We start from the raw sequence: 114,144 nt of genomic DNA, 5'->3' as shown, positions 1-114,144 counted from the left end.
ATTGGCGGTAGTGCTGGGTAGGCTGACAAAACAATATGGTGGTGATACTTATGAGGATGGCACACTGACTATCAATTTTTCAGAAATGAGTGCTACTCTATCAGGAAAGCCCCTTGCATTCACACCACTGGAATATCGACTTTTGAAAATCCTTATGAAAAATCCACAGATTGTTTTGACACGGCAAGTCTTGTTGGAAAAGCTGTGGGACGCAGACGGAAATTTTGTGGATGAACACGCTCTGACTGCGGCTATCAGCCGGGTACGAAACAAAATCGAAACACCCGACCGTCAGTACATCAAAACGGTATATGGTATGGGCTATATGTGGATCGGAGGGGCGCTGAAATGAATGTGCGAAAACTTTCCGTCAACAAAGCCTGTATCTTTTTAGCTGTTCTCCTGCTGGCGGCAATGGTAACGGTTTCAGTGGCTTTATATGCGTTGACCCAAGATATAACCGCTGTTTGGTATGTACTATTGTTCGGCATCTTTGTGCTGTTTTGCTCTATTTGTTTTATGGTGCTGGTTCGCCGCAAATTGGCGATGTTCTCCGATGCTTTTTGCAGTTTGATGGATGATATGTTGTCCGGGAATATGCAGCCGAAACAGACTGTGGAAGAAGAAAGTCTTTTCTATAAAATTGAATATCGGTTGAACCGTTTGTATGAAGTCATGCAGGAAAACAAAAACAGCATTGCACAAGAGCGGGCTGACTTGCAAGAACTGATTTCCGATATTTCCCATCAGGTCAAGACCCCTATTGCGAACTTGAAAATGATTAACAGCACCCTGCTTGAAAATGAAGTCCCTGTGCAAAAGCAAAAAGAGTTTCTTACAGCACAGGCCAGCCAGCTTGATAAACTGGATTTTCTCATGCAGGCTATGATTAAAACCTCGCGTCTGGAAACAGGTGTCATTTCTCTGGAAAAGAAAAGCCAGCCGCTTTATGACACGCTTGCCGCCGCATTGGGAGATATCCTTCTGAACGCCGAGAAAAAACAGATTAATGTTCAAGTGGACTGCCCGGAGAGCTTGATCGTTTCTCATGACAGAAAATGGACAGGTGAAGCGCTGTTCAACATTTTGGATAATGCGGTGAAATATACGCCGGAGGGCGGTCAAATCCGGGTTTCGGTTGAAAGTTGGGAAATGTATGTGAAAATTGACATTGCTGATACAGGCATTGGCATCTCAGAACAGCATCAGGGGGCAATTTTCAAGCGGTTCTATCGGGAGGACATCGTACATGATGTAGATGGAATTGGTATTGGTCTGTATCTGGCTCGTGAGATCGTAACCTTGCAAGGCGGTTATATTCGGGTAACATCCGAGGTTGGGAAGGGGTCAACCTTTTCTGTTTTTCTTTTTCGAGAACAGAGTAAGTACGCCGAAGAATAAATATCACAGGCTTATGACATTTAGAACCGAATTGTCCAGAAATAATTTATAGCTCGTGACATTCCTGTGAGGTTTGGTCGTTACAATGGGCTTAACGAAAGAAAGGATGGTGTTCTTTATGAGCATTTTGCAAACAACTGAACTAAAAAAATATTATGGTTCAAAGCCCAATATTACGAAAGCACTGGATGGCGTGACCCTCTCCATTGAGGATGGGGAGTTCGTGGCTATTGTTGGTACTTCTGGCAGTGGAAAATCCACACTTCTGAATATGATGGGCGGATTGGATAGGCCAACTTCCGGCAGTATTGAAGTAAAAGGGAAAGAACTGTCGAAACTCAAGGACGAACAGCTTACCATCTTCCGCAGACGCAACATCGGTTTTATCTTTCAGAATTACAACCTTGTTCCTGTGCTGAATGTCTATGAAAATATTGTTTTGCCGGTGGAACTGGATGGTGATACCGTTGATAAGCATTTCATGAATGAGGTCGTGAAAATGCTGGCGCTCGATGGAAAGCTGAACAGTATGCCTAATAATCTGTCTGGTGGTCAGCAACAGCGTGTAGCGATTGCCCGCGCCCTTGTTTCCAAACCGGCCATCATCCTTGCTGACGAACCTACCGGAAACCTTGACAGCAGAACCAGCAGCGATGTATTGGGTCTTTTGAAAATGACCAGCCAGAAATTTCATCAGACCATTGTGATGATTACTCATAACAATGAGATTGCTCAGCTTGCCGACCGCATTATTCGTATTGAGGACGGCCGGATTTCCGAGTAAAGGGGGCGAAAACATGACAGATATTTTATTTGGGAATAACAACAGACCTGTCCTGAAACTTCTGGCAAAGCGCTCGTTGAAAGCTCAAAAAAATACGATTGCGGTATTGGCAATCATGCTTGCTACGTTGCTTTTTACCAGTTTGTTTACGATTGCCATTAGCTTGCAGACTGCTATGCAGGAAAGTAATATGAGGACAACCGGCACTTCTGCCCATGCTGGTATCAAGCGTTTATCCTGGGAAGAATATGAGAAGCTATCATCGGATACAGGAATAAAAGACATCGGATATTCAATTATCATAGGAAATGCCGTGGGCGATGATTTCAATAAGACGCCGACGGAACTGCGATATGGTGATGAAACTTATTCGGAACTGACCTTTAATACTCCTGATACCGGACATCTGCCGGAACAAAAAAATGAGATCGCCACCAGTCGTATTGTTCTGGATGCGATGGGACTGCCGGATAAAGTCGGCACACAAATGGAGTTGACCTTTACAACCGATACGGATACATTTACCGATACCTTTACGCTTTGCGGCATTTGGGATGGGGATGCTGTGGCGTACCGTCAAACAATGCTATTATCCAAAGCATATACGGAACAGGTAGCTCCGGTCATCCACGGGGAAACGGACGGAACAACCCCACCTGTGGGAACCGGTTATATTGATGCTGTTATGATGATGCCTACGGCATGGAATATTGAAAAGCAGGCATTAGATGTGACTTCTGAATATGGTTTAGATGAACGGGTAAGTATTAACGACGCTTACGGAATGGCAACGGTCAATCTTTCTTCCATGCTGCCCCTTGTGGCCGGTATTGCGATTATCTTTATCGCAGGTTATCTTCTAATCTACAATGTGTTTTATATTTCTATCGCACAGGATATTCGGTTTTATGGAATGTTGAAAACACTGGGAACCACCGCAAGACAAATAAGGAAAATCGTTTATAGAAAAGCAATTAAGCTATCTCTTATGGGTATTCCTATTGGACTATTGTTGGGATGGCCGATTGGTCGGTTGTTGCTGCCTGCGATTGTAAATATGCTAACTGATGATATAAGGATCGTTACTACGGTAAATCCATTGATCTTTTTGGTGGCGATTGTCTTTTCCGCAATTACAGTTTTCATTAGCTGTCAAAAACCTGCGATATTGGCGGCTAAAGTTTCTCCGATGGAGGCACTGCACTATATTGAACAGACTGGTGGAAAGAAAAAGCAGCGGCGCAGTAAGCATATCAGCACAATGATGATGGCAAAGAACAATCTGACTCGAAACAAGAAAAAAGTAATGATCGTTACTTTGTCTTTTGCCCTTAGTATTGTTCTCTTGAATAGCGTTTATACCTATGTGACCTCCTTTGACTTTGATAAGTTTGTGGCTGATTTCAGCCTTACAGATTTTACAGTTTCCGATACAACAGTAATTAACAATTATGCGCCATATAACACAGCGAATGTAAGCCAAGATTTTATTAGCCAGGCAGAAAGTTTGAATGGTCTTGAAGATATAGGAAATATCTACTTATGGACTTCCAAACAGCCGCTTTCTGAAAACGACCTCGCCCGATTACAGGAACTCTCTGCTTGTTCCAGTGATATTGCAAATGAACTGGAAAATTATAGGGTTCGACAGGAACATGGTGTGAATGTATATGGCTTGGATGATTTTCCGGCAGAATATGTACAGGTGTTAGACGGTGAACTAAACACGGAACAGTGGAAAGCCGGAACCGGCGTGTATGTAACTCCATTGCGAATGATGGGTGATGGTTCTCTTTGCTTGTATAAACCGGGCGATCAAATTAGCGTGACACAGCTTGATGGTACAAATAAAGTGTATGATGTGCTGGCTGTGGTAAGTATTCCAAGCGCATTACAAACTCCTTTGCAGGTAGACATGGGATTGGACTATATTTTCCCAACCAATGAACTTTTGGGAAATATGGTATCCGCCGACCAGCCGGCCATGAAAACAATCTTCAATGTGGATGAAGAACACCAGCTTGCCACAGAAAACTGGCTGAAAAATTACACTACGAATACGGACACTGCTTTGGATTATCTTTCAAAAGTGACCCTACGGCAGACCTTTGACGGGATGATCAATATGTACCGTCTTGTGGGCGGTGCTCTTTGTGCGATATTGGCTCTGATCGGCATACTGAACTTTATTAACTCCATGACAACATCTATCTTGTCTCGGTATGGAGAAATTGCAATGCTGCAATCGGTAGGTATGACAGGACGGCAGGTTAAGCAAATGTTGATATATGAGGGGATTGGTTATTCTATTTTGGGTCTTTTAGGTTCTCTGATACTTTCCGTTATAGCAAGTCTAACGGTGGTTCGGATGATGGGTGCAGAATTAGCCTATTTTACATGGCATTTTACTCTGATTCCGGTATTTCTCTGTATTATCCCTCTGATCCTCATTACAGCCATTGTTCCTTTGGTTTGCTATAACAAAATGGCACAAAAAACGGTGGTAGAGCGGCTACGCCTTGCTGAATAAAATACGCAGACACGAAACGGTCATCCGAAAGGGTGGCCGTTTTCAAATGTCACAAAAATGTGAGATTTCACCCCGTAAAAGATGCCTCATGGTGACATTTCCGTGATGATTGTCTGATAAGATTTGAACTAGAAGAATAAAGAAAATGCCGCACGACGGCAAAAGAAAAAAAGCCGTCGTACAGCAGACATATCCGCGCGCCCATTTTGAACCGGCGGCTTTTGAGAAAATCAAGGCCGCCGGTTCATTTTGCTTATCAAAGCGTTTCATCGTCCGTATGGCGGCCACTAGGAGGATGCCGCCATGCGCCTGATATTCTATCGAACGCCTAGCTTTGAACTGTCAAAAAAAGCCTTGCTCCCGCACAGGGTCAGCAGGGCTTTTACTATGTACTATACGATGTAGCTACTGCGCGTTTCGTGCTGCCATTATGCCCGGTTGGCCGTTTTCGGTCTGCTGGGCTTTTCTATTGCCGCCTGAAAAGCTGCCTGTTTCAAAAATATTTTTGGAAATTTTCAAAAAAGCGGGCAGAATCGGGTGTTTCAGGTGTCATATTAGCGGAAAGGGAAAAATCCACCCGACATCCCCACGGAAAGGGGGTGAGAAGATGGAAGCTATCCCTCGCAACGATGGCGAACAGTACCGATTCGATGCGTTCTGCAAGGCGGTGCTGCGAAATGAGGCCCGAAACTATCACCGAAATAAGAAACGTCTGCTTGACCGTGAAAAGTCATTCAGCGTTCTTTCGTTGGAAGAACTGGGGCAGCTCACGAGTGTAGACCATTATCCAAGTGAAGAATTTGTATTTTCATCCTACGGCTGTGATCTGCACATCGACAATGAACTTGTTGCCAATGCGTTTGCCGCTCTGCCAAAGCAAGAACAAAGCATTCTGATTCTGTTTTGCGTTCTGGAACTGGGCGATGGCGAGATTGGCGACCTCATGGGAATGTCCCGGAGTGCTGTACAGCGCCACCGGACAAAAACGCTGAACGAGCTGCAAAAAAAGCTAAAGGCGCACTTGCCGGAGGGAGGTTAGGCGTAAATGAACTCCTATGAACACACGAGCAGAGAGTTTTTACCGCTCTCGGTGATTCGCTCTGCCTGCGCTGGGGACACCGATGCAGTTGAACAGGTTTTGCGACATTACAGAGGTTATATCAACAAGCTCTGTACAGGCATTCTCTATGACAAGCACGGTCAGCCTCATGTGTGCATAGACGAGTACATGAAACGCCATCTGGAAATCAAACTGATTTCTTCTATTGTAACCAAAGCCGAAACGGTCTGACCCTTTCCACGTTTCGGGACTGCACCTTGAAAAACATGCCCGCAGGACAATGGCGGTGCATCATAGGGCAAACGGACACGTTGCTGTCTGTATCGAGCCGGACGGCGGGTGCGCCACGATGCTTTTCTTTGAAAAGTGGAGCGATCACCACCACGCCGCAATGCAAGTGCGGCTGCTTGCGGGCCATGACATACAGACAGGCTGATACTCCCTTACCGTCAAAGTCCGAGCGTTCAGAGCGTCGCAGGCAATGAGTAGGGCTGCATGAGGAATGCAGGGGTGAGATTCCCGTGGGCTGCTGCCAGCAGCCATCCGTTGGCTCATTTTTTGATTTTTAAGAAAGGGGATTTTTACGATGCAAGCGAAAAAGACAAACCCTGAAAAAACAAAAAATCCAGAGATGCTTACTCTGGATTCGACTTATCGTATTGGCAATCGCTCCTTTATCGTTGAGCCGGTGTTCAAAGAAGAAAGTTCCCAGACCTTAGGAGAAGTTCTTCTCCGGCTGATGAAATCCGAAAGCGAAAAATTATAATGACCTTTCGGGAGGCAGCGGACAGAGAAAGCGGATTGTGTTATAATATAGGTGTACAAGTGAATTTGCTATTCGACTGTCCCAAGAAAGGAGCGAGTATGAAACAGTCGAGTAACAAGAAATCCCGTGAAGCAACCGCTTTTCTCTATGAGCGTCTTTCCCGTGATGATAATTTGGAGGGCGAGAGTTACAGCATCGGCAACCAAAAGAAACTGCTCACCAAAGTTGCAAAGGAAAAAGGCTATACAAATCTGGTTCACTTTCTGGATGATGGCATTTCCGGCGTGACCATGAACCGTCCCGGTTTCGTTGAAATGATGCAGCAGCTCGAACAAGGGAAAGCCTCCGCTGTGTTCGTCAAAGACCTTTCCCGTTTGGGCCGAAACTATATTGAGGTCGGACGGCTGACAGAAGAATTTTTCCCAGACCATGACATCCGACTTGTTGCCGTTTCGGACAACATCGACACGGCCGAGGGAGAAAACGAACTGGCACCCATCCGAAACCTGTTCAATGAGTGGTATGCCCGTGACATCAGCAAGAAACGCCGTATCAGTAATAAAATCAAAGGCAACTCCGGCGAACCGATGGGACTTCCTCCCTATGGGTATATCAAGGACCCGAACAATCCCAAGCGGTGGGTCATTGATGAAGAAGCTGCACAAGTTGTCCGGCGCATTTTTGATATGACGTTGGAGGGCTTTGGCACGGAACAGATTGCCACCCAGTTTGAAAAGGAAGGCATCCTGACCCCGCAGGCCTACTGGATTCAGAAAGGCATCGGCCGTCCCGGAAAGACCAAGACGCGCCCCGCCACCAAGTGGAATGGCTCCACGATTCCCCATCTTCTGTATCAGCAGGAGTATTGTGGAGATGTTTTGAATTTTAAGACCTACTCCAAGTCCTACAAGAACAAAAAGCGGATTCATAACGACCCGGAAAATTGGGTAGTGTTCCAAAATGTTCACGAGCCAATTATTGAGCGAGCTGTGTTTGAACAGGTACAGCAGAAACGCGGAAAAATGCGCAAACGCCGTACCAGCAACGGAGAACACAATATGTTCTCTGGCTTGCTTGTCTGCGCAGACTGCGGCTGCAATCTGCATTTCCACTTCAATCAGGGCAACCCAGAAATCAAGTATTTCAACTGCTCCAACTACAAGGGTAACCGTGGCACCTGCCAATCCACCCATTACATCCGTGTAGACTTTCTGGAAGAAGTGGTGCTGGGCGAAATTCGGCGGCTGACCAAGTTTGCCAGCCTCTATGAGGACGACTTTTTGAAGGCTGTTATCGGGCACTCCCAGCAGGCGGACGAAGCCGACCGCAAGCTGAAAGAGAAAGAGTTGAAAGCACTCCTTGCCCGTGATGAAGAACTGGATGGCCTCTTTGAGCGCATCTATGAGGACAATGTTTCCGGCAAAATCTCTGACGAACGCTTTTCCAGAATGTCCCGGAGATATGAGGACGAGCAAAAGGAGCTGACCGAGAAAATTAAACAGCTCCGCTCCGAAATCGAAAAGCAGAGCAGCCGTACTATGACAACGGATATGTTCATCAGTCTGGTTCGCAAGTACACCAGAGCAAAAAAGCTGACACCCCGGATGCTGAATGAACTGGTGGAAAAAATCGAAGTGTTCAATGCAGAAAAGGTCAACGGTGTATGGGAGCAGCGGCTCCGCATTCACTACAACTGCGTGGGCACCATCGAGATTCCAAGCGCACTTCCTTTGCCGACACCCGATGTGTCGGTGAATACAAGAAAAGGCGTAGTTGTGAACTACGCCCCTTGTGATGTCGCTATTTAGCAAATAAAAATGACGAATGCTCTTTGACAGCTAAATGCTGTAAGAACATTCGTCATGGTCCGAGTGACAGGACTTGAACCTGCGGCCTCTTGACCCCCAGTCAAGCACGCTACCAGCTGCGCTACACCCGGATTTGCAACGGTCTATCAAACCCTGCCTAAATAGGATACCAAATCCGGAGGGAAAAGTCAAGCGTTTTGTGAAAATTTCTGCAGCAAATTTGCTTTGCAGCGCTTGCTTTCGGTGCAGTCGAAACATCCATATCATACGCTGCACCGTACGCGATACACCGCACTTTTCCCATCATAGCACCTGATTTCTCTCGATACAAAAAAGAAGCCCGCAAAAGCGGACTCCTTTTCTCATATTTGATTACTGAACTTCTGCTGCCTCAACCTCACGCTTTTCCTCCGCGATATGATGCTTATTCGCGTAGCCGGTCAGAATAAGCGTCAGCGCGCCGTCGCCGGTGACGTTGCAGGCGGTGCCGAAGCTGTCCTGCAGGGCAAAGATGGTCAGCATAAGCGCGGTGCCGGTGCCGTCAAACAGCAGGATGCCGGTGATCAGACCGAGCGAAGCCATAACCGTACCGCCCGGCACGCCGGGTGCGCCGATGGCGAAAATGCCGAGCAGCACGCAGAACAGGATCATGGTTCCGACAGACGGAATCTTGCCGTACAGAATCTGCGAGATTGTCATGACGAAGAAAACCTCAGTCAGCACCGAGCCGCACAGATGGATGTTGGCGAACAGCGGAATACCGAAATTAACCATGTCCTTGCGCAGCACTGTGGATTTCTTTGCGCAGCGCAGAGCAACTGCCAAAGTCGCCGCGGAGGACATCGTGCCGACTGCGGTGATATACGCCGGACCGTAGTGCTTCACTACTTCGATCGGGTTCTTACCCGAGTATGCACCCGCAACTCCATAGAGCAGCGCCATCCAGATATAATGACCGATCATAACGATGATGATGACCTTGATGAACACCGGAAACTGCTTGGTGATCGTGCCCTCATACGCCAGACCGCAGAAGGTGGACGCGATAAAGAACGGCAGAATCGGGATGATGATCTTGGTGACGATGGCGAGGACAATGTTCTGCACCTCGTCAAGCAGGGACTCCATCATCTTGGATTTGGTCCAGGTGATGGCCAGACCGACCATCAGCGACAGCGCCAGTGCACTCATCACGTTCATGATCGCCGGAATCTCCAGCTGGAACAGTACCTCGGGCAGTTCGCGCAGGCCGTCAACCTGCGATACGATCGACAGGTGTGGAATGAGTGCGTAACCGGCTGCCGTGCTCATCAGCGCCGCGCCGACCGACGACACATACGCGATAATGAGCGCAATGCCCAGCATTCTGGATGCGTTGTGGCCCAGCTTGGTGATGGACGGCGCAATAAAGCCGATAACGATCAGCGGCACACAGAACGTGATGATCTGACCGAGCACCTGCTTGATCGTCACGACCACGTTCATCACGGCCTCGTTCGCCACCAGACCGAGCACGATGCCCACCGCAACGCCAAGCAGCAGCTTGAACGGCAGGCTGTTTAGAATTTTTTTCATACCTACATACTCCCTTTGTTTGCGTTGCATCTGGATGACATCGGCGGATTTCTCCTCAGCCTGTCACGCTGCCGCCAAGTTGCCATGTGGACACAATGATATACCTATATGATACAATTTACAGCGCGTTTCGTCAAGGCAAATACGGGAAATGGCTGCGCCAAATAAAAACAGAGCGGTTTTTTCCTGCAATTTATGGTATACTTAAGGCATACCACAATCGCTTCTGTTCAATTATGCGGTATTGCCGTAATATAGGGCAACACCGACAAGGGAGGAAAAACCATGTTACAAACCTTAACCATAACGGCGGAGCAGGTGCTTGCATCGGCAGAGCGCATCCGCGAGGATATTGTCCGCGACCGGCGGACGCTGCACGCTGCACCCGAGGTCGGCACCGACCTGCCGAACACCGTAGCCTGCGTCAAAAAACGCTTGCTTGAGATGGGCTATCAGCCGCGCGAGCTGGCAGGCGGCGTCGTCGCGGAGATAACCGGCACCGAGACCGGCCGCTGTCTGCTCCTTCGCGCCGACATGGACGCGTTGTGCGTGACCGAGCAGACCGGACTGGATTTCGCATCCGCGAACGGCTGCATGCACGCCTGCGGCCACGACATGCACGCGGCGATGCTGCTCGGTGCGGCACAGCTGCTGCGCGAGTACCGGACGCAGCTGCAAGGCACGGTCAAGCTGGTGTTTCAGCCGGACGAGGAGGGCTTTACCGGCGCGAAGGCCATGCTCTCGGCGGGCGTGCTGAAAGACCCGGCACCGCAGGCAGGCTTTGCGCTGCACGTCAATTCGGGCACGCCGTCCGGACTGGTTCTGTGCGGACGCGGCACGTTTATGGCGGGCTGCACGTTGTTCCGCATTACGGTAAACGGCGTTGGATGCCACGGCGCAATGCCGGAAAAGGGCGTGGACCCGCTCAATATCGCAAGCCACATTTACCTGTCGCTGCAGGAGATCATCAGCCGCGAGATCGGCGCAAAAACGCCTGCTGTCGTGACCATCGGCCGCATGACCGGCGGTGAGGCGCCCAATATCATCCCACAGACCGCGGTGCTCGAGGGCACCATCCGCAGCTTTGACCGCGACCTGTCCGCACAGATCTTCACCCGCATCGGGGAAATCGCACAGTGTACCGCACAGGCGTTCCGCGGCACAGCCGTCACGGAAGAGATCGCATCCGCGCCGCCGCTCAGGAATGACGCTGCGCTGACCAATCGTATGGAAGACCTTGCCGGGGCGCTGTTCGGTGAAAAGCTGGTCTATCGGCTGGACGAGGGCGGCATGGGCTCGGAGGATTTCGCGTCCTACACCTACGATTTACCGTGCGCATACCTGCTCATCGGCGCAGGCACCAGACAGGAAAATCCTGCGTTCGGTGAGCCGATGCACAACGAAAGAGTCGTGTTCAACGAGGATATCCTGCCGCGCGGCGCAGCACTGCATACCTGGTGCGCGCTGAACTGGCTGGCAGACGAGGATAACGCATGAAAACCGAACAATTCTTCATCGAAAACACACCGGCGGTGTTGTACGGAGAGCCGTCGGACACGCTGTGGCTGTTCGTTCACGGACAATTTGGCTGCAAGGAAGAAGCCCTGCCGTTTGCCGAAATCGTGGCTCCGGACGCACAGGTTTTGTCCATCGACCTGCCGAATCACGGCACGCGCCAAAACCGGGATGAGGAATTTGCACCATGGACAGCCGCACCCGAACTCACCCGCGTGATGGCTTACGCAAGAGCACACTGGCACACGATAAACGTACGCGCGACCAGCATCGGGGCGTATTTTGCGCGGCTGGCGTTTGCTGCACCGGAAAAAGCGCTGTTCGTGTCGCCCATCGTGGATATGGAGCGCTTAATCTGCGACAGAATATGCGCGGCAGGCATTACCGAGCAAATCCTGCGCGAGCGCGGCATGTATCCCGCAAGGGAAGGGGATATGCTCTCGTGGGACTACCTTTGCTGGGTGCGGGAGCATCCGGCAAAGGACTGGTACTGCCCGCAGTACATTCTCTACGGCGAAAATGACAGCATGACTGACTTGGCGACTATCCGCACTTACACGGCAAAATCCGGTGCGGAGCTGATCATCGTGCCGCAAGGCGAGCACTGGTTCCACACACCGGAGCAGCTGGCCGTCATGGCCGACTGGGAACGCAAACATAAATAAGGAGCACAATATGATTCAGGAAATCTGCAAAGACGAGAAATTTTTAGCGCAGAAGGCCGAGCAGGCCACGCCGGACGATATCCAAACTGCAACCGACCTGCTGGAAACGCTCGAAGCGCATAAGGACGGCTGTGTCGGCATGGCGGCGAACATGATCGGTGTGAACAAGCGCATCATCGCGTTCGATAACGAGGGAACGTATATGGTGATGTTCAACCCGCAAATCGTCAAGCAGTCCGGCGGCTATGAGGCCGAGGAGGGCTGTCTGTCGCTGACCGGCACGCGCAAAACGCGCCGCTGGCAATCCATCAAGGTGCAGTACCAGAACGAAAAGTTCCAGACGAGACTGAAAACCTTCACCGGCTGGACCGCACAGATTATCCAGCATGAGATCGACCATTGCAACGGCATCATTATTTAAGGAAAAAGCAAAACGTAAACCAACGCATACAAAAAGGCACACCAAACGGTGTGCCTTTTTTCTGCCGTTCTGCTAAGCAGCAGGCAGCGGCGTACCGCAGTACGCCGATTCAATTCCCTGAAAAAGTCCGGCTCTGCCGGACTTTTTCTCTACTGCCCGTGCTCCGTTGCACGGCCTCGTCCGTTGTGCGGACGAGAGGGGGATATCCCACAAAGTTTCTACGGAACTTTGTGGGTATCTAAGGGGGACAGCGTCCCCCTTAGAAGAAGGTTTAGCCCGGCGGCCAGGTCATATCCCGTCCGGAAAGGACGTGGAAATGCAGATGGAACACGCTCTGACCCGCCTGCTCTCCGATGTTGGAGACCACGCGGAAGCTGTCCATGCCGCGCTCCTTGGCAATCTTCGCAATGACCTCAAAGCAGTGCGCCACAACCGCGCTGTTGGATGCATCAACGGCGGCAACAGACTTGATGTGCTGCTTCGGAATCACGAGAAAATGCGTGGGAGCCTGCGGGTCAATGTCGTTGAAGGCGTAGCAGAGGTCATCCTCGTACACCTTGCTTGACGGGATATCGCCCGCGATGATTTTACAGAACAGACAATCTTCCATGGAATGATCGCTCCTTTCTGAAAGGGGAGTGCCGCGAGAGCGTTCCCGCGGCTTTCCTCTAAAGTTTATTACAGCATTGCGTCAACGATGTTATTGACAGCCTCGAGTGCTTCCTCCAGCTTTGCCGGATTCTTGCCGCCTGCGGTTGCGCTGTCCGGACGGCCGCCGCCGCCGCCGCCAACGATCTTGGCAACTTCCTTGATGATCTTGCCGGCGTGTGCGCCCTTCTTGACGGCCTCAGCGCCGCAGACACAAAGCAGGCTTACCTTGTCGCCGTTGACTGCGGAGAGAACGGCAACCATGTTCTCCTTCTTGCTCTTGATGTCATCGCCCATGGTGCGGAGCATGTCGGCAGATGCGTCATCCAGCTTGGTGGCAACCACGTCTACGCCCTTGATGTTGCGGGATACGTTGAACAGGTCAACCATCTGCATTGCAGCGACCTTTGCGCCCATCTTCTCGAGCTTCTTGTTGAGGGCACGCATATCGTTTACCTGCTGCTCAATCTTGGCAGACAGCTCGTTCGGGTTGGTCTTGAGGACTGCGGCAGCCTCGTTGAGAACCGCCTGACGGTCGTTCATCAGCTTGAGAACAGCCTTGCCGGTAACAGCCTCGATACGGCGCACGCCTGCTGCAACAGAGGCCTCACCGATGATCTTGAGCGAACCGGCCTTCGCGGTGTTGTCCAGATGCGTACCGCCGCAAAGCTCGATGGAGTCGCCGGCCTGTACCACGCGGACGGTCTGACCGTACTTCTCGCCGAACAGCGCCATAGCGCCCTTCTTCTTGGCATCGTCGATGCTCATTTCCTCGGTGATAACCGGGCTGCCAGCCAGAATCGCATCGTTTACCATATCCTCGACCTTGGCCAGCTCCTCGGCGGTCAGCGCTGCAAAGTGGGTGAAGTCGAAGCGGATATGATCGTTTGCGGTGTAGGAGCCTGCCTGCTCAACGTGATCGCCCAGTACGGCGCGGAGCGCCTTCTGCAGCAGGTGGGTGGAGGTGTGTGCACGGCAGATAGCCTGGCGGTAAGCCGCATCAACAGAAGCCGTAACCTCATCCTCAACGGACAGCTCGCCCTCGGTAACGACGCCGATGTGCATGTACTTGCCGTCCTTGGTCTTCTGCACGTCGGAAACGGTCATAGTGCCGTTCTTGCCGGTGATAACGCCGTGGTCACCGATCTGGCCGCCCATTTCAGCGTAGAACGGCGTGCGGTCGAGTACAACGGTGATCTTCTCGCCCTTGGCAGCGGCGCCGGAAACCTCGCCCTCGTTTACGATAGCCAGGATCTTTGCAGACTCCTCAAGGGTGGTGTAGCCATCAAATGCGGTCTTGATGGACTTGTCCAGACCCAGATCCTCGCTCTGCCAGCCGAGGTCGCCCATCTTCTTGCGATCCTCACGGGCACGCTTGCGCTGCTCGTTCATCAGGCGGTCGAACTCCTCACGGCTGGTGGTCATGCCCTGCTCCTCGAGTACCTCAAGGGTCAGGTCGATCGGGAAGCCGTAGGTGTCGTACAGCTGGAATGCATCCGCAGCGGACAGCTCCTTGCCGTCAGAAGCGGCGATCTTGTCATTCAGGATAGCAAGGCCGCTGTCGATGGTCTTGTTGAAGCTGGCTTCCTCGTTCTCGATAACCTTGTGGATATATTTCTGCTTCTCAACCAGCTCCGGATATGCGCCGCCGGACTCGTTGATAACGGTGGAAGCAACGTCGGACATAAACGGCTTGTCAATGCCGAGCAGCTTGCCGTGACGAACAGCGCGGCGCAGCAGACGGCGCAGAACGTAGCCGCGGCCCTCGTTGGACGGGATAACGCCGTCGCAGATCATCATAACGGTGGAGCGGATGTGGTCGGTGATAACGCGCAGGGAAACATCGGTCTTGTCGCTGTCGCCGTAGTGCTTGCCGGCGATCTCGGAAACCTTGTTGGTGATGTTGCGCACGGTGTCAACGTCGAACAGGGAGCCAACGCCCTGTACCACGCACGCCAGACGCTCCAGACCCATGCCGGTGTCGATGTTCTTCTGCTTCAGCTCAGAGTAGTTGCCGTGGCCGTCGTTGTCGAACTGGGAGAATACGTTGTTCCATACCTCCATGTAGCGGTCACAGTCGCAGCCGACGGTGCAGCCGGGCTTGCCGCAGCCGTACTCGGGACCGCGGTCGTAGTAGATCTCAGAGCACGGGCCGCACGGACCGGAGCCATGCTCCCAGAAGTTGTCCTCCTTGCCGAAGCGGAAGATACGCTCCGGTGCAATGCCGACCTCCTTGTTCCAGATCTCGAATGCCTCGTCATCGTCAACGTAGATGGACGGATACAGGCGATCCGGGTCAATGCCGACCCACTCCGGACTGGTCAGGAATTCCCAGCTCCAGTGAATGGCCTCGCGCTTGAAGTAGTCGCCGAAGGAGAAGTTGCCCAGCATCTCGAAGAAGGTGCCGTGACGGGCGGTCTTGCCAACGTTCTCGATATCGCCGGTGCGGATGCACTTCTGGCAGGTGGTAACGCGGTGGCGCGGCGGCTCCTGCTCGCCGGTGAAGAACGGCTTCATCGGCGCCATGCCGGAGTTGATGAGCAGAAGCGACGGGTCGTTCTGCGGGATGAGCGAAAAGCTCGGCAGGCGGAGATGACCCTTGGTTTCAAAGAAACTGAGGTACATCTCGCGCAGCTCGTTGAGTCCTCTGTACTGCATATAAATTGATTCCTCCAAAAAAGAATTTACGGAAATAAAACAGAAAATGAAAAAAGCCTCCGCCCGGACTTCAAGGGCGAAAGCATGCTTCCACGGTACCACCTTGATTTGAATATGGGTATGCCATATCCATCTCGGTAATCCGGTATCGGGGATCGGACGGTCTGTTTCAGTTGCAGACTGCTCGGAAGTGGCTGTTTTCCGCACCGGACAAGGACTTGCAGCGAATGTCCTCTCTCTGAAGAACGGCGGATGGAAAACTCGTTTCCTCATCGCATTTTCTGTATTGCGTATCTATTATGCCACTTTTGCGGGCAGTTGTCAACCGAAATCGCGGAAAGTTGCGCTCTGCGGAGTGTGCGGCGCCCGCCGCGGGGGCAAAGAGGAAGGGACACCTGCGGTTTCCCTTCCTCTTTGAACTCCTACCTTTCCCTTATTAGTTAGTCTGGCGCAGATTGCCGATATGTGACCGCTTCGAAAAGGGGAACGGCAGAGGATTTTTACTTCCGTATCTTTCGCAACCTGTTCGCAGGGTCAGATACCGTTCTGCTACACATGTGATTTCATCTGCGCAGGCGCGACATATCCGTGTCGCGCAACCCTTTGGCGCGTTATAGCGCACGGCACCTGCGAATTTAGGCGTTTGGTACAATTTATCCTCGTAGGCTCTGTCTATAACAACGCGCTAACGAATTGTGCGACACTGTTATGTCGCCCCCAGCGTAGAGTTGCCCGTCTGTGTAGCAGTACGCTATCTGTGAACTGCGAATAGGTTGCGAAAGAAACGCTGCGGTAACCCGACTGCCGTTCCCCATTTCGCAGCGGTCACATGTCGGCAATCTGCGCCAGACTAAGAAATAAAGGGAAACGGGAGTTAAGAGGGTAGAAACCGTAGGTGTCTACCCTCTTGCCCTTCGCCGTGGGTACGGCGAATCTCCGCGCTCCGAAGAGCGCAACTCCCCGCTGAGGTTCAGCGAAAATCCCCTGCCCGTCAGGGGCGAACCCGCCTGCGGCAGTTCGTGTGCCTCGGTCAGCCGGTGCAGAAAAAGGAGCCGCCCGTTAGGGGCGAACATGCTAACGCAGTTCGTATGCCCCGGAAGCCCGGTGCAGAAAAAGGAGCCCGCCTTACAGCGAGCTCCAAAGAGAGAGGTAGGATAAATTCGATTTTAAGGCAATACCGCATAATTTCCGCAAAGCGCCGCTGCTTAAATTGTGCGGTGTTGGCTTAACCTTCTGCGGTATCCGGCCGAGTCACCTTCTTGACCCACTTCCAGCTGTGCAGGCGGATAGCCACGGGAATGATCTTATACAGCTGATCCCACTTGAGCAGGAAGAACACGACAACCGGAGGGAACTTCCACCAGAAAGCTGCCATTGCCGAGAACGGCACGACGATAAGCCACATGCTGATGATATTCATCTTGGCGCTGAACTTGGTGTCGCCGCCGCCGCGGATGATGCCGTTATCGCATGCCATCTGGTACGAGGTGCCGACCGTTGTGATGGCGAGCACCATCATGAACTGCAGCGAATATTTGTAGGCGGTTTCGGTGAGCGTACCGCCGAGCAGCGCAAGGATCGGTACGCGCAGAAGGAAGATCAAAAGACCCGAGCACAGTCCGATGGAGACGAACAGGATCTGCAGTGTATGTACGAGCGGATGCAGCCGCTGCTGATTGCCCTCGCCGATGGTGCGGCCGACCACAATGCCGGATGCGGACGCGGCGCCATAGCAGACGACCGACAGAACCTGATATACCTGCACCGCGATCGCGTTGGCAGCCGTGGCATCGCCGCCGAGATGACCGAGGATACCGGTCTGTACCATCTGCGCGATGCCCCAGAGCGCCTGATTGATGAGCACCGGCAGGGAAACGTGCATGTAATCCTGCACATAGCTGGTGTCGATGTGAACCAGCTTGCGCAGGCTCAGGTTCAGCTTGTGCTCCTTAAACTTCAGGTAGTAAATAACGATGAGCAGCTCCACACAGCGGGAAACCAGCGTTGCGATAGCCGCACCGCGCACGCCCAGCTCCGGACAGCCGAAGTGGCCGTAGATCAGGCAGTAGTTCAGGCACACGTTGATGATGAGCGTCGAACCCGAGATCATGTAACCGATCTTTACTACACCGATCGAGCGGAGGGATGCGACCAGAATATTGGTTATTGTAAAGATAATATAGGTAAAGCAGATGATCTGGAAATACTTTTCACCTTCCGCGATGACCGTTGGCGAGTTGGACAGCAGCGACAGCAGCTGGTGCGGGAAGAACAGCACAATGCCGAACATCAGCACCGCCAGAGAACCGCCGAAGCGCAAAGCCACACCGATGATGTGCGGGATTGGCTCCAGCTTGTTTTTGCCCCAGTACTGCGAGCCCATAACGACTGCGCCCTCGCCTGCACCGACGACCAGCATCTGCAGCAGAAACTGCACCTGATTGCACAGGCTTACGCCGCCCATGGCATCCTGACTGTATCGGCCGAGCATCATGGTGTCCATCAGGTTTACGCCGTAGGTGAGCAGGTTCTGCAGCGCCAGCGACAGTGCCAGCACCATAAAGGATTTATAAAACGTCTTTTCCTTTATCATTACAACAACCCCTTTTCTTCAAAGCTAACCGAACGGAACGGACCGCAATATCTATCGTTCTGGCTCAGCTTTTTATTTTCTTTAAACAGCATACCGAATTTCCTTTGATTTGGCAATAACAAAATACTGCAATCTATTCATATTTTGTGCTATCATAGAAGGCAGAGGAGGGAATGCCGTGAAGGTTTTCAGTGAGCCGGGTGTGCTGTCGCGCTCGGAACGATTTTTCTCAACGCCGTCCGCGACCGCTCGGCGGCTGTTTTACTACGTCACCCGCGTGGGACATTATTACTACGATGCGCGGTATAATTTTCTCGACAGCTGCGACATCGCCCATCTGGAGAGCCACAAGAATCTCTTTCTGACCTACGTTCGCTCGGGTACGATGTACTTTGAGACCGACCAGCTCTACTGCGTCGAGCGCGGACAGATCGGACTGGTGGACTGCCGCAGACCGCATCATTTTTATACCAAGGGCGATGCAGAAGCGCTCTGGATTCACTTTGACGGCGCAAACGCGGCGGCATTTTTCGAGCAGATACTCGCGTTCCGCGGCGGCAGGCAGGTGCTTACGCCGCCGGCGGATTTACGCATCGAGCAGGAGCTGGCACAGATCATTTCCGGCTTGCGCACCGGCGACATGACCGAGCTTGACCGCTCGCAGCGCATCTACCGAATCCTGTGCGCGCTGCTGTTTCCGGCGCAGGCGGGACCCGACCGGAAAAACGATGCCATTGCACAGGCGGTCAAATATATCGGAGAACACCTGTTTGAATCCTTGTCCGTGGAGAAGGTGGCGGACGCGGTCAGCCTGAGTCCGTCGCATTTCTCGCGGCTGTTCCGCAGCACGACCGGATTTTCCCCGCACGAGTACATCATGCTGCACCGGATTGACGAGGCAAAGGCCCTGCTGCAGTCCACGTCGCTTTCGGTTAAGGAGATCGCGTTCCGTGTCGGCTACCGCAGTGAGGTCAACTTTATTACAGCCTTTACCGAGAAAACCGGCGCAACACCGACCCGGTTCCGCAGAAATACGCTGTAAGGCGGTCTGCGGTTGCGGTGCGTTCCGGTCTTTGCTATAATAGTAGAAAAGGCAAGGGAGTGACCCGTATGCGAGAACGCCCTCTGGTTTATCTGGTGCCGCCGATGGCTGCCGCGCTGTACGCGGCAGTCTGCCTGGAGCTGCCGGTGCAGCTTGGCATTGCCGCGCCGATTGCGCTTCTGCTGGTGCTTGCGGCTGTGTTCCTGCGCCGCCACAAGTGTCTGCTGACTGTGTTTGCCGTGCTGGCGGCTGCCGCTCTTGCGCTGACCGGCTTTGCCGTGTTCCGGGATTTGCGGGTCGCGCCCATTCGTGCTTTAGCCGGCGAAACGCAGGAGATCACCGCGACCGCCTTGCGGGATGCCGAGGTGTACGATACTGACCAGCGCGTGCTGCTATCGGCGGAGACTGCAGACGGCAGGCGGTTTCGCCTGCGGTGCTACTTACCGGAAACCGAACCGCCATTGCTGGCAGGAGACAGGGTGCGTGCCGCGGCCACACTTTATGTGCCGGACACGCTCGGCGGCTTTGACCGTGCGGCGTATCAGGCGTCCGAGGGCTGCTATATCGCGGGCGCGTATGCGACCGACGAGGAGCACAATCCGGTAAAATTTGAGGTCTTAGATTCCAAGCGGGACAGCCTGCGCTTTGCGCCGCAGAGGATCGCACGGTTCTGCCGAAATGCGGTGCAGCGTGCCCTTCCGGAACGCGAAGCCGGTCTGCTGACCGGACTGCTGGTCGGCGGAAGCAAAAACCTGAGCGACACCGACCAGACGGCGTTCCGTATTGCCGGTTTAAGCCATCTGGTGGCCGTTTCCGGACTGCACATCGGCTTTCTTGTCGGGTTCTGCACGCTGTTGTTCGGCAAACGGTGGGGAACGGTTGTGTCCATCCCACTGGTGCTGCTGTTTGTGCCGGTCGCGGGAGCCACGCCGTCCGTGCTGCGTGCGGCACTGATGTACCTGACGGCCGCAGGCGGATTTCTGCTCCGGCGCCGGTCGGGCGGATTGAACGCGCTGCTGATGGCACTGGCTGTTCTGCTGCTTGTCAATCCGTACTCGATTGCAAGCGTGGGCCTGCAGCTTTCATTCGCGTCCACGCTCGGTCTTATCCTGTTCGCAGGGAAGCTGCAGCATGCACTCGAAAAGCCGTTTGCCGGTGCGCCGAAACTCGTGCGCAAGGTGCTTGCGGTCATCACGAGCGCACTCAGCTGCACGGTTTGCGCTACGATATTTACAGTACCGATTCTGCTGACCTCGTTCGGCGCGGTGTCCGTGCTGTCGCCCATCAGCAACCTGATGACGGTCGGCGTGACTTCGCTCTGCTTTGTGGGCGGGTTCGTGCTGTGTGTTGCAGCAGCGGTCTGTCCGGCGCTTGTGCCGATGCTCGCCGGACTGGTGCGTCCGCTCATAAGCTATCTGCTCTGGTCAGCGAATACCATCGCGGACCTCGGCTTCGGCACGCTGCACCCGAACAACACCTTCGGTCTGGCGGCGCTCGGCATCGTGTTCGCGGCGCTGCTCGTGTGGCTGACTGCCGGAAAGCACGTCAAATGGAAAGCCGTGCTGCCGTGTCTCGCTGTGGTGCTGACCGGCCTGTGTATCGCCGAGGTGCAGTACCAGAACGGCCACTATACGGTGACGTATCTGCCATGCGGCAGCGGTCAGGCCGTTCTGCTGAGCGACACCGAACACGCGATGCTCATCGACTGCGGCAGCTACCGGAATGCTGCGCGTCAGGTGCGCGAGTGGCTGCGCTGGAATGGTTTGAAGCGGCTGGATACGGTTGTGCTGACCGCGGTCGATCAGGGACATGCGCGCAACCTGCCGGAGCTGATGGAAACGGTCGAGGTTGGGGAACTGCTCATGCCCGCAGGCTGTCAGGAGCGCAAGACCAACGCCGATTTGCTTTCCTTCGTGCACGAGCGTGAGGCGCGGGAGATAAGCGAGCCGGTGACGCTTGCGAACCCGATCGCACCGGTAGAGCTTTTCCCGATCACCGAGGGAAAACTGGCCGTAAGCATAGCGGACGAGGTGCTCATCCTGCACAGTCCGACCGAGAAGCAGCTTTCAGCCTATTTGGAACAAAACACGCTGCCTGCCGCAGCGGAGCTGGTGCTCAGCGCGAACCATCTGAGCAGCGGCGAAAGCATGGCACAGTACGCCGAAGCGGCAGGCGCACAGCATATCATCATTGCGGCGAGTTCGGAGAAGGGACTGCGGTCGCACAAGGAACTGGACGTGCAGAGCACCTATAAGGAAGGCGAGATCGTACGGCAGTTCAAAAAGGAGTAACACATGGCGGCAAGAGAAACCAAACCAAACGGAAAATCACAGCTGATCCGCGACCTGAAAAACGGCGAATTTGCCACGCTGTACATCATTTCGGGCGAGGAAAGCTACATGAAGGAATACTATCTGCGGCAGCTGCGGCAGAAGGTGGTGGACGAGACCTTTGCGGATTTCAATCTTATTGAGTTCGAGGGCAAGGGTCTGACACCGGAAATGCTGACCGAAGCCATTGACAGCTATCCCGCGATGGCAGATAAAAAGCTCATCATCGTCAAGGACTTCGACCTGTTCAAGCCGCCTGCCGGCTTCGCGGACGTGCTGCCGAGCGTACTCGGTGACCTGCCGGAGTACGTCTGCCTCGTGTTCTACTACGACGTGCTGGACGGCAAGCCGGACAAGCGAACCAAGCTGTACAAGACACTCGAGAAGCGCGCCTGCTTTGCCGAGTTCGCACACGCAGAGGAGCAGGAGCTGGTGGCGTGGCTCGAGCGTCGTGCAAAGGCACTCGGCTGCATGATCGAACCGGGAGATGCGTCGTACATGATCTTCCTGTGCGGCAATTCCATGACCAACCTCGCCGGTGAGATGGAAAAGGCAGCCGCGCACACCACGACCGGAGTTATCAAACGCTATAACATCGATGCGGTATGCTCGCCGGTGCTGGATGCAGTCGTGTTCGACCTGACCGACGCGGTAACCGCAGGCAGGTTTGATCGGGCGGTCGCACTCGTCGGGGAGCTGCTCGCGCAGAAGAACAACGAGGTCATGATCTTCACCGCCATCACACGTCACATCCAGCGTCTGTATGCTGCCAAGTTGTGCGCGGAGAACCGCGGCGGCGAAAAACAGCTGATGGAGATGATCGGCTCGAAATCGCCGTACTACGCAAGGCAGATTCAGAATGCAGCACGGCGTGTGCCGCTCAGCTGGCTGCGAAAGGCGGCCTCGCTGTGCGCGGAGACCGATGCCGCACTCAAGGGCGGCGCGGCAGACCGGCAGAAGCAGATCGAGCTGACGCTGCTTACCATGGCGGCAGAGCTGAAGGGGGAAAAGAAATGACGCGTATCAGGGAAGCGATTCTGGTAGAGGGCCGGTATGATGTGAACACCGTCCGGCAGGTGGTGGACACTGTGGTGCTCGAAAGCGGCGGATTCCGCATTTTTAACAATAAAGACCAGCTCAAGCTGCTGCGCCGTATCGCGGAAACGCGCGGCCTCATCGTGCTGACCGACAGTGACGGTGCGGGCTTTGTCATCCGCAACTACCTCAAGGGCGCGCTGCCGAAGGGCTGCGTCAAGCAGGCGTATGTGCCCGACATCGCGGGCAAGGAACGTCGCAAGCGGCATGGCTCCAAGGAGGGCAAGCTGGGCGTGGAGGGCATGCGTCCGCAGGTGATTCTGGACGCGCTCCGCCGAGCGGGTGCAACCTTTGCACAGCAGGACGAAATCGAAACGCCTGTGCATCCTGTCATCACCAAGGCGGATTTTTACGAGTGGGGGCTGTCCGGCAGATCGGACAGCACGGCGCGCCGCGCTGCCGTTCTGCACGCGTTGGATTTGCCTGCGCACATGACGGCAAATGCCCTGCTGGAGTTTATCAATGCCGTTGGCACGCATGAGCAGGTTGCGGAAATCATTCAGCAGTATGCGGAGAAAATTGAGGAATAATTTCTACACGAATGATTGAAAAACCTGTCGAAGTATAGTACAATGATAAAATACCAAGTGCAGCTATTGCAGAGCTGATGAAAATAAAGCAAAAAACAGGGAGTGGCAGCATGAACTTTTTAGAGGAACGAATTGTCAAGGATGGCGTTGTTAAGGAAGGCAACATTCTGAAGGTAGACAGCTTTCTGAACCATCAGATGGATATTAACCTGTTTGATCAGATGGGTGAGGAGTTCAAGCGCCGTTTCGCGGACAAGCCGATCAACAAGATCGTTACCATTGAGGCATCCGGCATCGGCATTGCCTGCATCGTGGCTCGTCATTTCGGCGTTCCGGTTGTGTTTGCGAAGAAGACCCAGAGTGTCAACATCGACGGCGAGGTTTATGTTGCCGAGGTTGAATCCTTTACACATAAGTGTAAGAATCAGGTTATCGTTTCTAAAAAGTTCCTCGGTCCGGACGACCATGTGCTTGTTATCGACGATTTCCTGGCAAACGGCTGTGCGCTGCAGGGCCTGATCTCTATCGTGGCACAGGCCGGCGGTACGGTCGAGGGCATCGGCATTGCCGTGGAGAAGGGTTTCCAGCAGGGCGGCCGTATTATCCGCAATCTGGGCTATCAGCTCGAGTCGCTCGCTATCGTGGACGGCATGGACGCCGAGACCGGTAAGGTGCACTTCCGGGAGCAGTAAGTGCATATGAGAAAAAAGGAGGCGTGCAGCCTCCTTTTTGTTTGAGTGACCGCAAATGTGGGAATGATGTAACACAGCGGTGCGCCGTGGCATGGCGGGTGACGCTGCCGTACCCACGTCAGAGTTCAAAAAGGAAGGACAACCTGCGGTTTTCCTTCCTCTTTGAACTCCTACCTTTCCCTCAGAAGGCTTGGGCGCAGATGGTGGACTTCGTAAGCGTTGAAAAGGGGAACGGCAGTCGGGTTACCTGTCCGTAGGGGCGCGCATTGCGCGTCCATTCCTGCACCGATTCGCAGTTCATGGCTACCTTGCTGCTACGTCTGTCGTTCGTGTTCCGTAGGGGCGCACCAGCGTGTGCGCCCATTTTAACGACTGGTGTAACGGTTTACAGGGCGGACACATTGGTCCGCCCCTACGGAGTATGTGTCAAGGAATTGAAATTGTGCAGAAGGTAAAAAGGACGCGCAATGCGCGCCCCTACAGGCACGTGCCGATAAATTAAAATTGTGCAAAAGGTTTGCAAGGCGGCATGGGGTCATGCCGCCCCACGGTAGTAGTATTCATCAATAAGCAGAAGTTTTACCCGCAGGTGATGGATAACCTGCACCGGAAAACGTGTTGCGCGGCACGGGTATGCCGCGCCTGCGTAGAGTAAACCATATGTGTAGCAGTAATGTAGCCGACAATGCGGAAAGGTGTTATACCACGAAGTAGAAAAAATCCTCTGTCGTTCCTCCTTTTCTACGCTTACGCAGTCTACCATCTGCACCCAAGCCCTCTAAGGGAAAAGGGGTGATTCACAAGAGGGTGGAAAACCGCAGGTTGTCTACCCTCTTGTGCGCCTGCCGCGCGCAGCGGCGCTCCCAGCCGCAGTCTGCGGCAAAAAGGCAAACCGTCTGCACGAGAGGACACTCTGTAACACAGACGTAACTTTACAAATGCGTGCAATCGTGTTATTATAAGATGTACCACGGTAAGGGAGGTTTCGCCATGGCTGTTGACAAAAAGGGCACAAAGCAGATTGCGGCCAACAAAAAGGCATGGCATGACTACTTTGTCGAGGAAAAGTATGAAGCGGGCATCGAGCTTGCGGGTACCGAGGTAAAGTCCATCCGTCTGGGACAGATCAATCTCAAGGATTCCTACTGTTCGTTCAAGGACGGTGAGATTTTCGTGCGCGGCATGCACATTTCGCCGTACGAAAAAGGCAATATCTTCAATAAGGACCCGTTGCGCGTGCGTAAGCTGCTCATGCACAAGCGCGAGATCGTCAACCTGTTCAGCAAGACCAAGCAGGACGGCTATTCGGTCATTCCGCTGGCGGTTTATTTCAAAAGCTCGCGTGTGAAGGTCGAAATCGGCCTGTGCAAGGGCAAAAAGCTGCATGATAAGCGTGACAGTATCGCCGCACGCGACGCAAAACGCGAGATGGACCGCGCGATGAAAGAGCGTAATCGTTAATTAAAAAATGGAAAAGCTGAGAGCAGAATATTCTCCATTCTCAATTTTCCATTCTCCATTTCAAAATGGGGCCGTAACGGGTTCGACGGGGGTGTTGAAGCCGGGATAGCGGGCCGCAGTGGGGATCTGCGATAAAAGCTCCAACTGTTTATAAATTAAACAACAACAATTATACTCTTCAGGCTGCCTAATTAGGCTTAGCCCGTCGGCTCAGAGAGGACCACGGCTCAGAGACCCGGCGTCGATTAGTGGTGAACGTGTACGGGGTAAGAGTTGCCCTCGTCATGTAAAATGACTCTACCAAAACGGTAAGCCTGTTTGCCGGCGTGCCGCGGCGGGAATTTTAATCGACAAACTGCGCCCGGAGAAGTCCTCGTGGATGCACTTTCGGACAGGGGTTCAACTCCCCTCGGCTCCACCATAAGCCCACCGTAATTTTGATAGAATTACGGTGGACTTTTTCTATGCTCGAAAACCGCATGAAATCAAGGCTTTTTCCGTTTCAGCTATATAAAAAGCAACCGCTGCGGAGCATTTTCACAGCGGTTTTTCTGCATTTTGCGGGCGTTACGGTGTTCTGCAGCTGTGAAAACACAGAAAACAGGAAAATCCCGCTGGTTTTAGGTCAGCGGGATTTTCCTGCGATATCAGGTGCAGTGGCGGAACATCTTATCCATCATAATGCGGGCGAGGATGAATCCGAGCGGCAGCGCAGGAATGATGCCGTTCGAGACCTGACCGCATATCCGACTTGACCATGGCGATGCCGCAGGTCATTTCGGCAATCTTGAGACAGCCTGCGTACACCGGACAGGCCGCTGCGACCGAAACGGTTGTGCAGAGCACAAGAGTCAGGTAGTGCTTGGACCGCTTACAGCGCACGGCGTTGCCGATACCTGCACCGAAGAACGCGAGTATCATCTCGACCCAGGCGCCGCCGAGTAGAAATGTAAAGGCACAGCGGGCGAGTGCGGTAGCCAGACCGAGCATCAGCAACGAATTGCTCAAGTCGGCTGAGTTTTTAGGTGCTGACACCTGTGCTGGTCAGCGTAAGCGTCTGCGAAAACGCCTGCTCCGATGTTCCATCTGATAACATCGGAGCAGGCGATAAAAAAGGGGAGTCAGCGGGTAGCCTTCAGGCGTGCCATAGCACGGGCCAGAGCCGCTTTGGAGAGATGATATTCACGAATACTCTGCTTCTGGCGCAGCCGTTCTTCCGCGCGCTCTTTGGCGCGTTCGGCACGCGCACGGTCGATTTCGTCAGGACGTTCGGCGCTGGATACCAGAAGAATGCAGTAGTCCGGCATAATTTCTGCGAAGCCGTCGCTGACAACGACCTCGTGCGGTGTGCCGTCTGTCTGGAACCGCACCGTACCCGGACGGAGTGCGGTAACGACCGGCTCATGTCCCGGCTGCACGCCGTATTCACCGTCGAGTGCAGGCATAGTCAAATTGGTTGCCGGTCCGGTGTAAAACTGCCGGTCCGGCGTGATGATCTCCAGATAGAAGGTGTTCTCCATCAGAGTGCCCCCATATCCTTGGCCTTTTTGTGGACCTCGTCTACCGTGCCGACCATGGAAAAGGCAGCCTCCGGATACTGGTCGAGTTCACCGCCGAGCAGCGCTTCAAAGCCGCTGATGGTATCCTCAAGCGTTACATAGCGCCCTTCCAGACCGGTAAACTGCTCGGCAACAGAGAACGGCTGCGAGAAATACTGCTGCATGCGGCGGGCACGATCGACAATGCGGCGGTCATCCGCGCCAAGCTCCTCCATACCGAGGATGGCGATGATATCCTGCAGTTCGCGGTAACGCTGCAGCAGCTCCTGTGCGCCGCGTGCGACCTTGTAATGCCGCTCGCCGACAATATCCGGCTCGAGGATACGCGAGGTGGAATCCAGCGGGTCAACGGCAGGATAGATGCCCTGCTCGACAATCTTACGGGAGAGGACGGTCTTTGCGTCCAGATGGGTGAATGTGGTCGCCGGAGCCGGGTCAGTCAGGTCGTCCGCCGGAACATAGACCGCCTGCACGGACGTGATCGCGCCGTCCTTGGTGGAAGCGATACGCTCCTGCAGAGCACCGACCTCATCAGCCAGCGTCGGCTGGTAGCCGACCGCCGAGGGCATGCGGCCCATCAGTGCGGAAATCTCCGAGCCTGCCTGTACATAGCGGAAAATATTGTCGATAAACAGCAGCACGTTCTGCTTTTTCACATCGCGGAAGTATTCCGCCATGGTCAGACCGGTCAGCGCAACGCGCATACGCGCTCCGGGCGGTTCGTTCATCTGTCCGAACACGAGCGCGGTCTTGCTCAGTACGCCGGATTCCGCCATCTCGCGCCACAGATCGTTGCCCTCGCGGGTGCGTTCGCCGACACCGGTGAAGATGGAGTAGCCGCCGTGCTCGGTGGCGATGTTGTGGATCAGCTCCTGAATGAGCACGGTCTTGCCGACACCGGCACCACCGAACAGACCGATCTTGCCGCCCTTGGCATACGGCGCGAGCAGGTCGATGACCTTGATACCGGTCTCGAGAATCTCAGTTGTCGGGTTCTGCTGGGCAAAAGACGGCGGAGCACGGTGGATGGACCACTTTTCCGGTGCGTTTACATCACCCTTTTCGTCGATCGGCTGACCGAGCACGTTGAACATGCGTCCAAGGGTCGCTTCACCGACCGGCGCTTCAATCGTGTGACCGGTGGACAGCACCTCGTCGCCGCGGCCGATGCCCTCACTCGGGGAGAGCATGATGCAGCGCACGGTGTCGCCGCCGATGTGCTGTGCGACCTCCATCATGCGCGGCTGTCCGTCCGGTGCAACGGAGAGTGCTTCATTTATCTCAGGCAGGCTGCCGCCGTCAAAAGCAACGTCCACAACCGGACCTGTTACCTGTACCACGGTACCTTTGCGTTTCATAGTAATTTCCTCACTTTCTATGCGCGTCTGCCGTCTGCGAGAAAGCGGACGGTCCGCGTCGGAATCGGGCGGCGAGGCTGCGGTGTTTCGTCGGCGCTGCCCTGTGTGCCGCCGACGATCTCGGTGATCTCCTGCGTGATGGCGGACTGCCGTGCGCGGTTGTAACGCAGCGACAGCGATTTGAGCATATCGCGTGCGTTGTCGGTGGCGGAGTCCATTGCCGTCATGCGGGCATTCTGCTCGGCACAGAAGGACTCGACCAGCGCGCCGAACAGCTCGCCCTTGACGTAGCCGGGCACGAGATGCTCGAGTACGCGGTCTGCCGATGGCACATACTGCACCATCTGATGATAGGGGCCGTGCTCACTCGGGCGCGGCTCCCATGGGAATGCATCAAGGTCGAGCGGCAGCAGCTTCTGCACACGCGGCTCAAGCCGCATAGGCGTTATCATTTCGGTGTAAACAACGTACACGTCGTCCAGCTGTCCTTCGCGGAACAGACGGATGAAAATATCTGCAATGTCTCGTGCACGGGCGATCGTCGGATCCTGCACGGTGAACATGAACTCGCCGTCCACGCGGATATCGCGTTCGGCGAAGTACGCGCGGCCCATCTGACCGATGAGAAATAGCGTTGGATCGTCCTCCTGCGCAAGATGCTTCTCGGCCAGACGCAGCACGTTATGATTGTACGCACCGGCCAGTCCCTTGTCGCCCGTGATGACGATGTAGCCGGCCTTGCGGCGCTTGACCTCGGGCCGCTTGTCGAAATAAATATGCTCGATTTCAGGGGAATGGTGCAGAATATCGGCAATCGTGGAGCTGATCTTGAGAAAATACGGCTGCACATTGTTCAGCTGCTGCCGTGCCTTGCGCAGCTTGGAGGACGAAATCAGATACATCGCGTTTGTGATCTTGAGCGTTTGCTGCACACTGTCAATGCGGGTGCGGATCTCCTTTATGCCTGCCATGCTGCGCTCACCTGATCTTTATAGGTTTTCAGGGCTACCCGGATCTGCTCGGCAGCCGTGCCGGTCAGGGTACCGGTGGACTGAATCTCTGTCAGCAGAGAATCGGGCAGACTGTCGGCAAATTTCTGTACAAAATCGCGTACCCGGTCGAGCGGAACATCGCTCAGCAGACCGTTGGTCGCAGCATACAGGATAACCGCCTGCCGCCAAACCGGCATCGGGTGGCACAGCGGCTGCTTGAGGATTTCCATCAGGCGTTTGCCGTGCTCGAGCGCCTGCTGAGTGTCCTTGTCCAGATCGGAACTGAACTGGGTGAATACCTCCAGCTCGCGGAAGCGGGCAAGGTCGATACGCAGGGTACCGGCGGTTTTCTTGATAGCCTTGGTCTGTGCCGCACCGCCGACACGCGATACCGACAGGCCAACGTTGATCGCCGGTCGCTGACCGGCAAAAAACAGGTCATTTTCCAGATAAATTTGACCGTCCGTGATGGAAATGACGTTGGTCGGAATGTAGGCGGACACATCGCCTGCCAGCGTTTCGATAATGGGAAGCGCGGTCATCGAGCCGCCGCCGTACTCCGGCGTCAGGCGGCAGGCACGCTCGAGCAGACGGGAATGCAGATAGAATACATCGCCCGGATACGCCTCACGGCCGGGCGAGCGGCGCAGCAGCAGCGACAGCGTGCGGTAAGCGACTGCGTGCTTGGACAGATCATCATACACGATGAGCACATCGCGGCCCTGACTCATGAAATACTCGCCGATAGCGGCGCCGGCATACGGCGCGATATACTGCTGCGGCGCACCGTCTGCTGCAGTGGCGGAAACAATGATGCTGTAATCGAGTGCGCCGTATTTCTCGAGCGTGCCGCGCAGGCGCGCCACTGTGGATGCCTTCTGGCCGATGGCAACGTAAATGCAGATCATATCCTGCCCCTTCTGGTTCAGGATGGTGTCGATGGCAATGGAGGTCTTGCCGGTCTGACGGTCGCCGATGATCAGCTCGCGCTGACCGCGTCCGATCGGCACCATCGAGTCAATGGCAAGGATGCCGGTCTGCATCGGCTGGTTTACCGGCTCACGCGATACCACACCCGAAGCCTCTCGCTCGATCGGACGGCGCTCGGTCGTTTCAATTGGTCCAAGGCCGTCAATCGGTTCACCGAGGGCGTTGACCGTGCGGCCGATCATCGCATCGCCGACCGGAACGTCAGCCGCACGTCCGGTGCGGGAGACCGCCGAGCCTTCGTGCAGGCCGTCCTCGCTGCCGAGCAGTACCACGCCGACGCTGTCGCGTTTGAGGTCAAGCACGATGCCGTGCACGCCGGTGTCAAACTGCACCAGTTCGCCGTAGACGGCGCGGCTTAGTCCGTATACGGTGGCAATGCCGTCACCGACCTCGATGACCGTGCCGGTCTCATCACAGCGCGTGCGGCTGTCATATTGTTCAATCTCCTCGCGGAGAATAGATAAAATCTCATCTGAATGATTCAATGGTTTTCACCCCTTTACAGGTCATGCGCCAGTGCGCGAAGCTGTCCGCGCACGCTTTTATCGTAGGTTACGCCGTCGATTTCGGCAGTAAAGCCGCCGAGCAGCGTGTCGTCCTGCACGATTTCAAACGTAACCGCGCGGCAGCCATGCCGTGCGCACAGCAGTTTGGCAAGCGAACTCAGCGATTCATCATCCGGTTCGCGGGCACAGCGGAATACGCACAGGCCCTCGCCGCGGTCGCGCAGCTCAAGCAGTCGGAACTGCCGGACGATCTCCGGCAGGAGCGCAAAGCGGTTTTTGTCCGCCAGCAGCAGATAAAAGTGCTTCAGCTCGCCCATCGCGTCAAAATCGGGCAGGCGGGACAGCACAGCTTTTTTCTCCCGCGCACAAACGGCAGGCGAGCACAGCGCGTCCCACAGCGGCGCACAGCCGGTCAGATAATCGGCGGTTCGCTGCAGATTGCTCAGCGTGCAGCCGGTATGACGCAGGGCACCGGCATACTGTACGGCGGTCGAGCTCATCGCGCGGCCTCCGTTTCTTCCCGCAGAAAATCGTCGATCATGGCGCGGTCGGTGTCGCTGTTCAGCGTCCGCTGGGATACCTTGGCGGTGGTCAGCAGAACGAGAGCGGCAATCTCCTTTTTCGCCTCACGGAGCATCTGCGTCCGCTCGGACTCCCGACGGCGGGCAGCCTGCTCGTCCAGCCGCTGCACAGCGGTCTGCGCTTCTGCAACCAGCCGGTCGTACTCCTGCTGACCGCGCGTGCGGGCCTCCTCGATGATTTGCGCGGCCTCCTGCTTTGCGGAAGCAAGCTGCGCGGCGTGCGCGGTCTGCTGCTGCTCAGCCTCGGCGAGACGTTTGTCCGCCTGATCGAGCGTGTCCGACACCTGCTGCGCACGGTCATCGAGCATTTTCGTGATGGGTTCGAACAGGAATTTCTTCATCAGCACGAACAGGATGAGCAGATCAACAAACACCCAGATAATCTGCGAATTTAGATTGAGGATCATTCGATCTCACCCCGATCAATTCATGAAGATAAGCAGGATACCGATCAGAAAACCGTAGATGGCGGTTGCCTCGGCCAGTGCACAGCCGAGGATCAGGTTTTTGCTGATCTGGCCGGAGGCCTCCGGCTGACGTGCAATGGCTTCCGAGGATTTCGCGGTTGCATAGCCGATACCGAGACCGGCGCCGATGCCGGTCATAACTGCGATAGCTGCACCAATAGCAATACTCATTTTTGTGGTCCTTTCTCAGATAAAACAGTGGTTACTCAAGCGATTCCGACAGAAAAAGTGTTGTCAGGAATACAAATACGATTGCCTGTATCATACCGTCGAATACATCGAAATACAGGCTCAGCGGGATGGGCACAACGACCGGAACGGCCATTTTGACCAGCTCCATGATAACGAATCCGGCGAAAATGTTGCCGAACAGTCGCATGCAGAGCGACAAAGGCCGAATGCCGATCTCCATAATGTTGAGCGGCGTGACGACCGAAACCGGTTCGCTGAACTTTTTCAGTCCGCCGCGCAGACCGTGGAACCGGAACTGCGAGCCGTAGATCAGCAGGGCGCTCATGATCGCCAGGCCGGCGGTGACGTTCAGGTCTTTGGTCGGCGGCGTAATGCCGAACAGACCGGCCATGTTCGCCAGCGCAAGATACAGGCCTACCGTGCCGAGGTACGGAGCGAAGGTGCGCCAGTATTTGTCGCCCAGTGTGTCGCGACAGAAATTGTTGATGAAGCCCACCAGCATCTCTGCGGCGATCTGCTTTCGCCCGGGACGCTTGCGCAGTCCGTGCGTCAGCCAGATGGCAAGCAGGGTCAGCACAACTATGATCGCCCAGCTTACCACAGCGGATTCCGGAACCGGTATTCCGCCGAACAGCGGAATCTCGAACGCAATATGGGTTTGCAGTTCGGCATTCAATTCCGCTTTGATTTCACCCAAAGGGCATCACCTCGTTTGTCTATAAGTTGGTTTACGCGCTTATTGTAAAAACCTGTCGGAGTTTACGCAAGCTTATGAAACTAAAAAAAATTAACCCGCGCAATTTGACAGATTTGCATAAATCTGCAGAGGGGATTTGATGAATGTTGACCAGTGTGTTATGATATGAAGTATCTTCTTAAAAGGAGTGGATGAATTTGATAAATGCACGTTCCTCCGGCTCACTGCACCGGCAGGTGCGCCGGATGCTGATCCTGTGCATTGCGGTGGTGGTGCTGCTGTCCACGTCGGTCGGTTTGGGCATCGGTCTGTATCAGGAGGTGCGGACGCGCGACCAGCTGCTGTCCAATGCGGCGCAGATGGCGGCAGACGCGCCGCTGCTGATCGAGGATATTCGGGCAGATAACGCACAGCAGTATTTGGCGCGGACCGTACGGCGTGTATCTGAAGTGGATATGCTCGGCGTGTATGATATTAAGGGTAAGCCGACAGTGTTTTACGATCTCGTGTCCGGTACAGGCGACGCATCTTTGCTGCCCGAACTGAAAGCTGATACGGTCAGCCGCCTGTGCAGCGAGGAAAAGCCGGTGCTCTCGAACGATGAGATGCCGGACGGCGCGGATCGCTGTGCCTATGCTGTCATGCGCGATGAAAACGGGCAGGTGACCGGTATCGTCATGGCAGGGCTGTATCTGCGCTCTTACCATCGGACGGTGCTGCGTGTGCTGCTGTCGTATCTGCTCATCACGCTGTTCGCGCTTGGCATCGGCAGTCTGCTCAGCGTGCGGTTTTCTAAGCGGGTCAAGCGGGAACTGCTGGGCTATGAGCCGGACGCGTTCCGTCAGCTGTTTCTGCAGCGCATGGATATTCTGGATGCATTGGATGAGGGTCTGATGGCGATCGACGAACACAGCATGATCACCTATATGAACCGTGCGGCAGCGGATATCCTCAAAATCAAGGTGAAGGATGCACTCGGTCAGCCGTTACAGACGGTCTATCCGCGCTCAACGATGGCGCGCGTGCTGCAGACCGGCAAAAGCGAATACAACATCGGTCTGGAGTCCATCAAGCATGTTTCGGTCATTTCCGACCGTATGCCGCTCTGGCGGGACGGCAAGGTGGAGGGTGTTATCGCTATTTTCCGCAACCGGACCGAGGTCACGCGGCTGGCGCAGGATTTGACCGGCGTGCAGCACATAGTCGGTGCGCTGCGGGCGTATACGCATGAGTTTACCAACAAGCTGCATGTGATCCTCGGTCTGCTGCAGCTGGGCGAGGACAAGCAGGCGGAGGAGTATGTGCTGCATTTGACGCAGACGCGTGCGCACTCGATCGGCTATATTTCTGAGCGTATTCGGGAGCCGTCGGTTGCGGCGCTGCTGATCGGCAAGGCATATCGTGCGGCGGAGCTGGGTATCCGGTTTGTGCTCGACCGGGCGAGTGAACTGCATGGAGACGGACGGTATCTTCCGGCGAGCAGTCTGATCACCATTCTTGGAAACCTGATTGAGAATGCGTTCGACGCACTGCGGAACGCACCGGAGACCGCACAGAAGGAAGTGACGGTCAGCATCCGCGAGGGCGAGCACGGCATGCTCATCAGTGTGGACGACAGCGGTGCAGGCATTGCTGCCGATAAGCTGGACCGCATTTTCGAGCGCGGCTTTTCCACCAAAGGAGAGGGCAGAGGCACCGGTCTGTCACTCGTCAAGGAGACCGTGGACGCGTTCCACGGGACGATTCGCGTCGAGTCCGAGCCGGGAATCGGTAGCTCGTTCATCATTACGGTTGCGGAATCCGCAAACAGACAGCAGTAGGGAGGAAATCCGATGTACACAACGGTTATCATTGAGGATGACCCGATGATCACACGGCTCAACCGCCGGTATATCGAGCAGGACAGCCGGTTTGCCGTCGTGCAGACGTTTTCGGCGGCGCATCCGGCGCTGTTCTGGCTGCGGCGCAACCCGATCGATCTGATTATTTTAGACGTTTACATGCCGCAGATGAGCGGCACCGAGCTGCTGCTGCAGCTTCGCGCGGAAGGTGTGGACGCGGATGTCATCATGGTCACTTCGGCGAATGACGCAAAAACGGTCAACGATGCCGCGCGACTGGGTGCAGTGGATTATCTGGTCAAACCATTCGCATATGAGCGGTTCCGGCAGGCGCTGGACGTGTTCTGCCGCCGGAGAGAGAGCGTGCAGCGCGACAGCTTCAGTCAGGAGGCGCTCGATCATACGCTGTTTCAGGCTGCGATGCCGACACAGCCTGTCACGCCGCCAAAAGGTTTGCAGAGTCAGACGCTTTCGCGCATTGAGGCATATCTGCGGGCTGCGCCGGATACACGGCATACCAGTGATGAGATCGCATCGCATGTTGGCTTGTCAGTTGTCACTGTGCGCCGGTATATGAATTACCTGACTGAACAGCAGGTTATTGGCAGTGAGATGGATTACCGCACCGGCGGACGACCGTGTCTGGTGTATTTTCTGCGGAAATAAATCCTATATCATTCTATATAAGATGAGTGTTGTAAAAATCCTCCGCTTTACGGAGGATTTTTACTTTACATTTCCCGACCTCGCTTTACAGAATTATAATAAAAACTTGATGCGCAAGTGATAGAAGCGGCACCGATTGTTTGGTTACAATGGAAACCGTTGAAAACAAGAAGGAAGTACAACAGCTTATGTTAGGAGCATATTCGCAAAGCATTCGACGGCACAGAGGTGCTGAAAGATATTTCGCTGCGTATTGAGGACGGTGAAATTGTCTCCATCCTCGGTCCGTCCGGCTGCGGCAAAACCACGCTGCTCAACCTGATCCTCAGCATTATCGACGCGGACAGTGGCTCCATCCGCTATAACGGACAGGATATCACATATACGCCGATGGAGAAACGCGGATTTAAGGCAATACCGCATAATTGGACAAGAGCGATTTGCGAGTAAATTTTGCGTACTGACGAGGCGCGGTTTTGCGGTAATACTTGACGTATTACCGTGAAATCGCAACAAAGTCAGGGCGCGAAATTTCCGCAAAGCGCCGCAGCTTTAATTGTGCGGTGTTGCCTTAACATTGTATTTCAGGATTATGCGCTGTTTCCCAATCTGGATGTGCAGCTGAACATCGAGCAGCTGCCCGCGTGGATTCAGGCAAATGATTAAAGCATACTGAAATACAAAACCCGAAGTGCAGGTTTTGCGCCTGTACTTCGGGTTTGTTTGTGCTGTTTTTTAATGCTCCGCCCAATCGAGCGACCGTCCAACCGCCTTATCCCAGCCGGAGAGCAGCTTGCGGCGCTTATTCTCGTCCATCGAGGGCGCATACAGCGTATCGCACCGCCAGAGCTGCTTCAGCTCCTCGCGGCTGTGCCACACACCGGTCGCGAGTCCGGCAAGATAGCATGCGCCGAGCGCGGTCGTTTCGCGGATGACCGGACGGCGAATTGTGCAGTCCGAAATATCGCTCTGGAACTGCATCAGGAAGCTGTCGCGGCTGGCACCGCCGTCCACCGAGAGGGAGGAAAGGGAAACGCCCGTATCGCGCTTCATGGCGGTCAGCAGGTCGTTCACCTGATAGGCGATGGACTCCTGTGCGGCGCGAATAATGTGCTCGCGGGTCGTGCCGCGCGTCAAACCGATGAGACAGCCGCGTGCGTACATATCCCAATGCGGCGCGCCCAGACCGGTGAATGCAGGCACGAGGTACACGCCGCCGGTGTCCTTCACCTTGCCCGCGTAGTATTCCGCATCGCGGCTCTCGGAGAAAAAGCGCATCTCATCCCGCAGCCACTGGATGACGGCGCCGCCGACAAACACGCTGCCCTCGAGCGCGTACTGCGTCTCTCCGCTGATTTGAATGCCGATGGTGGTCAGCAGGCCGTTTTTGCTCTCGCAGGCGGTCGTGCCGGTGTTCATCAGCAGAAAACAGCCCGTGCCGTAGGTGTTTTTCGCATCGCCTGCCGCAAAGCAGGTCTGACCGAACAGCGCCGCCTGCTGGTCGCCTGCAATGCCTGCAATCGGAATATCGCCGCCCGGCAGGGAAACAGAACCGTACACCTCGCTCGAGGAGCACACGCGCGGCAGCATCGCCCGGGGAATATCGAGCGCGTGGAGCAGGGTATCGTCCCAGTCCAGACGGTGAATGTCGAAGATCATCGTGCGTGCGGCATTGGTCGCGTCCGTGATGTGCACCTTGCCGCCGGTCAGCTTCCACACCAGCCAGGAATCCACCGTGCCGAACAGGATTTCTCCGCGCTCGGCCTTCTCTCGTGCGCCCTCCACATGGTCGAGCAGCCACTTGATTTTCGTTCCCGAAAAATACGCATCCGGAACCAGACCGGTCGTGCGGCGGATGTGCCCGGACAGACCGTTCTGCACCAGCCTGTCCACAATATCCGCTGTGCGGCGGCACTGCCAGACGATAGCGTTGTGAATCGGCCGTCCGGTATTTTTATCCCACAGGATGGTCGTCTCGCGCTGGTTGGTGATGCCGATGCCCGCCACATCGGCCGGAGAAACATCGGCTGCCGACAGCACCTCGAGCATAGCCGCATACTGCGTGGACCAGATTTCCATCGGGTCCTGCTCGACCCAGCCCTCGTGCGGATAGTGCTGGGTCAGCTCATGCTGCCGGATGGCGAGAATATTCTGTTCGCTGTCAAATAAGATCGCTCTCGAGCTTGTCGTGCCCTGATCGAGCGCCAGTATATATTTTCCCATAGCGGAAACTCCTTTTACTCTTTGCATCTATCATACCGTTGCGGACGCGGATTGTCAATCGCTGCAAATTTGACGGTGCGGTGCATTTTGTGGTAAAATCAGTGCGAAAATGCATAGAAGAAGGGGATTGCATGAGAATTTATGAATACGGCGAGCCGAATGCGAAAAACGTGCTGCTGCAGCCGGTGGGGGACCACGACCTGCCGGCCATCGAGAACGAAATTCGTGAGATCAAGCGGCTGACTGCACAGCCGTTCCGTTTGATTGCCGTCAAGGTTGAAAGGTGGAACGACGACCTGTCTCCGTGGTGTGCACCGGCGGTTTTCGGTCATGAGGACTTCGGAGACGGTGCTGCAGCACTGCTCCGCGAAATGCTGCCGCTGTGTGAGGACGCAGACAGACGATACATCATCGGCGGGTACTCGATGGCAGGACTGTTTGCCCTGTGGAGTGCATACCGGACCGACCGTTTTTCCGGCATTGCGGCAGCCTCGCCGTCTCTGTGGTTCCCGGAATTTCTGGAGTACATGCAGGCGCATGATCTGCACAGCGCTGCCGTCTATCTCAGTCTGGGCAACCGCGAGGAAAAAACGCGCAATCCGGTGATGTCCACCGTCGGCGACCGCATGCGGGCGGCGTATGCGCTCCTGCAGGAGAAAAACGTAAGCTGCACACTGGAATGGAACAGCGGCGGGCATTTTCAGCAGCCGGACTGCCGCACGGCAAAGGCGTTTGCGTGGGTGCTGGAACACTTATTTTATTAAGGGCAATACCGCATAATTGGACAAGAGCGATTTGCGAGTAGATTTTGCGTACTGACGAGGCGCGGTTTTGCGGTAATACTTGACGTATTACCGTGAAATCTCGGCAGCGCGGACGGAACTCGCGCAAGGAACCGAAGCCAAAGTCAGGGCACAAAATTTCCGCAAAACGCCGCGGCAGCGCGACCGGAGCCTGCGCAAGGAGCCGCAGCTTTAATTGTGCGGTGTTGCCTAAGGTATAACTTGTACTTGAGAAGTTTGTCGGATTCCTGTATAATATAAATAAATGTTACCGGTTGACTACAACCGGTAACGGAAGTACTTTGGAAAGGGAATAGAAATTATGTTGGAAACGATCAACTCCGTTATCGCAGCAATATCAGGCGTGCTGTATCAGCCATGGTTTGTGCCGTTGTTTCTGGTAGTCAGCGGCATTTACTTCACGTTCCGATGCAAGTTCATCCAGATTCGTCTGTTCAGGGATGCGTGCAGGGTCATCATGGAGAAGCCGGAAAGCGAGGGGAGCATTTCCTCGTTCGGCGCACTCATGATCTCCACCGCGTCGCGTGTCGGCACGGGCAACATCATCGGTGTATCCACGGCAATCTGTCTTGGCGGACCGGGCGCTATCTTCTGGATGTGGGTAACCGCACTGCTCGGCGGTGCAACCGCCTTCATCGAGTCTACGCTCGCGCAGATTTACAAAAAGCGTGCACCGGACGGCAGCTGCTACGGCGGTCCTGCGTACTACATGCGCGACGCACTCGGCAAGCGCTGGTTGGGTGTCATCTTCTCGGTGCTCATCATCCTGATCTACGCAGTCGGCTATAACATGCTGGCGGCGTACAATCTGCAATCCACGTTCTCGGTGTTCAAGTTCTACCATCCGGTTATCACACCGGCGTTCATCGGTGTCATTCTGGCGTTCCTGTTCGGCGTAATGGTACTCGGCGGCGCAAAGCGTCTGGCAAGCATCACCGAAATCCTTGTTCCGTTCATGGGTATCCTGTATGTACTGGTTTCGCTGCTCATTATCTGCCTGAACATCAGGAATGTACCGGGCATGTTTGCGTCCATCTTCCACAACGCATTTGACCTCCAGTCTGTGATGGGCGGCTTCTCCGGCAGCTGCATCATGTACGGCGTAAAGCGCGGTCTGTACTCGAACGAAGCAGGTATGGGTTCTGCGCCGAATGCAGCCGCAACCGCATCTGTTTCTCATCCGGCCAAGCAGGGTCTGGTGCAGATGCTGTCCGTATTCATCGACACGCTGCTCATCTGTACGGCAACGGCGTTCATGTGTCTGTCCACCAACGTTGTTCCGACCGAGGAAATCGCCGGTGCGGTTTATGTGCAGAACGCTATCGCATCCACGCTCGGCGCGGCAGGTCCGGTGTTCCTGGCAGTGGCGATGATGCTGTTCGCGTTCACCACGCTGCTCGGCAACTACTCGTACTGCGAGGGCTGTCTGGAGTTCATCCTGCATCGCAGCATCAAAAAGCATGAGCTGCTCTTCTTCCGCCTGTTTGCTACAGCCATCGTGTTCATCGGTGCGATCGCAAACGCCGGTCTGGTATGGGATACTGCGGATATGCTGCAGGGTATGATCGTCGTAGTCAACGTGCCGACCATCCTGATTCTTGGCGGCACGGCCATCAGATGCCTGAACGATTACGTCGCAAGCCGCAAGCGCGGTGAGAATTCGGTATTTCATGCGAAGAACATCGGCATCAAGGAAGAAACTGATTTCTGGAAATAAGCGCATAAGCAAAGGACTGCTGCACAAGGATAAAACCTGTGCAGCAGTCCTTTTTTGTTATGCGTTTGTGTTCTCCTGCGGCGGATTTGCCGTTAAATCGCGGAAATGCTGCAGGCGTGCCGTCCACAGCACGGTATCCTGCGGTTCATCCGGCGAGATCGAGAGATTGTTCTTTGTCCAATCCGCGAGAAACGCACTGAATTTCTCCGCACCGACACAGTTGTAATGCAGTGAGTCGTAGAAGTCGCTTTCCGGATCTGCGGCAATCTGCGCGGTGTAGTCGCTGCAATTCAGTGTTGATACGCCGTCGCGTCCGTCAAACTGCGCGGTCAACCTGTCCCAGTCAGCGTCGTGCAGACGCTTTGTCGGAGCACGGTACAGCACCAGCTGAATATTGTTCCTGCGGCAGAGCGCGTAAATATCTTCGAGGGCATCCATGTTTCGTTCCCAGTCCTCCGGGGCAATATCAACCGTTTCGCAGTCGTCCGGACCCTTGTCCGTGCCGCCGGACAGAAAGGTGTAGCCGGCCAGCATATCCTCGGTGTACGGCTGCACGTCCTCGCTCTTGAGGGTCGTCCAGCGGTCGTGATAGAAGTACAGCGGAAACAGCAGTCCCTTGCGGACTTCGGGTTCGGCATTAAAAAAGGTCGCGTGCAGACGATTGATGCCCCACGGCATCTGACCGATGTTGGTTTTGGTAAAGCCCATGTATTTGTGGAACGCTATACCGGTGCACTCCACAAAAACCGCCTTGGGTGACTGCGTGCGCAGGCTTTCCTTTAAATAATCCAGCGTCAGCGGAAGCGGCTGCTCGGGTCCGGCCTGCACAAAGGCGGTCAGACCGGAATTTTCCCAGTATACGGCAGGTACCACATCGCAGTAGGTGACGGACGAGCCGAAGAACAGCACATCGATCGAATCCGTCTGCTCCTGTTCGTACATGCCCCAGACCGAGCCGTAATCATGCTGCTGCGGTGTGAGATAATGGGTCGCACCGGCGAGGATACCGCCGAGCACTGCCGCAGCGGCAAGGAAGGCCGCCAGTTCTCTCTTGAAAATATGTTTCACGGCGATTCCTCCTTAAAACTGGAAATAGACGAATTCCTGCGGGTTGAATCCGGTGCCGTACGCGCCGCAGACGGCCGTCACTGCCAGCAGGATAACCCAGACCGCATACCGGAGCCAGACCGTCTCCAGCAGCTTTTCCCGCAGCGGGAACCGGTCACCGATGATGTCGGTCAGCACCAGTCCGATGAGGCTCACGGCAAGCACATGCAGCGCACGCTCGGTCAGACCGAGATGCGTCAGGTCAAGCGGGAAGCATGCGCCTGCTGCCGTCACAATGCGTTTGATGATAGTGCACGCCTGCAAAGCGGAATCCGCGCGGAAGAATATCCACGCAAACGTGGAAAGGCCGAAGGTGATAATCACGCGGATGATCTGCAGCCAGCCTGCGTCCCACGGAATGTGCAGAGCGGCGCACAGGCGCTGCTTTGCCGGTGTCAGCAGGCCGCCGATGACCTGAAAAACGCCGAACAGCAGTCCCCAGAGCACATATTTCATGGCGGCACCGTGCCACAGGCCGCTCAGTGCGAACACGATCAGCACGTTGATGTAGGTGCGCGCTTTGCCCTTGCGGCTGCCGCCGAGCGGGAAATATAAGTAGTCGCGGAACCAGGTGGACAAGGAAATGTGCCATCTGTGCCAGAATTCCTTGGAGCTTTGCGCCATGTACGGTGCGTGGAAGTTTTCCATCAGCGTAATGCCGAACAGCCGCGCGGAGCCGATCGCCATGTCGGAGTAGGCGGAAAAGTCGCAGTAGATCTGCAGGGCATACGCCACCGCGGCAAACGCCAGCTCCAGGCCGGAAAACTGCGCCGGATCGGCGTACGCGGTGTTGACCAGAACCGCCAGATTATCCGCGAGCAGCACCTTCTTGACCGTGCCTTCGATCAGCCGTTCGGCGGCAAAGCGCACATCGTCCGCAGTTGCGCGGCGCGGCTGCTTGATCTGCGGGAGCAGGCTCTTCGAGCGCTCGATCGGGCCGGACAGGATTGCCGGAAAGAAGGTGGTGAACAGCGCAAAGTCGAGAAAATTGCGCTCGGCTTCACGACCGCGGTACACGTCGATCATATAGCCGCAGATGACGAACGTGTAGAACGAAATGCCGATCGGCAGAGCAAGCTGAGGCAGACTGAGCTGCACACCGGTGCAGCCGAGCAGCTCTCCGAAAAAGCCGAGGTATTTGAATAACCCGAGTGCGCCGAGGTTGAGCACAAGCACCAGCGTGAGCAGACCGCGCTTACGCTCGGTGCGTTCCAGCTTTTGCGCCGCAAAGAAGTTGAAGGCAACGGTCAGCGCCAGCAACGGCAGAAATTTTACACCGCCGATGGCGTAAAAACAGATGCTCAGCAGCAGAAGGAAGGGTTTCTTGGCCTTCTGTGACAGTGGGTGGTAAATGAGTGCGCCTATCACCAGAAAGACGATATAAGCGAATGAATTTGGTGTCACGTTTATTTCTCTCCGTCCCCAAAATTATTTGTTGTAGTCGGTCACGCCGTTTTTATTCATCCAGGTCAGCTTGACCTGCAGCAAACGGGCGATCGCCGGATTTTCCTGACCGTGCCGGGCTGCATACAGCCGCTGCAGCTCAAGCAGGTCGTTGTAGGTCAAATACGGATAATCCTGACCGGAACAGGTGCCGTCTGGCTTGTAGGAGTAGTTCAGATCACCGTCCGGCTTGTACCACAGCAGTTCGCTCTGCTCAATGCCGCGCACCATGCGGTCAGCGAGGACGGCGTAGCTGTCCTCATTAACTGCGTCTGCCATCCGGTACAGGAATTCGGCTTCGGCGGCATGATGGTTGAGCGAAGCGTGTGTCGGCGAGAACTCTCCGTTCGGGTGCCAGTAATCCTGCACGAGCCATCCCTCGTCATCGCCGGCCCCGAAGGTGAAGTGATGCTGCTCGGCAAAGCTGACGAGAAAATCCGCATACTTGCGGGTCTTGTCCAGCCAGCCGGTCACGCCGAAGTTTTCGGCTGCGTTGATATTCGCCAGCCAGAAATCCGTGTTGAAGCGGGTGTCGTAGTAGCCGGGTTCGATGCCGTAATCCGTCTTGAGCCAGGTGCTGCCTGCCTGAGAGGGGATAAAGCCGTACTCGTTCTGCTGCTCGCGCATCAGGTCGATCATCGCCAGACCGATCGCGCGGGAGGCCGGCTGATCGGTGTCGTTTGCCATCTTGCCGGCAATATGCGCCGCCGGAAGCGAGTAGAAGTAGTTCTCATCGAACGGATAGTAGGTCGAAGGCGCGGTATAGTAGTAGCCGTTGTAGCACCAGCGGTTGGTGCCGATCAGGCTGTAGTTCGCCCAGCGGCTGGGCATGGACGGGTCGCTCCAGTTGATGAGCGTCTGCTGAGAAGTCAGCAGCAGATAGTCGCTGTAGGTGCCCTGTGTAAGAGCCGCGACCTGTACGGAGAACCGGAAGCCGGAAGCTGTCCGCTCGATCTTCAGAGAGCCGTTTTTGCCCGGAAAATACTCGATCATGCCGTTGTCTCGCGCGGCATAGGTCATCGGCGTGACGAGAATGCTGTCCACGCCGTCCACCCGCAGGAAGTACATGCCGCTCGGCAGCGTACCCGCAGTGAGCGGCTGCTGTTTCCACGAGGACGCTGCGGTGTCGTACCAGCGAACCGTGCCGGACGTGCCCTTCATCTCAAACTGCGCGGCTGTGTGCGCGGGTGCGTCCAGTACGGCGGCAGAGTGTCCCATCTCGACCGAGCAGCCCTGACCGTCCGTGTAACGGCGGGTCGCTCGATGAACTTCGGTCAGGTCCTGTTCGGTCTCGCTGCGCGTCACATCACCCAGTTTGGTGGTGAAGGCTGTGTAGGAATGGGTCTGCGGCGGCTTCGGCGCATCGGTTTCCCGCTGCTGGTAGGAGACCATCGGTGCAAAACGCTGCAAAATAGTCGCTAGCTGTGCGCGGGAGACTGTGCGCTGCGGAGACAGTGTGGTCGCGGTCGTGCCGGTGATCAGTTCCTCGGCGTTGGCCCACTGCATAGCGGTCTGTGCATACGGATGAATCGAAGAAGCATCCGTGTAGCCGGAGAGCGTGTTTTGTGCCGTCACATCCAGCTTTTTGTATTCGGCAAAGCGGTACAGCATAACGGCGAACTGCTCGCGCGTAAGTGAGGTGCTGGGGCGGAACGCGGTGTTGCTGTAGCCGGTGATGATGCCGTTGGACACACCCCACCGAACCGCGGTCAGGAAGGACGCGTCCTCCGCGACATCCTGAAAGGTAAGCACTGTGTCAGCCGCAGGCGCGTGCTCCATGCGGTACAGCGCCTGCACCAGACAGGCGCGGGTCGCAGGTGCATCTGCGGCAAAGGTGTATTCCGAAATGCCGTCCATCAGATTGGACTGTACGGCGAATTCCATGGCCTGTTCGGCCCAGTGCGGCTTTAGATCGGAATAATCGGCGGCAGCGGTGCCGGTCAGCATCGAAAGACTGAGCATTACGGCCGCCGCGGTATAGCGATGTTTTTTCAAAAGAGTAAACCTCCGTGATTGTTTTCGCGCAGAAAATCATGCGCGTGGTTTATACACTTTCACAATTTATCATTATAACACCGCGGCAGGGCAGGCCGCAATAGCAATTCTTTGCAATATCAGCAGAGAATCACTGCAGATTCTCGATGAGTTTACGGCAGGTATCGGCGGACAGGCTGCTGTACAGGTGATAGACGATGTCATCTTGCGTCCAGAGGAGCGTGACCGTGCCGTTTTTCTCGATCATCGTAACCGGACTGCCGTGCAGAGTAAATTCGGTAACAGATGCGTTTTCCGTGTCCACAAACTTGTGTGTCTCCGAAGTGTCCGTAATCCGGGTGCAGGTCAGGTCAAGAAAATCGGTAGTGCTTTCGTAGGTGACGGTATAGCCGTTGGGCGTGCTGCGCTCATCGGTTTTGTGCATGGCATCAGGCAGACCGGACAGCACCGGCGGTGTGAACGCCTTGCTGTCGGTTTCGGACGGCAGGGCCGATGAAAAACGATAGTCGGTCAGGTCGTTAAACACGCGCACGACAGTATTGATAAGCGATACGCGGTATGCCTCTACGCTCATCGCGCAGCCGAACGAAACCGCAGCGGAAAGCAGTAGAACAGCGGCCGTGCGGCGCGCAAGACGGAGGCTCTGGTTAAACGCCGCAGAGTGCTTTTGTGCACGCACCAGACGGCGCATTTCACGCCGGAATTTCCGGGAGAAACGGTGCTCAGGCAGCGCATCCGGCGTACAGGCTTGCAGCCACAGTTCGCGCGCTTCGGCGGCCTGCGCGGACAGCATATTGTCAGTGATCTTCATTTACGGTTCCTCCATCCCGCTCAGCTGTGCGCTGAGTTTTTCCTTGGCACGCTGGATGAGCTTGCGCACGTTCGGCTCGGTCGTATCCAGAATCTTCGCGATCTCCGCGTTGGAATAGCCGCAGTCGTATCGCAGGAGCAGTACCGAGCGGTAACGCGGCGGCAGGGACGCGATAGCGGCGGCCAGTGTGTCGCGTTCGGCGAGACGCTCGATCTCGGCGGCAGGCGCGGCTCCGATATATTCCTCGGCAAGCGGCAGGACATTGCGGCGCTGCTTTTCGCGGTACAGGTCGATCGCTTTGTGCTCGGTAATAGTGACGAGCAGCGCGCGCGTTTTGTGACACCTCGGTGAAGAAATGGTGTCCAGAATTTCGATGACTTTGAGAAAAGCCTGATGCACCACGTCCTCCGCATCTCTGCTGTTGCGCAGAATGCGGTTTGCGGTGTAATACATCAGATTTTTGTATTCGCTGTAAAGAATCTCGAACTTGGACTTGTCTGCGTCCGAGCCGATCATTGCCAGATAGAGAAACATTTTTACGCCTTCCTGCCTGTTATTTTAGCAGATTATAGCATATTGTGCCTGATTATGCAATCTGAAGAACGGATTTACAGGCTGTTCTTCTCATGTCGAAAAAATTTCTAGGGCAATACCGCACAATTAAAGCTGCGGCGCTTTGCGGAAATTTCGCGCCCTGACTTTGTTGCGATTTCACGGTAATACATCAAGTATTACCGCAAAACCGCGCCTCGTCAGTACGCAAAATTTACTCGCAAATCGCTCTTATCCAATTATGCGGTATTGCCCTATTTTTTTGCGGAAGAGTGTCACAAAACCGGAAGGGCATTCGTCTATATAGTATGAGCAGGGCAGGAGAGCCGGAAAGGAGGGATTGCGTGGATAGTGGAAACTGGACTCGATTGATTCACAAACCAGCCTGTTGGCTGCCGTGCCGGCCGATGACGAGATTTGCAGAGAACGCTATCCGACATTTCAAATGGCAAGGCAGGCGGCAGACAGTATAAATGACCAGACATACATAAAGGAGGCGCGTTTCAGTTGAACTATTTTGGGCTGCACCGTGTGGCTGCTCCCGCATGAAAAGGATAGAGCGGCGGACTTGTTGTGGGGACAAATCCGCCGTAAAACGGAAGAGAAAAGTGATACAGTCGCAGACTGAGCTTCTGTGACTGTTTTCGCCTGCTTGCAGAATATACAAAAAATTTTGAAAAAAGTTGTTGACATTTCCGAGGGAATATAATATACTAAACAAGCGCTGTAAAAACGCCTCTGTAGCTCAGTCGGTAGAGCAGGGGACTGAAAATCCCCGTGTCGGTGGTTCGATTCCGCCCGGAGGCACCATTTTTTAATGAGTGCCATTGGCACTCATTAAAAAATAATACCTCCGGGCTGAGGAATCGAAAGCTGGCTCTTGGAAATATGCCGGTGGCATATTTCAACCAGCGTGGCTTTTTCCGCAGAAAAAGCGATTCCGCCCGTGAGCGTTAAACCCGAAGCGTCCGGTAACTAATCGGCACTGACAAAAATCGCGTTAGCGCGAAAAACTAAATATGCGGCTGTAGCTCATCTGGTAGAGCGCCACCTTGCCAAGGTGGAGGTAGCGAGTTCGAGCCTCGTCAGCCGCTCCAAATCAAAGGGCACCGATGTCATTCGGTGCTTTTCTTTTGCCCGCAGCACACTCGCTTCCTCCACCTTCATAAAATCAGAGGTCGGGGTCCCCGTGAAAGCCTGCGGCTTTTGCGGGGTGTGGATGCGAGTTCGAGCCTCGTCAGCCGCTCCGATTAGAAGCACCGAGTAAAATCGGTGCTTTTGTTTTACCCAAAACCGCCGGCCGTCGCTAATTCTTTGTCGGTTTACTGCTTCATCATGATAATACAATAACCGCTTTGCATGAAATTCCTCTTATCAGAAAATGAAATTTATGAAAAAATACAAAATTCACGTTTGCAGCAGAGAAACAAACGTAAACTGCGAAAGAACGCTTGTGACACCCCGCCAAATATGCTATAATGAGCCTATATTTATTAGGTTTACAGTTTACAGATAAGGAGCTTTCGACGTGAAAAATCGCGAGCAAATTCGTAATTTCTCCATCATTGCACATATTGACCACGGCAAATCTACGCTGGCAGACCGTCTGCTGGAGCAGTGCAAGGCCGTTTCCGTGCGTGAAATGGAGGAGCAGCTACTCGACAATATGGAGCTTGAGCGTGAGCGCGGCATTACCATCAAGGCGCGCGCTGTCCGCATGGAATATACCGCGGACAATGGCAAGACCTACGAAATGAACCTGATCGACACCCCGGGTCATGTGGACTTCAACTATGAGGTTTCACGTTCTCTGGCGGCGTGTGAGGGTGCGCTTCTGGTCGTTGATGCGGCACAGGGTATTGAGGCGCAGACGCTCGGCAACACCTATCTTGCCATCGACGCCGGTCTGGAGGTCGTGCCGGTCATCAACAAGATCGACCTGCCGGCGGCAGACGCGCCGCGCGTCAAGAAGGAGATCGAGGATATCATCGGCATTCCGGCAGAGGACTCGCCCGAAATTTCCGCAAAAATGAATATCAACATTCACGAGGTGCTCGAGCGTATCGTAACCGATATTCCGGCACCGGAGGGCGATGCGGATGCGCCGCTGCGTGCGCTCGTGTTCGACAGCCAGTACGACCCGTACAAGGGCGTTGTCGTTTATATGCGCCTGCTTGACGGCAAGATCTGCCCGGGCATGAAGGTCAAAATGATGGCCACCGGTGCCGAATTTCAGGTGCTTGAGTGCGGCTACATGCTGCCGCTCGGTCTGTCTCCGCAGCAGGAGCTGTGTGCCGGTGAGGTAGGCTACTTTACCGCCTCTATTAAAAAGGTATCCGACACTCGTGTCGGCGATACCGTTACCGGTGTGGAAAATCCGACGCCGGAGGCGCTGCCCGGCTATCGTCCGGCACGTCCGATGGTATTCTGCGGTATTTACACCGAGGACGGCTCTAAGTACCCTGACCTGCGCGACGCACTTGAAAAGCTGCAGCTCAATGACGCAGCGCTGTCGTTTGAGCCGGAAAGCTCGGTCGCACTCGGCTTCGGCTTCCGCTGCGGCTTCCTTGGTATGCTGCACATGGAGATCATTCAGGAGCGGCTCGAACGCGAGTTCGACCTTGACCTCGTCACCACGCTGCCGAGCGTTATCTATGAGGTCAGCAAGACCGACGGCACCGTGCAGCGCTGCGATAATCCGCACGATTATCCGAGCCCGGATGTTATCGAGGAGGCTCGCGAGCCGTATGTCAAGGCGTCCATCATGACGCCGCAGGAGTTTGTCGGCAACATCATGCCGATGTGCCAGGACCGCCGCGGCATTTTTAAGGATATGCAGTATCTGGACTCCAATCTGGTTGAGCTGCACTACGAAATGCCGACCGGTGAGATCATTTATGACTTTTTCGACGCGCTCAAGGCTCGTACCAAGGGGTATGCATCGCTCGATTATGAATTTATCGACTATCGCAAGAGCGATCTTGTTAAGGTCGATATGCTGCTCAACGGCGATCAGGTGGACGCGCTGTCCTTTATCGCGCACCGTGACAAGGCCTACGGCCGTGCCCGCCGTATCTGTGAAAAGCTGAAGGAGAATATCCCGCGCCAGCTGTTCGAGGTGCCGATCCAGGCAGCCATCGGCGGCAAGGTCATCGCTCGTGAAACCGTCAAGGCGCTCCGCAAGGACGTACTGGCTAAGTGCTACGGCGGCGATATCACGCGTAAGAAGAAGCTGCTCGAAAAGCAGAAGGAAGGCAAGAAGAAGATGCGTGCGCTCGGTACGGTTCAGCTGCCGACCGAGGCTTTTATGGCTGTGCTTAAACTCGATGAGGAAAACTAACGCTGCAACAGGCGGCAAGCTGCTCGGCCTCTACCTGCACATCCCGTTCTGCGTGAAAAAGTGCGCGTACTGCGATTTTTATTCGATCACGGATGCGTCACTCAAAGCCGATTACACGGCGGCGCTGATTCGTGATATAAAGGCGTACGGCGAACGCTGTTCCGGTTACACGGTCGATACCGTGTACATCGGCGGCGGTACGCCGACCTGCCTTGGCGCAGGCTATCTCAGCGAGATTTTACAGGCGGTTGGGGCATGCTTTACAATTGCGGAAAACGCCGAAATCACGGTGGAATGCAATCCGGAGAGCACGGATCAAGCGGTGCTGGAGGCCATGCATAAGCACGGCGTCAACCGGCTCTCGTTTGGCGTGCAGGCGGCGCACGACACCGAGCTTAAACGCATCGGTCGTATCCACGACTTTGCGCAGGCACAGGCAGCCGTAGAACTCGCACGGCAGTGCGGCTTTACCAACATCAGCCTTGACTTGATGTACGGCCTGCCGGACCAGACGCAGGCGCAGTTTCTCGACTCGGTAACGCAGTGTTTGACGCTGAACCCGCAGCATTTGTCGTGCTACGGACTCAAACTGGAGCCTGCAACACCGATGGGACGTGAAAATCCGGTTCTGCCGGATGACGACACGCAGGCAGATACCTATCTTGCCATGTGCAGACTGCTCGGCAGGAACGGCTTCGAGCACTATGAAATATCAAATTTCGCAAAACCGGGTTTTCGTTCCCGGCATAATTTCAAATACTGGGATCTTTCCGACTATCTCGGACTGGGACCGGGCGCCCATTCTTTCCTGAATGGCCGCCGGTTCGCGTTTGCCCGGGATATCAGGGCTTATATCAGCGGTGAGAGCATCCCGCAGGACGAGGAGGAGGTCTCGGACTTCCGGCGGCAGGGCGAATACCTGATGGTGCGTCTGCGTACCTCGGACGGTGCGGATATGCACGATCTCGAAAACCGATACCATGTCAGTACGGCTCCTTACGAGCAGGTATTCCGCATGCTGGAAAAGCACGGTCTTGCCGCTCACGAGGGTACACGGTGGTATCTCACCGAACAGGGCTTTCTGGTTTCCAACAGTATTATCAATACCGTGGTGGAAGCCGGAGAATAATTGAGAACGACGGATTCTCAATTTTCCATTATTCATTTGTTTGTGATAAATTAACATATACGCAAAAATGGAGGAATCAACATGCGCGCAGTAATCACAGTAACAGGCAAGGACCGCACCGGTATCATCGCCAAGATCTCGAACACGCTCTATGAGCAGCAGGTCAACATCATCGACATTTCTCAGAATGTAATGGACGATGTATTTGCAATGGTCATGCTGGTAAACATCGATAAGTGCACCGTAGACTTCAACACGCTCATCGACCTGCTTGACAAGGATGGTGAGGAGCTCGGCATGAAGATTCACACCATGCATGAGGACATCTTCGACGCAATGCACAAAATCTGACAAATTGATGGAATCGAGAGCAGGTAACCGATTCTCAACTCTCAATTTTTCAGGAGGTTTAGTTAAATGTCTATGATCAACACGAAAGATATTCTGGAAACCATTAAGATGATCGAGGAGGAGCACCTCGACATTCGTACCATCACGATGGGCATTTCGCTGCGCGACCTTGCGGCGGACGACATCAATGTGCTGGCGGACAAGGTATACGACAAGGTAACGCGCCGTGCGGAAAAGCTGGTTGCCACCGGCGAGCAGATTGAGCGCGAGCTTGGCATCCCGATCATCAACAAGCGTATTTCGGTAACGCCGATCGCCATGGTTGGTGCGACCTCCTCGGCGAACAGCTATGTACCGCTGGCCAAGGCGCTTGACCGTGCCGCTGCGACCACTGGCGTCAACTTCGTCGGCGGCTTCTCGGCGCTGGTGCAGAAGGGCTTCGCCAAGGGCGATGAAATCCTGATCAACTCCATTCCGGAGGCAATGGCCGAGACCAATCTGGTCTGCTCGTCGGTCAACGTTGCGTCCACCAAGGCGGGCGTCAATCTGGATGCCATCGGTCTGATGGGCCGCATCATTAAGCAGACCGCAGAACTGACCAAGGACAACGATTCCATGGGCTGCTCCAAGCTGGTCGTTTTTGCCAACGCGGTAGACGATAACCCGTTTATGGCCGGTGCGTTCCACGGCATCGGTGAACCGGAGACCGTTATCAACGTTGGCGTTTCCGGTCCGGGCGTTGTGCAGTCCGCAATTCGCCGTGCAGGCGACTGCTCCATCGGTGAGGTTGCCGACGTGATCAAGAAAACTGCGTTCAAAATCACCCGTATGGGTCAGTTGGTTGGCGCACTGGCAAGCCAGCGTCTGGGGGTTCCGTTCGGCATTGTTGACCTGTCTCTCGCACCGACGCCGGCGATCGGTGACTCGGTTGCGCGTATCCTCGAGGAAGTCGGTCTGGAGGTCTGCGGCGGCTGCGGCACGACCGCAATCCTCGCTATGCTGAACGATGCCGTTAAGAAGGGCGGCGTTATGGCATCCTCGAGTGTCGGCGGTCTGTCCGGCGCATTCATTCCGGTTTCCGAGGACGAGGGCATGATTGCGGCGGCTCAGGCAGGCGCACTGACCCTTGAGAAGCTCGAAGCAATGACTGCGGTATGCTCGGTTGGTATCGACATGGTTGCTGTTCCGGGTGACACCACCGCTGAGGTCATCTCCGGCCTGATCGCGGACGAAATCGCAATCGGCGTTGTCAACACCAAGACCACTGCTGTCCGTGTTATCCCGGCCATCGGCAAGGGAGTCGGTGATATGGTCGAGTTCGGTGGTCTGCTTGGCGCGGCTCCGATCATGCCGATCAAGACCGGTTCTCCCGCGAAGTTCATTAACCGCGGAGGCCGTATTCCGGCTCCGATTCAGAGCCTCAAGAACTAACTGCATAAAGCGCATAAAAACAGCTCAGCAATGCCTGAGCTGTTTTTATGCTATGCCTGTGAGACGAAAAGACGCCCGCTCAAAAATGAGCGGGCGTGAGACTGTCGAAAAACTTCGTTTTTCGAGCAGCCTCTCGCTCGAAACCACGCTTTCGAGCGAATACTGAAGAAAAACCGCGCCCTGCGGGCACATTTTTTCTTCCCTTGTATAAAAAGTCAGGCGCTATCCTTGCGCGACTTCTCGGTCGCGCTGCGCGTACACGCCCCGACTTTTTATGAATTTGCTCCGCAAATTCTATTTTATGCGTGCTGCCGCACGAAGCGTAAAAATTAAAATAATACTTTTTTGACAGACTGACGCCCGCTCAAAAATGAGCGGGCGTTTATGGTTTTTACCGATTCTCGTTGCCTTTCTGGCACATGGTAGTGAAAATCACGCCTGCACCGGAGACAACCCCTACGGTTATCCACAGTTTGGATGAGCCGCCGGACAGGTGCTCCTTGAAGCTGTCAGCTGTTGGAATATTGTTCTCTGCAATATCTGTAGCCGAAGCCTCGTTATCCCAGGTTTCACCAGCCGGAATCGGTCCATCAGGAATGTCGATAATGATCGGCTCGTAGGAAACCTCCGGAACATCGGAATCCGGACGGTTTACAGATAAATCGGTCTCATCGTTTGAGATCTCTGAAACGAAAGCAGCGTCCGTCTCCGGAGAATCTTCTGCTGCAAAAGCGCTGATGCTGAGCATATTCAGACTCAGGCTGGCGGTGGTCAGCAGAACAAGAAAACGCTTGCCTTTTCCCTTCATGAGTTCTCCCTCACTTTCGCATGAAATCAGAAGCATAAATCAATGCCGTTGCCTTAAACATAGTTTATCAGACAGCGGATACAGAAAGAGGGTATATTTTGCGAAATTACAGCATTTACCTGAAAAATTGTACAAGGCGTTAAAGCGGACAACGGACACGGAAAAAGCCGTCCTGAGGTACAGAACGGCTTTAGAAAAGTTATTCCCACTGCTCCCAAACATCGGGCTGGTAGCCGACAGTTGCCTGACGACCGTTGCGGACGATTGGCGTTTTCATCAGCGTGCCGTCCTCGAGCAGCTTTTCCTTCTTGTCCTCGTCGTAGGCGAGGTAGGAAAGCGACGCATAACTCTTGCTTTTCTGGTCGAGCAGGTTGTCCAGTCCACCGACAGCCTTCAGCACGCTGTCCAGTTCACCCTTGGACATGCCCTTTTGCGCAAGGTCGATCATCTGGAATTTAATGCCGCGTTCTTTGAACCAGCGCTGCGCTTTTTTGGTGTCAAAACACTTATTTTTGCCGAAAATCTGTATATTCATGCCGTAATCTCCTTTGCTCTGCTGTTTGCATTATAGCAGAACGGAGAGAGGAAAACAAGGGCAATACCGCATAATTGAACAAGAGCGATTTGCGCAAAGCCGGAGCCTGCGCAAGGAACCGCAGCTTTAATTGTGCGGTGTTGCCCAAATCCTATTGCGGTCGGCGCAGGTGCAAAACGCCGCAGGTGCGTGTGAACGGATACAGCAGCACGCAGACAAGTGCAGCGCATCGGCCGATTTCACACAGGAGGAGCGGCGCTGCGAAGAATACCTCACCATGTCGGGCAAAATCACCGATGGCAGCCAGTCCGGCGGCGGTGAACGCCGGATAGGGGAGCAGGGCAGCAGTGTTTGCTCCAAGCAGCAGCACTGTGCGCAGCAGCAGGAGTGCGAGCAATGCACCGCCTGCGCTGAGTCCACGCGACACGCTTGCGGACAGCTTGTCCTCCGGCAGAGATAACGCCAGTACGACCGATACCGGCAGCAGGGAGTACAGAATATGCCGGAATTGCGGCAGCAATACTGCTGTCGGTGCGGAAAAGTTCGCGGGCGTAAGCTGCGTGAGTGTCAGCACACCGGAGAGCAGGAGTACCGCACCGGTAAGCCACGCGATCGGCAGTGCCCACATGGCACAGCGGTTGAGTCCCATTGAAGCCGTGAGCAGGATGCAGACTGTCAGCAGCACAACTGTGCTGCCGCATGAGCGTCCGGTGAACACGGTCTTCTGCAGGAAAATGCTCATGCGGGCGATGGATGCCAGCAGCGGAAACAGCGAGGTCAGGGCGAGCGCCCATTGTGCAGGAGCCGAATGCCGAACCCGGTCGGACAGCCTTGCCGCTCCGATACCGGCCAGTGCACAGACCGTACACGCGAGTGCAGCGGCGTACACGCTCTGCCCGTCGGCGGGAAGATACAGTAATTCACTCATCGGCAGCAGGGCAAACAGCGCCGTACACCACCGCGGAAACAGCCGCTCACGCATAGGTGCCACCGCCAATCTCACCGTCTAAAAAGCAGTTCAGCCGTTCGTTTTTGAACACTGCTGTACCTGCCGGTGCTGTCTGTCCGAACGCATCCATGCGCAAGGCCGGAAGAATGGCTGTGCCGTCTGCGTGCAGTACATCGGTAACGCGGTACAGCGGCATATCCGGCAGAATACCGTCCTGCGCGGAGCGGTCAAGCAGCTCGCTGAGCGCGTACACCTCGTTGTCGTTCTCCAGCAGCTCGGCGGCAGGGCCGTCCCGCACGACGGCTGCCCGCAGGCTGAGCCGCACATCGTTTTCGCGGCAAAGATAGTCTGCCAGAGGAAGAATGCTCTCGGAAACTGCTTCCTCACTTAAAAGCAGCACCTGTGCATGACTTAAATACAGATCTCCCGGCAGGATACTGCGCAGATTGTGCAGCGCGTCCGTCACATCGGTTCCGGTAGCGGACAGGTAAGCCGGAGCGGCGGTGTCATCCGGCGAGTCCTGCCGCACAACCTCGGCGGTCAGGCAGTATACACCGTTTTTGCAGTCGAGCGCAAGCGCGGATACCGGCGAAACCTCTCTCGCACAGCCGCACAGCAACAGCAGCAGCGGCAGGAATCTGAGCAGCTTCACGGGCGTTCCTCCTTCGACGGGCGTTTGACGGCAAAGCGGTCGCAGCGCATGAAAAACCATGGATAGCGAAGCCAGGTGTCCTCGTGCTCGGCGGAGATGCGCGGCACCAGATTGAGCAGGTACGGTACCGAGCACGAGTGCATGCGGCACAGTGCTGCGAGTGTTAATCCGAGTGCAAGACCAACGCCGTACAGTCCCCAGGAGGCTGCAGCAGCGAGCAGCACGAAGCGAAGCCACAGGGCAGCAGTCTGCAGCTTGGGCACCATCAGACCGGTGACACCCGCGATAGCGACTACGATAACGGTCGGTGCGGCGGCAAATCGCGCGGAAACTGCCGCGTCACCGAGCACCAGACCGCCGACAATGCTCATCGTCTGTCCCATGGCACCGGGCGTTCGCGCTCCGGCTTCCTTGAGTGCCTCGAGCACGAACAGCATGAGCAAAATCTCCCAACCGATGGGAAGGGGAACGCCGCGCTGTGCGGCGGAGACAGCGAACAGCAGCCGCGCGGGCACTAATTCTCGGTGATAGAGCATGAGTGCGGCGTACATGGCGGGAAACGTGATCGTGAATACAAATCCGATGACACGCAGGATGCGCGAAAGATTTGCCTGCAGAAAGCTGATATAGTAATCGTCGTTGGACTGAAAGCACTCCTGAAACAGAAACGGCGCTGTGAGCGCTACCGGACTGCCGTCCACGACAATGACGCACCGACCCTCCAGCATACGGGAAGCGGCAACGTCCGGCCGTTCGGTCGTGCCGAGCGTCGGAAACGGCGACCAGCGGTGGTCGCGGATGCGCTCGGCAAGATAGTTGGAGTCGAGCACGCTGTCGATATCGAGCGCGGTCAGACGTGTTTCCAGACGCTCAACCAGACTGTTTTCACACAGTCCGGCAATATAGCACAGGCACACATTGGTGTTCGTGCGGCTGCCGACGCGCATAAACCGGAATTTTAGCCGAGGGTCGTTCACGCGGCGGCGGATGAGCGCCAGATTGGGCATAAAGCACTCGGTGAAGCCCTCCCGCGGGCCGGAAAGGACGCGCTCGTTTTCCGGTTCGGCGGTGCTGCGCTTGTCGAAGCCCTTGGTGTTGACGAGCACCGGACGTGCATCGCCGTCGGTCAGTACAATGGCGTCGCCGTAGAGAAAGGCGGCAAATACCTTGTTCATATCGGTTTCCACGCGGCATTCGTCGGCCTGGAGCACAGCGGCGGCGAGTATATCGGCGGAAAGCCGTGGCTGCTCACAGCGCAGGATCGGCCGCACAAGGCTCTGGTTGATGGCAAGGGAATTTACCATGCCGTCAAAGAAAAACAGCGCACAGCGCAGTCCGTTTTGACCGATGGCACGCCGGATGATAAGTGTATCGTCGTTCCGGAACAGCTCCTGCATCATGCGGATGTTCCGTTCCAGATCGGCGGTAAATGTGATCGTTTCCATAGTTTCACCCCGAAAATAAGGATGTACAGAAAACGATAGTTTATGCAGGCTAATTGAGAATGGAGAATTGAGAATGAAGGATTGCGATATCGCGCGTAGCGCGATTAGTAAATACCGTCTTGCGGCGAACTCCTTCATTTTCCATTCTCCGTGTTCCATTTTCAATTCAGCAGTTCGTCAGACAAGACCTCACCGAATAGCCGAATCCCTTTGAGCGCTTCCGTCATCGTATTGCCCGACGAACCTACCTCCACCAGAAACGCGCTGTGCGTTGCATGCTGATTAAAACGCTGGGTCCGCAGATTAAGCGGACGCATGAGTGTCGGATAGGTGCGGTTGAGCCGGTACTGCAGCGATGCTGCACGATTCAGGTTCTCCTGCCAGTCCGGGTGATACAGGCCGCCGTCATCTGTGCCGACCACGAGCATCAGCTGTGCGGTTTCCTCACCGTTAATCGTGCATGAGGTCTTGTAGGCGCGGCCGTCATCGGTCAGGATCGAGTCGCGGTGCACGTCAATGACGGTTGTGATGGATGGATATTCTGCCAGCGTGTCCTCAACCACGGCAAGCGAGCGGTCATACGCACCGGTGTACACGGGCGAATCGAAAATTTCGCGGATATGTACGGCCTCAATGCCGTTGCCCTCGAGCACCTTCAGCAGCTCGTCACCGACGCGCACTACATTATAATTGGTATCGGTCGTGCGCTCGGTCTCGGTCGGTGTATACGGAAAAGCGGCATCCGGCGTGTAGCTTTCGCTGCCGTGTGTGTGATAGATAAGCACCTGCGGCCCATCTCCATCAGCGGAAAAATGCTCGTCTGCGGCCAGACAGTCTGCCGCATCCACGTCATACGAGGTCTCGTTGTTGATGGAGACCGTGGCGGCCTTGTCAGCGGCCGACAGCACCGGATTGTCGTTCTCGGTGTCGGACGAGGGCACATAGGTGCTCTCCGCAAGCGGATTCTCCGCCTGCTCATCCCGCGCTGCGGCAGCCGTGCGCGGCGTGTACACCTCGGCGGTATCATCCGGCGAAACGCCGAATTCGAGCGCCATTGCGCGGGTGACAAAGCCGCTGTTGTGCGCCAGACCGGTCAGTGCCTTTTGCGCGATCGGCTCGCCGCCTGCCCGGGAAAAAATCAGCAGCGACAGTGCCAGACAGAGGGTGATGACGGCAGGCAGGCGGATGCCGCCTCTCGATCGGAATTTCTGATGTTTACGCCGCTTCATTGCGCCATCCTCCTTGCTGTTTCATGCTATCTATCATACGCCGTACAGCGTGCGAGTATGCCCGAAACCTGTCACGAGAGGTACAGGTCGATATCGGCAACACTGAGATGCGGATGCAGCGCCATGTTGACTGCGTATCCGATCATGCGGGAGATGTCAGCGACCTCGCGGTCAATGTCGCGCGTGGTGATCATCACCGGCTGAGAGAGGTCGTCCAACGCTTCACAATCCGGCTGCCCGAGCTGGCTGCTGATCTCATGTGCGAGCGTTGCACCGTCCACCACGGTCGGCACGCCAACGGCGATAACCGGCACGCCGAGTGTTTCCTTGTTGAGCGCCGCACGGGCGTTTCCCACGCCGGCACCCGGCGTAATGCCGGTATCGGCCAGCTGAACCGTACGCAGCAGCCGCGACAGCCGACCGGCGGCAAGCGCATCCACGGCGATGACAGCGGCAGGGCGCACGCGGTCGAGCACACCGCAGATGACCTCGCCGGTCTCGACGCCGGTCTGTCCGAGCACACCCGGAGCCAGTGCGGAAACGGGCCGCCAGTCCGCGAAAATAGCGGGTGACTGCGCGACCAGATGCCGCGTGGCAATGACATGATCGGCGGTCTGCGGACCGATGGCATCGGGGGTTATCATACGGTTGCCCAGTCCGGCAATGAGCACCGGACCGTCATTCGGACGCGGCAGTAGCTCGCGCAGCAGCGTGCTGAGCGCCTTGCAGGCACGCGGAAACGCATCCTCCTCGCGGCGGATGAGTGCATCCAGCTCAAGCGTGAGATAGCGCCCCTGCGGCTTGCCGATCTCGCGGGCGGCATCCTCTGAGAGAATGCGTACCTCGTGTACGGCGAAGCCCTCAAGCGTGCGGTCGGACTGCCGGACATGCGGCAGGGCAGCGGCTGACTTATGGTTTTCAATCGCCTCAACGGCCAGATCGGTGCGGAAAGCCATGCACAATCCCTCCTTATAAGGATAGTTTTTTCGAGGAAAAAGTTTTTATGCAGAAAATGAAAAAAGCACTTGCTTTTTTTGTGAGAAGATGATAGAATAATATCACTGTTGAATAGAAAACGAAGGAGGTGTTTTCAGAATGCCCAATATTAAGTCTGCAAAGAAGCGCGTTAAGGTTAACTCCGTAAAGGCGCTGAACAACCAGATGGCTAAGAGCGAGCTCAAGACCACTCTGAAGAAGTTTGATGCTGCGATTGCTGGCGGCGATAAGGCTGAAGCAACTGCTGCTTACACGACCGCTGTCAAGGCTGTCGATCAGGCGGCTGCCAAGCACCTCCTGCACAAGAACAATGCGTCCAACAAGAAGAGCAAGATGACTACCAAGCTCAACGGCATGGCGTAAGTTCTGGTATAGAACATCGAAACCGCAAGTTAAACTTGCGGTTTTTCTTTTTGCATCATTTAGATATTTATCGAAATGTGTTGACAAACGCAGAAACTGTGGTATACTGAGAACAATTAGATGGCCATCTAATTAACAGGATAGCGAGAAGGATGGTGAACGGAATGGACATTACCATTCTGATTTGCGCGATTGCGCTGATTTTAGCGGCAATACTGGTAATCTGGCAGGCAAAAGCGCTTGCAAGGTGCGATTTAATTTGTAAATCCTGCGGCACGAAGCAGAATCTGCCGTGGAAGCGGCTGGTTTTCCGCACGCATGTGGGAAATGACTGGCAGCTGTATTGTCCGGTCTGCGGACGCAAAACGTGGTTTACCGCACGAAAGAGGGGACAGTAATGGGGTTTCAGCAGAGCTTTAAGGCGCTCAGCGATCCGGTGCGGCGCGAAATTCTGTCGCTGCTGCGGCGCGGACCGATGGCGGCAGGCGATATTGCAGCGCACTTCGAGGTGTCGGGCGCAACCATTTCGCATCACCTGTCCGTCCTGCGGGATGCGGGTCTGGTACTGGATGACAAGCAGGGCAAGTACATTTATTATGAGTTGAATATGTCGGTCGTGGATGAGATTCTCGAATGGATCAGCGCCTTGAAAGGAGATGGCAGAAATGAAAAAAATCAGTAGACTGCAGGTGACGGCGTGGGTGCTGTCGCTGCTGCCGGCGGCAATGACAGCGGCGTTTTACAGCAGGCTGCCCGCGAAAATTCCCATGCAGTGGGATCTTGTCGGTCATGTGAGTTACGAAACCAGATGGCGTTTGTGGATCGTGGCGGGAATGGCACCGCTGTTTGCGGTTCTGTTTTACTTTCTGCCGAAGTTTGACCCGAAACGCAAGAACTACGACAAATTTTCCGATGCCTATGTTGGGTTTCAGATCATGATCGACCTGTTCCTGACCGCAATGTGCGGCATCTGCATTGCGGAAGCACTGCGTCCGGGTACGGTCGATGTGCCGACAGTCGTATGTCTGCTCGTCAGCCTGCTGGTGATGTGCCTCGGCAACATTATGCCGAAGTTTCGCATGAACTGGTACTGCGGACTCAAAACACCGTGGACGCTGTCGAGCGAAACTGTCTGGACGAAAACGCATCGTGTGGCAGGCCGCATGCTGTTTGCGGCGGGTATTATCGGTGCGGCAGGCTCGTTCGTTCCGAACGAAATTGCAAAGTTTGTGCTGGTGCTTGCGCCAATGGCGGTGGCAACGATTATCCCGACTGTGCTGAGCTGGCGATGGTACCGCGCAGAACAGCAGTGATAGACGAAAAATGGACTTTGAAAGCGCGGTTTGCTGGAAAACCGCGCTTTTCTTGTATAAAAAGGTTAAAATTACAGAATGGTTACAACAAATTTAGTCATATTTTAACTTGTCAAGTGGGGAACGGTGTGCTATAATTTTGAAGCAAGTTTACATAGGTGGGGAATACACCCTATCTATCATAACCACTGAGCAAGGAGAATATTATGAAAAGAACGCGAAAGCTGGTGACCGTTGTGGTGCTGGCGGTTGCGGTGGTCGTAAGCGCGATCACGGCAGCCTATGCACTGAGCGCGAACACCACGGAGACGTATGCGTATCTTCCTGAACACTCGGTTTACTTTTATGATACAGCAGGAGAGTACGCGTGGGCTTCCAGCGAGGTTGATACGCTTGCCGTTGCAGGCGTGATCAAGGGCGGCGGAACCCATCTGTTTTATCCGGGCAACGCCATTACCCGAGCGGACTTCATCGTTATGCTCGACCGTGCCTATGGCATGAGTAAAGCGCTCGACAACGGTCAGGTCAATTCGAACGGCTCATTTGTCGATGTGCCGAGCAGCGCCTATTACAGCAAGGCGGTTATCGCGGCGAAAGCCTTCGGCATAGCGGCGGGCACCGCGACCGGTGAGTTTCAGCCGCAGCAGAGCATGACTCGTCAGGACGCAATGGTGTTTCTCAAACGCACGATTGACCGCACGGCGCTCAAACTGGGCACCGGTTCGGTGAGCAGCTTCTCGGATGCGAGCAGGATTTCCAATTACGCGAAGCCTTCGGTCAGTGCACTGGTCGGTGCTAAGGTGATCGGCGGCTCGAAAGGAAAAATCAATCCGCTTTCCAAGGTAACGCGTGCGGAGATGGCGGTGATGCTCTATCGGGCAACGCATTTGACCGTGCAGAGCAGCTGCGCTGTGTATCAGAGCCGCGGCGATCTGGTCAACCTGTGTATCGGCACGCAGAATTACTGCGATGTTGTGATCGAGAACTATGATCCTTCGGTGACGTATACCGGTCTGATGGAGTATACGGATTTCCGACGAGTCGGCGGCGTTAGCTATGTTTCGCTGAGCGGCAAACGCGCGATCGACCGCACGGCAACGTACACGAACGGCGTGTTCACCTTCGCAGACGGTGAGGGTACAGTGAGCATTCCGGCGGCTGCCGATTGCGTAGCTATCGATGTCAGCCAGCCGTACCATCAGCTGAATGCGCCGACAAGCACCGGCAGTACCTACCGGCATTGCTATCCCTCCATCGAGGACGGCACGGTTACTGCAATTTATTATTCCAGGATATAACGAAACCACCCTGCTTTCGCAGGGTGGTTTGAGGCTGTCGAAAAACTCCGTTTTTCGAGCAGCCTCTCGATTGAAACCACGCTTTCAATCGAATCTTGACGAAAAGCCGCGCCCTACGGGCACATTTTTTCGTCCCTTGTATAATTCCCGAGGTACACGCCCCCGGGAATTATGAATTTGCTGTGCAAATTCTATTTTATGCGTGCTGCCGCACGAAAGGTAAAAACGATAGATTGACTTTATCGACAGACTGAAACCACCCTGCTTTCGCAGGGTGGTTTTTCGTTGTTAAATCCGTGGGCGGAAACTGGAGAAACGTTACGTTCATTTTCCATAAAAAAGACACCTCCGCTATGCAGAGGTGTCTTTTTTATACATTTGGAGATGAATGGATTTTTGGAGAGAATTGCAGGATTTGAGAATTAAAATTACTCAGAAACCAGCGGGGTGGACAGGTAACGGTCACCGGTATCAGGCAGCAGAGCTACGATAACCTTGCCGGCGTTCTCCGGACGCTTGGACAGCTCAACAGCAGCCCACAGAGCAGCACCGGAGGAAATACCCACGAACAGACCCTCGCTGTGAGCGAACTGGCGAGAGGTTTCAAATGCATCCTCGTTTGCTACACGAATAACTTCGTCGTAAACCTTGGTATCGAGTACATCCGGAACGAAGCCGGCGCCGATACCCTGGATCTTATGCGGGCCGCCCTTGCCGGTGGACAGTACCGGGGAGGTATCCGGCTCAACAGCTACTACCTTGACATTCGGGTCCTGATCCTTCAGGTACTTGCCGGTGCCGGTTACGGTGCCGCCGGTGCCTACGCCTGCAACGAAGATGTCAACCTTGTGACCGGACTGCTCCCAGATCTCGGGGCCGGTGGTTGCGTAGTGTGCAGCCGGGTTTGCTGGGTTTACGAACTGACCGGGGATGAAGCTGTTCGGGGTCTCCTTAGCCAGCTCGTTTGCCTTTGCAATCGCACCGGACATGCCCTTCGTGCCTTCGGTCAGAACCAGCTCAGCGCCGTATGCCTTCAGCATGTTGCGGCGTTCAACGCTCATGGTTTCCGGCATGGTGAGGATGATGCGGTAGCCGCGAGAGGCTGCAACTGCTGCCAGACCGATACCGGTGTTGCCGGAGGTCGGCTCGATAATGGTTGCGCCCGGCTTGAGTGCACCGGACTTCTCAGCCTCGTTGATCATAGCGTTTGCGATACGATCCTTAACGGAACCGGCCGGATTAAAGTACTCCAGCTTTGCGAGAACCTGCGCGTTAGCGCCAGCCTTAGCTGCAAACTTTTCAGCCGCATACAGCGGGGTGTTGCCGATCAGGTCGGAGAAGCTCTTTTTAATATCAGACATGGGATAAACCGCCTTTCAAAATTAAGAAAAATTAGAATGTGATGTTAATAAGGAATGATGGGAAAACTCAGTCGATGCAACATCGACACATTCGCCGGATCATCATTGAGATCACTCTCCTTAATTCACTTTAATCATATGTGTTTTGTATGAATTAAATATACAACCGAAACTCCTGTTTGTCAATAGGAATTTTGAAAAAAGTCAAAAAAACTTCCGCACCCGGAAAATGGTGCGGAAGCTCACGATTTAATGATTGAGATCCCAGTCGATGGGGTCGATGCCGTGCGCTTCGAGAAACGCATTGCATTTGGAGAAGTGCTTGCAGCCGAAAAAGCCATTGTACGCCGACAGAGGAGAGGGATGCACGCTTTCGAGCACAAGGTGCTGCGGTGCGGTGATGAGTTTCTTTTTGCTGCGGGCATTGCCGCCCCAGAGCAGAAAGACGATCGGCTGCTCATGCTCATTCAGCTTTTCAATTATATGGTCGGTGAAGGTCGTCCAGCCGAGGTTTTTGTGGCTGTTCGCCTGCCCGCGGCGTACGGTCAGAGTCGTGTTCAGCATGAGCACACCGCGCTCCGCCCACTTGGTGAGCGTGCCGTCCTTGGGAGGCACAATGCCAAGATCACTCTGCAGCTCCTTGAAGATGTTCTGCAGGCTCGGAGGCGGCTGAACACCTGGCTGAACCGAAAAGCAAAGTCCGTGCGCCTGTCCAGGACCGTGATATGGGTCCTGCCCGAGGATGACGGCCTTGACCTTGGAATACGGCGTGTACCGCAGAGCGTTAAAGATGTTCTCTGCCGCCGGATAGATGGTCTGCTCGGCGTATTCCTTTTTCAGCCAGTAGCGAATGCGCTTGTAATAATCCTGCTCAAACTCACCGGCAAGGATCTCGTCCCAATCGTTGCCAAGATGTACCATGCTATCACTCCAAAATTGTTTTCTTACCTTTAGTATAGCATAGGAAAGGGGGTGTGTCAAAATTGAGAATGGATAGGGAGCGTCCTATCGCGCAGACAGTTCGTCCTATCCGGGCTGCACTGGTCGCAGACACAGGTTTTCCGGTGTGCCCGAACTGCGAAGGTGGTTCGCCATTTCCGGGCGAGGATTCCGCCGCTGCGGCGGTGAGGAACGTGCGGCGTCCGCCGCGGGGACAAAAAGGAAGGGACACCCATGGTTTCCCTTCCTCTTTGAACTCCTACCTTTCCTTTGTTTGATAGTACGGCGGTAATGGTAGAGAGGAGACCGCTCCGAAAAGGAGTACGGCAGTCGGGTTACCGTTCCGTAGGGGCGCGCATTGCGCGTCCATTCCTCTACCTATTCGCAGTGCCAGATACCGTACTGCTACACAGGCGGCTTACTCCACGCAGGCGCGGCATACCCGTGCCGCGCAAATTTTTTGCTTGTGCAGATTATCCAAATCCTACGGATATAGGCGATATGCACCCGTAATCGTGTTGCGCGGCACTGTTGTGCCGCGCCTGCGTAGACCCAAATTGGATGTAGCAGTACGGTATCCGACACTACGAATAGGCGGATACAACGCGGAACGAAAAATCCTCTGCCGTACTCTTTTTTTCGCAGCGGTCTCCTCTCTACCGTTACCGCCGTGCCCTCTAAGGGAAAAGGGGAGATTCACAAGAGGGTGGAAAACCGCAGGTTGTCTACCCTCTTGTGCGCCTGCCGTGCGCAGCGGCACTCCACGCCGTGGTTCACGGAAAAATTCTCCGCCCGAATAGGGTGAACCGCCTGCATGGTTCGGGCATATCCAATTCTCAATTTCGATTTTGAACAAACCATGAATTTTACAAACCCTACTTGATTTTTTTGCGCAATAGGCTTATTATATCAATGTTGGCACTCGACGATTGAGAGTGCTAATACCAAACAACAAACACAGAGGTGTATGTAATCATGGCAACCAAGCAGTTTAAGGCAGAATCCAAGCGCCTGCTCGATTTGATGATCAACTCTATTTATACGCACAAGGAGATTTTCCTGCGTGAGCTGATCTCCAACGCATCCGACGCAACGGATAAGCTCTACTATAATGCAATGAAGGAAGGCAAGACCGGTATCACTCGCGACAGCCTGCCGATTGAGCTGACGCTCGACAAGGCAAACCGCCGCTTTATCATCGAGGACCACGGCTGCGGCATGACTGCCGAGGAAATGGAGAACAACCTCGGTACGATCGCGCATTCCGGTTCGCTGGCGTTCAAGAACGAAAATGAAAAGCAAGACGACATCGACATCATCGGCCAGTTCGGCGTTGGCTTCTATGCGGCCTTTATGGTTGCAAAGCATGTTGAGGTCGTATCTCGTGCGGCAGGCAGCGACGAGGCCAACCGTTGGGAGTCCGACGGTGCGGACGGCTACACGGTTGCACCGTGCGAAAAGGCAGAAAACGGTACGAAGATCGTACTGACCATCAAGGATAATACGGAGAACGAGAATTACGATGAATTCCTCGAGCCGTACCGCATTCAGGGTCTGGTAAAGAAGTATTCCGATTACATTCGCTACCCGATCAAGATGGATATGACGCGCTCCCGCATGAAGGAGAAGCCGGCGGATGCAGGTGACGACTACAAGCCGGAGTGGGAGGAGTACACCGAGAATGAGACCCTCAATTCCATGGTTCCGATCTGGAAGAAGTCCAAGAAGGAGCTGAAGGACGAGGATTACAACAGCTTCTATACGCAGAAGTTCTACGATTATCAGCCGCCGCTGTGCCACATCCATTCCAGTGTGGAAGGCGTGGTAACGTACACGGCAATGCTGTTCATCCCGTCTCACGCGCCGATGGACTACTACACCAAGGACTATGAGAAGGGTCTGCAGCTGTACTCCAACGGCGTACTCATCATGGACAAATGCGCGGATCTGCTGCCTGATCATTTCAGCTTTGTACACGGCATGGTCGATACGGCAGATCTGTCGCTCAACATCTCCCGTGAGATGCTGCAGCACGACCGCCATTTGAAGGCCATTGCGCAGAGCCTTGAGAAGAAGATCAAGAGCGAGCTGCTCAAGATGCAGAAGGATAAGCGCGAGGATTATGAGAAGTTCTGGGCAGCGTTCGGCCGTCAGATCAAGTACGGTGCTTATGTTGAGTACGGCGCGCACAAGGAGCTGCTGCAGGATCTGCTGATGTACCATTCCTCCACGGAGGACAAGCTGGTATCGCTCGCGGAGTACGCTTCCCGCATGAAGGAAGACCAGAAGTATATCTACTATGCTTGCGGCGAGACCATCGACAAGATCAAGCTGCTGCCGGTAATGGAAACCCTGTCGGATAAGGGTTATGAAGTGCTGTGCATGGATGACAGCATTGATGAGTTCTGCGTCAAGATGCTTGCTAAGTACAACGATAAGGAATTCAAGTCTATCGCGGATGCAGACCTCGGTCTGGACAGCGAGGACGAGAAGGAAGAGATCAAAAAGCTGAGTGAGGACAACAAGGATGTCCTCGAAGCACTCGGCAAGGCGCTCGAGGGCAAGGTTAAGAAGGTCGAGCTGACCAGCCGCCTCAAGAGCCATCCGTGCTGCCTGCGTGCCGAAGGCCCGGTAACGCTCGAGATGGAGAAGGTGCTCAACCAGCAGGCTGCTGTCAACGGCGGTCAGAGCGTACACGCCGAGCGTGTTCTGGAGCTGAATGCCGAGCACCCGATCTTTAAGAAGCTGTGTGCGCTGCAGGCGGAAGGCTCGGATAAGGTAAGCACCTATGCGGATATCCTGTATACGCAGGCGCTGCTCATCGAGGGTATGCCGGTGGATGATCCGGTGGCTTATGCAAATGCTGTTTGCAATTTGCTCTCCTGAGATATATAATAATATAGTTAGTATATAGATAGTTATATACTTGGGATAAAAGAGTGAATGATTGATGGATTGAGAATAGCGATGCGGCGCGGCTGCGTCGATACTACATTTTATTTATGAACAAAACCGGAAGGTGATGAAACATGAAGAGAATGCTGTGGATACTCAATCCGCATGCGGGACGCGGTGCAATGAGCGGAAAGATCATCGACTGTGTGACCGCATTTCAGCAGGCAGGATATGATGTGACGATTTATATCACGCAGGGTGCGCAGGATGCAACGCGTGTTGCACGGGAGCGTGCGGGCGAGTTCGATCGCATTGTGTGTGCAGGCGGTGACGGTACGCTGAACGAGGTGATTACCGGTCTTATGCAGGCGGAGACCCGTCCGGTTCTCGGTTATGTGCCTGCCGGTACAACAAACGACTTCGCGTTTAGTCTGGGCATTTCCAAGGTGCCCGCTGAGGCGGCGGTTATTGCGGCAGGCGATACGCTGCAGGCGCTGGACATCGGCCGCTTCAACGATCGCTATTTTAACTATGTTGCGGCGTTCGGCGCGTTTACCGAGGTCTCTTACGAGACACCGCAGCAGACCAAGAACATTTTCGGGCGTGCTGCGTATATCATCGAGGGCATTAAGGCGCTGACCAACATCAAAACCTACCACATCCGCGTGAACAGCGCGGAAACGCAGATAGAGGACGATTTCATCTACGGTATGGTGACAAACACGGTGTCGGTCGGCGGCTTCAAGACCATCCGGCCGGATGGCGTGGCGCTGGATGACGGACTGTACGAGGTGCTGCTCATTTACCCGGTTGAAAATCCGATGGAGCTGCAGTGGCTGGCGAATGACCTGTTGACGCATAATGTCGAATCGAACCGCTTCGCGTACTTTCGCACGTCAAAAATCAGTTTTTCGTCCGATGACGAGGTGACGTGGACGCTGGACGGCGAGTTCGGCGGTGCATTGCACAATGTGCAGATTACCAACTGCAGCCGTGCGATCACATTTGCCACCGGCAAGGAGCCGGAAGGCAAAGAATCATAAGAAAAGTCCTGCAGAATGCTGGCTTAACCGTGATAAGGAACGAATGCAGCCGTATTACGGATAGCCGGCGGATTCAGGTGTGCAAGGACAACAAACGTAAAGACAACCGCCCATTTCCGAAAGGAAGGGGCGGTTGATTTTTGCTGTTTATCAAAAGTAAACTGATTCAATTTCATGGACGAGGTGGCAATCTCCGTATCGGCAGAGCCCGGGATCATAGAAAAAACGGCGTGACTTTCACGGTCACACCGTTCTTTGCGACACAATAATTACTTGTCACGGTTCAGTGTCAGCTCTGCGGGATTTTTATACGTTGGGTGCAAGCAGGATGGGCTGAAGCTGTCTGCCGTTCATGGCCGCGTCAATGGCGGCGGGAATCAGCGTCATGTCTGCGACAAGCGAGCGCGGCTTGTTGTGCGGTGCATCCTGCCGCAGCGGTACGAAATAGTAATGCCGGCGATTCAGCAGCGTGCCGAGATTTGCGGCGCTGCCGGACAGACCGTCGTTGGTGGAGACCGCCAGCACGACCGGACGTTCTCCGCGCAGATGGCTTTTGACCGCCATGGTCGCGGGCGTGTCCGTCAGACCGTGCGCCAGTCTGGCAAGTGTATTGCCCGTGCACGGCGCAACGATCAGTATATCAAATATCGCCTTCGGCCCAATCGGCTCGGCGGAAACAATGCTGTCGATAGGGGAGACGCCGGTGAGTGCGGTCAGCTCCTGACGCCAGTGCGCGGCTATGCCAAAGCGGGTGTCTAGTGTGCCGGCGCTGTCGGACAGAATCGGCGTAACGGAATCGCCGCGCTCGATGAGTGCTTGTATAACCGGTATGACCTTGGCAAAGGTACAGAACGAACCGGTCAGTACAAAGCCGATGCGGAGTTTGCTCATAAGATACCCTCCTCGTGCAGAATGGTGTCCACGGTATCGAATACCGCGCGTGCAGCGCTGAGCGGTGCTACCTTGCCCGGCAGAGACAGCGCGTGCAGCACGCGGCAGCCATCCGGAAGCAGGGTATCGGCGGCAACACCGCCCGGCAGAGATGCAAGATCAATGATGAAGCAGGGCGGTTTCATGTCGGACAGTACTTCGGTTGTCAGGATCGGGGCGGGTACAGTGTTGAAAATCAGGTCAAAACCGGCAAGGTGACCGGCGAGCCTGCGTGTATCCAGTGCGTGCAGTCCTGCGGCGGCGATGCGTGCAAAATCACGCGTACAGCGTGCGGAGACCGTAACCTGTGCATCGAGAGCATACAGCTTGCGTGCAAGAAGCATGCCGATCCGTCCGGCACCGATCACCAGACAGCGTGCATTTTGCAGCGTGAACGCAGTCTGCTCCATCGCAAGCTGAAGTGCTCCCTCGCAGGTAGGGAAGGCGTTAGCGGTTTGGCGCATAAGCGGGTTTGCCTTCGCATAGACTGCAAGCGAAGGAGGGATAGCCATGAAATTGACCGAACAGGAGCAGGCTGCTGTTTCGCGCGGCATGATCGAGGGCCTGCTCCGCGCTTTGCACGCGGAAGGCGCGCTGCCGCCCGAGCGTCTGGAGCTGGTGCTCGAGCTGCTGTGCGCAGGCCGCTGACATGCTGCGCGTGGCCGCCTATTGCCGCGTTTCCACCTCGCAGGAGGACCAGAGAAACTCGCTGGAGAATCAGCGGCGATATTTTTCGGAGTACATCAGCCGCCAGCCGGACTGGGAGCTTGTGGAGGTTTATGCGGACGAGGGTCTGTCCGGCACCTCGTCCGACCGGCCTGCCTTTCGGCGCATGCTGGCAGCGGCAGCAGAAGAGAAAATTGACCTGATTTTAACCAAAGAGGTCTCACGCTTTGCCCGAAATACGGTTGACACGCTCGCGTACACGAGGCTGCTGCGCCGTCAGGGAGTCGGTATTGTATTCATTGGAGATCATATCGACACCCGCCAGAATGACGGTGAATTTCGGCTTACCATAATGGCAAGCGTAGCGCAGGAGGAGAGCCGCAAAATCTCTGAGCGCGTCAAGTGGGGGCAGCAGCGCTCGATGGAGCGCGGTGTGGTGTTCGGATGCGATAATATCTACGGGTTTACCCTGCAGGGTGGGGAACTGACGGTAAAACCCGAACAGGCGGCAGTCGTCCGCGAGGTGTACCGCCGTTTCTTGATGGACGGCAAAGGCACTTACATCATCGCACGGGAGCTGACCGCCGAGGGCATCCCGCCGCCAAGCGGAAAAGGAAAATCGTGGTCGTCTACGATGGTGCTGCGGCTGCTCCGAGGCGAGAAATACTGCGGCGATCTTCTGCAGCGCAAAAGCTGCACGCCGGATTTTCTCGATCATCGCAAGGTGAAAAATGAGGGGCAGTCACCGCAGGTCTATCTGCGGGATCATCACGAGGCGATTGTGCCGCGCTCGATGTTCGAGGCTGTCCGGCGGGAACTCGACCGTCGGCAGGCAAACCGCAAAGCCGGCAGCCGACCCTCCGCGCGGTACTGGTGCTCCGGAAAAGTGGTCTGCGGACGGTGCGGCAGTCGGTTTGTGCCGCGCAGGGGCGCACAGGCGGACGGCGGTCTGCGATGGGTGTGCGGAAAACGGGTGCAGCACGGCGTGGCAGCGTGTGCGGCTCCGGCAGTTGGGAATCGAATTTTGCTGGACTGCATGAAGCAAATCACGCAGGATTTGCCAATTGATATAGAGGTAGTATTGCGGCAGACCTTACGCGCCATACCCGACCTCACACGCGCTGAAAGACAGCAATTCTGTACAATTTTACGAAAAAAGCTGTACAGTGAAACGGTTTACAGTGCACTGCTTGATCATATCACCGCAACGGGGGAGGGCTTGACTGTATATCTGCACGGCGTGTCCGAACCGCTGTATTTCGACCTTTCGGGCAGAGAAAAGCCGTCCGTGCAGCGCACGGACGGCTGAACGCTATTCGCTTTTCTTTCCGCGTGCGTCATAATCATCGAGGAACGAGTGGAGCACGCCGCCAGACTTGTAACCGGGCATCATGTCCAGATTTACCGAGTGAATACTGTTGAAAATGCTGCGCTCGATATTCGGGTTGTCGCGGCGCAGACGGCGCAGCAGAATCTTGACCTCCTGTCGCTTGGAACCGCCTCCACCGTTGTCGCACATCGTACAGTTTTCGGTGAAGCGGCACGCGCACTGGATAAATTCGAGGTCGTTATACTGCTTCCACGCGAGGATATCCTCCTCGTGAATGCAGTACAGCGGACGAATCAGCTCCATGCCCGCAAAGTTGGTGCTGTGCAGCTTGGGCAGCATGGCCTGCATCTGCGAGCCATAAAACATGCTCATCACGGTGGTTTCAATGACATCGTTGAAGTGGTGGCCGAGCGCGATCTTGTTGCAGCCGAGCTCCTGCGCCTTGCTGTACAGATAGCCGCGGCGCATGCGCGCACACAGGTAGCACGGGTTCTTCTCGCTGTTGTTGGCAACCGCGAAAACGTCGGTCTCGAACACGGTGATCGGGATATGCAGCAGTGCAGCGTTGCTCTCAATTTTGTTGCGGTTGATTTCGTTGTAGCCGGGGTCCATGACGAGGAAAACCACCTCGAACGGCACCTCGCTGTACCGCTGGAGCAGCTGCATCAGCTTGGCCATCAGCATGGAATCCTTGCCGCCCGAAATGCACACGGCAATCTTGTCGCCCGGCTGAATCAGCTGATACTGACGGACCGCCAGTGTAAACGGGTTCCAGATGGTCTTGCGAAATTTTTTGATGATACTACGCTCGATCAGCTCGTGCGGCTGTAAATCTCGTTTCATAATGATGCTCCCTGTATTACTTGACTAACTCGTGATAGCACGCGTCGAAAACGGACAGAAATTCGTCGATTTCGGCATCTGTGGTGAGGTGGCTCAGGCTGATGCGCCATGAGGACAGTGCATTGCGCCGGTCGCGGCTGACAGCAAACACTGCACGGGACGGCAGACCATCCGCCGAGCAGGCGGATTTGACCGAAACGCACACGCCTTTTTCGGACAGCGCGCGCTGAAATACGGTGCCTTTCACATTCTTGACGCTCAGATTGAGGATGTGCGGCACGGCGTGCTCCGGACTGTTGATATGCACCGCCGGATACGCCGCAAGTGCGCGGCGCAGCTTCTCACTGTGGCGCTGAACGACAGCACAGCGGATCTCACGCTTATCGCATGCCAGCTGCAGTGCCAGCGCGGACGAAGCCGCCAGACTGAGCGCAGGCGTGCCGCTGCGGTACAGCGTCGTGCTGGCACCGCCGTTCATTTGCGGTTCGAGCGGCATACGGCTGCGCTTGAGCAGCACGCCGCTGCCGCAGATACCGCCGAACTTGTGCGGTGCAAAGCTCAGCGTGTCGATGCCGGAAAAGTCCACCGGGATGCGCCCGATAGCCTGCGTTGCGTCAACGTGCAGACGGCAGTTCGGATGGTCAGCCAGCAGCGCCGCGATTTCGTTTACCGGCTGGATGGTGCCAAGCTCGCTGTCCACCGCGCAGATGGCAACGAGAACGGTATCCGGACGCAGAAGCTCGCGCACTTCCTCTGGATCCACTGTGCCGTCCCGACCGATGGAGAGCAGGTCAATCTCCCAGCCGCGCTCCTGCAGGGCGGTCAGGCTGCCGCTGACCGAGGAATGCTCGAGCGGTGTGGAGATGATATGCTTGCCGATATGCCGTGACGCTTGTGCGATGCCCTTGATGGCGAGGTTGTTCGCCTCGGTCGCACCCGAGGTAAAGATGATCTCGGCAGGGGACGCGCCGGTCAGCGCTGCAATCTGCTCGGTGACACGCGCCATTTCCTCACGGGCGGCTTTGCCTGCCATGTGTACCGAGTTCGGGTTGGCCGGAAACCGGCGTTCCATATCGCAGAATCGCTCGAGCACTGCCGGATCGGCGGGTGCATGGGCGGCATAATCGAGATAAATCATAGCATGGACTCCTCAAAATAAGGTTAACGGCTATAATCATAGCATTCTTATAGGAAAAAGTCAAGATGGACAGAAAAAGACTGCTGTCTCCGATGAAACAGCAGTCTTTTGTTTTACCTCATTGCGGGGTCGGTCACACCGTTCGCCTCGAACGCGCGGATGCGGTCCAGGCAGGTGCCGCACTTGCCGCACGGCTTGTCGCCGCCCTCGTAGCAGCTCCACGTCAGCTGATAGGGAACCTGCAGCCGCAGACCTTCGGCAACGATCTGCGCCTTGTTCCAACGCACGAACGGAGCCTCGATGCGGACATCACCGCCCGAGCCGAGTACGATAGAGTGGTTCATTGCATTTACGAAATCCTCACTGCAGTCGGGATAGGCATTGCCGGCGGCATCGTCGTGATGCGCACCGTAGTAAATCACGCTGCAGTTCTTGGACAGCGCAACGCTGGCCGCTGCCGACAGGAACAGACCGTTGCGGAACGGCACATAGGTCGTAACCGGCTTGCCGCCGCGCTGCGCGAGCTGCTCGGCGTAGGATTCCTCGGGGATGTCCTCGGTCGAGTGGGAAAGCAGCGAGCAGTCGCTGTACGCGAACACCGGCGTCAGGTCGAGAGATGTGCCCTCGATGCCGTAGTATTCGAGAACCGCCTTCGCAGCCTGGATCTCCTTAACGTGCTTCTGACCGTAGTAAATGGACAGCGCGCACACATTCTCCTTGCCGTGCTTCTCGATGGCAAGCGCAAGACAGGTCGTGCTGTCCACGCCGCCGCTGCACAGGACCATTGCCTTTTCGCTCATCGGTTGTCCACCTTCTCCGGGTACAGATCGTGGTGGGTGAGACGCTCGAATGCAACCTCCTCCCAGCGGGTGCCGGGCTTGCCGTAGTTGCAGTACGGGTCGATCGAGATGCCGCCGCGCGGTGTAAATTTGCCCCAGACCTCAATGTACTTCGGATCCATCAGGCGGATGAGGTCCTTCATAATGATGTTTACGCAGTCCTCATGGAAATCACCGTGGTTGCGGAAGCTGAACAGATACAGCTTGAGCGACTTGCTTTCTACCATGCGCTCGCCAGGCACATAGGAGATATAGATAGTAGCAAAGTCCGGCTGGCCGGTCATCGGGCACAGGCTGGTGAACTCCGGGCAGTTGAACTTGACAAAATAGTCATTGTCCGGATGCTTGTTCGGGAAAGTCTCCAGCATTTCGGGCGCATAGTCCGAGGGATACTTGTTCTTCTGGCTGCCCAGCAGAGTGACGCCGTTCAGTTCTTCTTTATTTCTTCCGGTCATGGTTGCATTCTCCTTACATTTAGTTAGGCCTTAGTTGCCTTGGGATACAGTGCACGCTGCAGTACGTTCACCAGAACGACACCGCAGACCGCAGGTACGGACTGACCGATGCACAGGCTGGTGGCGAGTACAGAATACGGAACGTGCAGCAGATAGCTCAGATAGCTCGATACGCCGAGACCGGGCACAAGGATGATCGGGAGGATCATCAGCCAGCGGCTCCAGCCCTTGCGGCGGATGAGCACGATGATCGCGGTAACGATGATACCGACGAAGCAGCCTCCGAACCAGTCCAGCAGACCGAGTCCGCCGAACAGAAAGTTGGCAATGAAATTCGCGAAACCAAGCGGCAAAACCAGGAACGGAAACAGGTAAGCGAGCGCATACAGAGCCGTTGCAATGCGGATCTGGTACGCACCGAAAGAGAAGCTCTGCGTAAAGTACAGCACAACAACGTAAAGTGCCATCACCATAGCAGAAACGGTCAGTTTTTGAACCTTGCTCATGTTTTCTTTTACCATATTTCGTTCACCTCCAAATAATGCACACAACAACGTTGATTGGAAACCTAAGGCAACACCGCACAATTAAGACTGCGGTGCTTTGCGGAAATTTTGTGTCCTGACTTTGTTGCAGTTTCACGGTAATACATCAAGTATTACCGCAAAACTGGGCCTCGTCAGTACGCAAAATTTACTCGCAAATCACTCTTGTTCAATTATGCGGTATTGCCTTAAAATTTTTCTGTTTCGTTGTCCCTAGTTTTGTTTTACGACAGGATGGTTTCGAACTGTCATTCCATATCCGGAAGCAAAGTGCCGAACGGCACAAACGATAGTATAGCGTATTTTTACCGTTTATGCAAGTGTAAAAGCACCAAAATGCGGTTTTTGATAGAGAGATTATGCGGTTTCACAGAGAAGCGCAGAGCACCTGTCCGGTTGGGAGAAAACCGGACATTCGACAGAAAAAACGCGGACTTGTCGAAAATTGTCGATAAATATGCGGGAAAAAGCAGGGATATCCGCTTGCGCGGACGCGCTGAATATGTAAAAATAAGATGTAATCCGTAAATCGGCATAAGATAGAGAAAGCCGGGGAAAGCAGTAAATGAAGATCAAACAAGGCAAAATGCGTATTTTACTGGCGTGTGCGGACGAGTCTCTGCTGAAACAGACAAAACGGCTTATGCAGGCGAGCAATGAACTGGAACTTGTCGGCAGTACGTCGAACGGCACGAAGGCGTGGGAAATGATTCGACAAAAAACGCCGGATATGGTCGTGCTGGATACCGACCTGCCGTATGCAGACGGCTTTGCCGTTGCGTCATGGATGAGACAGAAGGGGATGTGGGATACAAGCATTATCCTGCTCAGCTCGTTCATCGGCGGTCAGACCTATGTGGAGTGCAGTCTGCTGCACATCAACGTGCTGCTGCGCAAGCCAATCTGTGCGGATGCACTGTATGAGCGTATCAAGCTGGCGGTCAACTGTACCAGTCGGGGCGATACGGTGGAGCAGCGGCTGGCCCAGATCCTGCGGGAGCTGGGCATGCGCGAGCAGACGATCGGCTATCAGTGTGCATTGCTGACCGTGTGCCTGTATCGGGAGACCAACGGTGCCAGCATTACCAAGATTATTTATCACAGTGTCGCGCAGCAGATGAACAGCGAAGGCAGTAATGTGGAGCGCAATATGCGCTACGCCGTTCGCCGCGCATGGAATAAGTGTGATAAAGCCGTGCTTGCCAGGTATTTCGGTGAAGCGCGTGCACAGGATAAGGAGCCGCCGAGCAACCGCGAATTCTGTGCGGCTCTCGTGGAGTATCTCCGGCAGGAAGCCTGCCGCCTGTAACCGGACAGCCTGTGCTTTTTGCAAATGCGGCAGGTACCGCGTTGCGGATCGCCAGCTCCTCGCGGGATAAGTAGTCGATGAGTGTCAGTCCGTTCTGCACCGCGCGGGCGTGTACGGAAAAAGGCACGGCACCGGCCAGCGTCAGTGTTCCGGCGGGAATGGCATCGAGTACATCGCCGATGGTGTGCTGTGCATTGGCAAGCGGCGCGTTCAGGCTGCCGTCCCCCGTCTGCACCGGCATAGGCAGAATGACCGCGCGTGCATCGGCAAGGCACACCTGCAGGTCACTTACAGCCGTGCAGCCTGCGGCGGGTCGGCGCTCGAGTGCAAATGTGCGAACGGTGTGGCCTGCTTCGTGCAGCAGCTCGGCTAAATATGCCTGACGCACGTCGCCGCCGACGACGGCGAGAGTCGTCGATTGATTCATAAGCAAAAACCTCCTTTGCGCCATTCTATGCCGGATGCAAAAGAGGAGTGAAAAGAGAACATCCGCTCTTTGTACAAACAGAGAGCGGATGTTTTTGTATAGATTACTGATTGAGTACCTCGAACAGTGTGTCGCACGCGCCGGTGAGCGACTGCGCAGGACCGTCTGCGGTGATCTCATAGGTGTTTTCGCAGCCGATGAGGCCGACACCTGGAATCGCAATCTTCGGCTCAACGGCAAGCGTCATGCCGGACTGGAGCGGAGCCGAGAAGCCTTTGGCGAGAACCGGTGTTTCGTCCATTGTCAGACCGATGGAGTGGCCGAGGAACTTGCAGCCGTTCATGAAGCCTTCGCGGAACGCAGGATCGACGAGAGAGAGGATCTTCTCGTAAATCTCAGCCGGAACGGCACCGGCACGCAGGAGAGATGCGGTTTCATTCTCCAGTGCAATGCACTGCTCGCGTGCCGCACGGATCACGCCGCTCTGCGGATGCTTGTCCAGCTCGCCGTAGTAGAACGTAATACTCTTATCGGTATGGTAGCCGCGCCAGCCGCACGGAATGTCCAGCAGGACGGTGTCGCCTTCGTGCAGCTTGCGCTCGGACGAGCCGATGGACTTCATTGCGGTCGAGGTGCCGATACAGCCGGAGGGACTGTCCAGCGCGGTGGGACACAGGCTGTTTTCGCTGAAGCTGGCAATGCCGAGCACGTCCTCAGCTGCCGGCTGATTGTAGCGCGAAATACCCATACCGCCGCGGTCCACGATGGCGGTGCAGATCTCACTGCATAGACGTGCTTCGCTGACGCCTTCGCGCAGGAACGCCGGAGCAAGTTCCTCGATGACATAACGGTGCAGTCTGCCGGATTCGCGCATGCAGTCCAGTTCATACGCACTCTTGACCGAGCGCAGACCGCTCAGTACGCCATCCACCGGCTTGGGTGAAAACGGCAGATGCTTGTTCAGCATGGAGAGCTTTTGCAGCGTCATGGTCTTTGCGGCAACATAGACGGTCTCCGGAATATCCGGATAGACCTCCTTGATGCCGCGGAAGCTGCCCATCGGACGGATGTCTGCAAAGGCGGATTCGTCCTTTGCAACATCAAACGAGCGGCGGACGAACAGCGTAGCCTGATCGGGTGTCACGACAAGTGCGCCATCCTGCATGGTGCCGGTGAAGTAGTACATGTCGAGCGTGTTGTCGAGCAGAAGCATGGACCACGCAGGGTCCTTCTCGGTCATGGCACAGCGCAGACGGTCGAGCCGCGTGTTCAGTTCGGCGGCGGGCACGGGAATATGGGGCATGGATGATCCTCCTGTATGATTAACGGTGGTTTACAAAAATGTTACTTTTAGTGTAGCACATATTTAATCGGAGAGCAACGCAGACGCGTTGACTTTTTATACCTTGTGCGATATGATTATAGTCTATGGAAGGACTGCGCTATGCAGGGAAGGGAGAGATTATGATGCGCAGAAAAGTAGGCAAGCTGCTTGGCGACCGACGCGTTGTCGGCGGATTCCTGCTGCTGATTCAGCTTGCAATCGTTATGTTCGGCGTAAGCTGGGCAAGTACGGAATATCACTGGCTGACACCGGCACTGACCGTGCTGAGCGTTATCATTGTCATCTGGCTGGTGCGTAAGTACGACAACCCGATGTACAAGATCACATGGATGTTGGTTATTGTGCTGCTGCCGCTGTTCGGCGGCTTGTTTTATCTGTTCTGGGGCAATACGCCGCTCAATCGGGCGCGTACCCAGCATCAGTACGAGCCGAAACCGCCGGATTTCACTGATTATATGCGCACGCCTGCTACAAAGGAGCTGATCGAGCAGCATCCGCGTCATGCAGCACGCGCCCGCTATATCGAGACGCTGGACGGTATGCCGGTGTGGACCAACACGGAGACGAAATATTTCCGTATCGGTGAGGAAATGTTCGACTCCATGTGCAAGGAGCTGCGCCGCGCACAAAAGTTCATCTTTCTGGAGTATTTCATCATCGAAGAAGGCATCATGTGGGATACTATCCTTGACATCCTGCGGGAGAAGGCGGCCGCCGGACTGGATGTGCGCGTGCTGTACGACGACGTTGGTTCGATCTGCACGCTGCCGAAAAACTACGACCGCTATCTGATGAGCCTCGGCATTCATGCGGTGCGCTTTAACCGCTTTATCCCGACGCTGAACACCTATCTCAACTACCGCAACCATCGCAAGATGACGATTATTGACGGCAATGTTGGTTATATGGGCGGTATCAATCTGGCGGATGAGTATATCAACAAAAAGGTACGCTTCGGCTACTGGAAGGACACCGGTATCATGCTGCGAGGTGAGGGAACAGCCAATATGACCGCCCTGTTCCTGCAGATGTGGGAGTATGTCACCGGCGAGGACATGCCGCCGCTCGAAAACTATCTGCCGACCGCCAAGCTGCCGGCAGACGGCTATGTGCAGCCGTTTGCGGATTCACCGCTCGACGACATCAATATCGGTGAATCCACCTACCTGCAGATCATCCATAACGCGCGAAAGTACGTCTATATCACCACGCCGTATCTTGTACTGGACAACGAGATGATTACGGCGCTGACCATTGCGGCGCAGTCCGGCGTGGACGTGCGTATCCTGACGCCGGGCATCCCGGATAAAAAGCTGGTGTACATGATCACACGTTCGTACTATCAGCAGCTGCACCGAGCGGGCGTCAAGATTTATGAGTACCGACCGGGCTTTCTGCACGCGAAAACCATCGTGTCCGATGATGATACGGCGGTGGTCGGTACAATCAACATGGATTTCCGCTCATTCTTCCTGCACTTCGAGTGCGCGACCTGCTTCTACAACAGCTCGGTCGTTGCTGCCGTTAAGCAGGACATTATGGAGACCATCAATGTCAGCCGCCGGATTGACGATGAATGGCTGCGCCGAATGCCGTGGATTCGGTCGATCACGGCAAGCGTGCTGCGTCTGTTCGCACCGCTGCTATAATGAGAGGAGCGTGGTTGAATGGACCGACCGGAGCAGACACTTTCCGCTGTGCTGGATGCGGGAGAGCTGCTGCTGACCTCAGGTGCTGAGGCAGCCCGCGTAGAGGACACCATGCGCCGTCTGGCACGCGCCTACGGTTTTGTACGAGCGGATGTGCTGACCATCACGGCCAGCATGGCAGTAACGGTACGAACGGCGGACGATCAGGTGATCACGCAGACGCGCCGCATTCTGCGGCGCGGAACCGATATGCGCTGCATTGAGGCGGTCAACGAGCTGTCGCGCAAGGTATGTGTGAATCCTATCCCGCCGGAGGAATTGCACGCACGGCTGGAAGCTATCCGCACCGCACCGGATAAGCTGCGCTGCCGGCTGCCGCTGGCGTATCTGATCACGTCAGGCTCGTTCGCTGTGTTCTTCGGCGGCACCTGGAGAGACGGCATAGCCGCCATGCTGTGCAGCGTGCTGCTGTATGTCATCGGCGTGCTCGGTGATCGGATTTCGCTGCAGCCGCTGGTGTTGACCATGGTCAGCTCGGCGGCGATGTGCGCGGCAGCGGCTCTCACGGTAAAAACCGGCATGGGACAGAATCTGGATTATATCATTATCGGCAACATCATGCTGCTGATTCCGGGCATTCCGTTCGTCAACTCCATGCGCGATATTTTCGTGGGCGACACCATCACCGGACTGCTCAGCGCATTTGAAGCGGTTTTGCGAGCGCTTGCCATCGCGGCAGGCTGCGCACTCGTGCTCATGCAGACTGGGGGCGGTGCCGTATGACGGGTGAAATCCTTCTGCAGATTGTCATGGCGATGATCGGTGCGCTCGGCTTCGGACTGCTGTTTCATATTTACGGCAGCCGCCTGATCACGATCATGCTGGGTGCTGCGGTAAACTGGGGTGTGTATCTGTTGGCGATGCAGTGGTATGATAACCGCGTGACCGCGTTTTTTGTCTCTACGCTGGCAACGGCCGCACTGGCCGAGGTGCTCGCGCGGTTGCTCAAAGCGCCTGTCATCACGCTGCTCGTGCCTATGCTGGTGCCGCTGATTCCGGGCGGCGACCTGTATTACACGACGCTTGCGCTCGTGCAGGGCGACACGGCAGGCTTTGCTCGATACGGTACGCTGTTCATCGAGGAGGCGGGCGCGATGGCGTTTGGCGTCATCCTTGTGGCGTGCTTGGTGCAGACTCTCGGCAAGCTGTGGCTGCTGCACAGCGCAAGAAAATAAAGGCAACACCGCTATGCGGTATTGCCTAAAGAAAGCGTTCTGTAAATCTCATACAGAACGCTTTTGTGCTGTTTACAGCAGATAAATTGTCAGATATAACGCACAGAGCAGAATGGCAATCCATACAGTGGCGGAAATCACGTTGTACACTACCCGTGCAAGCGGCAGACGCGCCTGCCGCAGAGCCTTTCCCAGCACATCCGGATCACCGAGTGCACGCAGCACCTGACGCACAGCCTGCTCCTGTGTGAGGCTACCGCGGCAGCGCAACTCCTCCGCGCGGCTGAGAATATGGTCGGTCAGCTCCCGCCGAACGCGGGCACGGTAAGGCGGCCACAGGAGATGCCGGCACACGCGGTGCAGGTACGGCACAATCAGCTTATTTGGTGACACAGGCGCCACCTCCGATTGGCTTGCGGCAGGTTTTCCACTGTTCCCGGCAGCAGGTGAGCGTTTTCACGCCCTGACGGGTCAGCCGGTAAAAACGGTGCGTGCCGTCCTCGGTCTGCCGTTCACAGGAGCGGACATCGCCGCGTGCCTCAAGTCCGTGCAGCAGGGGATACAGGCGGCTTTCGCGGATGGCAAACGCGCAGTCTGAGCGGCATTCCACCTCATGCAGCAGTTGAAAACCGGTCTTGTCCGTCTCCTCAAGCAGAGAAAGCACAAGCAGAGCCGCGCTGTCATAAAAGGCAGCGTCTTTTTGTCCTCGCGGCATGGAGATCCCCTCCTTTATATATTCAGTATAACCGCTCGCGAGGGGTGCGTCAAATTATTTTACACAGATTTTACGATTGCAGCGCTTGCGTTTGTATGCGGAATAGGGTATCATTAACAAGTATATCTGTGTGAATATTCGCTGTTTACCATAGAACACTTGTCAGGAGGAAAAAATCGTGTTTTCATCGTTATTCAACTGGCTGATGGGCGCAGGCCGTGAACTGGCGGTTGTGCTCATCTCCATGGTTCCGCTGGTAGAATTGCGCGGTGCGGTCCCGCTGGGCGCGGTCGCAGGCGTGCCGGCGATCGAGCTGATCCCGCTGGCTGTGATCGGCAATATGATCCCGATCCCGTTTTTACTGTTCTTCGGCGAAAAGCTGCTGGACTGGGTGTGCTCGCTCGGCCCGCTTTCCGGCTTTGCCACCAAGTACCGCGAAAAGCTGCTCGGAAAGACCGGTCAGGTCACCAGATATGAACGGCTGGGTCTGTTCCTTTTTGTGGCGATCCCGCTGCCGGGCACCGGAGCATGGTCAGGTGCATTGATCGCAACGCTGCTCAAAATGCCGAAAACCAAGGCGCTGACTTCGATTCTGTGCGGCGTAATTGTTGCAGGCTTCATTATGCTGCTCGGTTCTCAGGGTGTAATTGGCGTTGCACATTTGTTTTAACAGATAACAGCCATTCCCGTGGGAATGGCTGTTATCTTTTGCAGCAGTGAAAGAAAAATACCCTTTTCGGAAAATTCCTCTTGCCAACCGGTGCGATTTACGATATAATAACTATGTTATGCCGGTGTGATGGAATTGGTAGACGTAGTGGACTCAAAATCCACCGCTGGCGACAGCGTACCGGTTCGAGTCCGGTCACCGGCACCATCAAGCGCCTCGGTTCCTCGGAATACGGGGCGCTCACAATACTATCCGGGTGTAGCGCAGTTGGTAGCGCGCCTGCTTTGGGAGCAGGATGCCGCAGGTTCGAATCCTGTCACTCGGACCAGATGAAACACCGCTTAAACGTCGTTTTGAGCGGTGTTTTTTGTGTTTGCAGAACAGAATGAATTTTCGGGAGGAACAACATGAAACTGACCCATTTGGATGAAAACGGTGCAGCGCACATGGTCAACATCGGCGCAAAGCCGGTCACGCAGCGCGAAGCTGTGGCGCAGTCCGTGCTGACCATGCAGCCGGAGACGCTGCGCATGATCCTTGACGGCACAGCGCCCAAGGGCGATGTGTTCGCGTGCGCGCGCATCGCGGGCATTATGGCGGCCAAACGGACGGCAGAGCTGATCCCGATGTGTCATCCAATCCCGATCGAGAGCGTGGACATCGCCATTGAGGCTGTCTCGGAGACGCAGGTGCGCGTTGTCAGCACGCTGCGTTGTTCGCACAAGACCGGCATTGAGATGGAAGCACTTACGGCGGCCACTGTTGCCGCGCTGACCGTCTACGACATGTGCAAGGCGGTGGACCGCGGTATGCGTATTGATGAGACGCTGCTGCTGCACAAGACCGGCGGCAAAAGCGGCGATTATCACGCGGAAGGAGCGACGGCACGATGACTTTGCTGGAACAGCTGCAGGCTGCCGCGGAAAATGCTCGCAAGGGACTTCCGGCGGCGCTGACCATCGACGCGGATGGCGTACAGTACACGCGCAATTTCATGCCGCAGGAACGCCTGATTCTGCTCGGCGGCGGCACGATCGCGCAGCCGCTTTGCCGCTATGCGGCCGATCTCGGTTTTGAGCTGGTTGTGGCGGACGACCGGTCGTCTTTTGCCAATTATCCGCGCTTTCCGGAAGCAAAGCAGATCGTATGTGATCTGTTTTCGGCAGCAATTAAGAAAATCGGCATCCGAGAGAGCGATTACGTTGCTGTTATCACGCGCGGGCATCGTTATGACGCGGACTGCCTGCGGGAGCTTCTGCGCGGCACCATGCCGCGCTATCTCGGTATGATCGGGTCGAAGCGGCGCACGGTCGGTCTGCTGAACATGCTTGAGGAAGAAGGCTTCTCTCGGGCAGACCTCGACCGTATTCACACGCCCATCGGTCTGGACATTGGTGCGCTGACCGTCAAGGAGATTGCGATTTCTATCGTGGCAGAGCTGATCGCGGAACGCCGCCGCACGACCGATCGCCGTTCCAAGAGCAGCATTCTCACCGCAGAGGACATCGACCTGCCGCTGCTGGAAACCGCTGCACGCGGTGATATTCCCAAAACGCTCATGCTCGTGTACGAGACCAGCGGTTCCACGCCGGTAAAATCCGGCTCGTACATGGTGGTCGATGCCAATACGGCTACCGCAGGCACCATCGGCGGCGGCTGCAGTGAGAGCGCCGTTATGCGGCAGGCGTACTACTTGATTGGGACCGGCGAGCACAAGTGTGTCACCATCGACATGAGCAACGACATTGCTGCGCAGGAAGGTATGGTTTGCGGCGGGCAGATGAAAGTGTTGTTGGCGGATTTGGGTACGAAAAAATCGACATAAAGTGAAAAAATTGTCGAAAAATACTGGAATAAAATGTTATACTCTCTCTGGCATTCATAGATCTAAAATGGTATAATAAGGATAAAAAGCAAAGCAGGGGAAGCCATGAGACTCAAAAGACGGATTTTCGGTGTATTTGCGGCAGCGCTGGCGGGTGTGCTGCTGTGCGGATGTACGGCTGCCGAGGATATGCAGGAGCACCAGACGGAAACACCGATAACAATCAAGGTGGGCAGTGACAACTATCCGCCGTTTAATTATACCGATGAAAACGGCAATCCGGCGGGCATAGATGTGGATCTGGCTAAGGAATCCTTCGGACGGCTGGGGTATGCGGTATCCTTCGTCGGTATTGACTGGGAAGAAAAGAAGAAACTGGTTGAACATGGTGATATTGACTGTATCTGGGGATGCTTTTCCGTTGATGGACGCGAGAACGAATACAACTGGACCGAACCGTATATGATCAGCCGCCAGGTGGTTGCGGTCAACCGCAGCAGCGATATTTATCGGCTGAGCGATCTGGAGGGCAGGACTATTGCCGTGCAGTCAACTACCAAGCCGGAAAGTATTTTCCTCGAGCGAACGGACAGCCGCATTCCGCTTGTGCGTGAAGTATACAGTCTGGAGGATCGCGAACTGCTCTACACCTCTCTCGGCAAGGGCTATGTGGATGCGATCGCGGCGCACGAAACCGCTATTCGGCAGTATATGAAGGATTATGATGTGGATTACCGTATTCTGGACGAAAGTATTCTCACGACAGGAATTGGTGTGGCGTTTGCAAAAAACGATGCGCGTGGACTGAACGAACAGCTTTCCCGGGTTTTCGAGGAAATGCGTGCAGACGGTACGACTCGAACGATCATAGGCAGGTATCTGTCCGATCCGGACAAATATTTGGAGGTGGACTGTGCTGCAGGTTAAAAAGGGCAAAGCCACGCGCCGGTACGAACGGATTGCGGCTGCAATCGGCGCCGTGCTGGTCATATTGGTCGGCTTTCGCACGGTGCGTGCGGAGAGCGCGCAGACACGGGAACAGCTCGGCAATACGATAGACTATGTGAAGGAGCAGTGCACGACCTATACACGCTACAATGCTGCGGCTGTTACCAAAAGCCTGATGCGTATCATGGACAACGCACAGCAGGTAAACCGCAATATCGGCTATGAAGGCTCGGCTGTAGATGAAGAACGGCTTCGGTTCTATGCGCAGGAACAGCGGCTGACCGGCATTATTCTGCTGGACACAGATGGAAGCGTGCAGTGCGAGTATAACGGTGATCTGCTGAATTTTCTGACACTGCAGGAGTATATAGAGCGGGATACAGTGCTCGATGTGGTCAGGTATCCGCAGAAGACCTATGCTTCGCGGATTGACCTGCCGGACGGCTCCTATGTGGATATTTCGGCGTACGGCCGTACAGATGTGCCCGGTGTAATCGTTGTATACTATCACACCACTGCGGAGTATGCACGCAATTATACGCTGACCATACAGGGCTTGCTTGCGGGCTATAATACCAGGGACGACGGTGTGATTGTAGTGACAGACGGCGACCGCATTATCGCGTCCAACGACGAAGAACTGGCTGATACCAAGGTGGAGGACAGCCGGATTCTGCAGCAGATCAAGTCAAAACTGTCGTCCGCCGCGGTCGGACATTTCAAGTGCGATGGCAATGCCTATTTCGGTGGTCTGGACCGCAGCCGCGACTACTATATCTACGCCTATGTATCCGACCGTATGGTAGCGACTGATATGGTCAAAAATGTGATGGCGGCGCTGATCATCTATCTGGTCATGCTGACCGTGATTCAAATGTTCCGCAGGCGTTCCGCGCGGGAATATCTGGCCGAGCAGGACCGGCGCGAGCGGGAATTCCGCGGGCAGCTGATGGAATCCGCCAAAAAGGCCGAGCAGGCCAACCGCGCTAAGACTGAGTTCCTGCAGCGCATGAGCCATGATATCCGCACGCCGATTAACGGCATTCGCGGTATGATCGAGATTGCGAATTACTACAAGGACGATCCGGACAAGCAGACCGAGTGCCGGAAGAAAATATGGGATGCCTCCGGTCTGCTGCTTGAGTTGGTAAACGAGGTGCTGGACATGGGTAAGCTGGAATCCGGCGAGATCATGTTGGAGGAACGCGAGTTTGACCTCAAGGAACTGCTGGACAGTGTTGGCGTGGTGGTGGATAAGCAGGCGCGGGAGCGGGGCATTACGATAATAACGGATGGCTATCCGGTTGAGCACCGCTGCCTGCTCGGCAGTCCGCTGCACCTGCGTCGGCTGCTGATGAATATCATCAGCAATGCGGTCAAGTACAACCACGCAGGGGGCGAAGTCAGGCTGGGATGCCGCGAAAAGCCGAGTGCGGATCCGGAGACTGCACAGATTGAATTCACCTGTGCGGATACCGGTATCGGCATGAGCGAGGAGTTTCAGAAGCACGTATTTGAGCCATTTGCACAGGAACGGAATTTTGCTCGATCGGAATATGGCGGTACCGGTCTGGGTATGCCGATTGCGAAAAGTCTGGCGGAGAAAATGGGCGGCACGCTGTCCTTTGTCAGCAGGCAGGGCGTAGGCACGACGTTTACGCTGTCGCTGTCATTCCGCATCTGCCATGCACCGGAGAAGCGAAACAAGCCGAAACGTCTGCTGCAGACCAGTTCTATTGCCGGACTGCATGTGCTGGTTGCGGAAGATAACAGGATGAATATGGAGATTGCTGAGTTTGTACTCAATGTGGAAGAAGCCTCCATCATCAAGGCAGTGAATGGCGAGGAGGCGGTACGCATTTTTGCCGATTCCAGGCCCGGAGAAATTGATGCGATTTTAATGGATGTGATGATGCCGGTGATGGACGGTCTGGAAGCGACGCGGCGTATTCGCGCGATGAAGCGTCCGGATGCGAGAACCATTCCAATCATCGCCATGACAGCAAACGCTTTCGCAGAGGACCGTCAGCTTGCCTTTGCTGCGGGCATGGATATGCATATTGCAAAGCCGCTGGAAGGCTCGGAGATGGTGGAAACGCTGGAGCGGTTTGTCAAATCCTCGCGAAAATAGGAGCAGAAGCGCAAGAAGGATAATATGTAAAGGAAAAGTCAGCCGAAAACGGCTGACTTGAGGCTGTCGAAAAACTCCGTTTTTCGAGCAGCCTCTCGATTGAAACCACGCTTTCAATCGAATCTTGACGAAAAGCCGCGCCCTACGGGCACAATTTTTCGTCCCTTGTATAATTCCCGAGGTACACAAGGTGAATTGCCGCATAGCGGCAAGAGAGGGTGGTCTGGACCACGCCCCCGGGAATTATGAATTTGCTGTGCAAATTCTATTTTATGCGTGCTGCCGCACGAAAAGTAAAAACGATAGATTGACTTTATCGACAGACTGAAGTCAGCCGAAAACGGCTGACTTTTCCTTTATAGTGCAGTTCTGCTGCCCGTATTATACATACAGCGAAACTATTCGGCAGGATGGGAAGTTCACATCAGCCTTTCCTTCGCAAGCAGGTGAGCGTAATGCTGTCTGGCGCGGCTTAAGCGCGCACGGCTGGCCTCGTGACTGATATGCAGATATTCGGCAATGTCCACACAGTTCAGATTCAGTTGATACCGCAGATATAGAATCTCCTTATCCGTGCAGGATAATTCGTTCGGCAGCAGGTCGAGCATGGAAAGGAAAATCGGTTCACAGCCAAGATCCTGAACGCTATCCAGCGGCACCTGCACATACCGGCTCCGCCGTTTGTACTCATCAAGCGCGAGATTGGTCAGCACGGTGTGCAGCCAACCGGGCAGATTCGGGTGCTGGCGCACCTGGTCAAAATGCGTCAGCAGGATGGTAAACGCCTCGTTTGTCAGCTCCTCTGCTGTAAACGGGTTGTGTGCAATGCGGATGGCCGCATACAGCAGCCGCTTGTAATTCCGGTCGTATAATTGGGAAAACAGTTCCTTGTCCTGTGCCGTCATAGATCGTTCACCTGATTCCTATCGGGTTCTGTTATGCACGATACCCGTTTTCAAGAGCAAAATCAATAGCGCGTTCCTGATTGGTCACTTTGCGTTCCCGCTCTGCAGCCGGACGTCCATCAATCTGCGGTATAATAGAAGCGGGGCAGCAGGAGACAGAACGCTTTGTGAAATATTGTCTGCTGTGCTGCTTTATGGTATAGTTAGTTCAGAACACAACAGGGAGGAGCACTCATGCGCATTATACTGTGCGATGACGATACCGCATTCACGCAGGTCTTTGAAAAACGCCTGCTGACTGTTTTCAAAAAATACGGAATCATATCGGAGATCGTGTCCGCGCACACGGGCGTGGAAGCCTTGCGCGAGATTACATGCAAGCCGACGGATGTGTTGTTTTTAGACATTGATATGCCTGAAAAAGACGGCTTTTCGGTCGCGGAAGAGCTGTCAGCCATGCCGTCGAAGCCTCTTATCATTTTCCTGTCCGGCATGGAAGATCTGGTGTATCAGTCGTTTGCGTTTCAGCCGTTCTGGTTTCTCCGCAAAACGCATCTGGAGGAGCTGCCGCAGGTAACCGAGAAAATGCTGCAGCTTCTCAACAGCCGTCAGATTCACTACACGGTTACGATGAACGGCAGCAGCACTCGCATTCCAATCACGGAAATTGCGTATTTTGAGAGCCAGGGACATTATATCGTTGTACATTACAACGAGAAATCCCTGCGGTTCAAGGCACGCATGAGCGATATCGAAACGGCACTCAGCAAATATTTTTTCGTGCGCTGCCACGTTGGCTATCTGCTGAACTGCCGGTTTGTTCAAATCTGCAGCCGGACAAGCGTCACCTTGACGGACGGGACGGTCCTGCCGGTCAGCCGCGCCAAAGCTGAGGAAACACAGATCGCCTTCATGGCGTATATGAGGAGCCTGCGCCCATGAATTTCTGGTTTGAGATGGCAGTCAATGCCGTGGAAGTAACGCTGATTCTCAGTTTTCTGGTGCAGTATTTCGGATATAAGACGGAAACCTCAGCGAAATACTGGGGAACCGCATTGATATGGATTCTCTCGTTTTGCATTGTAGCGTTTTTCTCGTGGACACATTTGTATGAAAATTATGCAAGCTCATTGCAGATTCTGGTCAATATTCTATTTTGCGTTACCCTATTAAGGGGTAATATTTTCCAAAAAATATTCGTGTCCGCGTTTACTATGGGTCTGGTGGCCATTACGGCAACGCTTACAACACTGCTGGTGGCCAAGCTGTCCGGTAATCAGGTGGCGTTTCTGCTGAGTCATTTCAGCGGGATTCGCGTTACGTCCATCTGCCTGACCAAGCTGTTGTTTTTTGTTATCACGCGGATTATTCTGCGTATCAAGGAAAGCGGAAAGCTAAAAGGGATGGACGTTATCGCACTGGTAATCGTACCGATGCTGTCCGACCTGGCTATTACATTGATGATGTATGCGGCGATACAGGAACCGAGCATTCAGACGATTGTTCTGTATGCCGTAGGTATTGTATTGATACTGAATATCGTTGTCTACTTTTTGTTTATCCGTTTGGGCAAAGCCGGAAAAATCCAAACCGAAATGGCGCTGCTCGCGCTGCAGAACGAATGTCTGCAGGAAAACGCCAAGGACATTGAGAACATGTATGACACGGTTCGTGCGCTGCGGCATGACCTCAAAAATCATCTGCTCTGCATTTTATCCATGGCGGAAGAACGGGATGTCGAGGGTATCAAGCAGTACACAGGGCAGCTTCTGCAGCAGCAGAATACCGTCAACAAGCTGATCATGTTTTCGGGCAGCAAGGTGCTGGATGCGATCATCAACAGCAAAAGTGCAGCCGCGGAACGGGCAGGCGTTCGGCTGAGTGCTATTATCACAACCCCGCTGGCGGGTATTTCGCCGGAGGATATTACCATCATCCTCGGCAATGCGCTGGACAACGCGATTCGTGCCGCAAAAGACAGTCAGCGCAAGGTGGTGGATATTCATATTCAGCCGCAGGGAGCATACAGCTCGATTGTGATTGCCAATGATATCGCACATCCGGTGCTGTCGGACAATCCGGCACTGCGTACCACGAAAAATATCCGGTATCGCCACGGCTTCGGCATTCAGAATATGCGGCAGGCGGTGGAACGTAATCAGGGACTGATTCGGTTTTACGAGCAGAACGACCGGTTCATCTGCGATATTTTGCTCCTTAACGTGCAAAGCAGGAACGAATAACGACTAAGCAGGAATAGCCGGTTGCAATTTCGGTGAAAAGCAGTTATCTTACAGATAGACCATGACAAATGCAATGTGCATGGGTTATCTGCTGAGATAACTGCTTTTTTGAGGTGAGTGCGATGGTATGTTGAAATGAAAACCGGTAAGGTGTGGATAGTAATTAGAGAGCAAACAGGGAGGGTTAAATGATGAACAGATTTCGAAAAATACTGAGCGCCGCGCTGGCAGGCTGCATGGCGGTCTCTGCGCTGATGATGAGCGCCGGTGCGGCGAATATCGGCACAGAAGCCGCACGCGAGAAGGTCATTTACGGCAGTCAGGCGTGGACGGTGAACGGTGCGGTAACCATTCAGCACAGCGACGGCACAGTAGAGCCGGTACCGGAGTTCTCGGCGCTGTATCCCGGGGGGACAGTGCCGAAGCAAGCGGCTTCGGTATCGAGTACGGCACTGAATGAGGTGGCTAATGTCGGTTCGCATTCGATCAGCGGCTATTACCGGAATGTGTATTTGACGCAAGATGTGAAGTACAAGCCGTTTTACAGTTTTCTGGGAAACGGTGAGACAGTCAGCGCGTTTGCGGTGACGATACCCGGCAGCAAATATAATCTCGGCATTTATAACGAGACAGCGCAGCAGGACGCAGGCTGGCTGCCGAATCTCTCTAAGGACGATCGTGTGCTGCTGCAGACCGAAAATGGTGTATATTACTCGATTCGTGCAAGCGTACCGTTGAATATGCCGATTGGGTATTCGCGCATGAAGGTAGCGGAGACAGGGTGTAATTGAAAATGTGGGAAAGAGCTGAAACTTTTGGGTTTCAGCTCTTTGGGTGATACGGAAATTGTGCTTTTGCTGCTGATCGGTAGCATATGTCCTGAAACGATATCCGGTCATCCTAAAACTCGTTAAAAAGATGCTGAACCTGCACTTAAATGAAGCGCCGCGATTTTGGTAGACACTTGTGGTAGACAGCAGTTTTTCGCTAATTACATCGTAAAACTAAATATTCTAAAATATACAGAAAAAGAGCTGAAATCAAAAGATTCCAGCTCTTTCACTTGGTGCGGATGGGGGGACTTGAACCCCCACGTCCTTGCGAACACTAGCACCTGAAGCTAGCGCGTCTGCCATTCCGCCACATCCGCATATTTTGTTGTTGAAAGAAGGTGGTGCGAGTGACGGGACTTGAACCCGTACGTCGATCGACACACGCCCCTCAAACGTGCCTGTCTACCAGTTCCAGCACACTCGCATTCTGTTCTCATCGAGTCGCCTCACTGTCAGCGACAAGAATTATTATATCCATGTGAACGCCAAATGTCAACACCTTTTTTCAAATTTTTTTGAAAAATTTCAAAACGTGAAAAACAGACGATTTCTCTGACACGCGAAACAGTTTGTGTGTTACAATAGAAGCAGTCAGAAAACTCACAGCGAAAAAGGAGGAAGACTTCAGTGCTTTCTAAAAAAAGTAAGGCAATCGGTTTTATCATCATGTCCGCATTCGGTTTTGCGATGATGGCGGCATTCGTGCGTCTGGCGGGTGATCTGCCGTTCACGCAGAAAACATTTTTCCGCAATCTGGTCGCGGTGGCAGTGGCCGCCGTGGTGCTGTGCCGCGAAAAGGTTGGTTTTAAGTGGGAAAAGGGCAACCTGCCGCTGCTGATCATACGCGCAACCTGCGGCACACTCGGCATTTTCTGCAATTACTACGCTATTGACCATCTCGTACTGGCAGATGCAAACATTCTTAATAAAATGTCGCCGTTCTTCGCTATCATCTTCTCGCTCATTCTGCTGAAGGAGCGGGCCAGCGTATTCCAGTACGCGGCGGTGCTTGCGGCATTCGGCAGCAGCATGCTGATTATCAAGCCGGGTTTTTCCTCGGCAACCTTCCCGGCAATTATCGGCCTGCTGGGTGGCATGGGTGCAGGCGCGGCCTACACCTGTGTGCGCGCACTCAGCCGGAAAGGCGAAAAGAGCGCCCGCATCGTGTTCTTCTTCTCGATGTTCTCCACGCTGGTATGCGTACCGTTTATGATCACGGACTACCACCCAATGACATGGGGACAGTTCTTCTGCCTGATCGGTGCAGGTGCGTCAGCCGCGCTCGGACAGTTCGGCGTAACGCTCGCGTACGCTAACGCACCGGCCAAGGAGATCTCGGTGTTCGACTACACGCAGGTCATCTTCTCGGCTGTCCTCGGCTTTTTCCTGTTCGGCCAGCTGCCGGACGGCTGGAGCGTCCTCGGCTATCTGCTGATCTGCGGCATTTCGGTCGCGGTGTTCTTCTACAACCGCAATCTGGAGCGCAAGGGACAGTAATATGATCGAGTACGAACTGGTTCGCTCCAAACGCAAGACGCTTGCTGTGCAGGTGACGCGCGAAGGCCGTGTAATCGTTCGTGCGCCGCTGCGGCTGGCAAAATACCGTATTGAACGGTTTGTCACGGAGCATACGGACTGGATCGTCCGCGCACTTGTCGATCAGCAGTCCCGCCGTGCGGCACATCCGGAGCCGGATGAGGCCAAGCAGGCTGAGCTTATCCGCCGAGCGAAAATAGAGCTGCCGCCCAAGGTACAGCATTACGCAAAACTGATGAACCTGTACCCGACTGGACTGAAGATCACCTCAGCGAGAACACGGTTCGGCTCGTGCAGCGGCAAAAACAGTATTTGCTTCTCATGGCGGCTGATGGACTATCCCGAACCCGCTATCGACTATGTGGTGGTGCATGAACTGGCGCACATTGCACATAAAAACCATGGACCGCAGTTCTGGGCGCTGGTGGAGCGCTATTTACCCGATTATCGTGCGCGGCGTGCCATGCTGCGCGAATGAGAACAGGAAACGAGTATGAATATGACGAATCAATACAAAATTCTGGCATTGGATTTAGATGGAACGCTGCTGGATGCGCAGAGCCGCATCACGCCGGAGAACGCCCGCGCGGTACGCATGGCGCAGCAGGCGGGCGTGCAGATTGTGCTGTGCACCGGCCGCAATGTGCGCGAGGTGCGCCGCTTCAGCGAACAGCTGGAAGCCGCACCGGACTGGCTCGTCACCGCAAACGGCGCGGCAGTGCAGCATCCGGACGACAGGGAACCGGCGTTTTTCGACGGCCTGAGCACAGAAATGGTGGACATCATCCTGAACGAGTGCACCGCCATTGACACCGACCCATGTCTGTATACCACGCAGGATTTGTACTATGGACATGCCTTTCGGCATTTCCTCGAAAACCTGCAGCGGCGCGGACGGGTCGTGATGGATGAGGCCGACGAGGGTTATCACTTTGTTGGGGACAAGAATGCGTGGCGCGCTGTGCTCGCAGACGAGCCGCGCCCGTTCACCAAGGCGATTCTTTATCACGATGACCCGAATGCAATCGCGCCGCTGACGGCTGCGCTCGATAAATACGGTATTTTCGAGCTTGCGCCGTCCGTCATGTACGGCGGAGAGCTGCGCAATGTCGAGGTCAACCGCGTGGGTGTGCACAAGGGACGAGGACTGGAATGGCTGGCGCATCACCTCGGCTGCACGCTGGCCAACGTCATCGCCATCGGTGACAGCGAAAACGATCTGACTATGCTGCAGATGGCCGGTCTGGGGGGTGCCATGGCAAACAGTGAGCCGTGCATCCGCGAAGCAGCGGACGTTATCACCGGCAGCAATATGGAAAACGGTGTCGCACAGGCGATTTACCGACATATTCTGGGGGAATAAACGATGAAAAAAGTAGTGGCAATCGGCGAACTGCTCATTGATTTCGTGCCGCAGCAGCGCGGCTGTGCACTTGATGAGGTCGTGCAGTTTGAGCGTGTCGCGGGCGGTGCGCCGGCCAATGTTGCAACCGCGGTGGCGCGTCTCGGCGGCAGAGCGCAGATGATTTCGCAGGTAGGAGAGGACGCATTCGGTACGCACATTCTCAAAACGCTGCACGCAAACGGCGTGAACATCTCAACGGTGTTCCGCACTGGACGGGCGAATACCGCGCTGGCGTTTGTTTCGCTTGATAAGAACGGCAACCGCGAGTTTTCCTTCTATCGCAATCCCTCGGCAGACCTGTTTCTCGATGAAGCACAGATTACGCCGGATATTTTCGCGGACTGTGCCGTGCTGCACTTCTGCTCGGTCGATCTGGTGGATGCACCTGTCAAGCAGGCACATCGCAAGGCCATCCGGCTGGCAAAGGACGCAGGCGCGTTCCTCTCGTTTGACCCTAACGTGCGTCTGCCGCTGTGGGGCAGCCCGGAAAGCTGTCAGGCAGCAATTCGTGAGTTTCTGCCGTGTGCAGACCTCGTGAAGCTGTCGGATGATGAAGTTGAATTCTGCACCGGCTGCAAAACCGAGAGGGAAGCGGCAGAGCTTCTGTTTTCGCAGGGCTGCAGGCTGCTGCTTGTGACACGCGGCGCGGACGGCGCGGCAGTCTACACGCCGAACGCGAGTGCCGAGACCAAAGCGCTGCCGGTGACGGTCGCGGATACCACCGGAGCGGGCGATTCGTTCATCGGGTCGTTCCTGTATCAGCTTACCCGCGACGGCGTGACAGCGGAAACGCTCGCAGACATCCCGCAGGAGAAACTTGCGGATTATCTGACATTTTCGTCCGAATGTTCGGCGTATACCGTGCAGCATAAGGGCGCGGTTATGCCAACGGAAGAAGAATTGAGAATGGGAAATGGAGAATGAATGTGTCCGCCCACAGAGTGGCAATTCAATAATGCGCTTTGCGCGTAACCGCGGTTCTCAATTCGCCATTCTCAATTTTCCATTAACCTGCCACTAAAATTTATTGCACAATGTGTGCGAACGTGGTATAATTTTGAGGTTATAAAGAAATGATAACGATTCTTGGCATCGACCCGGGCTACGGCACGATTGGCTATGGCGTGGTGCGGTTCGATAATATGAAATTTACGCCGGTGCAGTACGGTGCGGCAAAAACCGCTCCCGGAATACCAATGCACCTGCGCTTATGTGAGATTTACGATGATATCTGTACGCTGGTGGACACCTTTCACCCGGACGAGGTGGCAATCGAGGAGCTTTTCTTCTCGAAAAACGTCACAACCGGCATTCAGGTTGCGCAGGCGCGCGGTGTAATTCTGCTGGCGCTGGCCCGGAAGGGACTGCATCCGGTATCCTATACACCAAATCAGGTGAAGCTGTCCGTTGTCGGCTATGGCGGCGCGGAGAAAAAACAGGTGATGGAAATGACAAAAAGCATTCTCCATCTCACCAAGCTGCCGCGTCCGGATGACGCAGCGGATGCGCTCGCGCTTGCCATCTGCCACGGGCATTCCCGGCAGGCCATGCGCTATGAAGGCTTATTATGAGGTTGAAATAGATGTTTTATTATGTAGACGGCACGGTTTCCGTGCTCCAGCAGGGTCTTGCAGTGATCGACTGCAGCGGTGTAGGCTATGCCTGTCACGCTTCGCAGAACACCATCGGCAAGCTGAAAACCGGCGAAAAAGCGCGTCTGCTGACCTGGCTCAATGTCCGGGAGGGCGTGTTTGAACTGTACGGATTTATCGACGAGGAGGAGAAATCCTGCTTCCTGATGCTGACCAGTGTCAACGGCGTTGGCCCGAAGGCGGCGCTGTCCATCCTGTCGGTCGCACCGCCGGACAGACTGGCGCTCAGCATCATCACCGGCGATGAAAAAATGCTCATGCAGGCGCCGGGCATCGGCAAGAAGATCGCGCAGCGCATTGTACTCGAGCTGCGCGACAAGATGAGCAAGGAGCAGCTCGAGACCGCATCTGCAGCGTCTCCGGTGGCGGCAGCCGCCGCTTCCGGCGGTGTCAACCACACGCAGGAGGCAGTCGCGGCGCTTATGGTGCTCGGCTATACGCAGGCAGAGGCGCTGCACGCGATGGAGGGTCTGGATGCTGCCGGCATGGAGGCGGACGAGATCATCCGTCAGTGCTTGAAAAAGCTGGTCAAGTCCTGATTTTGGACGATAAAAGCCTGGTCAAGTAGGAGAGTGTACCTTTGAGTATTGAATTTTCCGGCGGCATGACGGATGATGAACGCATCATCTCCACCCGCCAGCTCAGCGAGGACGAGACCGAGAATTCGCTCCGTCCGAAATCCATGGCGGACTATATTGGTCAGAAAAAAGCCAAGGAAAACCTGAGTATTTACATACAGGCCGCGAAAATGCGCGGTGAATCGCTCGACCATACGCTGCTGTACGGCCCGCCGGGTCTGGGCAAGACCACACTCGCGGGCATCATTGCCGCAGAAATGGGCGTGAATATCCGTGTTACGAGCGGTCCGGCGATCGAAAAAGCGGGAGATTTGGCGGCTTTATTGACAAATCTCTCAGAGAATGATATTTTGTTTATTGACGAGATTCATCGTCTCGACCGTGCGGTAGAGGAGATTCTCTATCCCGCGATGGAGGACTATGCACTCGATATCATCATCGGCAAGGGGCCTTCGGCGCGCTCGATCCGTATCGACCTGCCGAAATTTACGCTCATCGGCGCGACTACGCGTGCCGGTCAGATGACCAGTCCGCTGCGTGACCGCTTCGGCGTCATGCTCCGTCTGGAGCTGTATTCGCCGGAGGAGCTGTGCGGTATTGTTGAACGCTCGGCAGGCATTCTTAATGTACCGTGCGAGCATGAGGGCGCATTCGAGATTGCGCGCCGCAGCCGCGGCACGCCGCGAATCGCCAACCGGCTTCTGCGCCGTGTGCGAGACTTCGCACAGGTAATCGGCACCGGTACGATTGACAGAAAAAGTGCCGACATTGCGCTTCGTGCACTCGAGATTGATGAGTTAGGTCTGGATAACGTAGACCGCAGGATGCTCAAAAGCATCATCCAGAACTACGGCGGCGGTCCGGTCGGACTGGATACGCTGGCTGCGACCATCGGCGAAGAAGCGATCACTTTGGAAGATGTTTATGAGCCGTATCTCATGCAGATCGGCTTTCTCAGCCGCACGCCGCGCGGACGCTGCGTGACGCTGCAGGCTTACCGTCATTTGAATCTGGAACCGGCGGACGGACAGCAAATGCTGTAATGCAATCATTTCTCCGCCTTTATCATACAAGAAAGTTAGGTGTTTCATTTGGGTAGATATTTTGGAACAGACGGCGTTCGCGGTGTAGCGAACTCGGAACTTGATGCACTGCTGGCGTTCAAGATCGGCGCGGCAGCGGCATACGCACTCACACAGGAGTCTGCACACGGCCGCAAGGCGAAGCTGCTAATCGGCAAGGACACCCGCGTATCCTCGGATATGTTGGAGAACGCGCTGGTCGCGGGCATCTGCTCGGTTGGCGCGGATGTAGAGCTGCTCGGCGTTATCCCGACGCCGGCGGTCGCTTTCCTCACCATTAAGCACAAGGCAGATGCGGGTATTGTCATTTCCGCAAGCCACAACTCCTTTGAGTACAACGGCATCAAGATTTTTGCAGGCAACGGCTACAAGCTGCCGGACGAAACCGAGGCAAGAATTGAGGACCTGATCGACGATTTCGAGTCTATTCCGAAGATGACCCACGAGAAGATCGGCCGTGTACTCAAAAGCGAAATCGACCCGGTAGTCGAGTACACCGACCACCTTGCAGATACCATCAAGGGCGACCTGTCCGGTCTGCGCGTAGCGGTGGACTGTGCAAACGGTTCCTCCTCCACAACGGTGGAGCGCCTCATGCGTCTGGTCGAGTGCAAGGCGGAAATTCGCTTCTATGAGCCGGACGGCATCAACATCAACGATAACTGCGGCTCCACCCATCTCGGTCAGCTGAAGGAGCGCGTCCGCTCGGGCAATTTTGATCTTGGCGTTGCCTTTGACGGTGATGCGGATCGCTGCCTGATTGTAGACGAGACTGGCGAGGAGCTGGACGGCGACCGCATTATGGCAGTCTGTGCGGCGCACATGAAGAAGGAAGGCAAGCTGCGCGGCGGCGCATTTGTTGCCACCATTTTGTCCAACATGGGTCTGCACGCCTACGCCGATAAGAACGGCATGAAGATTGAGTGCTCCAACGTCGGCGACCGCTATGTGCTCGAAATGATGCTCAAGAAGGGCTATATTCTGGGCGGCGAGCAGTCCGGACACGTTATTTTTCTTGAGTATGCGTCCACCGGTGACGGTGAGCTGACTGCACTGCAGTTTATGTCTATCCTCAAGGCGAGCGGCAAGAAGTGCTCGGAGATCGCAGCTGAGGTTGAGCCGTGGCCGCAGCTGATGATCAACGTCAAGGTGCCGAACGATAAAAAGGCTACCCTGCAGCAGCTGCCCGAGGTCAAGGCGGCTATCGATGCGGCTTCTGCGGAGCTGGGCAATAACGGCCGAATCCTGGTTCGTCCGTCCGGTACGGAGGCGCTTGTGCGCGTCATGGTAGAGGGCACGAACAGTGAGCAGGTAGATACTTTGGCAAAAAAGGTTGCCAAAGTCATCGAGTCTGTTGTATAATGTAAAAGAGCCAACGGGAGTGGGTGTGGTTTGCACACCCACTTTCTTCATTCTGAACAGGGAGGTGGGAGCATTTGCGCACAATTCCATAATATGCTAAGCGCCAGAACTGCGGTGCAGCCGGTATCGCAGTTGACGAGGAAAGGGTTAATCGAAAGTATTCGGCGGGTGCCCTTCGGTCACAAGTGGGTTGATCGTCAGCAGGCTGTTAAAACATACGGGCGACCGTATCGACAGAGCAGCTATGCGTAACGCACTATTTTTATACCCAAAATTAGAAATTCACCGCATATATTGAGGTAAGGCAATACGAAATAATTAAACAAGAGCGATTTGTGAGAGAGTTTTGCGGACCAACAAGGCGTGTTTGGCGGTAATGCTTGATGTATTATCGTAAAATCGCAACGCAGTCAGGACGTAAAATCTTCACAAAGCGGCGCGGCAGCGCGACCGGAGTTCGTGCAAGAAGCCGCAGCTTTCATTGTTCCGTGCTGTCTAAGGCTCATACTGAAATGTTGCGGAAGATATGTTATATTTACCGTTGCAAAGGAGTATTATTTTATGTGTGGAATCGTTGGATTCACCGGACGCGAGAATGCGCTTCCGATTCTCATCAAGGGTCTGTACAGCCTGGAATACCGTGGCTATGACTCTGCCGGTGTGGCTGCCTTCACGAAGGACGGTCTGCGCGTTGTCAAGGCGCGCGGCCGCATTGCAAACCTTGAGGAGAAGATCAAGGAGGAAGGCGGCGACATGTACTGCACCTGCGGTATCGGCCACACCCGCTGGGCAACGCACGGCGAGCCGTCCGACCGCAACTCGCATCCGCATCTGGGCGGCAAGGGCAAGGTAGCAGTTGTACACAACGGCATTATCGAGAACTACAAGGAGCTGCGTGAGCGTCTGGAGGCACACGGCTATGAGTTTAAGTCCGAGACTGATACGGAGACTGTCGCGCACCTCGTGGACTATCTGCACACAGGCAAACAGGAGGATCTGGCAAAGACCGTTCTGCAGGCTGTACAGCGTCTGCGCGGCTCTTACGCACTGGGCGTAGTTTCGATGGATAACACGCAGGAGATCGTCGCTGCACGCCGCGGCAACCCGCTGGTTATCGGTATCGGTGAGGGCGAGAACATGATCGCATCCGATATTACCGCTATTATCAATCGCACTAAGCGTTACATTATTCTGGATGATAACGAGGTTGCAATCGTTCGCCCGGACAGCGTAGTTGTCATGAACGAGTTCGGCGATGCGGTAGAGAAGGAAATCATGACCGTAACGTGGGATATGTCCGCAGCGGAAAAGGGCGGCTACCAGCACTTTATGCTCAAGGAGATCATGGAGCAGCCCAAGGCAGTTGCCGATACGGTCAAGCCGCGTATCAAAAATGATGCGGTTGTATTCGAGGACAACGGTCTGACCGACGAGCGTCTGCGTGAAATCGAGCATATTCATATCATCGGCTGCGGCTCTGCACTGCACGCAGGCATGGTCGGCAAGCGCGTGATTGAGGCAATGTGCCGTATTCGCTGCACGGCAGAGGTTGCCAGTGAGTTCCGTTATGAGAACCCGATTATCGGCAAAAAGGATATGTGCATCGTTATCAGTCAGTCCGGCGAGACGGCGGACACGCTGGCTGCCATGCGTCTGGCCAAGCAGGCAGGTGCGTTCACGATTGCAATTGTAAACGTCGTTTCCTCGACGATTGCGCGCGAAGCAGACGGTGTGCTGTATACCTGGGCCGGCCCGGAGATTTCGGTTGCGACAACCAAGGCATATTCCGCACAGCTGTCCGCTCTGTACCTCATTTCGGTTAAGATCGCGCGTGTGCGCGGCCTGATTTCCATCGGTGACGAGCGTGCGCTCTGCGCTGAGCTCCAGCGTCTGCCGGAATGCATTGAGCAGACACTGGGGTGCCAGTCGGATATGCAGCGTATCGCTACGCTGTATGCAAACCGCTCGAGCGTGTTCTTCCTTGGACGCGGACTGGACTATGCCGCCGCGCTCGAGGCTTCGCTCAAGCTGAAGGAAATTTCCTATATTCATTCGGAGGCGTACGCTGCCGGTGAGCTGAAGCACGGCACCATTTCGCTGATCGAGGAGGGTACTCTGGTTGTTGCTCTGGCAACGCAGCCGGCACTGTTTGAGAAGACGGTCTCCAATATCCGCGAGGTTGTAGCGCGCGGCGCAAGCGTCGTGCTCGTCACCACGGACGATTTCACCGGGGACGAGTCGGTCTGCCAGCACATCGTGCGCCTGCCGAAGTGCCTGTATGAATTTTCCGCTTCGCTCTCGATTATTCCGATGCAGCTTTTGGCATACTATATCGCAGTGGAGCGCAACTGTGATGTCGATAAGCCGCGCAACTTGGCAAAGTCGGTAACTGTAGAGTAAAACGTCAACAATATTGTCATAATCACACAAAAACAGAAGCGCGTTTTTGTGTGATATCGGTAAAGATGACAATCGTTTCTTGACATTTCCAATTCTACCGCGTATAATAGCTATTGACATGAGAAATGATTATCAAATACAGCCATCGAACGGGATTCCCGATGAAAAGCTGTGCCGTCTGGCACGGCAAGGAGACGGACTCTCGATGGAGAATCTGATCCGTCGTTATACCCGTCTGGTCAAGACCTGTGCACGGCCCTACTTTCTGGCAGGCGCCGATGCAGAGGATCTGATGCAGGAGGGCATGCTCGGGCTGCTGAATGCCGTCCGGGAGTACGACGAGAGCAAGGGCACACCCTTTGGAGCGTTTGCACGGTTGTGCATCACGCGGAAGATTTATTCCGCAGTGAAGGCGGCAGCGTCGCTCAAGCACGACCCGCTCAATCAGTCTATGTCAATCGATCGACCTCTGTTTGAAGACCTTGCGGAATCGCGTACCCGGGTAACTGCACCGAATGGTGATCCTGAATCGCTTGTTATCGGCAATGAGGAGAGGGAAGAGCGGAAAAAGAAGCTCTACTCGCTTTTGTCTGAATTTGAGGCACAGGTTTTGACGTTGTTTTTGGACGGCTTATCGTATGAAGAGATGTCCGAAGCGCTGCACAAACCAATCAAATCTGTGGATAATGCCGTCCAGCGCATCAAGCGAAAATCGGCAGCCATTAAACCTATTTAGGCGATAGCAGGCGCAGTGTCTGTACGCATATATTTCAAGTTTCCCGAGGGAACAGTATCAAAGAGAGGTAAAAACCATGTACGAAGACAAGACTTTAGTATGCAAGGAATGCGGTAAGGAGTTCGTGTTCACCGCCGGCGAGCAGGAGTTTTACGCAGAGCGCGGTTTCCAGAACGAGCCGCAGCGCTGCAAGAGCTGCCGTGACGCGCGCAAGAACGCTGCACGCGGTCCGCGTGAGTTCTTCACCGCTACCTGTGCTGCTTGTGGCGGCGAGGCTCGCGTTCCGTTCGAGCCGAAATCTGACCGCCCGGTATATTGCAGCGAGTGCTTCGCAAAGATGCGTGAGCAGTGATACCGTAACGATAAAAAATCAATAAATGACACGTTAAAAGTGCCAGTAATGACTTTTCTCATTGCTGGTGCTTTTTTCTTTGCCCAAAGGAAAGGAATCGGCAAGGGAATGTATGTGTTCCGAAAAATGATAAAGAAATGAAGAATCGGATCCGCAGGTGATGGGCGGCTTGCGGCAAAAGAAAACCTCTGCTCAAAATGAGCAGGGGGGATCTTTTGATTTTAAGCAATAACGTTGTATTCCAGAATTAAGCCGCGTTTCTGCCGGTCGTCAAGGTCAGCAATAGCGGCCTCAATGCTGGGAAATAAGCAAGGGCAGATATGACCTTTGCTGAGATTCACGAAGCTGTACATAAATGCATAGAGAAGAACCTTTATTTGGCTTCGTTGATGGTAAGCAGCTCTTCGACCGTCTCTTTCTGCCGGCGAAGAAAGCCGAGATAGAAACCGTCAGAAACGGAAAATGCGATGAATGCTGCGTGCAGCAGAAGGGCTCCGATATGTATGAGAAGATCTATAATCTCTGCGATGTTTATATTTTTTGATGCATAAAAGGCATAGGTGGGATTGGTGAGCAGCAGATAAAAGTCCCATAAGATAAGCGCACTGACCGGAATCAGGGCGAACGATAAGACAATCCAAAAGCGGGTGTCTTTCTTAAGGGCCTCGTATAAATGCAGAATATCGGCGTGCTTGGTTTCCAATTCTTCGCGCGAAAAGCGGGAATAGTAATCCAAGCCACATAGTTTCTGGTGCTTGATGAATTCGGCTGCGCCGTTTTTATCGGACTTTGATGGTATATTACTGGGCATAGGCGATAACTCCTATAAATCGGGGTAGTTCTTGATAAAAAGAAAAGGAAGACCCTAAAGAGCCTTCCTTATCGAAAGTGTCGGTAATGAAATCCTCATTACTGGCACTTTTTTATTTGTCCGCAGTAAAAATAGTCCTCAAATAAGGAGGAAAAAGGTGTGAAAAATGAAAAAATGATCTATCTCCCATATGTTCGTTTTGAGCAGGAAGAGGGAGAAGCAGAGGGCAGCGGCTGGTACTTTACGCAGTATAATGCCGAAACTGGAGAAGGTAAAGGCTGGCACGAAACAGAGTTCATGCCGGATTGCTTCTTTGAAACGAACTGCGAGTGCGGCGAACCGGAAACAAAGTTCTTTGATGTGCATATCAATGAGCCGATCGAGCAGTGGAGTTGGCCGGAACCGCCGGATGACGATGCGTTCACGAACTACGATGCGTGTTCCAACACAACGCGGGTTTCGCTGTCAAGTGCCTTCAAGTGCTCGACGAGAGAAGCCAATCCTCCCGCGTTGCGGACAACATCCAACGGCAGCTGAACAACCTCGCCCAAAGAACGAAGCGCTGCAGCCGTGCTCTTTCTGCTTGGAACATCAATACCCACTGTGTTCATAGAAACACTCCTGTTTGGAATTTGCAATGGACAACGCCCTCTTTACCCATTGCCGATTCTATCTGTTTGCTTACATGAATGCGCTGGCTCTACCTGCACAAATCGAACACTGCTTTAATCCGCACACGGCGCGGGAAAAAGGTTTAGTGGCCTACGGGCAAACCTTGGTGTCTCCCTCTTGTGCCCGTGCAGAGCAGGCAAGAGCCTGTTCGCTTCTCAAGCGATAACGCTCCGGATAGCGGCATTCAGCAAACCGCGTTATCTCGTCGCAAATCTTGACAAAATACTTAAAAACCGATACAATATAAAGGTTAAAAAGGACTTTCGGCTCCTGCTCTGACGGCGGGAGCCTTTTTGGAGGAAAACCATATGAAACTCACATTATGCTGCCCGACCCTGTTCGGGCTGGAGGGCATCGTCGCGGACGAGCTGCGCTTTGGCGGCAGGCTGACCGACGTACACGCGGAAAACGGTCGCGTGCTGTTCACCGGTGACGAGAACACGCTCGCATGGGCGAACCTGAACCTGCGGTGCGCCGAGCGCGTGCTCATCCGTATCGGCACATTCAAAGCCAAAACGTTCGATCAGCTGTTCGAGGGCGTAAAAGCACTCCAGTGGGAGCAGTTCATTCCGGCGGACGGCGCATTTCCGGTCAAGGGTCACAGTCTGGACTCCGCGCTGCACTCGATTCCGGACTGCCAGAAGATCATCAAAAAGGCAGTCGTATCGCGTCTGGGCGCGAAGTACGGTCAAACCTGGTTTGACGAGATCGGCGAAAAGTATCAGATTCAGTTCGCCATCATGCACGATGTGGCTGAGCTGTACCTCGATACCTCGGGTGCCGGTCTGCACAAGCGCGGCTACCGCGCCAACAGCAATGCGGCGCCGCTTCGTGAGACGCTGGCGGCGGCTATGGTCAAGCTGGCGCGCTGGCGCGGGCGCGATCCGTTCCTCGACCCGTTCTGCGGCTCGGGCACGATCGCGATTGAGGCGGCCATGATCGCGCAGCGCCGTGCCCCCGGTCTGCTGCGCCGCTTTGACGCGGAAAAGTGGAGCTGCTTTGACAAGTCGGTCTGGCAGCAGGCGCGCGAGAGTGCGCTCGACCTTGCCCAGCCGGATGCAAAATTCGATATCGTCGGCAGCGACATCGACCCGGACTGCGTGCAGCTGTCCATCGAGAACGCGCGCAAGGCCGGTGTAGCGAACACGGTGTTCTTCGAGCGCGCGGACGCAGTAAAGCGCGATTACAGCGGTGCAGGCGTACTGTTTGCCAATCCGCCGTACGGTGAGCGTCTGCTGGACCTGCAGCAGGCGGAAAAGCTGTACGCCGACCTCGGCAGAGCGACAAAAAACAGCCCGATGAAGCAGTATCTGCTCAGCTCGGACCCGCTGTTCGAGCGTTGCTACGGCCGCAAGGCGGATAAGCGCCGCAAGCTGTATAACGGCATGATCAAGTGCGAGCTGCATATGTATTTTAAAGACCCATCTGCACAGGATAAGTCGGTAAATAAGCACTCTGACCGTCCGTCTGCTAAACGACCGGCAAAACACTGAGCAGTACAGGGCACTGTTCATAATTTGTTCAGAAAATTTTTGTGAAAATTCCGGATTACCCCCTTGCATATTGCGGCTCCTTGGTGTAAGATAATACTCGAAGTTAGCACTCGGGTAATTTGAGTGCTAACCCCCAACATTGTAAAATCTTATTTTTCATAGGAGGAATCCATTATGAAGCTCAAGCCCCTTTGCGACCGCGTAGTTATCAAGATGGTCGAGGCGGAGGAGACCACCGCAAGCGGCATTATTCTTACCGCATCCGCACAGGAGAAGCCCCAGGTTGCTGAAATCATCGAAGTAGGCCCGGGCGGCGTTGTTGACGGCAAGGAAATCAAGATGGAAGTTCAGAAGGGCCAGAAGGTCATCACCGGCAAGTACACCGGTACTGAGGTTAAACTGGACGGCGAGAAGTATATCATCGTTCGTCAGAGCGACATTCTGGCAATCGTAGAGTAATTTTCAGGAGGTAATTCATCATGGCTAAGCAGCTTATTTACGGCGAGGACGCGCGCAAGGCTCTGCAGCGCGGTATTGATCAGCTCGCTGATACCGTTAAGGTAACCATCGGTCCGAAGGGCCGCAACGTTGTACTGGATAAGAAGTACGGCGGTCCGCTGATCACCAACGACGGTGTTACTATCGCCAAGGAGATCGAGCTGGACGACGCTTTCGAGAACATGGGCGCACAGCTCGTTAAGGAAGTTGCCACCAAGACCAACGACATCGCAGGCGACGGTACCACCACCGCTACCGTTCTGGCACAGGCTTTCGTTCGCGAGGGTCTGAAGAACGTAGCTGCAGGTGCAAACCCGATGGTAATGCGCCGCGGTATCTCCAAGGCAGTCAAGGCTGCTGTTGCAGCAATCGCTGAGAACTCCAAGAAGGTTGACGGCACGGGCGACATCGCTCGTGTAGGCGCTATCTCCTCCAGCTCCGACGAGATCGGCACCCTGATCGCAGAGGCTATGGAGAAGGTTTCCACCGACGGCGTTATCACCGTTGAGGAGTCCAAGACCGCTGAGACCTACTCCGAGGTTGTTGAGGGCATGCAGTTCGACCGCGGCTATATCACCCCGTATATGTGCACCGACACCGAGAAGATGGAAGCAAACCTGGATGATGCTCTGGTGCTGATCACCGATAAGAAGCTGTCCAACATTCAGGAGTTGCTGCCGATCCTCGAGCAGGTTGTTAAGGCCGGCAAGAAACTGCTGCTCATCGCTGAGGACGTTGAGGGCGAGGCTCTGTCCACCCTGATCGTAAACCGTCTGCGCGGTACCTTCACCTGCGTAGCTGTTAAGGCTCCGGGCTTTGGCGATCGCCGCAAGGATATGCTGCGCGATATCGCAATCCTGACCGGCGGTACCGTAATCTCCGAGGAGGTTGGTATCGAGCTGAAGGACGCTACCATGGATATGCTGGGTTCTGCCCGTCAGATTAAGGTAACCAAGGAGAATACCACCATCGTTGACGGTGCAGGCGACAAGCAGGCTATCGCAAACCGCGTTGCTGAGATCCGCGGCGCAATCGAGCGCACCACCTCTGACTTCGACCGTGAGAAGCTGCAGGAGCGTCTGGCTAAGCTGGCCGGCGGCGTAGCAGTTATCAAGGTTGGCGCTGCAACCGAGACCGAGATGAAGGAGCAGAAGCTCCGCATCGAGGATGCACTGAACGCAACCCGCGCAGCTGTTGAGGAAGGCATCGTAGCAGGCGGCGGTGTAGCTTATGTAAACGCTATCGCAGCGGTTGAGGCTCTGGCTGCAGAGGCAACCGGCGATGAGAAGACCGGTATGCAGATCGTTGCACGCGGTCTGGAAGCACCGATGAAGCAGATCGCTGCCAACGCAGGCATCGAGGGCGCAATCGTTGTTGATAAGGTAAAGCACGCTGACAAGGTTGGCTACGGCTTTGACGCTGCAACCGAGACCTACGGCGACATGATTGCAAACGGCATCGTTGACCCGACCAAGGTAAACCGTTCCGCACTGCAGAATGCAGCATCTGTTGCTTCGATGGTTCTGACCACCGAGAGCCTGGTTGCTGATAAGAAGGAGCCGGTTCCGGCTGCTCCGGCTGCACCGGATATGGGCGGCATGTACTAAGCAGTACCGAAAAACGCTGAAAACACTGGGGATTTCGAGGGTTAAAAGGCAAACTTGTGACAATCGTCAGTGGAAAAGCATCAGATATGTACAAGGCCGACGCCTGCATTTTGCAGGCGTCGGCCTTTTTCTGTTGTCGAAAAATTACAGATGCAAATGTGCTTAATGGATTACTTCAAGAGGCTTGAGACTATCCCGAAAATGAAAATAGAGCGCTTCACAGCAATGAAACGCTCTGTTTCTTTGTATGAGTATCATCGGACTTGCGTGCTCCGGAGCTTCATGCGGCATTGTTCGGAAATCCGGATGAGCAGTTCCGCGGCAGCCAGAGATTATTCGTACAGCGGGAACTTCTCGGTGAGTGCCAGAACGCGTGCGGAAATCTCGTCCTTCTTCTCATCGTAGTGGTAGATGCAGTCTGCGATGCAGTCCGCGATGACCTTCATCTCTTTCACGCCCATGCCGCGGGTCGTAGCGGCCGGAGTGCCCAGACGAACGCCGGAGGTGATGAACGGGCTACGCTTCTCGCCCGGAACGGTGTTCTTGTTGGCGGTGATGTGAACCGAATCCAGACGCGCCTCCAGATCCTTGCCGGTGCACTCCTCGTCGGTCAGATCAACGAGCAGCAGGTGATTGTCGGTACCGCCGGAAACCAGCTTGACACCGCGTGCCTGCAGCTGTGCAGCCATAGCCTTGGCATTCTCGACGATCTTGCGTGCGTACTCCTTGAACTCCGGCTGCAGTGCCTCGCCGAAGCAAACCGCCTTGGACGCGATAACATGCTCGAGCGGGCCGCCCTGGGTGCCCGGGAATACAGCGGAGTTAATACGCTTTGCCAGAACCGCGTTGTTGGTCAGGATCAGGCCGCCGCGCGGACCGCGAAGCGTCTTGTGGGTGGTGGTGGTAACAACGTCAGCATACGGCATCGGGTTCTGGTGCTGGCCGCCGGCAACCAGACCGGCAATGTGCGCCATATCGACCATCAGGTAAGCGCCGTAACCATGTGCGATCTCGGCCATTTTCTCGAAGTCGATGGCGCGCGGATACGCGGATGCACCTGCAACGATCAGCTTCGGGCGATGCTTCTTGACAGCCTTCTCAAGCTCAGCGTAGTCGATGAAGCCGTCCTCGTTTACGCCGTAGGAAACAAAGTGGTAGTTCTTGCCGGACTGGTTGACCGGAGAGCCATGGCTCAGGTGACCGCCCTGAGACAGATCCATGCCCATAACGGTGTCGCCCAGATCGAGCAGAGCGAAGTAAACCGCAAGGTTGGCCTGTGCACCGGAGTGCGGCTGAACATTCGCATATTTTGCGCCGAACAGCTCACATGCGCGCTCGATTGCGATACGCTCTACCTTATCAACAAATTCACAGCCGCCGTAGTAGCGCTTGCCGGGAAGACCCTCTGCGTACTTATTGGTCAGCACGCTGCCCATAGCAGCCATAACGCCGGGAGAAACGATATTTTCGCTGGCGATCAGCTCGATATTCTGGCGCTGACGGTGCAGCTCCTCGTTCATCGCACTGCCCAGCTCGGGGTCGATCGACTGGATCATACCGATGGAATCCATCATTTCTTTGTACATTTGAACTACCTCCAAGCTTTAGTAGTATAAAGTTCTCTTTGACTATACCATTGCCCTCCTAAAAAAGCAAGTCGATTTTACGAAAAATATAACCAAAGATGAAGGATTGCAAAAAGCCTCCTGCAAAAATAAAAAAAGGCAGGTTGCCCTGCCTTTGCTTAGATGTTCTGATAGAACAGTCCGTCCCTCGTGCAGTACCACAGCAGCATGCCGTGCCGAATATAGGGCAGACGCACGTCTAATCCCCATTCCGGGTACTGCTTTTTGACGATCATCGTGTCTCCGGTGAGAAATGCAACGAACGAGATATAGTGCTCGCGGTGCATTTCATGCGGTGCGGTGATATACCATTCGCCGTCGCTGTGCTCAATTTGCAGTGCATTTTCCTCGTCCGGTTTGTGCATAACGAGGTTGGTCAATTTTGCACCGCAGCAGGTCACATCTGCGTCATCGGTCGAGAACAGCAGATTGCCGCAGGCAGGACAGCGGTAAAACCGCATTTTCTTCATATTGCCGTTAGTCATATCGTTTTCCTCCAGATCGCCTCTCAGCAGGGCTTCGGTGTCCACGCCGAGGGCCTGTGATAACAACGGGAGGAGCGAGATATCGGGAGCACCGCCGCCCGTTTCCCTTAATTAAAGATATTGTTGGGTAAAAAAGAAAGGTCAGTCGATTTTGCCGATGAAGCGGTAGTAGATTTCTACTTCCTGCTCACGACTTCCGTCCTCGCCCTTGACAGCTTCGTGGACGGTTATTTTTTCAATTAGAGTGTTCAGAAGTTCGGCGGTCAGCTCCACAGGGTTGACATACTGTTTCATTAGGGCAATCCACTTTTCAGCATCCGCTGCGGTCTGTACGGCGGCTTCCATCGTTTCGTGAAGCTGTCTTATTTTTGTTTCAAGTTCCTTTTGCTCGTTCTGGTACTTCTCGGACAGCATATTGAAGTTATACTCGGTTATGCGTCCGGCAGACCAGTCCTCATACATTTTAGCAAACAGCCCGTCAACCTCGGCTTTACGCTTCTCTGCCTTTTTCAGCTCCGCAGCCTGCTTTTTCTTCGCAGAGTTTCTTTCCCTGTCGCTGGCATTGAGCAGCCGTTTCAGCAGCTTGTCCTCGTCTTTCTGTACCATCATAGACCAGTATTGCAGTCTTGCAAGCACATAGGCATACAGTACATCATAGCGGATATAGTGCATGGAACACTGGCGTAATCCCTGTCCGTACTTACTGCAATGGTAGTGTGCATAGGGATTTTTGTTCTGGCTGTTTACACCATAAGCCAATGACCATCCGCAGTCCGCACATTTTACCAGCCCGGAAAATATCTGCGTTGTGCCATTCTTCTGTCGTCTGCGTCTGCTTGCAATCAGCTCCTGAACTTTTTGGAACACTTCTTCGGAAATGATGGCTTCGTGGGTATTTTCCACACGATACCATTCTTCCTGCGGCTTCCGCACCTTTTTCTTGTTCTTGAATGAAATGTTGCTCTGCTTGTTGTGAACGCTGTGACCGATGTAGGTTTCCTCTTTCAAAATGCTCTTGACCTGTGCTATCGTCCACGCATAGGCTTTTTCTGCGGGCGCACCGGCGTAGATATTGGCGAAAGTCCCATATCTTTCATAGTTCAGCCAGCCGGGGGTAGGTACTTTTTCTTCCACCAGAATCCGTGTAATGCTGGCGGCACCCCTCCCGTGTACGGCAAGGTCAAAAATCTTCTCTACAATCCAGCGTGTTTCCGGGTCGATCAGAAGATGACCTTTTTTGTCCGGGTCTTTTACATAGCCCAGCGGTGCATAGGCTCCATAGTGTGCGCCATTGGCAAATCTTGTGTGCATGGCAGCCTTGACCTTTTTGCTGGTCTGTCGGGCGTGCATTTCATTCAGGATGTTTAAGAACGGGGCAAGCTCGCTTTCTCCGTTGATGGTGTCCACATTGTCATTGATGGCAATGTAGCGTACTCCCTTGCTGGGGAAATAGATTTCCGTGTACTGACCGGTCAGGATATAGTTTCTTCCCAGACGGGATAAATCCTTTGTGACAACGCAGTTGATTTTCCCGTCCTCGATGTCATCAATCATCCTTTGGAAACTTGGACGCTCGAAATTTGTCCCGCTCCATCCATCGTCAATGTACTCGTCTACAACGGTCAGCCCATGCTCTGCGGCATACTGCCTAAGCATCATGCGCTGGGTCTGGATACTGCCGCTTTCCCCCTGTAATTCATCGTCACGGCTCAATCTCAAATATAGTGCAGTGTTATAAATCGTTGTATTGTATGGTTGTTTCACGGTTAAAAATCCTCCTTCTAAAAGAAACAACCCACGCTTATACAATACTCGCTGGTACAAGTATATCATAAGCGTGGGCTGATTGACAGTCGTTATTCCGTATTTTTTCAGGAAGCGGCGGCAGCGTGCTGGATCACATCTTCCAGCAGACTGTCAAGCGGCTTCCCATCCTGTGCGAAATGCTCCGATACTTTGATACGGACTTTCCCCATGACAAAATACTGGGTGCCGTCTTTTTCGGTAAGCAGGGTGCCGCTGTTTTTGTTATTGCTCTCGTTTTTGCTTTTTGCCATAGGCAGTTACCTCCCATAATAATCTTTGTTTTTCTCTTGTTAACTCGCTTTTTCTCACATTTTCATTTCTTCATAGAGATTTTTTCTAAGTCTATGTCATTCCCCTTGGCCATGAATCATGGATATTCGGATGTTTAGGGTACACAAAACAAGACGTCGTCTTATTCTGTTATGATCGGCCTTTCTTCCCCCAACTCCTTACGGCAGCCTAACCTCCCATGTCATACAGGATCTCCTTTACTTCAGGGTCCTTAATTCCTTCGTTCTGCTTATCCATAAAGGGGCGTCATGATGCTCCATTGCTGAGTCTCTGCTCTGATGGTAAGAAATCTGACTTGGCTCTCTATGTTTATGAATTTCTTCTGTTCCTTTCAGCACCTTGCGGCGGACGTCTCCTGAATCTCACAGTCGATCTTCTTATGCTGCCTGCGGCTGCCTGTGAATGTCAGAAAGCATCTTCTGCGCATCATAGGTCACTCCATTTGCCAGGATGGCATAAAAGACTCTTATCAGCTTACAGCTGATCGCAATCACGGATTGTTTCTTCTTGAGCGGATTGTTCGCTCTTGTCGTGTAATACTCATGCAATGACTTAAACTCCGGATTCTTCGCTATCAACGGAATCGCTGCATTGAACAGTACTGCCCGCAGCTTACTCCGACCTCTTTTACTTATGGACGTCTGTCCTTTGTGCTTTCCTGAGCTGTTCTCCCGTAATGAGAGTCCTGCCAGCTTTTGTATCTGTCTGGGTGATTCGAAACGCCTCACATCACCCACTTCTGCCAGAAATCCGGCTACCGTGATCACTCCTATACCTTTGATGGCAAGCATCTGCTCGCTTTCGGGTATCTTCCTGCACAGCTTTTCTATCTCCTCCATAACGGCGTCAAGCTGTGCCTTTTTGTATTCGTAATCCTCGAGCAACAGTTTCATTTCATACCGGGCAGCCGAAGAGCCTTTCTTTAAGCCGATGCTGCGTTTTGCTGTCTCACACAGGGTCGTTGCCCTTTTCATTCCTACAGCCCTAAGCTTTGCATCACGCCAGATTTGATTGATTTTCTCGGCTCCCAGTTCCACGATTGCTTCCGGAGTACAAACTTTCTTTAGAAGCAGCATACTGCTCTGTGCTTCATAGTCCCCAAACACATCTGTGTACTCGGGGAAATATATGGCGAACCATCTGGCAAACCTGTTTTTGATCTGGGTCATCTCCCTGATGAGTCTCTTACGATTGGCCACCATAATTCTTAAATCAGCATACACACCATCCGGTGTATACGGTGCAGAATACCGGCCCTCGGTAACCAGCTTTGCAATTACCTTCGGATCCTTCCTGTCATTCTTGCTTTGGCTGTTGTCATCCAGTTCCTTGGTCTGCTTTACCGCATAAGGATTAACCATAACCAGGAGGATGCCCTCATCCTCAAGATAAGCGCCGAGGTCAAACCAGTAATGACCTGTCGGCTCGATACCTACGATTGCATCCAGCTTCTTATACTTGTCCTGTAAATGCTGCATCCATGCTTTGAAAGATTCAAATCCTTCTCTGCTGTTGCTGAACGGAAAGACTTTCCCAAGCTCAATGCCTCTCCAGTCAAATGCCCTGGCATACTGTGTCGTGCTTCCGATATCGATTCCAACTACCAAAGTTGATTCTTTTACTTGATTGATTTTTTCATTCTGCTTATAATTCATTTGTGGGTGTCTCCTTTGAACAATGATTCTTATTAACCGCCAAGTTAACAATCATTATTCTATGGGTGGCACTCATTTTTTGCAAACCGGTTATTTGTTACTTAACAGGAATGCTCCATAAATGAAATATGCCCGACAAGGGAATGTCAGGCAGGTGTACAGCCGCAGACTGTCTCCATGTCAACCAAACTGTGTCAACCGGCAGAAAAGACTTTGAAAACAATCCATAGGCGCTCTATGATTACTTTTTACTTTTTCTTTGATTTCTTGGTTGACATGGTTGACAAAGGAGAGAAATGCCCCAAATATCAGGCTTTTCCCCGTCAACCGGCTGTCAACCGAAGCGTTAACCAAACTGTCAACCGGTGGCTTTTCAGAATGGCAGTTCCATTTGCCGGGCTTCTTCTTCCGTGATTTCCTGAAAACCGTCCCCCTCCGGCGGGTCTTGGTTGACACGCTCCCAGCCTTTTTGAGAACCGTATTTCTTATACCGCTTCGGGCTTTTGTAGGCTGCCCAGCCCTGTATGATGCCGCCCGCAATGCCGGTATTCATAATCTCGCAGATTGCCCGTGTCTCCCAGTCTGCCGGGGAATTTAAGTTCCCCAGCGCTTCCTCATAAAGCTGCTTGGAACATACCCTGTCGCCGGTGTAGTCCTCCAAATAGGCGTAGATCAAGCCAGCCTGTGTGTCCTCCTGCATGAAGTCCTGCTGATGGGCGTTCAGGTATCGGTTCATTTCCATGCTGAATGACAGCTTATACTTCCCACTGCGGTAAACCGTCATGGCTTCCGCCCACATCTGTTCGATATACGCCCTCGCCGCCGCTTCATCGTCCAGTATGTGAACCTCCGCCCGTTCCGGGTACACCGTCACGGGGAGAAAGCGCCGGTTGCCGGTGCGGTCACGGGGTAAAAAGTCCTGCCGGTTGGTCGTCCCTCCAAATACACATTGCCGCAGCCGGTCTG

110 protein-coding genes, 7 tRNA genes, 1 other RNA gene and 1 pseudogene (2 of these 119 running past the window's edge) are annotated in these 114,144 nt (G+C 54.6%); 68 read left to right on the top strand and 51 right to left on the bottom strand.

The features are described 5' to 3' along the window. The 8 genes from PG722_RS04740 to PG722_RS04705 all read left to right on the top strand — a co-directional run. Positions 1 to 352, top strand: partial view of a response regulator transcription factor gene (locus PG722_RS04740; protein ID WP_270579811.1) — the 3' portion only. The gene continues 332 nt to the left of window position 1, outside the view; only the last 352 of its 684 coding nucleotides appear in the window; its start codon lies off the left edge, out of view; it ends in the stop codon at positions 350 to 352. Then, positions 349 to 1,401, top strand: a complete 1,053-nt coding sequence (locus PG722_RS04735; RefSeq protein ID WP_270579810.1) for a sensor histidine kinase — start codon at positions 349 to 351, stop codon at positions 1,399 to 1,401. The genes PG722_RS04740 and PG722_RS04735 overlap by 4 nt, the downstream gene beginning before the upstream one ends. Positions 1,402 to 1,519: 118 nt before the next feature. Beyond that, positions 1,520 to 2,185, top strand: a complete 666-nt coding sequence (locus PG722_RS04730) for an ABC transporter ATP-binding protein (protein ID WP_270579809.1) — start codon at positions 1,520 to 1,522, stop codon at positions 2,183 to 2,185. 13 nt (positions 2,186 to 2,198) lie between these two features. Beyond that, a complete protein-coding gene (locus PG722_RS04725; RefSeq protein ID WP_270579808.1) occupies positions 2,199 to 4,715 on the top strand; it encodes an ABC transporter permease in 2,517 nt (838 codons plus the stop codon). A gap of 607 nt (positions 4,716 to 5,322) precedes the next feature. After that, a complete protein-coding gene (locus PG722_RS04720) occupies positions 5,323 to 5,754 on the top strand; it encodes a sigma-70 family RNA polymerase sigma factor (RefSeq protein ID WP_097771745.1) in 432 nt (143 codons plus the stop codon). 6 nt (positions 5,755 to 5,760) lie between these two features. Further along, the gene (locus tag PG722_RS04715) at positions 5,761 to 6,006 is read left to right on the top strand and encodes a helix-turn-helix domain-containing protein (protein ID WP_117950103.1); all 246 of its coding nucleotides are present in this window, start codon (positions 5,761 to 5,763) and stop codon (positions 6,004 to 6,006) included. Positions 6,007 to 6,361: 355 nt separating this feature from the next. Continuing rightward, on the top strand, positions 6,362 to 6,541 hold the full coding sequence (locus tag PG722_RS04710; protein WP_005927535.1) for a hypothetical protein: 180 nt from the start codon (positions 6,362 to 6,364) through the stop codon (positions 6,539 to 6,541). A 98-nt stretch (positions 6,542 to 6,639) separates the two neighbouring features. After that, entirely contained in the window at positions 6,640 to 8,349 is a 1,710-nt protein-coding gene (locus PG722_RS04705) for a recombinase family protein (protein WP_270579807.1), read from the top strand. Between the two features lie 55 nt (positions 8,350 to 8,404). On the opposite strand, the gene PG722_RS04700 is transcribed toward PG722_RS04705, so the two are convergent. Further along, positions 8,405 to 8,480 (bottom strand) — tRNA-Pro (locus PG722_RS04700). Between the two features lie 241 nt (positions 8,481 to 8,721). Beyond that, entirely contained in the window at positions 8,722 to 9,924 is a 1,203-nt protein-coding gene (locus PG722_RS04695) for a dicarboxylate/amino acid:cation symporter (protein WP_117751173.1), read from the bottom strand. A 285-nt stretch (positions 9,925 to 10,209) separates the two neighbouring features. Between PG722_RS04695 and PG722_RS04690 the strand changes: the two genes are divergently transcribed. From PG722_RS04690 to PG722_RS04680, 3 genes are read left to right on the top strand one after another with little or no spacing between them, the layout of a single operon-like run. After that, entirely contained in the window at positions 10,210 to 11,421 is a 1,212-nt protein-coding gene (locus PG722_RS04690; RefSeq protein ID WP_270579806.1) for a M20 metallopeptidase family protein, read from the top strand. Then, positions 11,418 to 12,104: an alpha/beta hydrolase gene (locus tag PG722_RS04685; RefSeq protein ID WP_270579805.1), complete on the top strand. Its 687-nt coding sequence runs from the start codon at positions 11,418 to 11,420 to the stop codon at positions 12,102 to 12,104. The genes PG722_RS04690 and PG722_RS04685 overlap by 4 nt, the downstream gene beginning before the upstream one ends. A 10-nt stretch (positions 12,105 to 12,114) precedes the next feature. Further along, positions 12,115 to 12,525, top strand: a complete 411-nt coding sequence (locus PG722_RS04680; RefSeq protein WP_117751176.1) for a peptide deformylase — start codon at positions 12,115 to 12,117, stop codon at positions 12,523 to 12,525. 271 nt (positions 12,526 to 12,796) lie between these two features. Here the strand turns inward: PG722_RS04680 and PG722_RS04675 are convergent, their stop codons facing one another. From PG722_RS04675 to PG722_RS04665, 3 genes are all read right to left on the bottom strand, one after another. Further along, positions 12,797 to 13,135 carry a histidine triad nucleotide-binding protein gene (locus tag PG722_RS04675; protein ID WP_118358512.1) on the bottom strand — a complete coding sequence of 113 codons (339 nt, stop codon included), beginning with the start codon at positions 13,133 to 13,135 and terminating at the stop codon, positions 12,797 to 12,799. A 68-nt stretch (positions 13,136 to 13,203) separates the two neighbouring features. Further along, a complete protein-coding gene (gene alaS, locus PG722_RS04670; protein ID WP_270579804.1) occupies positions 13,204 to 15,831 on the bottom strand; it encodes an alanine--tRNA ligase in 2,628 nt (875 codons plus the stop codon). Positions 15,832 to 17,056: 1,225 nt separating this feature from the next. Beyond that, entirely contained in the window at positions 17,057 to 18,424 is a 1,368-nt protein-coding gene (locus PG722_RS04665; RefSeq protein WP_270417411.1) for an MATE family efflux transporter, read from the bottom strand. 178 nt (positions 18,425 to 18,602) lie between these two features. On the opposite strand from PG722_RS04665, the gene PG722_RS04660 reads away from it, so the two are divergent. The 7 genes from PG722_RS04660 to ssrA all read left to right on the top strand — a co-directional run bounded on the left by PG722_RS04660 (position 18,603) and on the right by ssrA (position 25,995). Further along, positions 18,603 to 19,466 (top strand): AraC family transcriptional regulator, encoded by an 864-nt coding sequence (locus tag PG722_RS04660; RefSeq protein WP_270579803.1) that lies wholly within the window; start codon positions 18,603 to 18,605, stop codon positions 19,464 to 19,466. 68 nt (positions 19,467 to 19,534) lie between these two features. Continuing rightward, a complete protein-coding gene (locus PG722_RS04655; protein WP_270579802.1) occupies positions 19,535 to 21,757 on the top strand; it encodes a ComEC/Rec2 family competence protein in 2,223 nt (740 codons plus the stop codon). A gap of 3 nt (positions 21,758 to 21,760) precedes the next feature. Then, positions 21,761 to 22,813: a DNA polymerase III subunit delta gene (gene holA, locus PG722_RS04650; protein WP_118358522.1), complete on the top strand. Its 1,053-nt coding sequence runs from the start codon at positions 21,761 to 21,763 to the stop codon at positions 22,811 to 22,813. Beyond that, complete coding sequence (locus tag PG722_RS04645; protein ID WP_118729598.1) at positions 22,810 to 23,421, top strand: toprim domain-containing protein; 612 nt, start codon at positions 22,810 to 22,812, stop codon at positions 23,419 to 23,421. The genes holA and PG722_RS04645 overlap by 4 nt, the downstream gene beginning before the upstream one ends. Before the next feature lie 110 nt (positions 23,422 to 23,531). Continuing rightward, the gene (locus tag PG722_RS04640) at positions 23,532 to 24,113 is read left to right on the top strand and encodes a xanthine phosphoribosyltransferase (protein WP_118479573.1); all 582 of its coding nucleotides are present in this window, start codon (positions 23,532 to 23,534) and stop codon (positions 24,111 to 24,113) included. A gap of 990 nt (positions 24,114 to 25,103) precedes the next feature. Then, the gene (smpB, locus tag PG722_RS04635; RefSeq protein WP_117490323.1) at positions 25,104 to 25,574 is read left to right on the top strand and encodes an SsrA-binding protein SmpB; all 471 of its coding nucleotides are present in this window, start codon (positions 25,104 to 25,106) and stop codon (positions 25,572 to 25,574) included. A 67-nt stretch (positions 25,575 to 25,641) separates the two neighbouring features. Beyond that, positions 25,642 to 25,995, top strand: a transfer-messenger RNA (tmRNA) gene (ssrA, locus tag PG722_RS04630). A 248-nt stretch (positions 25,996 to 26,243) separates the two neighbouring features. Here the strand turns inward: ssrA and PG722_RS04625 are convergent. The 9 genes from PG722_RS04625 to PG722_RS04585 all read right to left on the bottom strand — a co-directional run bounded on the left by PG722_RS04625 (position 26,244) and on the right by PG722_RS04585 (position 32,916). Next, positions 26,244 to 26,582: a threonine/serine exporter family protein gene (locus PG722_RS04625; protein WP_442867829.1), complete on the bottom strand. Its 339-nt coding sequence runs from the start codon at positions 26,580 to 26,582 to the stop codon at positions 26,244 to 26,246. 113 nt (positions 26,583 to 26,695) lie between these two features. Next, the gene (gene atpC / locus PG722_RS04620) at positions 26,696 to 27,094 is read right to left on the bottom strand and encodes an ATP synthase F1 subunit epsilon (protein WP_110436414.1); all 399 of its coding nucleotides are present in this window, start codon (positions 27,092 to 27,094) and stop codon (positions 26,696 to 26,698) included. Beyond that, a complete protein-coding gene (gene atpD, locus PG722_RS04615; protein WP_270579801.1) occupies positions 27,094 to 28,491 on the bottom strand; it encodes a F0F1 ATP synthase subunit beta in 1,398 nt (465 codons plus the stop codon). The genes atpC and atpD overlap by 1 nt, the downstream gene beginning before the upstream one ends. Positions 28,492 to 28,508: 17 nt before the next feature. Next, the gene (gene atpG / locus PG722_RS04610) at positions 28,509 to 29,462 is read right to left on the bottom strand and encodes an ATP synthase F1 subunit gamma (RefSeq protein ID WP_270579800.1); all 954 of its coding nucleotides are present in this window, start codon (positions 29,460 to 29,462) and stop codon (positions 28,509 to 28,511) included. Then, positions 29,450 to 30,958, bottom strand: coding sequence for a F0F1 ATP synthase subunit alpha (gene atpA, locus PG722_RS04605; RefSeq protein ID WP_270579799.1), 1,509 nt, complete (start codon positions 30,956 to 30,958; stop codon positions 29,450 to 29,452). Before atpA ends, atpG begins: the two co-directional genes overlap by 13 nt. Before the next feature lie 14 nt (positions 30,959 to 30,972). Further along, a complete protein-coding gene (locus PG722_RS04600) occupies positions 30,973 to 31,479 on the bottom strand; it encodes an ATP synthase delta subunit family protein (protein ID WP_270579798.1) in 507 nt (168 codons plus the stop codon). Continuing rightward, the gene (gene atpF, locus PG722_RS04595; protein WP_270579796.1) at positions 31,476 to 31,967 is read right to left on the bottom strand and encodes a F0F1 ATP synthase subunit B; all 492 of its coding nucleotides are present in this window, start codon (positions 31,965 to 31,967) and stop codon (positions 31,476 to 31,478) included. Before atpF ends, PG722_RS04600 begins: the two co-directional genes overlap by 4 nt. 15 nt (positions 31,968 to 31,982) lie before the next feature. After that, positions 31,983 to 32,198: an ATP synthase F0 subunit C gene (gene atpE / locus PG722_RS04590; protein ID WP_110436420.1), complete on the bottom strand. Its 216-nt coding sequence runs from the start codon at positions 32,196 to 32,198 to the stop codon at positions 31,983 to 31,985. 31 nt (positions 32,199 to 32,229) lie between these two features. After that, on the bottom strand, positions 32,230 to 32,916 hold the full coding sequence (locus PG722_RS04585; protein ID WP_270579795.1) for a F0F1 ATP synthase subunit A: 687 nt from the start codon (positions 32,914 to 32,916) through the stop codon (positions 32,230 to 32,232). A 197-nt stretch (positions 32,917 to 33,113) separates the two neighbouring features. Between PG722_RS04585 and PG722_RS04580 the strand changes: the two genes are divergently transcribed. The 3 genes from PG722_RS04580 (at position 33,114) to PG722_RS04570 (ending at position 35,873) form a co-directional block, all read left to right on the top strand. Next, complete coding sequence (locus PG722_RS04580; RefSeq protein WP_270579794.1) at positions 33,114 to 34,736, top strand: ATP-binding protein; 1,623 nt, start codon at positions 33,114 to 33,116, stop codon at positions 34,734 to 34,736. Positions 34,737 to 34,748: 12 nt separating this feature from the next. Further along, complete coding sequence (locus PG722_RS04575) at positions 34,749 to 35,423, top strand: response regulator (RefSeq protein WP_270579793.1); 675 nt, start codon at positions 34,749 to 34,751, stop codon at positions 35,421 to 35,423. A 228-nt stretch (positions 35,424 to 35,651) separates the two neighbouring features. After that, positions 35,652 to 35,873, top strand: coding sequence for an ATP-binding cassette domain-containing protein (locus PG722_RS04570; RefSeq protein WP_442867827.1), 222 nt, complete (start codon positions 35,652 to 35,654; stop codon positions 35,871 to 35,873). A gap of 285 nt (positions 35,874 to 36,158) precedes the next feature. On the opposite strand, the gene glpK is transcribed toward PG722_RS04570, so the two are convergent. Further along, positions 36,159 to 37,646 (bottom strand): glycerol kinase GlpK, encoded by a 1,488-nt coding sequence (glpK, locus tag PG722_RS04565; protein WP_270579792.1) that lies wholly within the window; start codon positions 37,644 to 37,646, stop codon positions 36,159 to 36,161. 131 nt (positions 37,647 to 37,777) lie between these two features. On the opposite strand from glpK, the gene PG722_RS04560 reads away from it, so the two are divergent. Then, entirely contained in the window at positions 37,778 to 38,410 is a 633-nt protein-coding gene (locus PG722_RS04560; RefSeq protein WP_270579791.1) for an alpha/beta hydrolase-fold protein, read from the top strand. 340 nt (positions 38,411 to 38,750) lie between these two features. Further along, positions 38,751 to 40,166 carry an alanine/glycine:cation symporter family protein gene (locus PG722_RS04555; protein WP_270579790.1) on the top strand — a complete coding sequence of 472 codons (1,416 nt, stop codon included), beginning with the start codon at positions 38,751 to 38,753 and terminating at the stop codon, positions 40,164 to 40,166. Between the two features lie 57 nt (positions 40,167 to 40,223). Here the strand turns inward: PG722_RS04555 and PG722_RS04550 are convergent, their stop codons facing one another. The 5 genes from PG722_RS04550 to PG722_RS04530 all read right to left on the bottom strand — a co-directional run bounded on the left by PG722_RS04550 (position 40,224) and on the right by PG722_RS04530 (position 46,056). Beyond that, a complete protein-coding gene (locus tag PG722_RS04550; RefSeq protein WP_270579789.1) occupies positions 40,224 to 41,234 on the bottom strand; it encodes a hypothetical protein in 1,011 nt (336 codons plus the stop codon). Between the two features lie 12 nt (positions 41,235 to 41,246). Then, complete coding sequence (locus PG722_RS04545; protein WP_270579788.1) at positions 41,247 to 42,677, bottom strand: MBOAT family O-acyltransferase; 1,431 nt, start codon at positions 42,675 to 42,677, stop codon at positions 41,247 to 41,249. 24 nt (positions 42,678 to 42,701) lie between these two features. Further along, positions 42,702 to 44,711 carry an S-layer homology domain-containing protein gene (locus tag PG722_RS04540; RefSeq protein WP_270579787.1) on the bottom strand — a complete coding sequence of 670 codons (2,010 nt, stop codon included), beginning with the start codon at positions 44,709 to 44,711 and terminating at the stop codon, positions 42,702 to 42,704. A 130-nt stretch (positions 44,712 to 44,841) separates the two neighbouring features. Further along, positions 44,842 to 45,522: a DUF4367 domain-containing protein gene (locus tag PG722_RS04535; protein WP_270579786.1), complete on the bottom strand. Its 681-nt coding sequence runs from the start codon at positions 45,520 to 45,522 to the stop codon at positions 44,842 to 44,844. Then, positions 45,523 to 46,056 (bottom strand): RNA polymerase sigma factor, encoded by a 534-nt coding sequence (locus tag PG722_RS04530; RefSeq protein WP_270579785.1) that lies wholly within the window; start codon positions 46,054 to 46,056, stop codon positions 45,523 to 45,525. It abuts the gene before it with no gap. Positions 46,057 to 46,808: 752 nt separating this feature from the next. Here PG722_RS04530 and PG722_RS04525 point away from each other — a divergent pair. From PG722_RS04525 to PG722_RS04500, 6 genes are all read left to right on the top strand, one after another. Then, positions 46,809 to 46,884 (top strand) — tRNA-Phe (locus tag PG722_RS04525). 211 nt (positions 46,885 to 47,095) lie between these two features. After that, positions 47,096 to 47,171: transfer RNA gene (locus PG722_RS04520), tRNA-Gly, on the top strand. Between the two features lie 431 nt (positions 47,172 to 47,602). Continuing rightward, positions 47,603 to 49,414 (top strand): translation elongation factor 4, encoded by a 1,812-nt coding sequence (gene lepA / locus PG722_RS04515; RefSeq protein WP_110436966.1) that lies wholly within the window; start codon positions 47,603 to 47,605, stop codon positions 49,412 to 49,414. Further along, positions 49,401 to 50,543, top strand: a complete 1,143-nt coding sequence (gene hemW / locus PG722_RS04510) for a radical SAM family heme chaperone HemW (protein ID WP_270417390.1) — start codon at positions 49,401 to 49,403, stop codon at positions 50,541 to 50,543. Before lepA ends, hemW begins: the two co-directional genes overlap by 14 nt. An 81-nt stretch (positions 50,544 to 50,624) precedes the next feature. Beyond that, positions 50,625 to 50,894: an ACT domain-containing protein gene (locus PG722_RS04505; protein WP_117490297.1), complete on the top strand. Its 270-nt coding sequence runs from the start codon at positions 50,625 to 50,627 to the stop codon at positions 50,892 to 50,894. A gap of 72 nt (positions 50,895 to 50,966) precedes the next feature. After that, a complete protein-coding gene (locus PG722_RS04500; protein ID WP_119189781.1) occupies positions 50,967 to 52,325 on the top strand; it encodes a PFL family protein in 1,359 nt (452 codons plus the stop codon). Between the two features lie 391 nt (positions 52,326 to 52,716). Here the strand turns inward: PG722_RS04500 and PG722_RS04495 are convergent, their stop codons facing one another. The 7 genes from PG722_RS04495 to gpr form a co-directional block, all read right to left on the bottom strand. Further along, entirely contained in the window at positions 52,717 to 53,133 is a 417-nt protein-coding gene (locus PG722_RS04495) for a hypothetical protein (protein ID WP_270579784.1), read from the bottom strand. Between the two features lie 199 nt (positions 53,134 to 53,332). Continuing rightward, a complete protein-coding gene (locus PG722_RS04490; RefSeq protein WP_118479615.1) occupies positions 53,333 to 53,668 on the bottom strand; it encodes an arsenate reductase family protein in 336 nt (111 codons plus the stop codon). Between the two features lie 151 nt (positions 53,669 to 53,819). Beyond that, a complete protein-coding gene (locus PG722_RS04485; protein ID WP_270579783.1) occupies positions 53,820 to 54,650 on the bottom strand; it encodes a hypothetical protein in 831 nt (276 codons plus the stop codon). Further along, positions 54,643 to 55,269: a Ger(x)C family spore germination protein gene (locus tag PG722_RS04480; protein ID WP_270579782.1), complete on the bottom strand. Its 627-nt coding sequence runs from the start codon at positions 55,267 to 55,269 to the stop codon at positions 54,643 to 54,645. Before PG722_RS04480 ends, PG722_RS04485 begins: the two co-directional genes overlap by 8 nt. Further along, positions 55,266 to 56,714, bottom strand: coding sequence for a spore germination protein (locus PG722_RS04475; RefSeq protein ID WP_110436959.1), 1,449 nt, complete (start codon positions 56,712 to 56,714; stop codon positions 55,266 to 55,268). The genes PG722_RS04480 and PG722_RS04475 overlap by 4 nt, the downstream gene beginning before the upstream one ends. Positions 56,715 to 56,875: 161 nt before the next feature. After that, positions 56,876 to 57,943, bottom strand: a complete 1,068-nt coding sequence (spoIIP, locus tag PG722_RS04470) for a stage II sporulation protein P (protein WP_270579781.1) — start codon at positions 57,941 to 57,943, stop codon at positions 56,876 to 56,878. 71 nt (positions 57,944 to 58,014) lie between these two features. Then, positions 58,015 to 58,899, bottom strand: a complete 885-nt coding sequence (gpr, locus tag PG722_RS04465) for a GPR endopeptidase (protein ID WP_270579780.1) — start codon at positions 58,897 to 58,899, stop codon at positions 58,015 to 58,017. A gap of 139 nt (positions 58,900 to 59,038) precedes the next feature. On the opposite strand from gpr, the gene rpsT reads away from it, so the two are divergent. The 5 genes from rpsT (at position 59,039) to PG722_RS04440 (ending at position 61,913) form a co-directional block, all read left to right on the top strand. After that, positions 59,039 to 59,302, top strand: a complete 264-nt coding sequence (rpsT, locus tag PG722_RS04460) for a 30S ribosomal protein S20 (protein ID WP_110436956.1) — start codon at positions 59,039 to 59,041, stop codon at positions 59,300 to 59,302. A 164-nt stretch (positions 59,303 to 59,466) separates the two neighbouring features. Continuing rightward, positions 59,467 to 59,700 carry a hypothetical protein gene (locus PG722_RS04455; RefSeq protein WP_118285191.1) on the top strand — a complete coding sequence of 78 codons (234 nt, stop codon included), beginning with the start codon at positions 59,467 to 59,469 and terminating at the stop codon, positions 59,698 to 59,700. Continuing rightward, entirely contained in the window at positions 59,700 to 59,984 is a 285-nt protein-coding gene (locus PG722_RS04450) for an autorepressor SdpR family transcription factor (RefSeq protein WP_118358725.1), read from the top strand. Before PG722_RS04455 ends, PG722_RS04450 begins: the two co-directional genes overlap by 1 nt. Beyond that, complete coding sequence (locus PG722_RS04445) at positions 59,968 to 60,615, top strand: SdpI family protein (protein ID WP_270579779.1); 648 nt, start codon at positions 59,968 to 59,970, stop codon at positions 60,613 to 60,615. The genes PG722_RS04450 and PG722_RS04445 overlap by 17 nt, the downstream gene beginning before the upstream one ends. 206 nt (positions 60,616 to 60,821) lie before the next feature. Beyond that, positions 60,822 to 61,913: an S-layer homology domain-containing protein gene (locus PG722_RS04440; protein ID WP_270579778.1), complete on the top strand. Its 1,092-nt coding sequence runs from the start codon at positions 60,822 to 60,824 to the stop codon at positions 61,911 to 61,913. A gap of 428 nt (positions 61,914 to 62,341) precedes the next feature. Here the strand turns inward: PG722_RS04440 and cysK are convergent, their stop codons facing one another. After that, a complete protein-coding gene (cysK, locus tag PG722_RS04435; protein WP_110436951.1) occupies positions 62,342 to 63,274 on the bottom strand; it encodes a cysteine synthase A in 933 nt (310 codons plus the stop codon). A 249-nt stretch (positions 63,275 to 63,523) separates the two neighbouring features. Further along, the gene (ung, locus tag PG722_RS04430; protein WP_110436950.1) at positions 63,524 to 64,195 is read right to left on the bottom strand and encodes a uracil-DNA glycosylase; all 672 of its coding nucleotides are present in this window, start codon (positions 64,193 to 64,195) and stop codon (positions 63,524 to 63,526) included. A 993-nt stretch (positions 64,196 to 65,188) separates the two neighbouring features. Between ung and htpG the strand changes: the two genes are divergently transcribed. Together htpG and PG722_RS04420 are read left to right on the top strand one after the other, a co-directional pair. Beyond that, positions 65,189 to 67,099 (top strand): molecular chaperone HtpG, encoded by a 1,911-nt coding sequence (htpG, locus tag PG722_RS04425; protein WP_270579777.1) that lies wholly within the window; start codon positions 65,189 to 65,191, stop codon positions 67,097 to 67,099. 143 nt (positions 67,100 to 67,242) lie between these two features. Beyond that, positions 67,243 to 68,151 carry a diacylglycerol/lipid kinase family protein gene (locus tag PG722_RS04420; RefSeq protein WP_118760576.1) on the top strand — a complete coding sequence of 303 codons (909 nt, stop codon included), beginning with the start codon at positions 67,243 to 67,245 and terminating at the stop codon, positions 68,149 to 68,151. A 23-nt stretch (positions 68,152 to 68,174) separates the two neighbouring features. Here PG722_RS04420 and PG722_RS04415 read toward each other — a convergent pair whose 3' ends face one another. The 3 genes from PG722_RS04415 to PG722_RS04405 form a co-directional block, all read right to left on the bottom strand. Continuing rightward, complete coding sequence (locus tag PG722_RS04415; protein ID WP_270579774.1) at positions 68,175 to 68,369, bottom strand: hypothetical protein; 195 nt, start codon at positions 68,367 to 68,369, stop codon at positions 68,175 to 68,177. An 88-nt stretch (positions 68,370 to 68,457) separates the two neighbouring features. Continuing rightward, the gene (locus PG722_RS04410) at positions 68,458 to 69,042 is read right to left on the bottom strand and encodes a dipicolinate synthase subunit B (protein ID WP_270579773.1); all 585 of its coding nucleotides are present in this window, start codon (positions 69,040 to 69,042) and stop codon (positions 68,458 to 68,460) included. Further along, positions 69,039 to 69,593, bottom strand: coding sequence for an NAD(P)-dependent oxidoreductase (locus PG722_RS04405; protein WP_270579772.1), 555 nt, complete (start codon positions 69,591 to 69,593; stop codon positions 69,039 to 69,041). Before PG722_RS04405 ends, PG722_RS04410 begins: the two co-directional genes overlap by 4 nt. Here PG722_RS04405 and PG722_RS04400 point away from each other — a divergent pair. After that, entirely contained in the window at positions 69,592 to 69,729 is a 138-nt protein-coding gene (locus tag PG722_RS04400) for a hypothetical protein (protein ID WP_270579771.1), read from the top strand. The two genes, PG722_RS04405 and PG722_RS04400, sit on opposite strands and share 2 nt — an antisense overlap. Before the next feature lies 1 nt (position 69,730). Further along, complete coding sequence (locus PG722_RS04395; protein WP_270579770.1) at positions 69,731 to 71,056, top strand: recombinase family protein; 1,326 nt, start codon at positions 69,731 to 69,733, stop codon at positions 71,054 to 71,056. Positions 71,057 to 71,059: 3 nt separating this feature from the next. On the opposite strand, the gene PG722_RS04390 is transcribed toward PG722_RS04395, so the two are convergent. The 5 genes from PG722_RS04390 to PG722_RS04370 form a co-directional block, all read right to left on the bottom strand. Continuing rightward, entirely contained in the window at positions 71,060 to 71,920 is an 861-nt protein-coding gene (locus tag PG722_RS04390; RefSeq protein WP_270579769.1) for a tRNA 2-thiocytidine biosynthesis TtcA family protein, read from the bottom strand. Between the two features lie 16 nt (positions 71,921 to 71,936). Next, positions 71,937 to 73,058: a cysteine desulfurase family protein gene (locus PG722_RS04385; protein ID WP_270579768.1), complete on the bottom strand. Its 1,122-nt coding sequence runs from the start codon at positions 73,056 to 73,058 to the stop codon at positions 71,937 to 71,939. Positions 73,059 to 73,171: 113 nt separating this feature from the next. After that, positions 73,172 to 73,858 (bottom strand): 7-cyano-7-deazaguanine synthase QueC, encoded by a 687-nt coding sequence (gene queC, locus PG722_RS04380; RefSeq protein WP_116704889.1) that lies wholly within the window; start codon positions 73,856 to 73,858, stop codon positions 73,172 to 73,174. Continuing rightward, positions 73,855 to 74,352: a preQ(1) synthase gene (gene queF, locus PG722_RS04375; protein WP_118285179.1), complete on the bottom strand. Its 498-nt coding sequence runs from the start codon at positions 74,350 to 74,352 to the stop codon at positions 73,855 to 73,857. The genes queC and queF overlap by 4 nt, the downstream gene beginning before the upstream one ends. Positions 74,353 to 74,375: 23 nt before the next feature. Further along, entirely contained in the window at positions 74,376 to 74,873 is a 498-nt protein-coding gene (locus PG722_RS04370) for a QueT transporter family protein (RefSeq protein WP_227109547.1), read from the bottom strand. Between the two features lie 589 nt (positions 74,874 to 75,462). Between PG722_RS04370 and PG722_RS04365 the strand changes: the two genes are divergently transcribed. After that, on the top strand, positions 75,463 to 76,206 hold the full coding sequence (locus tag PG722_RS04365) for a sporulation initiation factor Spo0A C-terminal domain-containing protein (protein ID WP_270579767.1): 744 nt from the start codon (positions 75,463 to 75,465) through the stop codon (positions 76,204 to 76,206). 127 nt (positions 76,207 to 76,333) lie between these two features. On the opposite strand, the pseudogene PG722_RS14145 reads toward PG722_RS04365, so the two are convergent. Together PG722_RS14145 and PG722_RS04355 are read right to left on the bottom strand one after the other, a co-directional pair. Then, a pseudogene (locus tag PG722_RS14145) lies at positions 76,334 to 76,633 on the bottom strand (dipicolinate synthase subunit A N-terminal domain-containing protein); the annotation flags it as partial. A gap of 103 nt (positions 76,634 to 76,736) precedes the next feature. Then, on the bottom strand, positions 76,737 to 77,936 hold the full coding sequence (locus tag PG722_RS04355) for a M24 family metallopeptidase (protein WP_270579765.1): 1,200 nt from the start codon (positions 77,934 to 77,936) through the stop codon (positions 76,737 to 76,739). Positions 77,937 to 78,100: 164 nt separating this feature from the next. On the opposite strand from PG722_RS04355, the gene cls reads away from it, so the two are divergent. From cls to PG722_RS04340, 3 genes are read left to right on the top strand one after another with little or no spacing between them, the layout of a single operon-like run. After that, positions 78,101 to 79,627 (top strand): cardiolipin synthase, encoded by a 1,527-nt coding sequence (gene cls, locus PG722_RS04350; RefSeq protein WP_270579764.1) that lies wholly within the window; start codon positions 78,101 to 78,103, stop codon positions 79,625 to 79,627. 18 nt (positions 79,628 to 79,645) lie between these two features. Then, on the top strand, positions 79,646 to 80,410 hold the full coding sequence (locus PG722_RS04345) for a threonine/serine exporter family protein (RefSeq protein WP_161273870.1): 765 nt from the start codon (positions 79,646 to 79,648) through the stop codon (positions 80,408 to 80,410). Then, a complete protein-coding gene (locus PG722_RS04340; protein ID WP_270579762.1) occupies positions 80,407 to 80,862 on the top strand; it encodes a threonine/serine exporter family protein in 456 nt (151 codons plus the stop codon). The genes PG722_RS04345 and PG722_RS04340 overlap by 4 nt, the downstream gene beginning before the upstream one ends. Before the next feature lie 72 nt (positions 80,863 to 80,934). On the opposite strand, the gene PG722_RS04335 is transcribed toward PG722_RS04340, so the two are convergent. Together PG722_RS04335 and PG722_RS04330 are read right to left on the bottom strand one after the other, a co-directional pair. Further along, positions 80,935 to 81,255, bottom strand: a complete 321-nt coding sequence (locus PG722_RS04335) for a permease prefix domain 1-containing protein (protein WP_117490556.1) — start codon at positions 81,253 to 81,255, stop codon at positions 80,935 to 80,937. Next, positions 81,242 to 81,577, bottom strand: coding sequence for a PadR family transcriptional regulator (locus tag PG722_RS04330; protein ID WP_270579761.1), 336 nt, complete (start codon positions 81,575 to 81,577; stop codon positions 81,242 to 81,244). Before PG722_RS04330 ends, PG722_RS04335 begins: the two co-directional genes overlap by 14 nt. A 178-nt stretch (positions 81,578 to 81,755) precedes the next feature. Here PG722_RS04330 and PG722_RS04325 point away from each other — a divergent pair, with 178 nt between their 5' ends. The 7 genes from PG722_RS04325 to PG722_RS04295 all read left to right on the top strand — a co-directional run bounded on the left by PG722_RS04325 (position 81,756) and on the right by PG722_RS04295 (position 87,151). Then, on the top strand, positions 81,756 to 82,247 hold the full coding sequence (locus tag PG722_RS04325) for a COG2426 family protein (RefSeq protein ID WP_227109541.1): 492 nt from the start codon (positions 81,756 to 81,758) through the stop codon (positions 82,245 to 82,247). A 120-nt stretch (positions 82,248 to 82,367) separates the two neighbouring features. Further along, positions 82,368 to 82,454, top strand: a tRNA-Leu gene (locus PG722_RS04320). 45 nt (positions 82,455 to 82,499) lie between these two features. Further along, positions 82,500 to 82,575: transfer RNA gene (locus PG722_RS04315), tRNA-Pro, on the top strand. A 79-nt stretch (positions 82,576 to 82,654) separates the two neighbouring features. Next, on the top strand, positions 82,655 to 83,140 hold the full coding sequence (moaC, locus tag PG722_RS04310; protein WP_270579760.1) for a cyclic pyranopterin monophosphate synthase MoaC: 486 nt from the start codon (positions 82,655 to 82,657) through the stop codon (positions 83,138 to 83,140). Then, positions 83,137 to 84,072 carry an XdhC family protein gene (locus PG722_RS04305; RefSeq protein ID WP_270579759.1) on the top strand — a complete coding sequence of 312 codons (936 nt, stop codon included), beginning with the start codon at positions 83,137 to 83,139 and terminating at the stop codon, positions 84,070 to 84,072. Before moaC ends, PG722_RS04305 begins: the two co-directional genes overlap by 4 nt. A 105-nt stretch (positions 84,073 to 84,177) precedes the next feature. Further along, positions 84,178 to 84,999, top strand: a complete 822-nt coding sequence (locus PG722_RS04300) for a substrate-binding periplasmic protein (protein ID WP_118358765.1) — start codon at positions 84,178 to 84,180, stop codon at positions 84,997 to 84,999. Beyond that, complete coding sequence (locus tag PG722_RS04295; protein WP_270579758.1) at positions 84,986 to 87,151, top strand: ATP-binding response regulator; 2,166 nt, start codon at positions 84,986 to 84,988, stop codon at positions 87,149 to 87,151. The genes PG722_RS04300 and PG722_RS04295 overlap by 14 nt, the downstream gene beginning before the upstream one ends. A gap of 419 nt (positions 87,152 to 87,570) precedes the next feature. Here the strand turns inward: PG722_RS04295 and PG722_RS04290 are convergent, their stop codons facing one another. Continuing rightward, positions 87,571 to 88,056: an RNA polymerase sigma factor gene (locus PG722_RS04290; RefSeq protein WP_118358769.1), complete on the bottom strand. Its 486-nt coding sequence runs from the start codon at positions 88,054 to 88,056 to the stop codon at positions 87,571 to 87,573. 234 nt (positions 88,057 to 88,290) lie between these two features. Here PG722_RS04290 and PG722_RS04285 point away from each other — a divergent pair, with 234 nt between their 5' ends. The 3 genes from PG722_RS04285 (at position 88,291) to PG722_RS04275 (ending at position 91,090) form a co-directional block, all read left to right on the top strand. Then, positions 88,291 to 88,998: a LytR/AlgR family response regulator transcription factor gene (locus PG722_RS04285; protein ID WP_270579757.1), complete on the top strand. Its 708-nt coding sequence runs from the start codon at positions 88,291 to 88,293 to the stop codon at positions 88,996 to 88,998. Further along, on the top strand, positions 88,995 to 90,299 hold the full coding sequence (locus tag PG722_RS04280; RefSeq protein ID WP_270579756.1) for a sensor histidine kinase: 1,305 nt from the start codon (positions 88,995 to 88,997) through the stop codon (positions 90,297 to 90,299). Before PG722_RS04285 ends, PG722_RS04280 begins: the two co-directional genes overlap by 4 nt. Positions 90,300 to 90,487: 188 nt before the next feature. Continuing rightward, on the top strand, positions 90,488 to 91,090 hold the full coding sequence (locus PG722_RS04275) for a hypothetical protein (protein WP_270579755.1): 603 nt from the start codon (positions 90,488 to 90,490) through the stop codon (positions 91,088 to 91,090). A 273-nt stretch (positions 91,091 to 91,363) separates the two neighbouring features. On the opposite strand, the gene PG722_RS04270 is transcribed toward PG722_RS04275, so the two are convergent. After that, positions 91,364 to 91,449: transfer RNA gene (locus PG722_RS04270), tRNA-Leu, on the bottom strand. 22 nt (positions 91,450 to 91,471) lie between these two features. Further along, positions 91,472 to 91,556 (bottom strand) — tRNA-Leu (locus tag PG722_RS04265). 203 nt (positions 91,557 to 91,759) lie between these two features. Here PG722_RS04265 and PG722_RS04260 point away from each other — a divergent pair. The 11 genes from PG722_RS04260 (at position 91,760) to PG722_RS04210 (ending at position 102,235) form a co-directional block, all read left to right on the top strand. Beyond that, positions 91,760 to 92,629 carry a DMT family transporter gene (locus PG722_RS04260; RefSeq protein WP_270579754.1) on the top strand — a complete coding sequence of 290 codons (870 nt, stop codon included), beginning with the start codon at positions 91,760 to 91,762 and terminating at the stop codon, positions 92,627 to 92,629. 1 nt (position 92,630) lies between these two features. After that, positions 92,631 to 93,146, top strand: a complete 516-nt coding sequence (locus PG722_RS04255; RefSeq protein WP_270579753.1) for a M48 family metallopeptidase — start codon at positions 92,631 to 92,633, stop codon at positions 93,144 to 93,146. A gap of 21 nt (positions 93,147 to 93,167) precedes the next feature. Then, positions 93,168 to 94,031, top strand: a complete 864-nt coding sequence (locus PG722_RS04250) for a Cof-type HAD-IIB family hydrolase (protein ID WP_270579752.1) — start codon at positions 93,168 to 93,170, stop codon at positions 94,029 to 94,031. Between the two features lie 3 nt (positions 94,032 to 94,034). Next, a complete protein-coding gene (locus tag PG722_RS04245; protein WP_270579751.1) occupies positions 94,035 to 94,997 on the top strand; it encodes a carbohydrate kinase family protein in 963 nt (320 codons plus the stop codon). 149 nt (positions 94,998 to 95,146) lie between these two features. Beyond that, positions 95,147 to 95,644 carry a crossover junction endodeoxyribonuclease RuvC gene (gene ruvC / locus PG722_RS04240; protein WP_330674657.1) on the top strand — a complete coding sequence of 166 codons (498 nt, stop codon included), beginning with the start codon at positions 95,147 to 95,149 and terminating at the stop codon, positions 95,642 to 95,644. Positions 95,645 to 95,655: 11 nt separating this feature from the next. Then, the gene (gene ruvA / locus PG722_RS04235) at positions 95,656 to 96,264 is read left to right on the top strand and encodes a Holliday junction branch migration protein RuvA (RefSeq protein WP_270579750.1); all 609 of its coding nucleotides are present in this window, start codon (positions 95,656 to 95,658) and stop codon (positions 96,262 to 96,264) included. A gap of 41 nt (positions 96,265 to 96,305) precedes the next feature. Continuing rightward, positions 96,306 to 97,346, top strand: a complete 1,041-nt coding sequence (ruvB, locus tag PG722_RS04230; protein ID WP_181967744.1) for a Holliday junction branch migration DNA helicase RuvB — start codon at positions 96,306 to 96,308, stop codon at positions 97,344 to 97,346. Between the two features lie 48 nt (positions 97,347 to 97,394). Further along, on the top strand, positions 97,395 to 98,747 hold the full coding sequence (gene glmM, locus PG722_RS04225) for a phosphoglucosamine mutase (RefSeq protein WP_110436909.1): 1,353 nt from the start codon (positions 97,395 to 97,397) through the stop codon (positions 98,745 to 98,747). A gap of 561 nt (positions 98,748 to 99,308) precedes the next feature. Further along, positions 99,309 to 101,147 carry a glutamine--fructose-6-phosphate transaminase (isomerizing) gene (glmS, locus tag PG722_RS04220; RefSeq protein WP_270385464.1) on the top strand — a complete coding sequence of 613 codons (1,839 nt, stop codon included), beginning with the start codon at positions 99,309 to 99,311 and terminating at the stop codon, positions 101,145 to 101,147. A gap of 205 nt (positions 101,148 to 101,352) precedes the next feature. Then, entirely contained in the window at positions 101,353 to 101,883 is a 531-nt protein-coding gene (locus PG722_RS04215; protein WP_270385466.1) for a sigma-70 family RNA polymerase sigma factor, read from the top strand. A 76-nt stretch (positions 101,884 to 101,959) separates the two neighbouring features. Next, positions 101,960 to 102,235 (top strand): zinc-ribbon domain containing protein, encoded by a 276-nt coding sequence (locus PG722_RS04210; protein WP_117490422.1) that lies wholly within the window; start codon positions 101,960 to 101,962, stop codon positions 102,233 to 102,235. Between the two features lie 373 nt (positions 102,236 to 102,608). Here PG722_RS04210 and PG722_RS04205 read toward each other — a convergent pair whose 3' ends face one another. Continuing rightward, positions 102,609 to 103,046 carry a hypothetical protein gene (locus PG722_RS04205; protein ID WP_270579749.1) on the bottom strand — a complete coding sequence of 146 codons (438 nt, stop codon included), beginning with the start codon at positions 103,044 to 103,046 and terminating at the stop codon, positions 102,609 to 102,611. Between the two features lie 159 nt (positions 103,047 to 103,205). Here PG722_RS04205 and PG722_RS04200 point away from each other — a divergent pair, with 159 nt between their 5' ends. From PG722_RS04200 to groL, 5 genes are all read left to right on the top strand, one after another. Then, positions 103,206 to 103,583 carry a hypothetical protein gene (locus PG722_RS04200; RefSeq protein ID WP_270579748.1) on the top strand — a complete coding sequence of 126 codons (378 nt, stop codon included), beginning with the start codon at positions 103,206 to 103,208 and terminating at the stop codon, positions 103,581 to 103,583. A gap of 88 nt (positions 103,584 to 103,671) precedes the next feature. Beyond that, entirely contained in the window at positions 103,672 to 103,884 is a 213-nt protein-coding gene (locus PG722_RS04195) for a hypothetical protein (RefSeq protein WP_270579747.1), read from the top strand. A gap of 142 nt (positions 103,885 to 104,026) precedes the next feature. Continuing rightward, a complete protein-coding gene (locus PG722_RS04190) occupies positions 104,027 to 105,211 on the top strand; it encodes a THUMP domain-containing class I SAM-dependent RNA methyltransferase (RefSeq protein WP_270579746.1) in 1,185 nt (394 codons plus the stop codon). A 174-nt stretch (positions 105,212 to 105,385) separates the two neighbouring features. Continuing rightward, a complete protein-coding gene (locus PG722_RS04185) occupies positions 105,386 to 105,670 on the top strand; it encodes a co-chaperone GroES (RefSeq protein ID WP_110436870.1) in 285 nt (94 codons plus the stop codon). A gap of 20 nt (positions 105,671 to 105,690) precedes the next feature. Next, positions 105,691 to 107,316, top strand: coding sequence for a chaperonin GroEL (gene groL, locus PG722_RS04180; RefSeq protein WP_118358815.1), 1,626 nt, complete (start codon positions 105,691 to 105,693; stop codon positions 107,314 to 107,316). 332 nt (positions 107,317 to 107,648) lie between these two features. Here the strand turns inward: groL and glyA are convergent, their stop codons facing one another. From glyA to PG722_RS04150, 6 genes are all read right to left on the bottom strand, one after another. Further along, positions 107,649 to 108,902 (bottom strand): serine hydroxymethyltransferase, encoded by a 1,254-nt coding sequence (gene glyA / locus PG722_RS04175; RefSeq protein ID WP_270579745.1) that lies wholly within the window; start codon positions 108,900 to 108,902, stop codon positions 107,649 to 107,651. Between the two features lie 158 nt (positions 108,903 to 109,060). Then, a complete protein-coding gene (locus PG722_RS04170; protein ID WP_147357608.1) occupies positions 109,061 to 109,492 on the bottom strand; it encodes an XRE family transcriptional regulator in 432 nt (143 codons plus the stop codon). Positions 109,493 to 109,567: 75 nt separating this feature from the next. Next, entirely contained in the window at positions 109,568 to 111,259 is a 1,692-nt protein-coding gene (locus tag PG722_RS04165; RefSeq protein WP_004849806.1) for a recombinase family protein, read from the bottom strand. A 38-nt stretch (positions 111,260 to 111,297) separates the two neighbouring features. Then, entirely contained in the window at positions 111,298 to 111,483 is a 186-nt protein-coding gene (locus PG722_RS04160; protein ID WP_004849804.1) for a hypothetical protein, read from the bottom strand. A 417-nt stretch (positions 111,484 to 111,900) separates the two neighbouring features. After that, positions 111,901 to 113,178, bottom strand: a complete 1,278-nt coding sequence (locus PG722_RS04155) for an IS110 family transposase (RefSeq protein ID WP_118497612.1) — start codon at positions 113,176 to 113,178, stop codon at positions 111,901 to 111,903. Positions 113,179 to 113,551: 373 nt separating this feature from the next. Continuing rightward, on the bottom strand, positions 113,552 to 114,144 hold the 3' end of the coding sequence (locus PG722_RS04150) for a virulence-associated E family protein (RefSeq protein WP_270579826.1). 748 nt of this gene lie beyond the right edge of the window; only the last 593 of its 1,341 coding nucleotides appear in the window; its start codon lies off the right edge, out of view — the gene reads right to left on this strand; it ends in the stop codon at positions 113,552 to 113,554.

This window comes from Butyricicoccus sp. OF27-2pH9A, assembly GCF_027693185.1.
GTDB lineage: Bacteria > Bacillota > Clostridia > Oscillospirales > Butyricicoccaceae > Agathobaculum > Agathobaculum butyriciproducens.
The sequence above is the reverse complement of the archived record's forward strand: the minus strand, read 5'-3'. Positions and strand labels throughout refer to the sequence as shown.

Bases quoted from the DNA above. Each gene is read 5' to 3' on its own strand.
- PG722_RS04735 (WP_270579810.1), top strand. From the start codon at position 349: ATGAATGTGCGAAAACTTTCCGTCAACAAAGCCTGTATCTTTTTAGCT.
- PG722_RS04730 (WP_270579809.1), top strand. From the start codon at position 1,520: ATGAGCATTTTGCAAACAACTGAACTAAAAAAATATTATGGTTCAAAG.
- PG722_RS04725 (WP_270579808.1), top strand. From the start codon at position 2,199: ATGACAGATATTTTATTTGGGAATAACAACAGACCTGTCCTGAAACTT.
- PG722_RS04720 (WP_097771745.1), top strand. From the start codon at position 5,323: ATGGAAGCTATCCCTCGCAACGATGGCGAACAGTACCGATTCGATGCG.
- PG722_RS04715 (WP_117950103.1), top strand. From the start codon at position 5,761: ATGAACTCCTATGAACACACGAGCAGAGAGTTTTTACCGCTCTCGGTG.
- PG722_RS04710 (WP_005927535.1), top strand. From the start codon at position 6,362: ATGCAAGCGAAAAAGACAAACCCTGAAAAAACAAAAAATCCAGAGATG.
- PG722_RS04705 (WP_270579807.1), top strand. From the start codon at position 6,640: ATGAAACAGTCGAGTAACAAGAAATCCCGTGAAGCAACCGCTTTTCTC.
- PG722_RS04695 (WP_117751173.1), bottom strand. From the start codon at position 9,924: ATGAAAAAAATTCTAAACAGCCTGCCGTTCAAGCTGCTGCTTGGCGTT.
- PG722_RS04690 (WP_270579806.1), top strand. From the start codon at position 10,210: ATGTTACAAACCTTAACCATAACGGCGGAGCAGGTGCTTGCATCGGCA.
- PG722_RS04685 (WP_270579805.1), top strand. From the start codon at position 11,418: ATGAAAACCGAACAATTCTTCATCGAAAACACACCGGCGGTGTTGTAC.
- PG722_RS04680 (WP_117751176.1), top strand. From the start codon at position 12,115: ATGATTCAGGAAATCTGCAAAGACGAGAAATTTTTAGCGCAGAAGGCC.
- PG722_RS04675 (WP_118358512.1), bottom strand. From the start codon at position 13,135: ATGGAAGATTGTCTGTTCTGTAAAATCATCGCGGGCGATATCCCGTCA.
- alaS (WP_270579804.1), bottom strand. From the start codon at position 15,831: ATGCAGTACAGAGGACTCAACGAGCTGCGCGAGATGTACCTCAGTTTC.
- PG722_RS04665 (WP_270417411.1), bottom strand. From the start codon at position 18,424: ATGATAAAGGAAAAGACGTTTTATAAATCCTTTATGGTGCTGGCACTG.
- PG722_RS04655 (WP_270579802.1), top strand. From the start codon at position 19,535: ATGCGAGAACGCCCTCTGGTTTATCTGGTGCCGCCGATGGCTGCCGCG.
- holA (WP_118358522.1), top strand. From the start codon at position 21,761: ATGGCGGCAAGAGAAACCAAACCAAACGGAAAATCACAGCTGATCCGC.
- PG722_RS04645 (WP_118729598.1), top strand. From the start codon at position 22,810: ATGACGCGTATCAGGGAAGCGATTCTGGTAGAGGGCCGGTATGATGTG.
- PG722_RS04640 (WP_118479573.1), top strand. From the start codon at position 23,532: ATGAACTTTTTAGAGGAACGAATTGTCAAGGATGGCGTTGTTAAGGAA.
- smpB (WP_117490323.1), top strand. From the start codon at position 25,104: ATGGCTGTTGACAAAAAGGGCACAAAGCAGATTGCGGCCAACAAAAAG.
- atpC (WP_110436414.1), bottom strand. From the start codon at position 27,094: ATGGAGAACACCTTCTATCTGGAGATCATCACGCCGGACCGGCAGTTT.
- atpD (WP_270579801.1), bottom strand. From the start codon at position 28,491: ATGAAACGCAAAGGTACCGTGGTACAGGTAACAGGTCCGGTTGTGGAC.
- atpG (WP_270579800.1), bottom strand. From the start codon at position 29,462: ATGGCAGGCATAAAGGAGATCCGCACCCGCATTGACAGTGTGCAGCAA.
- PG722_RS04600 (WP_270579798.1), bottom strand. From the start codon at position 31,479: ATGAGCTCGACCGCCGTACAGTATGCCGGTGCCCTGCGTCATACCGGC.
- atpF (WP_270579796.1), bottom strand. From the start codon at position 31,967: ATGATCCTCAATCTAAATTCGCAGATTATCTGGGTGTTTGTTGATCTG.
- atpE (WP_110436420.1), bottom strand. From the start codon at position 32,198: ATGAGTATTGCTATTGGTGCAGCTATCGCAGTTATGACCGGCATCGGC.
- PG722_RS04575 (WP_270579793.1), top strand. From the start codon at position 34,749: ATGTACACAACGGTTATCATTGAGGATGACCCGATGATCACACGGCTC.
- glpK (WP_270579792.1), bottom strand. From the start codon at position 37,646: ATGGGAAAATATATACTGGCGCTCGATCAGGGCACGACAAGCTCGAGA.
- PG722_RS04560 (WP_270579791.1), top strand. From the start codon at position 37,778: ATGAGAATTTATGAATACGGCGAGCCGAATGCGAAAAACGTGCTGCTG.
- PG722_RS04555 (WP_270579790.1), top strand. From the start codon at position 38,751: ATGTTGGAAACGATCAACTCCGTTATCGCAGCAATATCAGGCGTGCTG.
- PG722_RS04535 (WP_270579786.1), bottom strand. From the start codon at position 45,522: ATGAAGATCACTGACAATATGCTGTCCGCGCAGGCCGCCGAAGCGCGC.
- PG722_RS04530 (WP_270579785.1), bottom strand. From the start codon at position 46,056: ATGTTTCTCTATCTGGCAATGATCGGCTCGGACGCAGACAAGTCCAAG.
- hemW (WP_270417390.1), top strand. From the start codon at position 49,401: ATGAGGAAAACTAACGCTGCAACAGGCGGCAAGCTGCTCGGCCTCTAC.
- PG722_RS04505 (WP_117490297.1), top strand. From the start codon at position 50,625: ATGCGCGCAGTAATCACAGTAACAGGCAAGGACCGCACCGGTATCATC.
- PG722_RS04500 (WP_119189781.1), top strand. From the start codon at position 50,967: ATGATCAACACGAAAGATATTCTGGAAACCATTAAGATGATCGAGGAG.
- PG722_RS04495 (WP_270579784.1), bottom strand. From the start codon at position 53,133: ATGAAGGGAAAAGGCAAGCGTTTTCTTGTTCTGCTGACCACCGCCAGC.
- PG722_RS04490 (WP_118479615.1), bottom strand. From the start codon at position 53,668: ATGAATATACAGATTTTCGGCAAAAATAAGTGTTTTGACACCAAAAAA.
- PG722_RS04485 (WP_270579783.1), bottom strand. From the start codon at position 54,650: ATGCGTGAGCGGCTGTTTCCGCGGTGGTGTACGGCGCTGTTTGCCCTG.
- PG722_RS04475 (WP_110436959.1), bottom strand. From the start codon at position 56,714: ATGGAAACGATCACATTTACCGCCGATCTGGAACGGAACATCCGCATG.
- spoIIP (WP_270579781.1), bottom strand. From the start codon at position 57,943: ATGAAGCGGCGTAAACATCAGAAATTCCGATCGAGAGGCGGCATCCGC.
- gpr (WP_270579780.1), bottom strand. From the start codon at position 58,899: ATGGCTTTCCGCACCGATCTGGCCGTTGAGGCGATTGAAAACCATAAG.
- rpsT (WP_110436956.1), top strand. From the start codon at position 59,039: ATGCCCAATATTAAGTCTGCAAAGAAGCGCGTTAAGGTTAACTCCGTA.
- PG722_RS04455 (WP_118285191.1), top strand. From the start codon at position 59,467: ATGGACATTACCATTCTGATTTGCGCGATTGCGCTGATTTTAGCGGCA.
- PG722_RS04450 (WP_118358725.1), top strand. From the start codon at position 59,700: ATGGGGTTTCAGCAGAGCTTTAAGGCGCTCAGCGATCCGGTGCGGCGC.
- PG722_RS04445 (WP_270579779.1), top strand. From the start codon at position 59,968: ATGAAAAAAATCAGTAGACTGCAGGTGACGGCGTGGGTGCTGTCGCTG.
- PG722_RS04440 (WP_270579778.1), top strand. From the start codon at position 60,822: ATGAAAAGAACGCGAAAGCTGGTGACCGTTGTGGTGCTGGCGGTTGCG.
- cysK (WP_110436951.1), bottom strand. From the start codon at position 63,274: ATGTCTGATATTAAAAAGAGCTTCTCCGACCTGATCGGCAACACCCCG.
- ung (WP_110436950.1), bottom strand. From the start codon at position 64,195: ATGGTACATCTTGGCAACGATTGGGACGAGATCCTTGCCGGTGAGTTT.
- htpG (WP_270579777.1), top strand. From the start codon at position 65,189: ATGGCAACCAAGCAGTTTAAGGCAGAATCCAAGCGCCTGCTCGATTTG.
- PG722_RS04420 (WP_118760576.1), top strand. From the start codon at position 67,243: ATGAAGAGAATGCTGTGGATACTCAATCCGCATGCGGGACGCGGTGCA.
- PG722_RS04415 (WP_270579774.1), bottom strand. From the start codon at position 68,369: ATGATCCCGGGCTCTGCCGATACGGAGATTGCCACCTCGTCCATGAAA.
- PG722_RS04410 (WP_270579773.1), bottom strand. From the start codon at position 69,042: ATGAGCAAACTCCGCATCGGCTTTGTACTGACCGGTTCGTTCTGTACC.
- PG722_RS04400 (WP_270579771.1), top strand. From the start codon at position 69,592: ATGAAATTGACCGAACAGGAGCAGGCTGCTGTTTCGCGCGGCATGATC.
- PG722_RS04405 (WP_270579772.1), bottom strand. From the start codon at position 69,593: ATGGCTATCCCTCCTTCGCTTGCAGTCTATGCGAAGGCAAACCCGCTT.
- PG722_RS04395 (WP_270579770.1), top strand. From the start codon at position 69,731: ATGCTGCGCGTGGCCGCCTATTGCCGCGTTTCCACCTCGCAGGAGGAC.
- PG722_RS04390 (WP_270579769.1), bottom strand. From the start codon at position 71,920: ATGAAACGAGATTTACAGCCGCACGAGCTGATCGAGCGTAGTATCATC.
- PG722_RS04385 (WP_270579768.1), bottom strand. From the start codon at position 73,058: ATGATTTATCTCGATTATGCCGCCCATGCACCCGCCGATCCGGCAGTG.
- queC (WP_116704889.1), bottom strand. From the start codon at position 73,858: ATGAGCGAAAAGGCAATGGTCCTGTGCAGCGGCGGCGTGGACAGCACG.
- queF (WP_118285179.1), bottom strand. From the start codon at position 74,352: ATGACCGGAAGAAATAAAGAAGAACTGAACGGCGTCACTCTGCTGGGC.
- PG722_RS04370 (WP_227109547.1), bottom strand. From the start codon at position 74,873: ATGGTAAAAGAAAACATGAGCAAGGTTCAAAAACTGACCGTTTCTGCT.
- PG722_RS04365 (WP_270579767.1), top strand. From the start codon at position 75,463: ATGAAGATCAAACAAGGCAAAATGCGTATTTTACTGGCGTGTGCGGAC.
- PG722_RS04355 (WP_270579765.1), bottom strand. From the start codon at position 77,936: ATGCCCCATATTCCCGTGCCCGCCGCCGAACTGAACACGCGGCTCGAC.
- cls (WP_270579764.1), top strand. From the start codon at position 78,101: ATGCGCAGAAAAGTAGGCAAGCTGCTTGGCGACCGACGCGTTGTCGGC.
- PG722_RS04345 (WP_161273870.1), top strand. From the start codon at position 79,646: ATGGACCGACCGGAGCAGACACTTTCCGCTGTGCTGGATGCGGGAGAG.
- PG722_RS04340 (WP_270579762.1), top strand. From the start codon at position 80,407: ATGACGGGTGAAATCCTTCTGCAGATTGTCATGGCGATGATCGGTGCG.
- PG722_RS04330 (WP_270579761.1), bottom strand. From the start codon at position 81,577: ATGCCGCGAGGACAAAAAGACGCTGCCTTTTATGACAGCGCGGCTCTG.
- moaC (WP_270579760.1), top strand. From the start codon at position 82,655: ATGAAACTGACCCATTTGGATGAAAACGGTGCAGCGCACATGGTCAAC.
- PG722_RS04305 (WP_270579759.1), top strand. From the start codon at position 83,137: ATGACTTTGCTGGAACAGCTGCAGGCTGCCGCGGAAAATGCTCGCAAG.
- PG722_RS04300 (WP_118358765.1), top strand. From the start codon at position 84,178: ATGAGACTCAAAAGACGGATTTTCGGTGTATTTGCGGCAGCGCTGGCG.
- PG722_RS04290 (WP_118358769.1), bottom strand. From the start codon at position 88,056: ATGACGGCACAGGACAAGGAACTGTTTTCCCAATTATACGACCGGAAT.
- PG722_RS04285 (WP_270579757.1), top strand. From the start codon at position 88,291: ATGCGCATTATACTGTGCGATGACGATACCGCATTCACGCAGGTCTTT.
- PG722_RS04280 (WP_270579756.1), top strand. From the start codon at position 88,995: ATGAATTTCTGGTTTGAGATGGCAGTCAATGCCGTGGAAGTAACGCTG.
- PG722_RS04275 (WP_270579755.1), top strand. From the start codon at position 90,488: ATGATGAACAGATTTCGAAAAATACTGAGCGCCGCGCTGGCAGGCTGC.
- PG722_RS04255 (WP_270579753.1), top strand. From the start codon at position 92,631: ATGATCGAGTACGAACTGGTTCGCTCCAAACGCAAGACGCTTGCTGTG.
- PG722_RS04250 (WP_270579752.1), top strand. From the start codon at position 93,168: ATGACGAATCAATACAAAATTCTGGCATTGGATTTAGATGGAACGCTG.
- PG722_RS04245 (WP_270579751.1), top strand. From the start codon at position 94,035: ATGAAAAAAGTAGTGGCAATCGGCGAACTGCTCATTGATTTCGTGCCG.
- ruvC (WP_330674657.1), top strand. From the start codon at position 95,147: ATGATAACGATTCTTGGCATCGACCCGGGCTACGGCACGATTGGCTAT.
- ruvA (WP_270579750.1), top strand. From the start codon at position 95,656: ATGTTTTATTATGTAGACGGCACGGTTTCCGTGCTCCAGCAGGGTCTT.
- glmS (WP_270385464.1), top strand. From the start codon at position 99,309: ATGTGTGGAATCGTTGGATTCACCGGACGCGAGAATGCGCTTCCGATT.
- PG722_RS04215 (WP_270385466.1), top strand. From the start codon at position 101,353: ATGGAGAATCTGATCCGTCGTTATACCCGTCTGGTCAAGACCTGTGCA.
- PG722_RS04210 (WP_117490422.1), top strand. From the start codon at position 101,960: ATGTACGAAGACAAGACTTTAGTATGCAAGGAATGCGGTAAGGAGTTC.
- PG722_RS04205 (WP_270579749.1), bottom strand. From the start codon at position 103,046: ATGCCCAGTAATATACCATCAAAGTCCGATAAAAACGGCGCAGCCGAA.
- PG722_RS04190 (WP_270579746.1), top strand. From the start codon at position 104,027: ATGAAACTCACATTATGCTGCCCGACCCTGTTCGGGCTGGAGGGCATC.
- PG722_RS04185 (WP_110436870.1), top strand. From the start codon at position 105,386: ATGAAGCTCAAGCCCCTTTGCGACCGCGTAGTTATCAAGATGGTCGAG.
- groL (WP_118358815.1), top strand. From the start codon at position 105,691: ATGGCTAAGCAGCTTATTTACGGCGAGGACGCGCGCAAGGCTCTGCAG.
- glyA (WP_270579745.1), bottom strand. From the start codon at position 108,902: ATGTACAAAGAAATGATGGATTCCATCGGTATGATCCAGTCGATCGAC.
- PG722_RS04165 (WP_004849806.1), bottom strand. From the start codon at position 111,259: ATGATATACTTGTACCAGCGAGTATTGTATAAGCGTGGGTTGTTTCTT.
- PG722_RS04160 (WP_004849804.1), bottom strand. From the start codon at position 111,483: ATGGCAAAAAGCAAAAACGAGAGCAATAACAAAAACAGCGGCACCCTG.
- PG722_RS04155 (WP_118497612.1), bottom strand. From the start codon at position 113,178: ATGAATTATAAGCAGAATGAAAAAATCAATCAAGTAAAAGAATCAACT.